This window comes from Bifidobacterium asteroides (assembly GCF_003202755.1).
Classification (GTDB): domain Bacteria; phylum Actinomycetota; class Actinomycetes; order Actinomycetales; family Bifidobacteriaceae; genus Bombiscardovia; species Bombiscardovia asteroides_F.
The window spans coordinates 634,385-749,727 of the sequence record NZ_QGLK01000001.1 but is presented as its reverse complement, the minus strand read 5'-3'; the positions used below and the strand labels follow the sequence as shown (position 1 = coordinate 749,727).

Genomic DNA, 115,343 nt, shown 5'->3' with positions numbered 1-115,343 from the left:
CTCCACTACCAGGATCGGCACTGATGACCCTGGCCACGCCATTGGGGCGTTCAGGCATCCCCATATCCGCAGCTTCAAGCTGGTCAAAGCCCAGCGAATGCCCTTGTGGAAGCACGGGATCGGTCTTGGCCAGGATGTACTCCACCAGCAGGGTCAGACGGCCATGCTCGGGCGGATCCATGGGCGGCAGGCCTACGGTGCCCTCAGCATGGGGTGCGATGTGCAGGCCGGTTCCCCGATCCAGCTCCGGCGTCCCGGAAGCCACCGGCTCCCCATCACACAGGAGGGTCCACGTCAGACTCAGGTATTCATCCAGGAAGGTGAAGTCCAGGTAATTGTGCAGGGTGAGCAGCTTAGTCTGCGAATTGTATCCGACCAGACGGGCCGGGCGGAAGACATTTTTGAACTCCCTGAGGCCGGTGTGGGGCCGCCGGTCGGGATAGACCAGACCATCCATGCAGAAGTTGGCATCATGGGGGTACTCGCCGTGGTCTCCCCCGTAGGCGTAGATCCGATGGCCCTTGCGGTCTCTGCCCTGGTCGATGGCATGGTCTGCCCACTCCCAGATACAGCCGCCCAGAAGCCCGGGATGTGCCTGAATGACCCGGAAGTAGTCTTCCAGATCCCCTGGGCCCAGCCCCATGGCATGGCAGTACTCACAGAGGAAGTAAGGCTTCCGACCTCCATCTCCGTCATCCCCGTGGCTGCTGATGCCGTGAGGACCTTCCGGCGTGAAGTAATCCTCAATTTTCTTGATGCTGGGATACATTCGCGAGGTGATGTCCAGGTTACTGTAATCCAGATCCTTCCGGGGCGAGCCGTGGATGGCCGACTCGTAGTGGGTCAGACGGGATGGGTCCCGAGATTTGGTCCAAGCCAGGGCTGCTTCGATGCCGCAACCGTATCCGCTTTCGTTACCCATGGACCAGATCAGAATCGAAGGATGGTTCTTGTCCCGCTCCACGCTGCGCTGGACCCGGTCGACGATGGCCTTAGTGAACCGAGGCTCGTCGGTGATGCGACCATTCCAGTAATCGGGCTCCTTCCATTCCGGACTGTGATAGAGGGTCTCGATGCCATGGGTTTCCAGGTCGGCCTCGGCGATCAGATAGAAGCCCAGCTGGTCGTAGAGGGCGTAATACTGAGGGCTGTTAGGGTAATGGGAGGTGCGGATGGCGTTAACGTTGTGCTCTTTCATCAGGGTCAGGTCGCGCATGATCTGCTTCTGATCGATGGCAAAGCCGGTGCGCGGATCTCCGTCATGCCGGTTGACCCCGTGGATCTTGATGGAGCTGCCATTGACCTTGACCACCTGGCCGTCCACGCTGATGGTACGCAGACCGATGTACTCGGTAATGACTTCGTCGGGGTGCTCCCCCGGAATGGGCTCATTTGAATCGCCGGCGTCAGATGTGCTGGCTCTGGTCGATAACGTCAGCCGGTAGAGTTCAGGGTCCTCGGCATTCCAGAGGTGAGGATGGTTGACTTTCAGGACAAATTGCGCATGCTCCTTGCAACCCGTCAGCTCGGCCCGGGCCACCTCAACCCCATCGGGATCATTCAACAGAGCCTGGATGTCCAGAGCGGCATCGTCATGACCAGATACGCCGGTCGGATCCAGATCCACGGTCACACAGGCATGATCCATGTTCTCATCGAGGTCGGTGTGGACGAACCAGTCGCGCAGACGTGCCTTGGGCCGACGCAGGATGTAGACATCGCGGAAGATGCCGCTCATGCGGAACTTGTCCTGATCCTCCAGATAGCTACCATCGCACCACTTGAGCACAAGAACGGCCAACTGATTACGGCCCTGCCGCAGATGGTCGGTCACATCGAACTCGCTGGTGGCGTGCGAGACCTGGCTATAACCAATCAGATCTCCATTGACCCAGAGGTAGAAGCAGGAGTCCACCCCCTCGAAATTGAGCAGGGCACGAGGTGCCGAGGGATCGGGCTCGTAGTCGAAGGCGCGCAGGTAGATGCCGCAGGGATTGTCGGCCGGCACCCTAGGCGGATCGAAGGGGAAGGGATAACGCACGTTGGTGTACTGGGGGTTGTCATAGCCCTGGGTCTGCCAGACTCCTGGCACATGGATGGGCTTGTAAACTCCTCGGCCCGCATCCCCAGAAGGGCTGTAGTCGCCTTCGAAGAAGACCGGATCCTCAGCCTCGATGGCGGACTGGACTTCGGCATCCAGCTGGTCGATGCTGGCGTAATAGCGGAAGTCCCAGTCTCCATCCAGATCCAGGTACCGGTCGGAGCGCCTTCGCAGGTCGCCACGCAAGTCCATGGGTGCGCCGGCCGGCACATAGTAGGCACGGTTGGGTTCGGTCCCCACATGCAGTGTGGCTGGATCCTCGTAATAACGTGGTATGAACATGACGACTCCATCCTCCTCGGTGGCCTTGGCAGCAGACGTTTTACAGGTATGACTGTTTACGCTCACATGCGACCATGATACCGGTGCCATGGCACACAATTTCCTACGCCTGTCACAGGCGTCATTGAACCGGACGTGCCGTGCTCTCGCGAATGACCAGCTTAGGTGTCAGGATGCGACGGTTGCCCCCCACCTGCTCCCCTCGGAAGATCTTCAGCAGGAGGTTGGCCACCTTGGTCCCGTAAAGCCCGGCATCACGGTGGACCGAAGTGATGGAGGGATAGGTGCTCTGGCAGATGAAACTGTCCTCGAAGCTGACCATGGCAGGAAGACTCATATAGACCGAAACAGGGACCGCAATCTTATTGTCAGACTCCTGACCTGCCACAGACGCCATTCTGCTTTCCAGCATCGCTCGCAGACTTGCCGCAGCCATGATTTCGTTCTCGTAAATAAAAGCCGTATACGGATTCTTACCCGATGACAGAAGAAGAGTGAGGGCTGCAGCCTTGTCTGGTGTGAAGTCAGTGAACTCCACTTTCGGCTCCCCCAGGTTCCTTCGACGGACGAACTCTTTGAAGGAGGAGACACGGGCGCGGCTATAGTCAAGGTTTTCATCCCCCGACAAGTAGGCAATCCGCGCATGCCCACGCGAGCTCAAATGGTCCATGATCGTCGTCATGGTTCGTGAATCGTCGATCGACAGTGAGGGCAGGTAGTTGTTCGAGTCTGGCCCTCCGGCCAAGACTGCGGGCAGACCCAGATTGTGCAGGAGCCGGGGCCTGGGATCATCGGAGAGAAGATCCACCAGCACCACCCCATCGACGCGCTTGCGCCGGGCCCAGTCCCGATAGGTGTCCAGTTCCTCATCCAACGTGGCGCAGGGGCGAAAGAGCAGGCCGTAGCCCGACCGGCTCAAGGAGGCATGGATGCCGGCCATGAAGTGCAGCATGAATCCTTCAGTCTGGAAGGCATCCATGGACCTGGCGGGAGCGAAACCGACAGTCATGGTCCTTGAACTACCCAAAGCCTGGGCAGCATATGCTGGCTTCCATCCCATCCTGGCAGCTGCTTCGCGAACCCTGCGCTTGGTCTGGACCGAGACTCCGGGCTTGTCATTGATGGCGAAGGAGACCGCGGTCTGGGATATCCCCAGCTCGTTGGCTATGTCCTTTAGGTTGACCCTGGCATCGTCCATTTCCCTATGAACAGACGAGCCCTTTCTGGCTTCTGTTTCTCCGCCATCGGACTCGCCGTCCATGCGCCACCTCATATCAACCATCCTCGTCGACACCCGTGATCCGGCTCGGCCGACTCAGCAGACCAGACTGCCTGCCACACGCTTTGGGCTTATATGAATATCGGCCTTTAACCCTAACTTAGACCCTCATACGCACAAAACCATGGTCAACAACTTCGCCTGAGGCCAAAGCATTTGTTATCGCTCACTTTGTAGCATCAGACAAGACCACGAGTCGAATCTGAAAGCCGCGGGTATGCCGCGGTCAAGATGCTTGGGTGGACCGCTTGGGCAGATAGACGGCAGCATGCCTTCGATCGGGCTTGATCAGGACTTTTTCCGTAGAAGGGAGGGATCGGATACAGCGCTGTAAGAGCTTCCGCCAACAGGTTTGATGGCGATGCACTCACTGATGCCCCTGTCCTGCAGCCAGCTGCTATCCGCCGCGTGCAGGGATGTGACCAGGGCCGGCCTTGCACCTTGACGGCTGAGTTCCATCCACTTGTTGAAGATAGACCCGCCAGGCGCACAGGCAGATCTCAGCAAAGGATCATCGTGCTCGTTCACGTCCACCACCAGAGCGGTGGACCTGGAACGAGAGGCCTCCTTGCCGGAGTAGTCCTTCGCCACCTGAGCGAAGGCCTGGCCTATGGGCTTGAGACGCTTCTCTTGATCGAACAGACCCAGCTGATGCTCAAAGGGTGGAAAATCACCGAATTGTTGGTCGACGTCATGCGAGCACCACCAGGTGATGCCGAACATGTCGCTGCAATCGAGAGCATGTTCCACTGAAGACCTGCAAAAGTCAGCGGCCTGATCTGCGCCCATTACATTGAGCGGGGCACCGATCTCCTGCAGCCAAACCTGCCGATGGGGCTGATTGGCAAAGGCCTTCGACAGTTCCACCAGGTACTCGGCATGACGCGTGCTCTCCTCGGCCAAGGGACCGCACTCCTGCGCGGCGCCGTTGAAAACCCAGGAATGAATGCAGGTCATGTCTCCGATGTTGGACGCATATCGAGGAAGAAAAGCGTGGCCATCCTGATACCAGGCTGCATCATTTTCGGAATGCAGAAGCACCCGGCCTTCCTGGGATGCCTTCTCCCTCAACGGGGTCAGCAACTCCAGCAGCCAGTCTTCAGCCTCCTTTGAGGTGGAGGGCATTCGACGCGGATGGACACGGTCAGTGAACTGGTTGCATTCATTTCCTATGGTCAGGCCACGGAAATGCGGCAGGTCCGCCAGGGCTTCATAGACTGATGCGACCAGCCGGGCCTGAGCCTGAACTGCATCCGGATCCGTGAACATATTGGTTTCATGCCATGAGACCAACCAGGAGGGCACGAAATCAAAACTGGACATGTGCCCTTGAATCACATCCGAATAGACATCCAACCCTCGTTCATCCGCCAGGGCGGCCATATGCCTCAGGTCGTCCAGAGCGGCACTGTTGATCCAGGTTCTGTTGGGCTGGAGCAGCGTCCACAGCGGGAAGATGCGGATATGATCCAGCCCAATGGAAGCAATGTCGTCGAGGTCTTTGGCGACGGCATCCCAATCCGGATGCAGCCAGAAATAGAACCAGTTATGGGAGGGGGTGTAATTGACTCCAAATTTCATGATGATGCTATTCCTTGATGCCACCCTGTTCCAGACCACGGAAGAAGTAGCGTTGGAAACAGGCGAAGAAGACCAGGATCGGTATCAGGGAGACCAAGGCACCCGCTGCTATCAATCTGGGATCCGAAATGAACATGCCCTTGAGTCGATTCATGCCCAGTGTGAGCGTGTAGTTTGACTCGTCGGAGATGACGATCAGGGGCCAGAGGAAATCATTCCAGGCGCCCACGAAGGCGAATATGCCGACGACAGTCATGGTACCTTTGACCTGAGGCACGCAGATCCGGTAGAACCGCTGCCAAAGATTGGCGCCGTCCACTTCTGCCGCCTCCTCCAGCTCGTCCGGAATGCCTTTGAAAGCATTGGTCATGAGCAGAATGTTGACAGCGCCCACCATGCCCGGCAGGGCGACAGCCAAAAGGGTGTTCTGCAGTCCGACGCTTCTGACAATCAGGAACTGAGAGATGACCACGCCCTCGACGGGGATGACCATGGTGCCCATGAAAATCGTGAAGAGCAGATTGCGCCCGCGCCACTTAAGCCGGCCCAGCGCATATCCGGCCATGGTCGAGAAGATGACGTTGCCGCCTATGGAAAGGATGGCGACAATTACTGTGTTCAGCATATACCGGAAGACCGGGACCTGCCTGAAGACGGATATGTAATTGTCCCAGGTGGGCGTCTTCGGGATGATATAAGGCGGAACCGCATAGACGTTGTCGCCCTTGCCCTTGAAGGAAAGCGACAGCTCCCAGACGAAGGGCCCCACCAGCAGGATAAAGACCAGTATGAGCACAAGGTACTGAATGACCTTGCCAACAGTGACTTTGGAGTGACTGCTTTTCATGAGTCCTCCCCCCGCTTCTGGATGATCTGCTGAAGAATCAGCATGGCTCCAACCACAACCAAGACAATCAGCGACAGAGCGCTGGCATAGCCCGTTCTGGCCTGGATGCCCGTGCCCTCCTTCTGGATGAGCATGGACATGGTGATGTCCTCGCCGCCGGGACCAGCCGTGCCGTTGGTGAGCACGTAGATTTCGTTGAACACGCGGAAGGCCGCGATGGTCGACAGCATCATGATCAGCACGATGGTGGATCTCACTCCTGGGATGGTGACATACAGGAATTGTCTTACCGGTCCTGCCCCATCCAGCGAGGCGGCCTCGTAGAGTGAGGCGTCGATGTTGGCCAGGGCGGTCAGGTAGATGACCATGTAGTATCCCAGACCCAGCCATATGGTGACGAACATGGATGTGAACAGTATCAGCCAGCGATCACTGAGGAATGGGATCGGGCTGTGGATGATGTGCAAGGACTCTAGAACCGAGTTGACCAAGCCCTTGGGGTCGAGCAGGTTGGTCCAGATCATTCCCACCACTACGGCTGACATGACCACGGGAGTGTAGAAAGAGGTCCTGAAGAACCCCATGATCCTAGAGTTCCCCTTGACAAGGTTGGCCAAGATCAGTGGAAGAATGACCATAAAGGGGACCACGCAAACCACGTACAAGGTGGAGTTGAGCAGCGCGGTCCAAAAATAGTCGTCATGCACGATCTTTACGAAGTTCTCGATGCCTACGAACTTGCCCGGTCGCAACAGCGTGGAATCGGTAAAGGCCAGCCGACAGGTATTCAGCGCAGCGACGATGACGAAGATGAAGACGATGGCAAAGGCCGGGAAGACAAACAGGTAGGGGGCCAGGGTCGTGGTCCAATGGGTCCCCTTGCCGCCTTGGACCCCGGCTTGGGGCCCGCCATGCCGGCCGAGGGCAGAAGCCTTCGGCCGGATGGCGGAAGAGTCAGCGCGGCTCATAGTTACTGCAGCTTCTCGTTGGCGTACTTGACGGCCTTGTCCAAAGACTCCTTAGCGGTCTGCTTGCCCTGCAGGGCCAGAGCGGCCTGCTGTTGCAGATAGTCCTTGCCATTGGCATCGGTGAACTCGGCAGGACGGCTTGAGTACCCGTTCTTTACGGAGTTCAGAGTAATTTTCAGGGCCTTGCCCTGAACATCGCTGGTGTCGATGTTGGCGTAGTAGGGATCATCAAGACCGCCCTTGCTGGAGGGGAAGGTGTTGGACTTCTTGGCGAATGCTAGCTGGTTCTTGGCATTGGTTACGTACTGGACGAAGTCCAGGGCGAGCGTCTTGTTCTTGGTCTGGGCGTTGACGGCCAGCATCTCATAGGCCAGGCTGGCAGACTTGCCCTGATCGCTGATCTTGGTGCCCACAGCCAGATGCTTGTACAAGTCAGGAGAGTTCTGCTTGAAGTCAGCCGCCGAGTAAGCGCTACCGCCCATGGCCACGATGGAGCCCTTCTGGAAGAACTCGCCCTGCTGAGACCATTGTGCGCTCAGAGCCTCCGGCGGGATTCCCTTCTTGTTGTAGAGGTCGACGAAGCGCTGCAGATGCTTGACAGCCTCGGGGGAATTGAAGATGTACTTGGTGTGGTCCTTGTTCATGATGGGGATCCCGGCCGATGCATAGTCATCGACGGCGCCACCCAGCATGGTGGACATATAGGCCCCGCAACCGCTATTGACCATGGTGTCTGCCTGAGAGAAGTAGTCGTCCCAGGTCACAGGCAGCTTGTTGGGGTCCAGTCCGCACTTCTGCATGAGCTCGGTGTTGTAATAGGTCGGTCCATCGTTGACGTACCAGGGGAAGCCATAGGCTCCCTCCTCGATGTCCTTGCCCTTGAAGGTGACTGCATTCCAGGCATTCTTGTAATAGTTGTTTTGGGCCTTGGGAGCTTCTTTACTGATGTTCATCAGGGCCCCGGCCTTGGCCAGGCCGTACATCAGTGAGGGGCCGGCATCGATGATGTCGGGCAGGGAGTTGGCTGCTGCGTCGGCGGACAGCTTCTGCTCGTAGTTGTCCGAGGGCTGATCGATCCACTTGATAGTGGTGCCGGGATGCGACTTCTCATAGGCCGCAATCAGGTTTTTGAAGTACGGAGTGTACTTGTCATTCTTCAGGTTCCAGGTCTGGAAGGAGATCTCGCCTGACGGCTTGCCATCTTTTGACCCGCCTGAACTGCTGCTGCTTCCTCCGCACGCCGTCAACGAACCCGCCATGGCAGTCGCGCAGATCAATACTGCTACCTTCTTCAGTGCTCTCATCGGAGCTTCCTTTCTTTTTACTACTCACTTCTTTGTGGGGGCTTCCGACCGGTCCAAATCGACGAACGAACCAGCCGGACAGACACCCTCGGTCAGGCGATCAGCGCCTGGAGAGTCTCAAGGTGGTGAACTGGAAGGGAACGAGATCCAGCAGGGCCCCGTCAGCTTGCCCACCCTGTTCGGAGCACAGGCCAGGCCGCACGCCTTCGGGCACAAGTCCGTCCTCCAAGGAGTTGGTCTCTTTCACAGTCGCGCCCTGCAGGACGGACCCAGTGTGCAGCCTGGCCTTGGAGGGCGACGAATCCGGGTTGTAGACCCTGACAATCACATCGCCGCTGTCGTCATCAGCCGTCTTGATCCAGTCGATGACGGTAGTACCCTGGATATCCTCGACGCCAGCCAGGGGCTCAACGGCAGGCAGTCCATGATGGAAGACCGGAGTGTTGAGGGCATAGGCTGCTTGCAGGATGTCGGCCTGGGTGTCCCCAGGGACGATGGACCAGGCAAAGCTGTGCTTGCCCCTGTCGGTATGCGGATCGGGAAAGACTGGAGCGGACAGGAGGGTCAGTCTGACCAGGGTACCCGCCTCTTTGCCGACCTTCTCGTCATAGTGGATCGGCGTGGTATCGCCGCCGTATGTCGAGGCGTTGACCACGCCGACGGCAAGGTCGTCGTCGCTGATCCTGACGAATCGGTGCGTGCAGCTCTCGAACTGAGCCTCTTCAGCAGCGTTGTTCTTCTGAATGGGCCTGTCGATAAAGCCGTACTGGCACTCGAATTGCGCATATCTGGCCTGAACGGCGACGGGAATATCCACCTTGAGCAGCTGCTCATCCTGGTGCCAATCCACATCAGCCGTAAAGTCCAACTGCCTGCCGCCCGGGGTCAGCCCGATCGTGGTGACGATTGTGGTTTCGCCATGCCGGCGTGATACCTGAACACCTGAATCCAAAGCCTCCATGGTGACTGGATCATCGACCGGAGAAGCAGTTAGCAGAGCATCGCGCTCCAGATCCCAGGCATCCCACATGTAGGGCTCATCCTTGAAGAGCTCGTATCCACCCACCGAGGAGCCCTGCGGGACCAAGTCCCTGCCGGAGGTCCTGTCAAGAATGGAATGGACTTCGCCATCCGAAGCGACTACGGCACGAATAAGACCATTATCCATAACGAATCCGTCGCCCTCTTGGCTGACTTGGACAGGCCTGATGTCCTCAGACCCCTCCTGGGCCTGGACTGGCCCGACGGCCTCCCAAGCCGTCTGGCCCTTGCCGTCCATAGGTACCAGCTTGGCATCAGACACCATGGAAGCCTGCGGCTGGGCGGAAGCTATAGCGCGGGCAGCCTCATCGCCAATCTGCTCCAGGCGAGCGATGTCCCTGCGGTAGTCTTCCCTGGCCAGCCTGTGCACCCAGGAGATGGCGGAACCTGGAAGAATGTCATGGAACTGGTTGAGCAGAAGCGTGCGCCAGATTTTGTCCAGCTCCTGACGCGGGTAGGTGTATGAGTCATCGACCAAGCCGGCGTAGGTGCACAGGTATTCGACCGTGCGCAGCATGGCCTCCTCCTGCCGGCAGCCCCGCTTCATATCCTGCTGAGAAGTCAGGGTCTTGCGGTGCAGCTCCAGGTAGAGCTCGCCCTTCCAGACGGGCATCTCGGAACCGGCCTCCGCGCGGATCTCTTCCTCGGACTGGCGGAAGAAATCTGCTGGAGCCTGATATCGCACCTTGGCCGACCCCTCTACATCATGCAGGCGCTCATAGCGTCCAAGCATCTCCCTGGTGGTGCCGCCGCCGCCATCGCCATAGCCGAACAGAACCAGGGCCTTGGTTGAGATGTCCTTGTCCTGGTAGTTTTCCTGAGAATGGTTGAGTTCACGGGCCGTCATGCTGGAGGCATAGGTATCCATAGGAGGGAAATGCGTGAAGATGGCCGTGCCGTCGATACCCTGCCAATCAAAAGTATGATGCGGGAATTTGGTTGTATCATTCCAGGAGATCTTCTGCGAGAGGAAGGAAGTCATTCCCGCACGGCGGGCAATCTGTGGGAACTGGCCCGTATAACCGAAGCTGTCCGGCTCCCAGACCACGGTCGTGTCTACCCCCAGATGCTCCCGGTAGTACCGCTTGCCATAGGTGAACTGGCGGGTCAACGACTCCCCTGATGGCAGCATGCCGTCGGACTCCACCCACATCCCTCCGACGGGGATGAACCTGCCTTCTTGGATGCGTTGCTTGACACGAGCGAAGAGATCAGGATGATCCTCCTCCAGCCATGCATACTGCTGGGGCGAGCTCATGGCATAGATGAATTGAGGATCGCGCTCCATCAGCGCAAGCATGTTCGAAACAGTCCGCGCAACCTTGCGTCTGGTCTCTCTCTTGGGCCAGAGCCAGGCGGAGTCAATATGGGAATGGCCCACTGCCGCATGATCCAGGGCACTGGGGGTCGCCGGCACTGCCAGTACACCAGCCAGGGCCTGCCGAGCCGGTGCGAGTGTGGCCAGGTCACGCTCATCATAAATATTCAGCGAGCGCTGCAGGGCCTTGCCCAGACGCCAATACCGAGGTTGGCTCTCGTTGCATTCGCGGATCAGCTGGGCCGTGACCTCGAGATCCATGTAGTAGTTCCATGCCTCATGGTCAAAATGGCAGACATCCATCTGCTTGAGGACATTGGGCTCATCTGCACGACCTGTGGTTCCCTCGCCCAGCTGCGTCTCCACAAATGCGGGGGTGCCAAGCAGGAGCGGATTGCAGGCCGCTTCCAGATAGATGGTAAAGGTTCCATCAGGGTTAATAACCGAAGCCTCGTCACGGGTCGGATTCCCGTCCAGGTCGGTCCCGTCGAGCGGAATCCAGCGGTTGCGAGGATTAACGGCCTTGATAATCGATCCATCGCTCCTATAGGCCTGGGCTTCAAAATGGCCGCCGGGCGCATCAGGATGCCAACCCAGGTCGACCACCAGCTCGATCGGGGCCCTTGTCGCCCAGTCGGCATCGACGCGGCCGGTCACCTCCATCCAGGTGGTCCCCCAGGTCGTGCCCCAGGTATCCCCCAGGGAGAGAGGCCGAAAGTCCACGCTCTTGCTCTGTACTTTCTCGAAGAACTCCGATGACGGTATCGGTTCCCCGGAAATGACGAAAGAGCGGACTTGGACCTTGCCCATGGGCCGCTCAATCTTCGGTAGCACGCGTTGACGCATGACACGGTCGCACTTGTCAAGCACGCGTTCTATCTTCAGCTGCATCCTCACAACCTCCTCGTAGGTCCGCTTCGCATCTCTACTAAAGCGGTTTAGTTTAATTGTACATTATCCAATCTCTAAACGATACCGTCTCGGAGAAAATGGCGTGTTAGCTGTTCACAAGTTCGAAATGTGACACAAGCCTGCCTTTCACAAGGATGCATTACTGGCAAAAGCGATATAAGAACATTTTCGAAACCTGCTCACGCTTCATGAAAACCCCAAACTTATGACAGTTTGCATTCTTCGACCACACTTTCAGCATTATGCTGCAGCTTCTCAAAATGGACTCTTGTTCACCGTTCGCGAATTGGCAACTTCCAGCGGTCAATGTCCGAGATTGTATCTTTACCGCCTATATGTTGAAGCGGCATTTTGCAATCAACGGTCCCCCTTAAAATCCGAAATGCAGCCTAAACAATCGGGACAGACTATCAACAATAAAAGAGGGTCCAGGTGCCGGAACGCAGAAGGACCCTCAATCTTTCAAATGGCCGTCACTCCTTGTTCATGGCAGCCGAGAGGGCCTTGGTCCATTCGAAGGTTGTAGGTTGAAGCTTGTCGTCGCCACGGCGCACTCCATCCCTATCGACGGCATACTCAAAAATGCCGCCTTTTTGTGCGCCATCAGCCCCGTTATCAGGCTCCCAAAGAGCGTACTGCATGGCCCTGCTGGTCGACATCGGCTCTTCGGTGTCATACCACCATCCGCCACGCTCCTCATAGAACGAGAAACCCGGAATGTACTGTCTGCTCTTAATCGTGCCCTTGTAGGTCTCCCAGTCCCGCTGGAGGGCCCCGACCGAACGCCCATAAGCGTCGGCGAATACGTAAGAGACCACGTCGGACACTCCTCTATAGAGGCTGTTGGTCCCAGGTTTGTTGGTGTTATAAGCAAAGATGGAACTCGGCTCAGGTGACTTGGGCCCGTAGTAGCTCGACATGGCCCTGAGAACCCCCGTGGCTCGTTGAACATCAGTGGAAGTCATGCTCGCCTCGGCATTGACGACAAAGCCGTCAAGTCCAGGGAAATAAAGATAGGACTTCTTGAGCTCGCTGGCGCGTTTGGCATATCCCTCTGCATTGCTCTCCATGGGCGAGAGAGACTGATGGTCATGAGAATCGTTGAAATCATCCTTATAGAAAAGGCTGATATCCAGACTCCTGATCACTTTTGTACCCTGCTTGTGCAGGGACTCAATTTGCCCAGGAAAAGTGTCCCAGAAGGCCTGAGTGGTCTCCGGGTTAGGGAAGGCGATAGCTATGTCCACCTGCTTGGGCAGATCCGACATCGAATTGAAATTGACCGTCGGATCCGAATGCGTATCCCTCCAGGCTCTAAAATAGGCAACCGTCATCTCGTGGGTCTTCCCCTGAACAGCAGGCTCAGCCCAAGCAGTAGCCGCTCCTACCGCGGACGTTCCGGCTAAGGCCAGAATGGCTATTGATGCCGTTATCAATCTCCGAATTTTCATGGTTGATCTCTTTTCAAACTTGCCTTTGCTTTAACAGAAGCAGATAAAATGTCGATTCCCTCCTCTCCATAGCATCGACACTTCGCTTCTACTCCTTGACTGCACCTGCAAGCAGGGTTTGATTGCCAATGTATCTATTCGTAACTTCGTAAATAATCAGAATAGGTATCGAATACAGCAGCGAGAAAGCTGCCAGCTGGCCATAGGCAACCGTGCCATGCTGCCCGAAGAAAGTGTATATGCTGACGGCTGCCGGTTCCTTATCCGGAGACATCAGAAGCATGAAGGGAACAAAGAAGTTCCCCCAGTTTCCAGCGAATTCCGAAATAAAAATAACCAGAAGCGATGGAACCATCAGAGGCACGACCACATGGAACAGGGCCTGCATTCTCGTGGCTCCATCCACCCAAGCAGCTTCCTCCAAGGTAACCGGGACAGAATCCATGAAATTCTTCATCATGAAGATGCCCTGCGGCAATCCGCAGGCAGTCATGAAAAGGATGGTCCCGGTCAGTGAATCAATCAGGTGAAGCTGAACGAATATCCCGTAAACAGGGACCATCATGGCTGTAATCGGCAAACAACTGGCGAAGAGGATGGCGTTAACGGTCCGGTTGGTGGTCTTGGAACGGAATCTGGAGAGAGGATAGGCTGCCAGGACCGAAAAAGTCACCACCAGGACCGATGTACCAATACTGATAATCAGCGAGTTGACAATAGGCAACCCGAAGGTCTGCATGTTGAATACCTTCACGAAGTTCTGGAAGGAAAAACCCAAGTTGAACGAAGACAGGGTTGCATGCGTATTGAAGGAGGCCACCAGCAGCCAGAGCATAGGCGCAGCGAATAGAAACCCTATTAGGGCTGTCAGTACCGCAGCGACCAGCTTCATCCAGTCATACCTGTGTGGCGCGTTCATCCGTGGATCAACAGTGGCTTCAGTCTTCATCATTCGTCCTTAGCAGCTTGATATAGAGCACCGAGAAGAGGGCACCCACGACGACCAATATCACCGAGATGGCGGTTCCATATCCCAACTTCGAGAAGTTGAAAGCCTCCAGGTAGGCAAGAACGGGAAGGGTGCTCGAATTCGTGCCAGGTCCCCCGCCGGTCAGCACAATGATGATGCTGAAGACAGAGAGCGTCTGCAGGGTGATCAACATCAGATTGGTAAGAATCGAGTGCCGCATGATAGGCAGCTTGATTCTGAAGAAAGACTGCCAGGCGTTCGCGCCGTCTATCTCAGCGGCTTCGATAACATCCTTGGAGATGTCGTTCAGTGCAGCTTGATAGATGAGCATGGAAAAGGCAGTACCGCGCCAGACGTTCACAATGATGACGATGGTCATTGGATGGTAGTAAAGAAGAGCCGACCAATCAGCTCCCACCACCTTGCCCAAAGCGTCAAGAGTGCCTCCGCCAGCAAAGAGCGCATAGGCGCAGTAGCACCCGACAATGTCCGGAATGACCCAAGCCAGAACCACTATTGAGTCCACGACCTTCGTCAGTCTTCTGGGCGCTTTTTGACTGAGCAGAGCCAATACCATGCCCAGAATGTTCTGCCCAATTAGTGCCGAGGCTAGAATCAGAAGAATGGTAAGCCAGAGGGACTTGGGAAAAACAGGATCCGTAAAAAGCGCTACATAGTTCTTCAGGCCGACAAAGTGTGGGTTGACAGCCGTTGAGCCAACCATTGAATAGTCGGTCAGCGACGCATATAAGGACCATATGATTGGGCCAAGCAGGAAAAGCACCATCATCGCCGCTGCTGGCAGAATCGGGGTGTAGTGCTCAGCGTTTATCAATTTCTTTCTTGTGCTGCTATTCATTTTCTTCTCTCAGTCACGAAAGAAAACCAGCGAATGGAATTCGGTTACTTCGCGGCTTCTGTATGATCGGCACCTACAGTTTTGGTTATCGCAGAATCGTATTCGGCTGCTGCATCCTTGACTGACTTCTGGCCGGTCAATACGCTTTCCGTGGCTATGGCGACCTGGTCGGACACCTCTTTGTACTGGGAGTTCGCCGGCCTGTACTGACTGTACTTGGCCAAATCCGTGAAGAACTTGATAGTGGGATTGGATCCCAGGTATTTCTTGTCTTGCTCTACATCCTTGCGTACTGCGATTGATCCGGAGATTGTGTCGTACGCTGCAGCGTGCTTCTCATTTTGGAAAACTTTAAGTGCTTTGAAAGCAAGATCAGGATTCTGCGTATGGCTGGACAGCGCCAGGCCCCAACCGCCAGACATGGAGATCAGACCAGGCTTCTGCCCGTTCTGAGTTGGGAATCCACACCAGCCAATATGCTTCTGCCAGTCAGCCCATTCGCTGTCGCCGCCGGGCATCCACGATGAAGCAAGCCAGTTGCCCTCGATCGACATCCCTAGTTTGGACTGAGGCATCCACTGTTGCCCGACCTTGTCACCAAGCTGAGGATCCAGAGCCTGCTGAGGCGTGGGTGCCAGACCCTTGCTGTAAATATCCTTGATGAACTGGAGGGAGTCTTTGAATTGCTTGGAACCAGTGACCCACTTCTGAGTCTTGGTGTTGTACAGTGTGCCGCCCTTGGTGCCATAAAGAAGCATATCGAAGCCCTGCATGACGGAGACCTCACCCAAAGGACGGCCGGCATAGAGGTTCATCGGTATTACATCGGGCTGCGTTTTCTTGATCTTCGTCGCCGCATCGATTACCTCATCCCAGGATTTAGGCTGCCAGTTGTCACTCAGGCCGGCCTTCTTGAGAATGTCCTTGTTATACCAGATACCCCTGGTGTCAGTGCCCAGAGGGACTGCATAGATTTTTCCATCATCGGCTTTGCCGGCATTCTTCGAACTGTCAAAATACTGCGACCAGTCCTTCCATCCCTTCAGTTGATCATCAATGGGCTTCAGGTAACCAGCTGCGACATAGGGACGGATCATTTCCGTGTCAAGGATCATGAGGTCTGGAGCGGTTTTTTCGGATTTGCTCATCAAGGCCAGCTTGCTACCGTAGTCATCCCCGTTCGACTTGATAGGCTCCAGCTTCAGAGTAGCGCCTTTGTTCTCAGACTCAAACTGGGCTTTGACGTCTTTCATCCACTTGCTTATGGCACTGGTGTCTCCGGTGGCCTGGTAGGCAAACTTGACTGTTTTCTTATCCGATTCGGAAGAGCCGCACGACGATAAAATCCCGACGCTGGTAGCCGCAGCCAGCAACATGACTGATATTTTCCCTAGTTTATTCATGAGAGACTCCTTTGTTCTCCAATTGCTCTTTTACATAGTGCATAGTTTTAAAATCGGTTCGCCTCAACCGATCGTCACCTTGGGCAACCCCATCGCGATCTATTGCATAGGCGAACAGTCCTCCTGTGCGGTTCGAACCAGCCGGATGCCAGAATAGGAGGTCTTTGACCCTGCTTTCTTCAAACGGATATGTGACATCACCCCATCGAGGGCCTCCTTCTTCATAGAATGAAAAACCAGTGACGAATTTTGAAGCGGGGACAAAGTCACGAACCTGCTCGAAAAGTCCCTGAATACGACGAACATCCATGCCATAGGTGTCAGCAAAGTAATAGGAGCAATCCTTATAGACCTGAGCAATCAGACTGGTCTGAGGCAGAAGAATATCCTGATCGAAAATCATGAGGCGCGAGGACGCTGAACCAGGGCCCCACTTTTTCGCCAAAGCATGAAACACCTCGGCTGTAGCAGCCATTTGCTCGGACTCAGGTTCATGATCGACATCGATCACCAGGCCGTCGTAGTCAAAGGGCTTCAGGTAATTGGCAATTATCTCGTCGGCACGGCGATCTGGTCCGCCGTTTTCTTCGCCAAGCCTGCTGAAAGTGTGGACTTTGCCGCAATCCTCGTAGGTATCCTGATAGAGGCAGTCCAAAAACAAGGTTCTGACTACCTTTGTGCCTTGCGAATGGAGTTTTTCGATGTAGGCCGGCAGAGCAACCCAAAAATCATCATCGACTTCTCCATTGGTGATGATTGACACAAGATCCAGATCTGCGGGCACATCGCCAAGCGAAATCGAATCCCCTCTCGGCTTTCCGCAGTTATCGTGCCATGCGCGGTAATAACCGGCCAAAATAGGTCCTGGTTCATCACTTTCGCGATTACTGTCTGGCCTGCCCTCAGCCTCATTCGACATCGACAACCTCCATGTTGTTCGCAGTAGTTCTTCAATGATTTACTAAAGCGATTTAGTTCCATTATAGCCCCTTACCACATAAGAACTACAACAATCCTCGGAAACACAGAAAAGTCGCTTAAAAGAACAGAAATGCGAATACTTCCGGAATGGCTATTCCTCAAGCCTTAGGCATTACTCAAATCAGAAAATCCCCGCTTTATTTTTCCGCAGACATATCCGAGTGTCTCCTCACCATGACACGCAGCAATCCCGGATAGCCCAAAGCGCATAAGAAACCCCTGCACGACGGGGCGAATTCCCTCGCACAGGGTTGAGCGATGCTTGGTTAGATCTCAGGCCTGAGCCAGAGCCTCGACGATATAGTTGTTGATGGTGGCCTTGACCACTTCAAGATGGTCGGATTTGTCGGCGGCGATCAGTTCAGCCTGCGGCTTGTCAAGGCTGTACTCCTCAAGGGAGGCCAGCGTGGCCGTGCCGTCCTCAACCGTGGCGCCGATACCAGACTCGAAGGAGGAGTAGCGCTCCTGCTGCAGCTGCTCGATGTAGCCGTCCTCATGCATCTTGGCCGCGACCAGCAGACCGGCGGCATAGGTGTCCATACCCACGATGTGGGTCCTGAAGAGGTCCTCTGGCAGGAAGGAGGAACGGCGCGGCTTGGCGTCGAAGTTCAGGCCTCCGCGGGGCCCGATGCTCCCGTTGGCCAGCACCTCCCACATGACGGCGGTGGCATCGTAGAGGTCCGAGGGGAACTCGTCCATGTCCCAGCCGATCAGCTTGTCGCCCTGGTTGGCATCCAGGGATCCCAGGAATCCGGCCTCGCGGGCCACGCGGACCTCATGCTGATAGGTATGCATGGCCAGGTTGGCGTGGTTGCCCTCGATGTTGAGCTTGAAGTTGTCCTGCAGGTCGTAGGTGCGCAGGAAGTTGATGGTGGTGGCCGCGTCGTAGTCGTACTGGTGTAGCGTGGGCTCCTTGGGCTTGGGCTCAATCAGGAACTGCGCGTCGAAGCCGATCTCCTTGGCGTAGTCCACGCACATGTGGAAGAGGGTAGCCATATGGTCCTGCTCCTCTTTCATGCGGGTGTTCCAAAGGGATTCGTAGCCCTCACGGCCGCCCCAGAAGACGTAGTTCTCAGCGCCAAGCCGCTTGCCGATCTCCAAGCTGTGCTTGAGCTGGCCTGCCGAGTATGCATAGATGTCAGCAAAGGGCGAGGTACCGGCGCCGGCCTCGAAGCGGGGGTTGGTGAAGAGCGACGAGGTGTTCCAGAGCAACTTGACGCCAGTGTCCTTCATGGCAGCTTCGATGCGGTCGATCACCTTGTCAAGATTGGCATCGGTCTCGCGCAGGGTGTCGCCCTCGGGAGCCAGATCGCGGTCGTGGAAGCAGAAGAACTCGACCCCAAGCTTGGTAAAGAGCTCGAAGGCGTAGTCCACCTTGGCCAGCGCCTGATCCATGGGATCGGTGTAGCGGTAGTAGGGCCTCTGCGCGGTGGGATCGCCAAAGGGATCCACCAGACCCTGGTTGAAGGTGTGCCACCAGGCTACGGCGAAGCGCAGCCAGTCCTTCATGGGCTTGCCGGCCACCACCTTATTCTTGTCGTAGTAACGAAAGCCCAGGCCCTCCTTCACGCCCTGGCGACCCACGTATTCGATCTTGTCGACGTCCCACAGACCCATACGAAATGCTCCTTTGCCTATTGCATTTGCTTTTACAGCGTTCACAGGGGAGGAAACCGGTTCCTTCCTCCTGATCAACAAGATTAGAAGGATGGATCGATTTTGTCAATTCGTTGAATTATATCCTTCACTGGCCTTTCCCCGAGACTGTCTGCGGCTTGCCCTCGGGGAAGATGATGGCGTACACGGGAAAGTAAATGACCATCTGCACGCCACCATTGATCACGGTGATCAGCACGTTATAAACCGACGGCGGAAAGAAACGTTTGCAGACGGGCACGTATAGCCCCATCAGCACAGAGCAGACGACGGTGATGGCGACAAAGGCGATGATATACCAGAAAATCTGATACCAGATATTGCCGTGCGACTTGAAAGTGACATTGCGCTGCATAGGAAAATTGACGCATTGGGCAACAAAAAGGGTGAACGCAAAGGCAGCGAAATATCCCATGCCACCAGTGGCATCGCCGGTCACCGGGTAATCGAACACATAGGTATCCACAACGCCAATATGAATATGCCCAAGCTGAGCAGGTATCGAACACCAATCCGTAAACCGATAGACGACCTCCGGCAAAAAAGTCAGCATCAAATATTGCAAAAGCGTCACCAACAGGGAGAAGGCATAAAAGGTGAGAAACTGGGCGATCCGCCGATGACGGGATGCAAATCGTCTCCAGCGCAGGACCACAACCGAACGGATGTCACGCATGGCTCTCCTCCGCTGTCAACTCCTCATCACGTATCGGAATGCAGATGGCGCTTTGATGACGGCCGTCGGAAATCTCAAAGTCAAGCTTTGACGGACTCTGAAGGCTAACTGACCGATCGGCCTGCACCACTGCCAATGCCTGGCCGTAATAGCTGCGCGTATGCCCCTTGAGAAATCCCTCAGGATTATATGGTGCCGCACATCCAAGGGCCAGCAGCCGACCGCCCTGCACATGGCAGGCCAGCTCCCCATGGACCATCGGCTTATCGATTCCTTGATCATCCGTGTATCTCACCCGCAGGAAACACAGCCCGCCTGGACGTACATACTCTCGATCGGCATCCAAGGTAATTATCGTTTCTGTACCGGCAGAGCGTAGCTCCTGTCGGCCAATCAACTGACCGGACCGGTCGTATGCCAAAGCCTCCAGCATCCCGTGCTCATAAGGGCAGGAAAAGCGGAACCTAGTGCTTCCGTGCGAACGCGAGCGCCCTACGCAACGTCCATTGAGCCTCAAGACAACCTCATATGCTCGGGCATATACCTCTACTTGTGCAGTCCGGCCCTCGCATCCATCCCAGCTCCACGAATCCAGGGCATCGGTCATCTTCCAAGCGCTGGGGGAATGCCGCTCCCCCGCATGGTTGACGGGTCGAACCGCAAGATAGGGACCAGTTTCAGCCCCTAATGCCACACGGGTATACAGGGCCTCGCCCAGGGGCCTGCCGGTCAGGTCCAGACGTCCGGAACCTGCAGTAAGCCAACCGAAGCCGCTGAACCGCGGCGCCTCCTGCCGATACTCCCAGGCTCCTACGCCGACTTCGCCCAGATAGTCCATTCCCGCCCAGACGAAGTCGCCGATCAGACGCGGATTCCGGTGGGCCAGACGCATGAATTCGTCAGCATCACTGCAGAAGGTCTCGGTGCCCAAAATAAGCCTATGAGGGTACCGGCGCAGATCATTTGCGTATCGTTTGATGCCATAGTTATATCCAGCAACGTCCATGCAGGCGAAGGCTCCGCGCGTCCGACGGTCGCAGGCTGGCAGGGTGGCCCCGGTCTTCATGAAATTAGCCCCCATGATTCCCGCCATGTCGTTGAAGAACTGGCTGCCTACCGCACCACGGTGCCGGCTCTGTGCGGAACCTGTATTTCGTTTGGCGCCTTGTGCTGCCTCCTTTTCGGCTTTTTTATCCGAATACACGCCTAGTCCGATGGAGCTCAGAAAGTTGAAAAAGATATTAACGCCGCATGTCACGGGTCGACCGGCATCCAGCCCGTGCAGAACCTCGACCATGCGTTTGGTCAGTTCAATCCCCTTCGGCTGTGCGGTTTCGCTGACCTCGTTGCCGACAGAGTACATGATGACCGATGGATGGTTGAAGTCCTTTGCCACCATGTCGGCCAGATCCCGACGCCACCATCGCGGAAAGTACTGCACATAGTCATGCAGCGTCTTGTGTATGTACCAGTGGTCTATGTACTCGTCCAGGACCAGCATACCTAGACGGTCGCAGGCCTCCAGAAAGCTCTTGGAACAGGGGTTGTGGGCACTGCGGATGGCATTGTAGCCGTTGTGCTTGAGCAGCCTGACCTTCCGCTCCTCGGCCTCAGGCCAAGCACAGGCGCCAAGAATCCCGTTGTCATGGTGGACGCAGGCCCCTTTGAGGATTCTGCGGACACCATTGATGAGCAGGCCCTGATCTCCCCAGGCGACAGTCCGTATGCCGAACCTAGCCCGCGCGAGGTCCTGGCAGCCCGAGGAGGAGACGAAGAGGACCTGGCATTCATACAACGTCGGGCTCTCAGGACTCCACGGGCTCGCATCAGGAAGATCGATATCCGCCTGGGCCTTTCCTTCCGCATCCACAGGAACCTCGACATCAGCCAAGAATTCTCCCTGTTGCGCATCGGTGGGCAGAATGCGAATCTGCGCAGTCCCTGCGGACGAGGCCTGCAAAGACACGTGAATGGCGCAGGGGTCGGTGCCCAGGGTGGAGACTTTGATGCCGCCGGGGCGGATGCATTGCGCCTCAGCGGTCCACAGCGTGACGGGGCGGTAGATGCCCGCCCCTGAGTACCAGCGGGAATTCGGCTGTTCAGCATTGCGCGCGACAACACGAATCGTCCCCTTGCCGCCTGGCTGCATTTTCCCGCTCAGATCGACGAAAAACCCCGTGTACCCATAAGGATGGAAGCTCAGTTTGCGATCGTCCAGCCAAACTTCGCTGTGTTGATATACCCCCTCGAACTCAAGAATCATTGTCTCATGCGGACCCAGTCCGTCCGTGCGGATTTCCTTGACGTATTCGTAGTCACGCCCCACAAACCATCCGCTGTTGGCCCCACTCGGGGCATCGGGTCTCCTGGGTTCCCCCAGCATGGCATCGTGGGGAAGCTCCACAGACGTCCAAGGCTCATCCCTCTCCTGCAAATGGCGGTATCGCCACCCCTGGTTCCACTCAGTTGCTTTCATGAAGTTCCTTCACTGTGTCGTAAGGTCTTGCCAACCGCCATCCTTTGAAGCCGGAGTGGCAGCCGACAAGACCAGTTCGAGAAAAGGCCGGCCGATGCCTAAAACTGGTGCCGACCCTTACTGCGTCCTTAAAAATCAGACCTTAGACCCAGAGCCTGCGGAAATGGCGAGCGGTCGGGGCTCACCGCAGAAGCGGACAATTACTGCCACGATGGCCACCGCATATCCCGCAACTCCGAGAATGGACCAATTGAGCGCCGTCTGCTCAGACGGGGGGTAATTGACCGGGATGAAATAGACATCCGCCGCCAATCTGACCCGCGACATGGCAAATACTGCGAAGGCAATCAACAGGAGCACCTCAGCCGCAAGAGACCTCATGGAAGCTACAACACTTTGCTCTCCATCAAGCCGGGCCAGCTCGACCGGTGCCAGGCACACCCATGCCAGCAGCGTGCAGACGATCACTACTGCGCTCAATCCTTTTCCAGCAAGATACCCCGTCATTGACGAGGCCAGGTAAATAGCCAAGCCCGCCACGGAACACACCAATGCCGTCCAGAGGCTGCCTTTACGTTCCATGTGCCACCTGATCATCGAGCACCTCCTTCGTCAATATCTGCACCAGATGTAAGCGATTTACCTGACGAACGCCGCCAATCAAGTACGCAGCCAACCAATCCAAGCAAGGTGGCCAGAGCTGTAAGGGTGATGCCCGCAAGATACAATCCACGCCACCAGGTAAGCGTGTTCTGTGTATGCGTAGTCTCATTGACACCATTCATCGCATTGGAGTTGGCCAGCGCCCACAAAGCGTAGTGGATATCCTTCCGGATTGCCGACAGCATGGCTTTGTCGGAGCTTAGGGTTTCGGGATTCCAATATTCGACTCCCTGATTGCCGAATCCGCAAAAGGCCGTGGTTCCTGCCAGCAGAGACTCCTTGGGAGACGCATGAGGCGAGACCGAGGTGAAGTCAGTCACCGAGTAGCCTGTGAATCCCCACTCATCCCGCATGATGTCGTTCATGACACCAGCATTGGCACTGGATGCCACGGCGCCGATGCGATTAAAGGAAGTCATTACACCCAAGGCTCCTTGACGATAGTCGCCATGGGGGTGAGCACGGCCGTCGAAGTCATCCGGTTTGCCCTTGGCCTCGAAAGCCTGTTGTATATTGCGCAGATCCATCTCGCGAGCCTTCTGCTCGCTCATGAAGACCGCAATGCCAGAACGATTGATCTCCTGATCGTTGAAGGCAGCATGCTTGATATTGACCAGAGTGCCCTTGGATTGTGCCCCTTGGGTGACAGCGCTTCCCATGTATCCCGAAAGGATAGGGTCCTCGGAATAATACTCGACAGCACGGGAATTGTAAGCATGCCGATGCAGATTCATGGCCGGGCCGATCATGATTGGAAGATTGAAGACCAGGCTGCTTTCGCCCAAAGTGATTTGACCGTGCCGGTAGCCCAGAGCCTTGTTCCATGAATATGCCAGGTTGACGGGAGATGGAGCTACACGAGAGCTCTTGTCTGCATATTGGTCAGCATCGGCGTAAGGCTTGCCGCGATAAGTGCCCTCCTTGAGGTAATGTGAGTCCGATCCACCAGGACCGTCATCAGCCGTCATTGCCTGAAGTCCGACGGAAGGTATGGCGCCGATGGCATGTAAGGCCTTTTCAGCGAATGACATGAATTCTTTGACCGGAACCTTGTCTACGATTTCTTTCCATCGAGGATCATCGAATCGAGCGTTCTTCATATCATTGATAGTCAGGGAACTCGATGCCTTCCCCGTCTGAGTCTCCTTGGCATCAGCATCGTGCTTCAGAGGCACAAAATCGTTGTTGAGCAAAGTCGCCAATCGTCCATCGGCCTTGAACCCCTTGTAAGTTGATGGGAAGGTACCGGACCAGTCGGATCTGGTCAGATACTTGACGCTCCCTGGCTTAAATGCGTTGTAGTCCATAGCGTAATCGCCACGGGAAAGATGGTTGACAATCTTTTTGCCGGTCTTCGATGTAGAGAAGGTCTTGTCATCTATTCCACCCTGCCAGGACCAACGGTAGGCCTTGGCAGCATCTGCATGTCCTCCAGGCACCGACGTTCCCTGGGCAGCAAGTACTGAATTCAAGGCCTGGTGTGCGTCATCGCCAATGGCAACGAAGTAGTCGCCTGGATCCAAAATGTAAGTGCCGGCGCCAGAGGCATCATAGCTGGCCAAGTTGGCCAAGTCGACTGTCATGGTCACAGTCTGGCTTTCTCCGGGTTTGAGCGTGTCGGTCTTTGCAAAGTCAAGCAGGGCTATGGCCGATTTCTCAACATGCTGCCGACGGTCATAGTCAGTGTAGGGCGCAGAGCCATAGACTTGGACCACTGATTTGCCTTTACGCCCGCCTGTGTTGGATACGGTTACGCGCACCTTTGCCGTTCGCTTGTCGCCAGCAATTTTTACAGAATCCAAATGCTGACGGAAGCTCGTATAGCTCAGGCCATATCCAAATGGATACACGACCTCATGGTCGTAGGACCACTCCCCATCAGCTGTGGCCGGAGCACCGTCACGGTCGGACCAGGTCCCCGCTTTAGCCTGTTTGCCGCCCTTGCCGCCAACTATGTCCGCATACCTGGTCTCGTAGTACCGGTAACCGGTGTAAATGCCCTCAGCCTCTATAAGATAGGAATTGACCGCAGCTTCCTTCGAGAAGTCGGCTGCATTGGCCCAGGGGATATTGCCGTAATTACCCATAGCCGGCGCCAAAGCGCTGTTGCGGGCCATGACATCACCCAATCGCGCCGAGGGCGACACCACTCCGGTAAGCACATCAGCCAGGGACTCGAAGCCATAAGCTCCAGGGAAGCCGATCCACATGATGGCGCTGATCCGCGGGTCATCCTTCAGATCGCCTATCTCCATGGGGTTGACCGAGTTGATGAGGACAACGACTTTCTTGAAGTGAGACTCTGCCTCGCCTATAATATCCTTCTCTTTTTGAGACAAGGCCAATATATTGCCGGTCGAAGTCGAGACACCGGGCGCAAGGCCGCGCTTGCCTGGATAATATCCGTCGCCGTTTTCTCCGCCAGGTCGGCCTACAACGACAATAGCCGCATCGCCAAACTGTGCATATTGCGATCTGAAGTCCGGATTGAGGCCTGTCAATTCATCAATCGATAATTCACATGGGTCGTTGTATTTGGTGATTTCCGCGTATTCAGGCAATATGCCACCGCCGAACTTGGGAACCGTCCATTTCTTGCCTTTGAAATACTGCTGATATGCCTGGAGCGTGGATGGATTCAGCCGCAGTCCCTTCTTGGTGAAAGCCTGGGTGATCTGCTTAGTGGAATGCCCGTCAGTGACGGAACCTCCCGAACTGCCATAGATTGGCGCGAATCCTCTGACGCCCAGCATGGTCACCTTCGCATGCTCGGCAAGCGGGAGAGCCTCATGGTCGTTCTTGAGCAGGGCGAAAGTTTCCGGCGCCTCCTGAAGAGCTTCTTTTCTGAAGCCCTGATATGCGCTTCTTGCACTTTTGAATTCGGAGGCATAGGTCCAGGCGTCCTTGCCGTGGGCGGATTGATCAGTGACGATTCTCTGGCTCCTTGTGCCAAAAAAGGCATCGATCGATGTTCTATAAGTCTCCAAGACGAGGCTCGCCATGATTACCAAAGCGAGCAACAGGGCTCCGACGGACGTCATCGCCCTCCATAGCCGCGATTTCTTCGACATGTATTCTCCTTTTCTCGCATTGGCCGCGAGTTATGGCCGTCGCCTTCATTGGCCAACGCATCATCCCGGCCGCTGCAGATTTCATTCTGCAACCGGCAGGTTCCACCGGCAAGACCAGGTGCCTGAACGGTCGAATTACGGCCTCGAACGTCAAGAAGCGCTCGGCAAGACAATGGTGAGAATGAACAAGTGATCCTCAGCCTTGATGAACAGCTTGCCATGGTATCGCTTAGCGATCATCGACATAGAACGTAGGCCAAAGCCATGATCACGCTCATCGCCCTTGGTGGTCATAGGCAGCCCATTGAGGAACCTGATTTCGCCAGGAAAGGGATTCTCGACCCGGATAAGCACCATACCCACGCGATTTTTCACATCAAGGCTGATATATCGGCCATCTTTGGGCTCGAAACCAGCGAGCGCCTCCAACGCATTATCCATGGCGTTACCGAAGAGCGCATAAACATCAGTAGGATTCATGAACCCGAGCAGAGCCCCGTCTATCATCCTGTCGAACCTTATGCCACGACGTTCACAGACCAGAGCCTTCTGAGTCAACAGCACATCTAGAGCATCATTGCCAGTGTGCACCGAAGCATCATAGACATCTACCAGATTGGTAAGACTGTTCATCTGATCGGAGGATAGCGCTTGGCCATACTGGGTGATCTGTTTTTTCAAATCATGCGCTTTTACATTGACCAGTTCAATGGTTTCCTTGGATGCCGACATCTGCCTGCGTTGCTGACGGAGGAGCTGACGAAGCAGCTCCCCCTCGTACCGCGCCTCCTGCTTGTCTTCCAGACCAATGCACAGCGAGAGCAGAAGAATGCAGGCCAGCATGTCGAAAGCGCTAAAAACACCTGTAACTCGAGGTCCAATGGGCGGCCTTATGGCATTGATTACATTAGTGAAGACACTGACGCACAGAAACATACCTGCCAGCGTTGCCAGCAACGATTGCCCTTGGATGCGGATTTCACGATGATTTTTGAGCTTTCTCGCCCAGAGCAGGTACGAGCACAGCAGCATAGGTATCAAGGCAAGACCATAGACCGATGGCCGAAAGGACGCGCTCACTCGGTCTGTGGATATCAGGGTCACCATCGTTGCACCGCGATAACAAAGATGCTGGGTTGTGCCTCCAAGCACGAAGTACAGGAGGTCCTGCCGCAAATCCACTCGCCAGATGACCGCGATCCATAGAGCCAGCAGGAGGAAGACCACCAGGTTATCAACCATAGCCAACCAAGGGGAATCACGCGCGTATCTGTTCCATACGACGGATTGTGCGAGCATAACCACCAGCACCACACCGCCCCAAAAGATGCCCCGTCGGCGCCGTTCCAAGCGATAGGTGTAGATCAGTGTGGCAATCACGATCTCGAAGATAAAACCGTTCCGCTGTAGAAACAGAAGAACAAGATCCAGCACCCATTGAACCGTCATGTCAAACCCATAGCAGTTGGGCGCACCATCTCATTTTCCCTGGCCAACTCTAGAGCCAGGGACTGCATGAACTGCCTGCGATGCGATCTGCCAATAGTCAGATGACAGTTTCCTGTAACAATCACCTGCTTACCTTTGACAGCCAGGATGTGACGCACATTGACCAAATAGGCCTTATTGCATCGTAGGAATCCACGATCTGCCAGTTGACCCTGAACGGCTTTCAATGTACCGGTGGCCTCCACCGATTCACCGTCACCGTGATAGATCAGCCTGTGACCACGGACTTCAATATAAACTATGTCCGCTAGACGTAATCGCCGTATACCGTCCCGCCTACTCACCGTGATAGTCGAGGCGCCCTGCTGAATAAGAGCGACAGCCCTATCCAATTTCCGGCAAAACTCGGTGTAGCCAACTGGTTTGACCATGTAGGCCAAGGCATCCACCTCGTAGCCAAGAACCGCATACTGGGCCATGTTCGTCACGAATATCAGCACCACGTATCGATCCAAATCCCGCAAGCGCCGGGCCGCTTCCATGCCATCCATGTTGGGCAGCTGGATATCCATGAGGACCAGATCCCAATTCGGACGGTATCCCTGGAGAAAAGCGGTGGGTTCAGAGAAAACCACAACCTTGATGCCTAGACCGCACTCGTTTCCGTACCGCCGCAAGTACTCCGACAGGGTGCTGGCAGCAGACGGGTCATCTTCGACCAGAGCCACCCTGAGCATAGAACCTCCTGTCAACCCCGCCCTGGAATAGCACCATTGTATCGGACCAAGGGACCATCGCGGCCGATCTAATCAGCAGTTTGTCCCCCGTCGCAACATATCGGCAAAGCCCCAGACTATGGAGGCGATCCGCCCCAGCTCCGATTCACGGCTGACCTGACGCCAAAGCTTGGCGTAAGACTCGAACCAGATCTCCAGAGCATCCGCCAGGTCCCGGTCGGCTCTGGCATCCGGAGCTCCAGGCAGAACATTATGGCGGACGGCCAGACTGCGACCCAGTGCGTTGAAGAGGCGTTGGCCATGGACAGCCATCAACTGGGCCTGCAGGGTTCTGCGCGCATCAGACCGGCATCCGACGGCGGCTCTGCCCATGCGCACAGCCGCGTCAAGCAGCAGAGCGTCACGCTGATCCACCTGCTCAAGACGAATGCGCAAAGCCATGAGCAGGCTCCGGCGAGCTTCGCATGCATCAGCAGACGAATCCAGCCCAGGCATGCCTGGCAATGTGGAGACAAGGAAGTGGGCCACATCCTGGTTGAGGCCCCCATGGCCGTCATCAAGCTCCCAGTAGCGCACCATGTCGTCCCAGCCGAAAACCGAACTGGAGCCTGCCTGGATCAGTGCCGGCAGATAGTCTCCCGTCGCATCCCCGTAGATCAGCAGACCCAGATCCCTGTCCACTCGGTCCCGATTATCGTCGTTCGGGTTCCAGAAGCACTGGGCGGCGTAGGCCATGCCAGGCAGGCTCATGCGCGGATCGTTGATGTGCCCGTAATCGCCCCAGTCGGTGACCATGGCCCCGACGGCACCGTACTGGATCCCGTATCGACTCAGACGGCTGATATTATTCCATGCATCGTCGATTCGAGGAAGGAGAAGATTCCAAGCGTGAACGGCCGAGCAGACTATCTGCCGCGCCCCGGTAGAAGCCACAAGCGCAACCTTTTCCGGCCCTACCTGCGGGTCATAGAGCCAGTTGAGCAGCGTACAGTCCTTGGGCAGCCTGTCCAGGACTCTGGGCATGGACACAGCAACATCGCACCAGAACATGGGATGACGGCCCTGCGCGTGCAGGTGATCACACAGGCCGATCATATAGTCGGCATACATGTCAGCAGGCTCCTTGCTGGAACCATCCTGCCGCGAACGCCCCTTGCCCAGATCGAAGGTCTCGTCCCCACCGATATTAAAGTTTCGCGTACGCATAAGCGGCGCATAGGCGTCAATCAGCTCAGTCGAGAAATCTAGGGCCTGCGGGTGGTTGACATTGATGGTGTGATGCTCCTGGCGCTCTATAAAAGAGTAGGGCCGGTCCGCCTGCTCAGGAAACTCGCCCAGATCCCTGAATCCGCGAGTACGAAGGTTGGTGTAATGGTGGCCGAAGGTGGAAATCGAAGGCACCAACTCGATGCCTAGGCGGGCGCAGTAGTCATCGAAGTCGGTGATCTGCCCGGGCTTCAGAGGGCTTGTGCCCCTCCAGGCTTCGCTCATGCCCGGGAAAGCCATGGTGTGCTCAATATAGAGCTGCAGCTGATTGAACTTATACAGAGCCAATATATCCGCCCAATGCAGCAGCCAGTCCATGGTGGGCACCCGACCCCGGGTCACATCCAGACTGTAGATGCGTGTTGGATAGGCGGGGCGATCCTGGATGCGCAGAGCCGGAAGCACCGGACCACATTGCATGACGATCTGGCGAAGGGTCTGCACCCCCAACCGCAGTCCCTGACCGTCTCCGCCGCGGATATCCACAATCGGGCGACGATCCCTCTGATCAGCGATGCGCAGAAGATACTCCTGGGGACCAAGTTTCTGGTCCAGATCCAACCCAATCGTGCCATTCCACGCCTGCCCTCGCGAATGATCCCAGACCATCCCAGTAGCCTGCTGAATGGTATCTATCAACTGGTCACTCAGAACAGAACCCAGCTCCTTGTCAACTGCTGCACCGCAGACAATTCGGCCCACCACCGGCAACAGCAGCTGGCCTCGATCCCTTTGCATGTGGATCGGCCGGGGAATCAGAGCTAATGGCGGCTCTCTCGGGGGATCGGCGACGGCGTCGATGCCATTATCAAGACTCATTCTCCATACCTTTCCCGCAGCAGATTGATGCCGATGACAACCGTATCGTCGGCATGTTCCAGCCATGACCATCGATGGTCACCCATCAATCTACCCATTTGCCTGGGACGAGAAGAGATTCCGGCATTCATGGTGAACGGGCACCGGCAGAGTCGAATATCCAACGCATAAGCAGCTCACACATGGCGGTGAGCCTGCAAGAACCTACGATCCATCGCTCTGGTAAGGGAGACGTGGCCAACGATGGAATTGCCTCTGTTGAGAAACCTTAAACAGCTTTGACGGGGTTTGCGGAAGAATAATAAACAGTGTTAATATATAAACGTTGTTCATAAAGTACGCGAAGTTAGCGTGACTGCACCACTCAAGGAGGAGGTTGACATGCATGGCAGTCCACACGCCAGCACGCCGAAGGCCCTCTCCGAGCTCAACCAGTCACGCATCGTGCAGTATCTGCACCAGCACGGCACCAGTTCGCGAGCCCAGATCGCCCGGGACCTCAATCTAACGCCAGCTGCGGTGGGCAAGCTGGTGGGCCGTCTGATCGGGCTGGGTCTGATCAGCGAGACCGGCAACATGGACTCAGAGGGCGGCCGTCGATCTATAGGCCTGGCCCTGAACGCTCACCGCTACCAGGTCATCGGAGTCAAGTTCGCCCGCAGCCTGGTCACCATCGGACTGTTCGACATCAGCGGCCGCCTGCTGGACTCGGAAGGGCTGCCCCCCGTCGACCCAGATGACATTCCCGCCGCCGTGGCAGAGGTCAGAACCCGCGTGGAGGGACGACTGGAGACGAACCCTGCCATCGTGGCCGTGGGCATGGCCGTGCCGGGGCCTTATCTGCGCGAGACCGGCCGTATTGCCCTGGTCACCAGCATGCCCGGCTGGCGTGGTGTGGACTTTATCCACGAATTCGGCCAGGCCTTCCGTGTTCCCACGTTCATTGAGCAGGATGCCCGAGCCGGCGCGCTGGCACATAGCCTGTTCGATCCCCGCGTCAGCGCATCCAGCATGGCATACTTCCTGGTGGGCGAAGGCGTTGGGCTGGGAGTCATCGACAGGGGCACCCTGGTGGACGGAAGCCAGGGAGCGGCTACCGAAATCGGCCACGTCAGCATCGATCTGAACGGCCTACCCTGCGAGTGCGGCAACCGCGGCTGCCTGGAATGCTACTGCTCGGCGGTAGCCATCCATCGCCGCATGTGCCAGCCGGATATGCGGGATCACTTCCCTGGAGTCGAGGCCATGACCCACGCTGAGGCCTGCGCAAGTCTGTTCGACCTGGCCCGCACGGGTCAGCAGGTCGCCCAGAACTTGGCGGATCAGATCGCTGACTACGTGGGCTACGGCTGCGTGACCATCGTCAACGCTTACAATCCTGCCCAGATCGTCATCGGAGACATGGTGGGCGCCGCCGGTACCCGCCTGCTGGAACGGGTTCGAACCATTGTGTCCCAGCGTGCCCTGCCTGGGCTGCGTGAGCACACGCAGATTCTGCTCTCCAACCTACCTGCCGATGCGACGCTGACCGGGGCCGCCGCGGTAGCTGCCAGCCAATTTTTAGAACATCCGGCCAGCATCGGTCGCACAGCTGTGAAATCAACAAGCACAAGGCGGGCGCATCGCCCGTCATCAGGAAAGGAACACCATGACCAGTAAACCCGTGGTCCTCAGCATCGGCGAGATCCTCTGGGACGTCCTGCCAACAGGCAAGCGGGCCGGTGGCGCACCGGTCAACTTCAGCTATCACGCCGCAAAGAACGGGGCGGAAGGCTACGCCATCAGCGCCGTGGGACGCGACGACCTGGGCCGAGAGCTTGAGGAGGCGGTCCAGAAGGCCGGCGTCGATGCCGTCCTACAGCACAACGACCACCCCACCAGCACCGTCGAGGTCCAGCTGACCGACGGCATTCCCCAGTACGTCTTCAAGCCCGATGTGGCCTGGGATCATCTGGAATATACGGATGACCTGGCCGGGCTGGCCAGCAAGGCCGACGCCGTCTGCTACGGCACGTTGAGCATGCGCAGCAGCGGGTCCCGCGAGACCTGCCTGCAGGTCCTGCGCCACACCAAGAGCCATGCTATGCGCTTCTTCGACATCAACCTGCGCGGCACCTTCTACAGCAAGGATCTGATCCAGGAGCTGCTGGACATGGCTACGGTCTTCAAGCTCAACGACGAGGAGCTGGTCACCCTGCGCGACATGTTCCACGTCCCCGGAGCCACCGACGACGAGCTCTGCAGCTGGTTCATGGACCAGTGGCATCTGGACACCATCGTGCTGACCGCCGGCAGCGACTACAGCACGATCTACCTGGCGGACGGCCAGTCCTCACACCTGCCCACGCCTGAAGTCACCGTGGCTGACACGGTCGGAGCCGGGGATGCTTTCTCTGGCACCTTCGCCATCAACCGCCTGCTGGGGGCTTCTCTGACCCAGGCCCACCGGGCTGCCGTCAACACCGCCGCCTTTGTCTGCACCCAGCAGGGCGCCTGGCCCGAATATCCCGAGCATATCCCCGACTACCTGGGCCAGCAGAGTCAATGATCCCTCAGCTTTGAGCATGATTTGGTCCCGCCCAATCGAACAGTTGACTGGGCGGGACCAAACTTATATCTACGGTATCAGGAATTTACCAGATGCCGATGAGCCGCCACCAGCCCAGACCCACGGTCAGGAAGATGGCCACGGTCACCAGTCCGCAGATCAGACCAATACGCAGGAACTCAGAGGTCTTGACGTATCCGGCACCGTAAATCAAAGCCGCCGGTCCGGAGGCGTAATGGGTCATGGCGCCGATCAGACCGCTGGCGCATCCCAGCATCAGCGCCGCAGGCATCGCAGGGACCCCGGCAGCCACTGCCACGCTGACGAAGAGCGTGTAGATGGCCGCCACCTGAGCCAGCTCAGAAGCGAACATGTAGTGGATGAAGAAGTAGAAGACCGTCAGAATGACCAGGACCAGCACCCAGGGCATGCCCTTGACCAGTCCGGCGATGATCTCCCCTGCCCAGGTGGTGACGCCCAAGGTGTTCAAGGGTTCCGCCATGCCTACCAGGACACCGAAGAAGATCAGTGTGGACCAGGCCGACTTGTTGGCCACCATGTCCTGCCAGGTGATGATCTTGGTGCACAGCAGCACCGCCACGCCCAGGAAGGCAACAGTGGTGGAATTGATATGGATCACCGAGCCTGTCGCCCAGAGGACCAGCATGACCAGGAAGGTCACGGCCATGATCCACTCATGCATGCTCAGCGGGCCAAGTCCTTTGAGCTCATCCTTGGCATCCTCCTGAGCCTGAGGAACGTTCCGCAGAGTGGGCGGGAAGATGCGGTAGATCAGGGCGGGAACGATGATCAAGCAGATAAGGCCAGGCACGATGCCGGCCAGGGCCCAGGTACCCCACCCGATGTCCACATGGAACTTCTGGGCTAGCTGTCCGACGACCGGGCCGGCTGCCATAGCCGTCAGGAACATGGCCGATGTGATGGCGTTGACGTTGTTGGCCGTAATCGCCAAATAAGCGCCGATGCGTCGCCGGGATTCATCAGTGTCCGGCTTCGAATCCTGCACATCGCTGATTGACGTAATGATCGGGAAAAGGATGCCGCCCAGACGAGCCGTGTTTGACGGGGTGGCCGGCGCCAGGACCAAGTCGGCAGCCGAGAGCCCGTATGCTATGCCTAAGCTGGACTTGCCCAATCGAGACAGAAAGACCAAAGCGATCCTGCGGCCCAGTCCGGTGGAGACAAATCCCTGAGCAATGAAGAAGGCCGCCACAATCAGCCAGATGGAGGCGCTGCCCAGTCCATTGAAAGCCGCCTTCTTGGGATCCAGGGCCCCGGTCAGCATCCCCACTGTCATGCCGATGATAGCCACCGCTGATGTGGGCAGGGGCTGCAAAATCAGCCCAAGGATGGTGCCCACGAAAACTCCCAGCATGTGCATGCCCTGAGGAGTCAGCCCTTTGGGGGGCGGAATCAGGAAGATGACCAGCCCTACCGCTACGCAGATCAGAGCCTTGACCAACTGACCCGTATTGAAAGGCTGACTGGCCCGTGTCTGGGGGTCTCCCCCGCCCCCGCTTGTTCGTACTGTTTCACCCATCTTTGCTCCTTCGCTCATGGTCCGGCGTATGACCGCCTGAAACCGCCGACCTCTTCGTCGGCTTGCTCATGTGGACTTATGCTATGCGGCAGGCGACAAGGACGACAAATAAGCGCCTCCTATATGTAGGACGCCATAACTGGCAGCCGTCTATGACCTCTCAGACCCGCCAAAGACCGGTAAATAGGCGCTTGACGCATATAGGCATTGCTTATTTGCCAGGCCACCAAGGGCTTTTCTAGGCTGATTGCAGAGGTCCGGCAACGCGGCCGGCCCCGATCGTGAAGGACAAGTGAGACCATGACAGGATTCGATACCATCAACGATTCCTATGCCAACCGGGGACTGGGATTCGACTATGGGCAACGGCGGCAACTGAAGCTGGACGGGCTGCTACCTGCTGCCATACAGGATGATGAACAGCGCGAGCGCATCGTTTACCGCCGCTTCCTAGCCCAGCCCACCGATCTGGACAAGCGGCTCTACCTGATGAGTGTCTGCCGCACCGACCGTCGGCTCTTCTACAGGAGCATGGACAAGCACCTGACTGAGTACATGCCCATCGTCTACGCCCCGACTGTGGCCCAGTCCATCCAACGCTACGACGAGTTCTATTCAGGCAGCGACGTGGCCTACATTTCCATTGATCACCCCGAGGGGATTGGCGACGCCCTGGACCAGTACGCCGGCGACCGACCCATCGACCTAGTGGTCTGCACTGACGCGGAAGGCATTCTCGGCATCGGCGACTGGGGCGCCCAGGGTGCTGAGATTCTGACGGGCAAGCTGGCCGTCTACACTGCCGCTGCCAACATCGATCCCTCGCGCGTTTTACCAGTGATGGTGGATGTCGGCACCAACCGTCAGGCTCTTCTGGACAATCCAGACTACGTGGGCAACCACTTCGCCAGGGTCAGAGGCAAGCGCTACGACGACTTCATCGATGACTTCGTCCAGCAGGTCCTGCAACGCTACCCGGAGGCCCTGATCCATTGGGAGGACTTCGGCAGGCCCGAGGCGGCGCCCGTCCTCAAGCGCTATCAGGATCGGATCCTGACTCTGAACGATGACATCCAGGGCACCGGCGTAACCGTACTGGCCGCTCTGATCGCCGCCAGAAAAATCGCCGGAGCCGACCCCAAGGACACCAGGATCATGGTCTTCGGCGCAGGGACCGCCGGTGTGGGCATCGCCGACCAGATCGTGGACGACCTGATCATCCGCCAGGGTATGGATTCAGAGACCGCGCGGAGCAGGGTTCTGCTCTTCGACCGTCAGGGTTTGATCGAGCAGGGACAGGATGATCTGACTGAGGGGCAAACACGATACGCCCGCAAGCCCGATGAGTTCACCTCAGTGACTGACAAGACCTCGCTGGCTCAGGTTGTCGATGCCTTCCAGCCCACGGTGCTCATCGGCACCTCGACCAGAGCCGGAGCCTTCAACCAGGATGTTGTTGAGGCCATGGCCAAGCATGTGGAGCGGCCGCTGATCTGCCCCATCTCCAACCCTACGGAACTGGCCGAGGCCAAGGCTGCCGACGTAATCGCCTGGACCCACGGCCGCGGCTTCGTCATCACCGGCACCCCCTCAAAGCCTGTTGACTACCAGGGGGTCACCTATTCCATCGGACAAGGCAACAACGCTCTCATGTATCCCGGCATCTGCTTCGGGGCCATCGTCGCCAAGGCACGGCTGGTCACCAAGGGGATGCTGTTGGCTGCAGCCTATGCCATCTCCGACATGATCGACGTGGACAAGCCTGGCACCGCCGTGTTGCCACCGGTGGCCGATCTGAAGGAGATCTCACGTCGGGTGGCCACTGCTGTGGCTGCGCAGGCGGTCCAAGAGGGTCTGAACCGGGAGCCGATTGAGGATGTAGACACCGCCGTGGCCAAGGCCCAGTGGCACTACGACGCCTGAGCAAAACCGGCACCTTCGCTTCTTGTGATATTGAAATTTGGGTCCGGCTGGCACGATTGATAACCGATAATCGTGGCGACCGGACTCTCATCATGAGTCAGACCCTATCAATATTCTGAAAGGTCAATCCTCTTAAATCCAACTGAAAATGATAGTGTGGTCGTAAGTGGTCTTTCGCCAAAGTTGACGGATAAGCAATAATCTGAGCAACGACCAAGGGAAGCGGCTCATGACCTATATGGATAATGTCCGCGACCTCGAGCTGCTTACCATGCTGGCCCGGTACGGCAGTTTCACCGATGTCGCGTTGGAGGCGGGCATCTCCCAGCCTGCCGTCTCGCAGGCCATCAGAAGGCTGGAAAAACGTCTGGGAACCAGACTGGTTCAAAGGCAGCGCTTCGGCGCTGGTGACGGCACACAGCTCACCCAGGCTGGAAGAACAGTGGTGGACCATGTCGGCCAGGCCTTGGACCTGATCAACACCCTGCCCGAGGCCCTGGCTGCGAGGACCGGGATTCGACGGCGAACCATCGGCCTGCCGCCCATCATCTCATCGCTACTGAGCTCCGAACAAGAAGAGCAAGAGCGGTGCGGACCAGACAAGAACACGACCGTAGAAACCATAGGATCCCAAAAGCTCTTGAGCCAGATAGAGGCCCACCGTGTGGACTACGGGGCGGTGGCCAGCGTCGATGAATCGCTGAGCGTGGATGGCGTGGAGACGACCAAACTGGCCTCATTCCCCTTCGGCATGGTATGTACCCAGTCCATGGTCGAACGATTGGGTACAGCAGGAATGACCAGTCTGCACCCTGAGGATCTGGCCATGCTTCCCGGGGACGTTCCCTTCGCCACCCTCAACCGCGATTTCGTCCATGCCCAGGCAGCGGAACGGCTGATCCACCTATCTGAACCAGTCAGCCACTTGATTGAGGTCTCCGACGTGGAGACCCTGAAGATGGTGACCACATCCGGTCTGGTCTGCAGCCTGATCACCTCGGCTGGCGTGCACCCTGGCGAAGGCCTGCGCTTCATCCCCTTTGACGGGGATGATATGCCCCGTTTCAACATCTTCCTCTTCAACGACACCAAGCGGGAGGCCTTCCACGAGGATGTGGAGGAGGTGCATGCCTTCAGCGACTATGCCACCAGCCGACTGAGCTCCGTGGCTTGACCAAATGCAAGTCATTGCCCAGGGAGAAGCGGGAATAACCGCAGCATCCATCTGTTGTATACTTACGAGGCTGGTCCGAAATGGCACCAGCGGAGCTTGATAACTCAAGATTGGGGCTGATCGGTTTCGACGGTGACCTGTTCGTCGCAGGGAAGCGTGCCGAGAACGCGGGGGTCCGCTCGTTAATGTCCTCCCGCAAACAACAAGTGCTAAATCTAACCGCACTGAGTTCGCTCTCGCTGCCTGAGCTTCGCGCCAGGATTAACCAGTGAGCAGCTGCTCCGTTCACTCCCCTTCGCCTTCGGGGGGATGCTGAGCGTCATCAAGAAGACTTGCTTGAACTGCCGCGCCACAGGGCGGTTCGGGGACTTTTACTGCGGCTATGCCCGCCACCGGTTGTCTGCGACACAGGTGGGGGCAGACAGATAGCCACAAAGGCCAGCAGACTACGCACGTAGAAGACTGAGGGTGCGGTCACCGGACCGGGGTTCAATTCCCCGCAGCTCCACAAAGGTGGAAATGCTTAACTGTTATAGATTTAGGCTTGATCAAGATGGATGCATACTTGTATTACATATAAAAAGTTGCGTCGGCATAAGAAATTTTTGTATCACGATGCCCAGAGTTCGAAAGTTGACTTTCTGCATTTTAACTTTGTATATTTAAACCGATTCAACAGAATTCAGCATTTCTTAAGCAATAAGCTAACAGAGTCTATAATCATCTGGTATATATTAAAGTCAGATATGTAGCGAAATTGCGGCTTGAGACGGCATCGGCTAACAGTTCAAATACGAATTACTACATCCAACATATGCATTTACGTTATACATTAGCTCCGTTGCCCTAAACGTGGACCGTTATATTCTTATGTTACATGAGAAATAAAACTTATAGTCTTTCTGAAGAACATATCGTCTATTGATATTTACATATATTGCTATATAGGAATATTCTAGCCAAACACGTACGCTCTTCTACTTAATGTAAAAAATTCTCAAGAATCGAACATGAATACCTAACTTTTATTATTCAATTATCAATTAGAAGCGATGCTGTTCATTACTCAACTGCAGCAAATGGTGGAAACAATTAGCTATTCCTAAAACCACTTCGTTTATCAATAAGTCTTCTTAAAGAAATAAAATTGATATCTTTATTTTTTACTGAGTGAAGGATATTTAATTTTAGTTCATAGCGGCTATGGTGTCAGAAAAATGATGGAAACTGATTTTACCGGAGAGCGTGTTAATAGAACTAATATAATACCTAAGTAAAAATATAGTCCAATAAAAGGGAAAATGCTACTGAGAAAATATCTCAGTAGCATTTAAAAACAGCCCTTGCAAGTAACGTTATAACTATATACTTCCTATTCGAAACAGGATCGAACCGATGTTGCATTTGTGCAACGAGTAAAATGACAGATGTCAACCTAAGCAAAAGGAGTGAGCAATAATTTGCATTGACATCATCCATTACAAGAATACCCCGAAGAACTTACTCGTTAATCACATTTGTCGATTACGAACAGTAGAGGGTTTGCAATGCCGCGGAAGAGGCAAGCGGATATCAATGCTGCAATTATCAATGGATTAATTTCGAAGCATTCCAAGGAGTCGGATTAGCAATGGCTGGAAATAAAAATCTAAATGCTGCAGGCAGAGCGAAACGCGACGAGTTCTACACTCAGCTGACTGACATAGAGAAAGAAATGAAAAACTACCGAGACCATTTCTTCGGAAAAGTCATATTTTGTAACTGCGATGACCCTTTTGAATCTAATTTTTTCAAGTATTTTGTGTTAAATTTTAATCGCCTAGGATTGAAGAAGCTTATTGCGACTTGTTATTCCGGCTCACCGATTGCCGGAGAACAGCTATCTTTATTTGACATTGACGGCGACGAGGCAGCAAAAGGCAAGCCTTACAAGGCCGTTGTGACACGAGTTTATGACACTACAGGAGACGGTGGTGTTAACATGCTCGACGTAGCTGAGTTATTTAAATCACATGAGAATGAATTGACCGAGTTGAAAGGTGATGGAGATTTCCGCTCGCCGGAATGTCTTGAGCTGCTCGACGAAGCAGACATAGTGGTCACCAATCCGCCTTTCTCACTGTTCCGCGAATACATTGCAACTTTGGTTGAACATAAGAAACGATTTATTATTATCGGTAACCAAAATGCCATTACGTACAAAGAGGTTTTTCGCTTATTAATGAATAACCACATTTGGCTTGGTTGTACGTCCCCTAAAGAACTCATAGCCCCGGTGAAAGTGAGAGACCGTAAAAATACTTATATCCGTGACGACGGAACAGTTATCGCAAAATTCGGTAATATTTGCTGGTTTACCAATCTTGACTTGAAGAAACGTCATGAGGAATTGATTTTAGTTAAACGCTATAAAGCCGAAGTGTATCCGAAGTACCAAAATTACAATGCGATTAATGTTGATAAAACGGTAGACATACCATGTGATTATCCAGGAATAATGGGTGTTCCGATTTCATTCTTTGGAAAATATAATCCAGAACAATTCGAAATCATAATGATGGCTAATGGCAACGCACGTACTAACACAGATCTAAATACATTGCGTAACGTCGGGTATGTCCATACCGATACTGATAAGGGTGGATTAGGTATTGTTGGCGGTAAACTCGTATATGCAAGAGTTCTTATCCGCAATAGGTACCCTGAAGAGCCAAGGAAGGTGTGATCATAATGCATATCGAAGAACGAAATGTAACTATTCGAGAAGTAACGAAAAATTATTTTAATGATGCTGAAGAAGGTGTAGTTGGTTACGACAATCAACTAGACATTCGACCAAAGTACCAGCGTGAGTTCGTATATAAAGACGAACAACGTGATGCGGTCATTCGAACTGTTATGAGGAAATTGCCTCTTAATGTAATGTACTGGGTAGACCGTGGAAAGCAACTCGAGAGAGGAAAAGATGAGCCGAGATACGAAATTCTAGACGGTCAGCAACGCACAATTTCGATTTGTGAATACGTAATGGGGAATTACTCTGTAGATGACATGGGATTTTTCAATCTTCCTAGTGACAAACAAGAGCAGATCCTCAATTACAAATTGTTGGTATATGTATGTGAGGGTACAGATTCCGAAAAACTTGAATGGTTCCGCATTATTAACATTGCTGGTGAGCAGTTGACCGATCAAGAGTTGCGGAATGCAGTGTATGCTGGGTCGTGGGTATCCGACGCTAAACGTTACTTCTCTAAGACGGGATGTGCAGCGTCCACGTTAGCGAGTGATTATCTCAAAGGTTCTAGTATCCGTCAAGAATATCTTGAAACGGCCATCAAATGGGCCTCTTCCGCGGATAATATTACAATCGAAAGCTATATGGCCAAGCATCAACATGATCAGACAGCTCAAGCTCTTTGGAGCTATTTCCGAAGTGTCATCGATTGGGTACAATCGGTTTTCCCAACGGTGCGTCGAGAGATGAAAGGTCTACCGTGGGGGTTGCTTTACAATGAACATCATAATCGTCAAGATCTCAACCCTAAGGCATTAGAGCAGAGCATCCAGCATCTACTAGGTGACGAGGATGTTACGAAGAAAACTGGTATATACGAGTATCTTCTGACTGGAAATGAAAGCAAGCTAAATATTCGTGCCTTTGATCGTCGCATGCAGCTAGCCGCTTATGAGAAGCAGGGACATAAGTGTGCGATATGCGGGAAGGAGTTTGACTTCGAACAAATGCACGGCGACCACATTAAACCTTGGAGCAAGGGTGGACACACGACTCAAGAAAACTGCCAAATGCTTTGCCGCGATTGTAATTTAAGAAAAGGCGCTCAATAATTCCATATTAACAAACGCAAAATTACAGGAGAAACAAACTTGATTTATACAATTATCAAATTGCCTCATATGATTCCTCATTACTAAATCTGATAATTTCTTTGTAAAATACTACGCAACTAGATATCAGGCATGTTGGCATTCATGATCATAGCAGAGTAAAGGAAAAGAAAGATTTAACGATCTGATAATATTTACAGTCTCGTACGAACGCAACAACAACATTTGTACAGCGACCAGGCTCCTTTATACAGCCAGTATTCATCAACACAATTAAATTAAAGCCACACAATTCCTGTCTAGCGGAAAGTTGTGTGTAAGCAAACGATCTTCAGGCTCTTACTAAGCAATACCAGCAAGTTTTCATATTGGAGTTCTGATAGGCGGCTTTTCAAGAGGATGAAATACGTACACTAAGCTATTTTAGCAATGTTGAAATATATATATCGGCCGAACAGTTTTGATTGACACCGGTCGTAGACCAAAAATCTTGCTTTTGTCAAAGTTAACTATTGGTTTGTCATTTCAATTTCTATGAAGATTAGAATTCTTATATAGAGTATTTTTTATTTGGGTAATGTACTCGAAAAGTGAATTTATAAGTGGAGAGATCTTATCGCATTATTTAGGAAATTATATACTATGTTCTTTGTCATCAGTAAATTGTGCACAGCCATAATAGATCCACGCCATCTGTATAACAATACAGATGTTCGAGTCAACAACAATATTATCAATGTTCACATATATCAAACACATATACCTACTTGCATTAGTTATAGCTCAAGCAGTGTCGCTGCGGTTTGGCGGTCAACCACCAGATGTGTTACAAATCCGGACCTGAGAGCGACATGCAGAGCTTGGACTTTACTGGGGCTAGCTACAAGAAACAACCGCGTTGCCACACTCATCAGCTCGGTGTGGTTCAATCCGGTCGATCTGCTGTTCAGGTCGATGTCACTGGTACTGCCATCGGCCCGGTAAAAAGTGGATGCAAGATTACCGATCACCTTTTGCTCATGCAGGACCTTGATGTCTTTACTGCTCAACAGTCCTGGCGTAAACAACGGGCTCGGGTCAGATCCGTTCGGTGTGCCGACAGAGGTAACCATCATATTCATGTGTTTCCGCAATTCAAGAATCTTACGTATGCTCGATTCCTGATACATGAGATTCCGGGTATTTTCAGAGTCGAAAATAGCGGGAAGAGGAAGAAGTCGCACTGATGCATCAAAGTTCTTATGAAACCGCGAAAGAATCTGGGTGGCATAGTTCTCTCCGAAGGTCTGCGAGTTACCGAACCCGTGCAGCTGAAGTATTCGCATGCCGGGCAAATGACGCTGTTGCAATTGCAAGGACATAGCCTCTATGGTGCGGCCCCAGGCAACCCCGATTGTGGTGTTGGAATGAACAAGAGTATTGAGCCAGATAGCTGCGCATTTTCCTACAGCCATTCTTTTCAATGTGTTGTCTGCGTTGTCGCTGGTATCGGCAACGAGTACTCGGACATGGTATTTCTGGATGAGCCGGTTCTCCAGCTCAAGTGCTGAATTCTTTGTTCTATGGACAACGAATTCAATGACATGCTCCTTTCTGGCCCTTGCAATGAGTCTGGAAACCGTTGAGCGTGAAATACACAACTCCCGTGCCACTCGTTCTATCCTTAGCCCTTGGATCCAATACAATTCCGCCACATCGGCAAGTCGGTCATGAGACATTTCGTTATCAGCTTTATTCGTCATTTGTATCATCTTCGCTACAGTATTTTGACTTCTTTTCTCAAAAATACTGTATCAGGTTTCAAATCACAATAACAATTGGTATAAATTTTCATGTTTTAACCGTACTCATATTGCAAGGAAGCATATATGGCATCTACACAGAAAGCGGTACAACCGCACCGTAGCGGTTATCGCTGGGTTGTCCTTTCGACAATCTTCGTAGGCTACGTTATTTGCATGGCAGATCGCTCCAATATCGGTGCCGTTCTGCCAATGATGAGAAGCGAATTCCAGATTTCAAACTTTGAGGCAGGAGCAGTATCCAGCCTCTTCTTCCTGGGATATGCTGTTTCGCAAATTCCCGCCGGCTTGGTCATGGGTAAGTTTGGCACTAGGAAGATCGTTTCCGTGGCGATTCTAAGTTTTTCGATCGTCACATTCCTCATGGGCCATGTGGGCGGAGCGTTGGCGCTGCTGGTCCTGCGTCTGTTCCTAGGACTGATTGAAGGGCCCACACCCGTAGGCATGACATCGACAATCAACTCATGGTTCCCTTTGAAAGAAAAGGGCATCGCGACAGGTGTCTACATCGGCTCTACCATGGTGGCCCCGATTCTTGTCCCAATAGTTTCCGTGTTCCTGGCTCAAGCATTTGGCTGGAGATCCGTATTTATTTGGTTCTCGGTCCCCGGATTCATCATGGCCTTGGTATTTTATCTGGTCGTCCGTTCTCACCCCAGGGAGAGCAGGCACGTCAACAAAGCTGAGCTTGAGTATATCGAAAGCGACAAGAACGGAGGCAAGGCCACAGCGGTCGATTTCGGCAATATGGGCTGGATCGACAAGGTTATCAGACTGCGCCAGGGCCGTCGTCTCCATCGTAACGGCGAAGTGTTCAAGTCCTGGAACATCTGGGGCGTTACGCTTGCCTACTTCTGCATGAACAACGTGCTCTATGGGATGATTACCTGGATTCCTGACTATTTGAAGAGCGCGCGAGGCTATGGAACCATTTCCATGGGCTAGATGTCGTCCACTCCGTATATCGGAGGTCTGATCGGCGCTATTCTTGGCGGCTTTGTCTCAGATCGTATTTTCCGAGGACGCAGGAAGCCTGCGATGCTGATGACAGCAGTGATGATGGCAATTCTGCTGATTACGCCCAACAGCACCGCACTATTAGCAATCGTACTGATTCTTGCCGGTTTCTTCCTCAACATCGGTTGGTCCGGCTTTACATCCTTTGCAATGAATATAACGACCAATTCAACCTATCCATTTGCCATTTCCATCATCAACAGCGGCGGCAATCTCGGTGGGTTCTTCGCTCAGCTGATCGTAGGTGCGCTGCTCGATGCCACGCACAATTACACAGTGGCATTCAGCTATTTTGTACTGATATTGGTCCTCGCTTTCTTCATTTTGCTCACACTAACCGAGTTCAAACCTGCTGTTGAGCCCAGAAAGGACGAGGCCGTCAAAGTGGAAACAGCTGCCGAATGAGTTGCTCCACCCTATCAGTACAGCTTTGAAAGCAGTAAGGAGCAATTATGACCGAACTTGGCATTGTTGCCGACGACGTCACTGATGGCACTACCGTGGGAGCACTACTGGCGCGCGAAGGAATAGAGCCCACATTGTGCTACGACGCGCGAACCATGGCGGATATCGTAAGCCCCGACGAAGACGTGATTATCACCAGCACTGATTCTCGTGCCATGAAGCCAGAGGAAGCATATAAAGCGGTTCGTGAAGCCACACAGAGTTTACTTTCACTCGGCGCCACACAGTTTTCCAAACGCATCGACACCACCATGCGCGGCAACATAGGTGCTGAGGTGGAAGGAATGCTATCGGCCCTGGATGACGACTATGTCGCTCTTGTGGTGCCGGCGATGCCTCAATCGAAAAAAGTCATGATCGGCGGATATCTGCTGATTGACTCGATTCCCCTGGCAATGACCGACGTCGCACATGATGTGCGCACACCTGTGGTGCTTTCTGATGTGCGCAATCTTGTGCAGTCTCAGATGAAACAAAAGGTGGCTTATGTCCCGGTCGACGATGTAGTGCTCGGCGCCCATACCATAGCAGCTCAACTGCTGCTGCAACGGACGAGAGGCTGCAGGGTCTTTGTGCTTGATGCCGCTACATTGCAGGAGATTCAGTGGATCGCCGATGCCGTCGTCGGTTTGGGATGGAAAGTGGTTGCCGTGGATCCGGGCCCGTTCACACTGGCATTGGCTATGAGGCACAACTCCATTCATCCAAGCCCTCGCCCTGATCGATCAGTACGTACAGAGGCCAGCAAATTCGACAAGGGCATCGTACTTACCTGTGCCGGCAGCGCCACGAAGACCACTCGTATGCAGATGATGCGTTTGGCTGCGGAACCCGGCACAGCGGTTCTATCAGTTGATCCCATGAAACTGATTTCGAATAAGCCTCCAGTATGCAGCGAGGAGATGCAGCGGGTCAAAGAGCAAGCTAGACAAATACTGTCGTCAAGCTCCCATCAGCCGAGGGTGGTACTTCTGGCTGTTGACAATGCCTTAGAAGACAAGCTCCCTGCCAAACCTGACGAATTGACCATGATCAGCGGCCTTCCTGCCGAAGAAGCCTCGAATCTGATAACGGAAAAATTCAGTGAAGTCGCCCGCACGGTGGCCAATATAGTTACTCCCGAACGTTGCGCCAGCTTTTATCTGACGGGCGGCGAGACCACGGTGCGTTTCTGCAAGGCCATCGAGGCACAGGGGCTGCACATGGTCGACTACCTCATTCCTCAAGTAGATCATCAGTTATTGTCGGCGGACCCTTCTCGGGCACGCCAGTCATATGCAAAGGAGGATTGACCGGCGTAGAAGAGACCTCCCTTCAGGTCGTCAACCGCCTTTTCGATGAACAGCATGTCCAAATAAACCAATCAGAGAAAGCAACTATTTGATATGAGCGAAGAATTGCAAAAGCCAGTCATGGCCATAACCCTTGGCGATCCAGCTGGAATCGGACCTGAAACTGTAGTCCAGACGATGAGGTCCGCGATGATTTACGACATATGCAAACCATTCGTCATCGGGCATCGCGACAGCTTTGAGCAGGCTATGAAAGTATGCAATGTAGGTGCTCTGAAGATCCATATGATTAATGATCCCAGCGAAGCATATTACCGTTATGGCACAGTCGATCTGTTACAGACCGATGTGGCAAATGACGCAAAGATCGAATATGGCTACCCTCAGCGTGATGCGGCTCTTCGCGCTTACTCATACATCACCAAGTCCATCGACCTAGGAATGGCCGGCAAGATCGATGCAGTCTCCACTGCAGCAATCAATAAGGCCGCGCTGAAAATGACGGACGTTCCTTATATTGGGCATACCGAGATCTATCAGGAGCTCACGCATTCGCCTTATGCCTTGACCATGTTTAACGTCCATAAGCTGCGTGTCTTTTTCGTCAGCCGTCATGTTTCGTTACGCAAGGCTTGTGATCTGGCCAACCATGATCGCATTCTAGAGTTTCTCAAGAATATCGACACAGAATTCAAGAAACTCGGTTTTAAGCACCCGACCATCGGCGTCGCTGCATTGAATCCCCACGTGGGCGAAGGCGGTATGTTCAGCACCGAAGAAATCACCGATATCCGCCCAGCTGTCGAAGATGCACAAAAGCTCGGAATCTGCGCAGACGGCCCTCTTTCGGCTGATGCCATTTTCGCACTGAACCTAGACGGACACAATGACTGCATTCTCTCGATGTACCACGATCAAGGCCATATCGCCTGCAAAACTTTGGACTTCGAGCATGCAGTGACGATAACGCTGGAGCTGCCTTTTATGCGTAGTTCCGTAGATCATGGCACTGCCTTCGATATTGCCGGGAAAGGGACCGCTCAGGGGCGCAGCATGATTGAGGCGACTCGGGTCGCTGCAGTGTACGCCAAGATGGGCATGGATTACAAGCGCTCGCAGGAACAGAATGCAGGGAAAGAGGAGTAGATATGAAGCTGGCTTTCGGTTGTGATCCCAATGCCACTGAGCTCAAGCAGGCCTTGATAAAAGAGGCTGAGCGGCTCGGTCATGAAGTGGTCGACTTCCCCTCTGGGGATCCTATTTATGCCAACACCGCCATAGCGGTGGCAAAGTCGGTTGCCGCCGGTGAAGAGGATCGTGGAATTCTGCTGTGCGGAACCGGTATAGGTGTGTTGTCCATCGCTGCAAACAAGGTCCCCGGCGCTTATTGTGCATGTGTTACGGATATCTATCAGGCTCAACGAGCTGTGCTCAGCAATAATGCGAATCTCATTTCAATGGGAGCACAAGTAGTAGGAGTGGAGTCGGCCAAGATGTTTATGGACGAGTACCTGAGTCATACGTTTGACCCCAAATCGCGCAGCGCTCCCAAGGTGGACCGAATTAACGAATATGAACGAGGGACTCTCGGAACCTGCTAAGACGGCCGGTGCAAGTGGATAAATGCGTTCAGGCGCGCGGTAAGCAGCTCAAAAATGTCTCTGCGCGCCTTTGTGATAAGACGTTGCAGGAATAGTGACGCTGCTTCTGCCCAGGAGCTATGCCTGCAAACAAATTGACAGTAGATACTCATAATTCGATCATGCGAAAGTAGAAGTCATGGCAATCGTTGCCTTAAGCACCAAGATGTATTTCCCCCGAAAGAGGACGCTTGACTATTGTCAGCGTCTGAGTCAACTACTGAAGCCCATCCATGACGCCGATTCTGTCGTTATGGCCGTGCTTCCTGATTTTCTCACGATTGCTTCAGCGGCATCGTTGCTAAAACAGGCAGGGGTACGAATCGGAGCCCAAGATGTCTGTCCCAACGACAGAGGAGCGTACACAGGAGAAGTATCCGGCTCAGATTTGGCTGCTCTGGGTGCTTCGATTGTAGAAATCGGTCACATAGAACGTCGCAGATATTATCACGAGGACGATGCCCTTATCTCAGGTAAGGTGGCCGCTGCTTGGCGCAACGGTCTGACGCCATTGTTGTGTGTGGGCGAGCCAGAACGCATGACTGCAGAGAAAGCATCACAAGTATGTATCGAAGAAATCAATAACGCTGTAGATGGTCATCAATCAGGCCCGCTATGGGTCGCATATGAACCGATATGGGCCATAGGAGCCCAGCATCCCGCATCAACAGAGTATGTGCGCGAAGTATGTACTGCTATTTCTGAACATTTCCAACAGTACGACGATAACATATCCATCATTTATGGAGGTTCGGCAGGACCCGGGCTTCTGACTGAATTATGGCCAACTGTCGACGGGTTGTTCTTGGGCCGGTTTGCGCACGAATCCGAAGCTTTCATTTCAGTAGTGCAAGAGGCCCGCATGCTGGAGACTTCCTGATTCTGTTATCGGAGCATGAATGATCATTCGGTCCCACTTACTACATTCAAACCCACAGAGCTTTCTATTTTTGCGCAACGAAGGGGAACAGAACAGCGTGACAGGCAAAGAGGTCTGAAACTTCCCTATTGCATTTGCAACAATCAACAGTCCATAATCAAACCTCTAGAGCGATCTTTATAGACCTACTCCATTTGCTTGGTGTGAATCATTCGCCTACGGCCCCTTGCAGAATGGCTACGGGCGAACGCCTCAATGCAGGCCGCGCCGTCAGCATGGTCGCCAGCGAGCCGACGATAATGATCGGCAACCCGCATATAAGGAAGAACTGCCAGGGAAAGACCATGGACAGACTGTGGACTAGTGGCCAGTAAACCAAAGCAGCGCACAGTCCGACCAGTCCGGCGCCACCTGCTGCGATGATAATGCCTGTAGTCATCACGATGGTGCCATCCAATATGGATATAGCAGTAAGCTGCTGCGAGTTTGCGCCGGCAATCGACAGGAGCGCCAGATCAATATCACGATCCCGAGCGGCGATCGCGAACCCCGCGATCACACCGACTAGGGCGACAAGCAGCGCTGCCCAGAAACCATAGAGCAACTCCAAGGTTCCGCCCGATGTGACGTTCTCTATTCCTGGTATCTTGTTCATGGCGATGGTACTGGTGCCTCCGGCAGCCAACAGACCGCCAACCAGAAACATACAGGCAGTCAGAGCTATAACTGTTGAGCCGAATGCAGTGTCTCGACTCCTGACCACAGCCTGCGAACGTGCTATCCGCCAAACGGCAGACGACAACGGCACTAGAGCAGTCCAAAGTTGAGTGACCCTGCTTATAACAGGCCCCCCAGAACGTGCCAAGGCAATCAGCAGCAGGAGAATAGCAAACAGCGGCCCACTCCCAACGGTACTTATGACTGCCTGGACCTGCTTAGGGTCCGAAAGATAGGCAAAGACAGGCAACGGCAATAACAACAAGGCCAACCCAAGGAAAAGGAATACAAGACCCCGTCCATGTAGGGGCCGGTCAATCGATTCGCTCTCCTCAGCACGGCGCACTACCCGGACGGGTGTCATCTTCCCCAAATCCCGCAATGTCCGGCTGGTCGCCAAGACAGCCGTGGCCAATCCCACTACAAGACCAGTCAGGGCAGACCTGGGAAAACCGCCCCAGGTAAAAGCGAAATGTACCGGCATTGGCATCCCTGTGGAATACCAATCCAGGATTCTTCCAGCCAGCGCAGGTGAAAGAGCCACAGCAACAAGGGAGGCTGGTAGAACCAAAATCATCACCTGCAAAAGGGTAAGCAGCAGAATCTGCTTAGGCGTGGCTCCCAGCAGCGAGAGAAGGGCCAGCCCCTGCCGACGTTGGCGAATTGATGCCTGCAGGGTCTGCTTGATCACCAGGCAACCGAGCACAATGACTGTGAGAAAGACCAGACTTAGGGCCGATGCGAGACTCTTGGCAGGATCACTGGTCTTGACTGACAAACTTTGGTAATAGCTGTTGATGCCCATGCTCACGCTCATGGCGCAGAGCAGGGTTTGGGTGACCACAAGAACGATAAAGACGCCAGCCCAGATGCCACTATTGGCTTTCAGATCACGCAAGGCCCAAGTCATGATTCATTCACCTGCCACATCCTCGTGCGTACACTCTGCCGGATTACTTTATTTATATAAATAGCCGACCGACGCGGAGGACAACATCCGGCAAACCCCTGAAACGACCCTGAATCAACCCTGATTCCTTCTCACAATGGACCGTCGACCACTCCCCTGCTTAGTCCGCCATCAAAGTCGCACACGTGCTACTCTGATGCTCAGAATCTGACTCAGATTCCCAGACGATGGTCAAGTACCCGGACAGCGACAAGACTTGCCGAAAGGGAACCATGTCCTCGTGGATCATACTCATACTCGCCGGCATCTGTGAATCGGTCTGGGCCACAGCTCTGGACAAGTCTCAAGGTTTTACCAAAATCATCCCCGACATCGTTTTTGTTGTGGGGCTGGTTCTCAGCATGGTGGGTCTGGCCTTTGCCATGCGCAGCATCCCTACCAGCACGGCCTATGTATGCGGTCTGGGTCGGCATCGGAGCTGCATTGACTGTCCTATACGCTATGGCTACGGGCTCGGAGCCTATTTCACTCGCCCGCATTCTGCTCATCATCGGTCTGGTCGCCTGCGTGGTCGGACTCAAGATCGTCAATTAAGGATTGACACCCAACAAAGCAGATACACCCAAGCAACAAACAAAATCAAGAAAAGCAGGAATCACCATCATGACCGCAGTAATACGGCAATGCACCTCGGATGATGCCGGGCTGATACGTGCCATGGGCATTACCACCTTCCGCGACACCTTCGCCGCCGACAACAGTCGGGAGAACATGGAAGACTACCTCCGTCACTCCTTCTCCCCTGAACTTGTCAAGTCGCAACTGTCCGAACCTGAATCCGTTTTTCTGCTGGCCAGCGTGGAAGGCACTCCCGCAGCCTACATGCAGCTCAACAACGGGAAGGCCCAGACGGAGCAGTTCGGTGACACTTCAATAGAAATCGAGCGGCTCTACGTCCTATCGGACTTCAAACGCCAGGGACTGGGCACACTGCTGGTCAATCAGGCCTTCGAACGAGCCAAGGAACCAGAGACTAAGCAAAATCTGGCTGGGTGTATAGGAGCACAATGAACCCGCTCAACGTTTCTACCAAGCCATGGGCTTCAAACGGACCGGCGAGCACACTTTCACCTTGGGCGCTGACATTCAGACCGACTGGATCATGACCGCAGCAATCAATTAATAGCTACCTCTGTGCAAACACGAGGCACCGAAAGCCACAAAATTGCGGATGGCCTCCGGTGCCGCTATTGACAACAGCAAAGGGCTATTGCGAAACTGCTTACCTCTTCACTATCACCCGGTCTTTGTAGAGATCTTCGCTCGACAAAGACCGATCCATTCACTAATCATCGAGAATCATGGATTCGAAACGCTTGCTGAACATCATTACCACAACAGCAACAACAATTTCCAAAGTGCCAATGATCAGGAATAGAGGAAGTTGCTGATCCAGAGACTTCAACCTTCCATAGACGACCAGCATGATGGCGGTACCGATGGCTGCAGACAAGGTTAGTGAGGTCTGCATCTGCGTCTCGTAAGACTTCGGAGCAATTGCAGCAACAGTTGAGTTAGCTGCAACACCGTAGGGGAATCCACCGAAATTGCTGACCAAGTAATAAACCAGCAGCCATACCACCGAGTATTTTCCGGCGTGAGGATTGAGCACGACAGTCGGCACAATCAGGAGGAAATTGGCGATGCCGGTGAAGAAGAAACCAAAGCAGAGACGACTGCTCGACTTCCAACGCTTGCCCAGGTCGGTGACCCAGAACCAGCTGAAGAAGAGCCCCGAGAGCAAAGAAATAATACCCACAATAGTTGTGAAAGATCCTGGCGCGATTTCGATGCCCCCGAACTTGCGGTTGATCCGCTGATCCAAGAACATCAGCAAGGTGGTTCCTTGGATGGCGTAATCCACACCAATCACGATTTGCATGATAAACAGTGGAGTCACTGCACGCAACCGATGCCGTTCTGTGCTGCTGATGCGCTTGGAACGCCAGATAATGGCAAAGAAGAGAATCGCCACCACAAATGTGCACGAACTAACGGTATTGGCCAGGCTGTTCACACTGACCTTCTTGGACAAGAGCAACACGGCTATAAAAGCAGCAATGACAACCAGGGCCACCAGAGCAATTAGACTATAGCGCTTCTTCTCTTGAACGCTCAAGGGTCTGGACGGCTTTGAACCCAAGGATCCAAAGAAACGTTTACCGGGCAAGCCGATAATAGCGGCATAGAGCAGAGCCGCGACAGCCCCAATAGCAAAACCGTAATGATAGTTGACCAGCCCTAGTTGCGCAGAAATCACAGGAGTGATAAAGCCCGCTATGTTATTGGCGATGGCGTGAATAGCGAAGGCCCCGTCACGGCGACTGTCATCGCGATGGAAGAGCATGCCGGTCAACGAGGCGTTGGAGGCACCGACGATAGGAATGTTCATGAGGACCATGCCCACTATGGCAAAAGCCCGACCCTGACCGATTGAGAATGCAGGGATAGCAAGAAGGCCACAGGACAGCCCCTTGGTGATATTGCCAATGACCAGCGCCTTGCGAGCGCCAAAAACTCGATCAGCCAACCAGCTGCCCAGTATTTCGAACATGGAATTGATGGCCGCCACGATGGCTATAAGCTGGGCCGCCTCACCCTGGGTGAATCCCAATCCCTTGGTCCAAGGCTTGTAGAGATAGTAAATCATCACAGCCCCGTAAGAGGCCCAGCAGATGGAGTTAAAAAGGTTGCCCGTGGCCAGTATGCCAATACCCTTGGGGTAACCGAAGAAGGAACGATCTGATCTTAGATGTTCCAATTCCTCCTCTTGACGATGGTCGACCTTGAGACCGGATTCATCGACCACCAGGTTTGAATCCTGCTGGTCCGTGTCCGACTGCTCGTCGACATGTTCCGATGATGTTGCCATACGCTTCTCCTCGCTTCTCAATGGCACCGACCCTCGTTGTTCGGCACCCTTTTGCTCTGCGTGGAACCACAGGCTGTTCCACTTGGAACGGTAAATCTTCAGCCCTTTGGACGTAGGTGCAAAGAGAATGGGAAAAGGTGGATATTTCTCGGTAATGCCATCTGTTCGGTATCCGACAAGACTACCCTGGCAGCTCGTTCCTTGCTCAGAAAGCGCGCCATTGCAAGGATTAGGAGGATATAGAAGCTAGCAAGAACAACTCCAAACCAAAGACACAAGATTGTCCACCCATTCGACGATTTCCCCCACCTTCACAATCGGGCTTTCGTCCATAGACTGATGAGGTAAGGCGCACCAAGGCGTCGGGGCAGAGCGGCGCCGACGGATCGGAGACGACCCGACGGAAACCATGACCGGCCAGAATCCGCCTGTCAACGGAGGAAGTAGGTAATTCATCATGACATCATCCATGCACACTGATCAGGACTGCGTCGACGAGGCGGCCCGTCAGATCTACATCGGCAACACGGGCACCGTGGATTTCGACTTGAAACTGCCGACCGAAGGGGTGGAGGGAACCACCATCGAGTGGACCAGCAGCGACGATCGATGGGTGAACCCTCAAGGCAAGGTCAATCAGCCCGAATACGGCCTAGGCGACCGGAACGTAACCCTGACCGCGACCGTCACCAAGGGCGGCGCCGAGGCCCAGCGCAACTTCGATGTGACCGTGTTGCAGATGCCCAACAAGATCGAAGTGCGCAAGGTCTACCCCATCGAGATCAAGGCGCGCAAGGGCATCACCTACTATTTGCCCATGTTCACGGCCGTGCTGACCAAGGACGGACAAAAGGTCTCCCAGCGGGTCAACTGGGACGAAGGCGTTGAGCAGCGGGACGAACAGACCGGCGAACATGACTTCCAAGGATCCATCGACGGCAGCGACATCCGCTTGCAATGCAAGGTTCAGGTGATTGACGAAGACCCCGAACAGCCAGTGGATTCCAGCCCTAAGGTCCGCCGCGTGCCCATCTCCCGGGTGCGGCTCCAGGGTGATGGAATGCTGGCAGGCAACCAGCGCCGACGGATAGCCTTTCTGAAGACCCTGGACGACGATCAGCTCCTGGTGGAGTTCCGCCGGGCCGCCCATCTGGACACCAAGGGCGCCAAGCCCATGATCGGTTGGGACGCTCCGGACTCCAACCTGCGCGGCCACACCACCGGGCACGTCCTGTCCGCATACGCCCTGGGTTATGCCGCCACCGGCGACGAGGACATTCGAGCCAAGCTGACTTATCTGGTCGACGGGCTGGCCGAGGTCCAGGCCGCCTTCGCCAAGAGCGGGACCACCAAGCCGGGCTTCCTGTCGGCCTACGATGAGAGCCAGTTCGACAAGTTGGAGCAGTACGCGCCCTACCCCACCATCTGGGCGCCCTACTACACTCTGCACAAGATCCTGGCCGGGCTGATCGACGCCTACCACTTCGCCGGCAATGAAACGGCTCTTCGCGTGGCCTCGGACCTGGGCGACTGGGTCTATGACCGCGTCCACCGACTCCCCCATGAGCAGTTGCAGAATATGTGGAGCATGTATATCGCTGGCGAGTTCGGAGGCATGAATGAATCCCTGGCCCATCTGTACGCCATCACCGGACGTAAGGAGCACCTGGATGCCGCTCGCCTCTTCGACAACGACCGTCTCATGGTTCCCATGCGTCAGAAGGTGGATGCACTGGGCGGGTTGCATGGCAACCAGCACATCCCCCAGGTCATCGGTTCGGTGGAACTCTTTCGCCAGACCGGGCTGCCCTACTACTTGCAGCAGGCCGAGTTCTTCCTCAAGTCGGTCATGGGCCATCACATCTACGCCATGGGCGGCACCGGTCAGGGCGAAATGTTCCAACAGCCCGACGTGATCGGCGCCCTGCTCAAGGACAACACCGCTGAGTCCTGCGCCTCCTATAACCTACTCAAGCTGTCTGCGCTCCTGTTCTCCTTCGACCCCGATCAGGAGTATGCAGACTACACCGAGCTGACCACACTCAACCACATCGCCGCCAGCACCGACCATGTACCCCAGGGCGGCAGTCTCTACTTCTTCCCCACTCAGCCGGGCGGCCACAAGGAATTCGATGAGGAGAACAGCTGCTGCCACGGCACCGGCCTGGAATCGCACTTCTACTACGCCGATGGAGCCTTCTACACGGACGAGACGACCCTGTGGATCGAGCAGTATCTTCCCTGCAGCCTGAACGACATCGACCAGAAGATGGCCCTGAGCGTGGATGTGGACGACCGCTACCCCGAGAAAGTGACCATCACCATAGAGGCCCTGGACAGGCCGCGCCTGGCCCTGCGCATTCCCGCCTGGACCCGCAGCAGGGTCCACATTGACATCGACGGAACCCCGGTGTCCCAGGTTCTCATGGGCGCCGACCCGGCTGTGGCGGTCCTGGAGGCGAGCGCCTGTGGTCTGGGTACCTGGGGAGGAACCACCATTACGCTGACATTCGACCCGACCATCCGGCTGATCGGTACCCCTGACAAGCCCTCCCTGGCCGCCGTGGCCTGGGGACCCTACGTGCTTGCCGCCTTGAGCCCCAGCACCGATATGCAAAGCCTTAACATCGACCGGAAGGACCCCGGATCCGCCTTCGAGCGCCAGGGCGAGAAGCTGGTCTTCCGTCACCGGGACAGCGGCCTGGAATTCGTCCCCCTCTGGACCATTGACGAAAGCCAGCCATATCATGCCTACGTCGAAGTGGCCAGCCACTGACCGCGTCCTAATAAGGCCAAGGTTTCAGCTACAGGGAGGACGGTCAGCACGGATCAGGCAATCATCACCAGTTTCCCCAACGATGCGGCGGTCTTCAAATCCGCAGGGCGCTTTATCGGCACCCCCGGATGGATCCACGAGCGCCGCACCGTCGACAGCTTTGAGCTGATCCTGGTTGAAGAGGGCCTCCTCCCGCTGACGGTAGCCGGGCGGCATCATGATCTGAAGGCAGGCGGCCTGTTGCTAATTCCGCCCGGAACTCCTCATGAGGGCAGTCGACGGCTGGGACAGGAGCCGCTGACCTTCTACTGGGCCCACTTCACCTTGCCTGACTGGCACAAGGTTCAAGGCCTGCCTGACGAACCGAGGGATGGAAATGACCAGGGAGCGGCACGCGTGGTGCTGCCCCTGGATTTTCGTCTGGCAGACAACAATCGGTTAACCGTCATGTTCAACCAGCTGCTTGACATCTACCAGCGCACCTACCCGGATCCCAGCCCCTACTGCAGCTATTTCATGACCTGCCTGCTCATGGAGATCGCCATGGGAAGGCCCGCGCCCAAGGGCCGTCAAGAAGCTGACGACGAGGACAGCACCCTCCAGAAGGTCCAAGATTGGATCCGTATCAACGCCTGCGACCGGATCAGTGTTGCCAGCGTAGCAGAAAACTTCAACTATTCGCCCTCGTACCTGTCGACCATCTATAAGCGGCGGTTCGGCATCGGTATCACCGGACAGATCAGGCGGATCCGCATCGAACGAGCTCAGGAGCTGCTCCTGTCGACCTCCATGGGCGTCAGACAGATAGCCGAAGCCTGCGGATATGACGACCCCAAATATTTCATGCGCGTCTTCAAACGGTTCTCCGGCCTGACCCCAACCAGATACCGATCCAGCTTTTCCCAGCGACACTACAACAACGCCTGAAGTCTTTAGACTAAAAGCATGAGAATCGTCATACAGCGGGTCAGCCGTGCCAGGGTCGATGTGGTCGACGAGCAGGGGCAGCAGGATCCAGATTTCAAACCCCAGAGCATTGGCATGGGCCTCTTGCTCCTGGTGGCCGTTCAGAACGGGGACGGGGCTGACCAGGTGGACTATGCCGTCCGCAAGCTGACACGGATGCGCATCTTTGCCGACAAGGAGAACCGGATGAACCGGTCGATCCTGGACTGCGGCGGCTCCATCCTCTCCATCTCCCAGTTCACCCTCTATGCGGATCTGCGTCGCGGCAACCGTCCCAGCTTCATGGCTGCTGGAGAGCCACAACACGCCCAAAGCGTCTGGCATGATCTGAACCGGGCCCTGGCAGCAACCGGTGTGCCAGTTGCCGTCGGGCGCTTCGGCGCACACATGCGATTGGATCTGGTCAACGACGGACCGGTGACCATCCTGCTGGACACCGACAGGTTGATGAAGCCGGCAGCTCCTTCAGCGACTATTTGACAATGGGCCTCAGGGGCGCCGACACATCCAGCTGATGCTTGTCGCCGATCTTGGAGGGATCGTTGATGATCTTGTCGACCACGGCCTGCTTGAGCTTCAGGTCAGAGCCGTCGCCCCAGATGATGACATGTTTGCCCTGGTCCAGCTCGGTGGTAATGGAGTCTTGGGTTTCCGCAGTCACCTTGGTCACCGAATGGCGCATGGCCTCGGGCATGGCTGACAGAATCCGCAGGGTCTGCCTGACCGCCTGATCCTGCTGGGCACGCTTGACGGTAGCCACCTGGATGACCGGCACCCCCTCGACCGGCTTGGACACAGTATTGAGCACCCTCCCCTGTCTGTCGACGGCCGTCAGTTTGCGCTGCGCATCCTTGAAGACCGCAGTAGGCTCCTGGGCATCGAAGGTCACCTCCAGACCGTGCGGAAAACTCTTGCTGACCTTGGCATCGGTCACCCCGGCCATGCCGCTGATCTCCTGCTCTACGCCATTGGTGGAAATCAGCAGCAGAGAGCGATCCCCCTGATTGGCCACGATTGAGACCACTCGATCGTTGGACACCCAGGCATTGCCGCCGCTGACATTGATCTTGTCGGTCTGCAGGCGAAAGACCGGCGAAAGAAAGAGCAGCCATGCCAGTCCTGCTATCAGAGCTATAACCAGGAGGACGACACCTGTCCGGATCAAGACCAGCCTGCGGCTGACCTTCTTCTTTTCGCGCACTCGGGCCTGAAAATCCAGAACCTTGGGCCGGACGAAGATCCCCAGACCCTGGTCCTCCTGGTCGGTGCCTATTCTGCCCGAGACGGGTCGGTCCGGCGGTATGGCCCGGGCATCGACAAATCCTTCGGCCGAACTTGTCGAATGAGAAGTCGCGGATTTGGATGCCACAGACTTGGAGACTGATGCGCTACTGCCTTTTACCAGCGAGCGGGAGGATGATGAGGCGGATCTGGCGCTACGAGTCCGTGAGCCGCTTGTATTCTTGGAACGACTCGGACGACCCTTGAGACGCTTCGAACCTTTGAGAGACCTTGACCGCTTAAGGCGTCTGCCCTCATCGCCTGTTTTTTCAACCTTGGACCGGCTGGCCTGTACCGAAGCATCTGAGACGGTTGACTTGCCCGATCTAGCGGTTCTGCCAGTCCGCAGTCCTTCTTCCAAAGGCTTGGTATGTCCAGACCTGGCCGTCCGTGCGGCCTTGGCAGCCCGGACGGCCTTGGTTCTGGACGAGGCTCCGCTGGAGGCGCTGCGGCCCTTGCCGGTCTTCACTGCTTGTCCCGTTCAGCCAGCCTGTCAAGAATGACCGGCCCCATGTCTGTGACGTCACCGGCGCCCACGGTCAGGATTACATTCCCCGGCTCCGCCCGCTCGGCCAGATCCAGAGCTGCCTGATGAATATCCGGGCAGGCCCGGAAGACGGCCCCGGTCGACCTATTCCCAGTATTCTGAGACTTCTGGTCCGATGCCTTGCGGGCTGCGGTAGGGATGGTTCCGGCATCCACGCCCGGAAAATCGCTGGCCAGCTCACGGGCGGGGAAGATGTCAGTGACCGTCACATCGTCCGCCAGGGACAGAGCGGCAGCGAAACGGTCGGCGAAGATGGCGGTGCGCGAATACAGGTGGGGTTGGAAGAGCACCCTGATGGTCCGGCCCGGATAACGTCGTCTGGCCGCGGTCAGCAGGGCGGCGATCTCCGTAGGATGATGGGCGTAATCGTCCACTACGGTGACCCCATGCTGGCATCCGCGAACCTCGAAGCGTCGAGAGGCCCCACGGAAGTCGGCGGCGGAAGCGGAGGCCGTATCAGGATCCATCCCCAGCAGGATGGCGGCGATGATGGCTGCGGCGGCATTGCGGGCGTTGTGGATGCCGGGAATCGCCAAATCCACCTGCAGATCGAGAGGCTTGCTGGCATCCAACCCTGCCGCCTGGAGCACTTGCGCGGGGAGAGCCAGACGGCAATGTTCACGGCCGCTGCCGCTGCTCTCGGACTCGGACCCGATGCGGACCAGGCCCAGAACCCCAGGCAGGGAGTCAACGCTCAGCCGGGGATCTGATGCATAGACGATGATCTTGGCGCGGCAGTCCCCTTGCAGCCGCCGCAACACCTCCAGGGCCCCCTGGTCGTCCCCGCAAACCACCAGGAAACGTCGGGCATGCCGGGCATGTTCCACAAAGGCCTGGTGGAAGGCATCAGCCGTGCCGTAGTGGTCCAGATGGTCGGGCTCCACGTTGGTGATGACGGCGATGTCAGGAGTGTACTTGCCAAAGCTGCCGTCGGACTCGTCCGCTTCGGCCACTAGAACCCGTCCGGCTCCCACGTGCCCGCCGTCCATGGGCCCCTGGCTGCTCTGGAGGCTGCCCCCGATGGCATAGCTGGGATCGGCCAGATCTCCTCGGCCGCCATTGGTCAGCAGGTGAGCCAAGAGCGCACTGGTGGTGGTCTTGCCATGTGCTCCAGCCACGGTGACCGAAATCCTGGAGGCCATAAGCAGGGCCAGAATGTCGCTGCGATGGACCAGCCGGGCACCCGCGTCACGAGCTGCCAGAATCTCGGGATTGTCAGGTTTGATGGCACTGGACCAGACCACCGTGCGGGCCCCGGCCACATTGCAGGCTTCTTGACCGATGGTGACCCGGATTCCCAGCTGACGCAGGCGTCGGGTCTTGTCCCCCTCAGCACGGTCGGATCCGGAAACTTGCACCCCCTCCTGGTGTAGCATCTCGGCCAGCACGCTCATCCCTGCCCCGCCGATGCCGATGAAGTGTGTAGGTCCCAGATCCTTGGGGTCGCGCACTCCGGCCTGAGCCAGGGCAGGAAGGCAGGGGTTCAGGACCGGCAGGGACCGGTCACCGCCATCCTGCCGACCGGGCACTGTATTCAATTCATGCTTGGGCACAGTAGTTGCATCTCCTCCAACAGTTCATGACCATCCAGGACGGTCGCCCGTCGCCTGCCTCCATTATGCCCGATTAGGCCCTCCCAGATTCCTTGCGGGCAAGGTGTTGGTCGGCCATGGTCAGGATCTGCTCGGCCATCACCTGGGCGGCATCGCGAATCCCGTACTCCCAAGCCCCTCGGCGCATGTCAGCCAGCCTATCCTCGTCGGCAATAAGAGCAGGGACATGATCAGCCACCCATTTAGCATCCAGGGCCGCATCGTCCACCATGAGCCCTCCCCCGGCATTAACGACCGGCTGCGCGTTGAACCGCTGCTCACCATTGCCGATGGGCAGGGGCACGTAGACGGCGGGCACGCCCAGGGCGGCCAGCTCGCTTACAGAACCTGCACCAGCCCTGCAGACCACCAGATCAGCACAGGCGAAGGCCAAATCGATCCGCTCCAGGTATTCTGCCATGTGGTAGTCCCCCTGGCCCCGATGAGCCGGGTCCAGATCGTTGATAGCCGCATCGCCCAGGTCAGCCGTCACTTGCTCCCTGACCTGGTCGGCCTTGCCACGGCCCGTCAGATGGATGACCTGTGTCCGATCCAGCAGCTGCCGGGCTGCGCCAGCCACCGCCTTGTTCAGGCTGAGCGCTCCCAAGGATCCCCCGGTGACCAGCAGGATGGGCCTATCGGGATCCAACCCCAGAGACTGCGCAGACTCCCGGCGGGCTCCTGCAGGGTCAGCCTGCATCCGCTTGGCCAGTCGGGCGATGGCCGGCCGCAGGGGCAGGCCCACACGACGCACTGGTACTCCGGCCCGGGCCCGGATGCCGGTATCCTCATAGGCCGTACCCACGAAATCAGCCCAGCGGGCACCCAACTTGTTGGCCATGCCCGCCCGGGCATTCTGCTCGTGGACGACGATGGGCAGACCCAGGTTCCGTGCGGCCCTGTATGCCGGCGCCGAGGCATAACCGCCAAAGCCGACCACCAGGTCGGCTGACCGATCCTGCAAATACACTCGTACTCGCTGCACCTCACGCCGCCAACGCCGAGGGAAGTCCAGTGCGGCCTTGCCAGGACGACGAGGGAAGGGCACCTTCTCAATCAGGTCAAGGGGAAGTCCGGCGGCCGGCACCAGGTCGTGCTCCAGCCCGACAGCAGTGCCAATTACGCTGACAAAAGCCTGCGGGCAGCGCTCCTTAATGGCCGCAGCCACGCTGAGCAGGGGGTTGACATGCCCTGCCGTCCCTCCCCCGGCCAGCACCAGATGGGGACCAGCACCTTTCCCGGAATGCTCCTGGGCATCCCCAGGCATCCCTTTCTCGGTCCTCGTCGCTGTCGTCATCCGCGAATCCGCTTCCTTTCCGCCATGTCCATTCCGCATCTCAGGACCCGTCTGTGGCCGCCATCACGTCTGGTTGGGTCCGAATCATCTTCAGAGCCACCCCGGCCGAAGTCAGGCAGGAGATCAGGGCGGTCCCTCCGGCCGACACGAAGGGCAGGGGCAGCCCGATGACCGGCAGCAGGCCCAGAACCACACAGATGTTGATCAGAGCTTGGCCCACCAGCCACACATCCAGGCAAATCAGCACCATGCCCGCATACCGGTTCCTGGTAGTCAGGGCGATTCTCAGCATGCACCAGCCCATGACCACGAAGACCAGAATAAGCATAGCCGCCCCAACAAAGCCCAGCTCCTCGCCAATGACAGCGAAGATGAAGTCATTGTGCGCCTCGGGCAGATAGTTCCACTTCTCCCTGGAGTTGCCCAGACCGACCCCGGTCAATCCTCCCGAAGCCATGGCGTAGAGCCCATGGATGGACTGGTAGCAGACCCCTTGAATGTCATCAGTCGAGCACTTGCCATAGGCGGCCATGATCCGCTGGGTCCGGTTGCTGTTACCGTAAACCGAAAAACCGATGACCGCAGCCATCCCCAGAACCGCCAGGCTGAGCAGCCATCGCAGGGGGAAGCCTGAGACCAGGAAGGCCACGAAGCCGATGATGACGATGATCATGGCGGTCCCCAGATCCTTGCCCAGCATGATGAACATGAAGCTGATCAGAAAGCCGAAAGCCGGCTTGGCATAAGCCTTGGCCAGGCTCTTCAGATTGGAATCCTTGCCGACCTGCCGCTGGGCTTCGATCAGCGCCTGGGGCAACCACAGACACAGGGCCAGCTTGAGTAGCTCGGCCGGCTGCATGGAGATGCCCCCTATCGAGATCCATCCCTCGTTGCCGTTGGCGGAGCGCCCGAGCGGGGTACGAGTCAACAGCTGGATGCCCTGGCTGGCAATCAGAAACCAGGTGCTCCAGTTCCGGTAGTGATCAATGCTGATCCTCACGGCCAGAAGGGCCAGCAAGAGCCCCAACACTGCGTATATGGTCTGGCGAATGACCTGACTCCAGGGTGAGCTGCCCTGGGCCACCAGATCCACAGCCGAAGAGGAGAATACCATCATCAGGCCAAAGACCGTGGTGGCGACGACTGTGGCCAGAAAGCCGTAGTAGCACCAGAGCGGGTTGAGAATGGCCCGCCAGCCCCGGTAGTCTCCCTTGCTGCCAGACCCTCGTGAGTGGGCCTTGCTCGGATCAGTGTCGCGTTTCATGCTCGTGGACCCACTGTTTGGCCTGCTGGGCAAACTGGTCGCCCCGGTCAGCATAGGAGGCGAACTGATCCATAGAGGCGCAGGCAGGTGCCAGCAGAACCACCTGGCCGGGCTGTGCATAGGAGCCAGCCGCACGAACAGCCCGGGCCATGACCTGATCTCCAGCATCAGGATCAATCACGGTAACCGGCAGATCGGGCGCCTGGTCCTTGATGGCTTGGACCATGGGCTGCTGGTCCTGACCGATGACCACGGCTGCGGCCAGCTTGGACCTGCGGGACCGGACCAGATCGTCGAAGCGGGCGCCCTTGGCCAGTCCGCCGGCCAGCCAGACCACCTGGCCGTCATGGTAGCTGGCCAGGGAAGCCTCGGCTGCATGGGCGTTGGTGGCCTTGGAATCGTCTACAAAGCGGATGGCCTGCGCACCCTGGCCCAGAGAGGCCACGGTGCTGATCCTGTGGTCGCCGGGCGTGAAAGCGCGCATGGCCTCGATCGCCGCATCGACCTTGGCTCCAGCACCCAGTGCCAGAGCCAGGGCACAGAGAGCGTCGGCCAGCAGGTGAGGGTAGACCGTGCCGTCAGGCTCACACAGATCCGTCAGGTCGGCCACCCGGACCAGCCTGACGCCCTCATCACGGTCCTGACCGGTCATTCCGCTGCGGTCCATGACCCAGCCGTCCTCCACGCCCAGCTGCCCAGACTCAGGCCGGCCCAGGGTGAAGCCCACCAGTCGGCAACCTGGGGCTGGCTGCGCCTGTCTGGCCAGGTTGGAAACCCGGGAGTCATCGACGTTGTAGACCAGGGCCTTGCGCACGCCACGGTAGATGCGTGCCTTGTCGGCCGCGTAGGCCTCGAAGCCCCCGTGCCAATCCAGGTGGTCGTCGGCCAGATTGGTGATGGCCGCGCACTCCAGGGCCGGCGAGAAGGTGAAATGCAGCTGGAAGGAGCTCAGCTCAACGCAGAGCATGTCATTGTCGGGATCCAGGACGGCTGTGGAGACGGCCTTGCCGATATTGCCCACCGCAGGGGCCGTGAACCCGCTGGCCTGCAACATGGCGGAGACCATCCTGGTGGTCGAGGTCTTGCCGTTGGTGCCGGTGATCCCGATCCAGGGCGCCGGCCGGCCTGTCCGGGCCGAGGGCACCCGTAGCAGCCAAGCCATCTCCACCTCGCTGACCACGGGGATGCCCCGACGCTGCGCCTCAAGGATAAATGGGGTGCGCGGGTTGAAGACTGGCGAAGCCATGACCAGATCCACCCGACTCCAGTCCACCTGGTCGAAGTCATGAAGATCGGCCTGCGGGGCGCGCTGGTCCACAGTGATCACCCCGGCAGCCCGGCCTCGCAGGGCTGCGGCTACGCTCCGTCCGGAAATGCCCAACCCGGCGACTAGTACGCGCTTCTGGCTCAAGTCCATATCCATGAACACCTCATTCCGCTAGCTCCGGCATTTGCTTGGCATGATACCGGCTGCCGAAGTCCGGTACCGTGAATGGACGCGCTCAGATGGGCAACCCGGAGCGGACCACCCAGTCTGCATAGAAGCAGACCAAGGCCAACAGGACGAAGATCAGGTCCACCATCCAGAACCGGACAACCACCTTGGACTCCTGCCAGCCCATCAGCTCGAAGTGGTGGTGGATGGGCGCCATCTTGAAGACCCGCTTGTGGGTGAGCTTGAAGTAGCCCACCTGGATGACATCGGAGGCGGCCTCTCCCACGAAAAGCCCGCCCAGGATGACCGCCAAAAGCTCGGTATGGGTGGCGATGGACAAGGCTGCGAAGAGCCCACCCAGAGCCAGGGATCCGGTATCGCCCATGAAGATGGAGGCTGGGTTGGTGTTGTACCAGAGGAAGCCGAAGCAGGCCACAGCCGCACAGCAGGCGATGATGGCCAGGTCCAGGGGATCAGAGACCGCATAGGCATGGCCTGGATGGCCGCCACCCTTCAAGTGGTAGCTCTCCCAGAAGGCGATAACCGTGTAACCCACGAAGGCGATCATAGAGGAGCCTGAAGCCAGCCCGTCCAGACCGTCAGTCAGGTTGACCGCATTGCTCCAGGCCGTCATCAGCAGATTGACCCAGATGATGAAGAGCACCACGGACAGGACGCTGCCCGCCATTCGGAAGTCGATGATGGGCTGCTCCACGAAGGATATGCCCGCCTGGGCGCTGGGGTAGCCGTTCTTGGTGGGCAGCTTCAGGGCCAGCACCGCGTATATGGTGGCCAGAATGAACTGACCGATGAACTTGGCCCTGACCGACAGGCCCAGGTTCTGCTTTTTGCGCACCTTGGCGAAGTCGTCGATGAAGCCCAGGAAGCCCATGGAGAGCATGGCGAACAGGACCAGCATGGCCGACAGGGACACGGACTCCCCCCGCGACAGGTAGCGGTAGAGCGCCGAGGCCGCCCAGCCCAGCAGGATGGCCAGGTTGATGACCAGCCCGCCCATGGTCGGGGTGCCGCGCTTGACCAGGTGGGACTTGGGCCCGTCCTGGCGGATGTACTGGCCGTAGTGCAGGCGGTGGACCAGTCGTATCAGCAGGGGGGTCCCCGCCAGCGTCACCACCAGGGCGACCAGGATTCCGATGATGAGGGCAATCACAGTGTGTACTCCAACTCTTGGATTCTGTCCTTGAATATTAGACCCCGCTGCGGGGACGCCAGTGGACCCATGGCTCAGCCCTGCCACCGGTCGGCCAGATCGGACAGGCCAGACATATGCGAGCCCTTGAGCAGAACCAGATTCTGCCGGTCCGGATGCCTGACGCATAGGCGGCGAACCATCTGGTCGGCCTGGTCAGCGTCCTGGGCAAAGAGGACACACATGGACCCAGGCTGATTTTCGTTCGGATCGGAAGGGCTACCGGCACCACGGACCAGGGCCTGGACCAGAGCATCCATCTGTTGGTCTCGGCAACCCACCGCGACCAATGCATCAATGCCCTGGCAACGACAGTAGGCACCGATCTCCTGGTGCAATCGCTCCCCTCGATCACCCAACTCAAGCATGACCCCCAGGACTGCTATCCGATAGACCGGGCCATCGGATCCCTTCCAGGCGGACAGGGCGTCCAGACCGGCTCTCACGGAGTCGGGATTGGCGTTGAATGAATCATCGATCAGGGTGAAGGAGGCATCCGGCAGCCGGACCGACGACAGGGCCATCCGATGCGGACTGATTTGCCGCTGTCGACCCAGTTCATAGGCAATGCGCTCTGCGTCCAGACCCAAGGCGTGGGCCACCGTGGCGGCGGCCAGGGCGTTCATGACGTTGTGCCGTCCCGGAATGCCCAGACGGAGTCGAACCGGCTGCTGGCCGCGCAGGCGCAGCTCGAAGGCCGGCCTGTCCAGACTGTCACTGTCCAGGTAGCGAGCCGAACCGTCCAGGTCGCTGCCCTGCCCGCCTCCTTGAACGGCCATGCCAAACCGCAGAACAGGCCCGGAGGCCAGATCAGCCATGGCGGCCACCCGAGAATCATCTGCATTGAGCACGGCGGTCCCGCCCGGCACCAAGCCTTGCACAATCTCGCTCTTGGCCTGGGCGATGCGCTCCACGGAGCCGAATTCGCCCAGGTGGGCTACTCCGACCTTGAGGACCAGGGCCATGTCCGGGGGAACCATCCGGGTCAGGCCCGCAATCTCGCCCACGTGGCTGGCACCCATCTCCGCCACCAAATAGCGGGTGTCCGGCCCTACCTCCAAGGCGGTCAGAGGAAGGCCGATCTCGTTGTTGAAGGACCCAACCGGGGCCACCACAGGGCCCAGCAGGGCCAGCAGGGAGGCCAGCAGATCCTTGGTCGTAGTCTTGCCGACAGAACCGGTGATGCCGATGACCGTGAAGGGGCCCGGGGCATCACGCCGAAGGTCCATGTTGGTCCGTGCCAGCATCCCCAGGGCAGCAACCGTATCATCCACAAGAATCTGCGGCAGGTCAGCGTCCGGAACGAGATGGTCGACCAGAGCCGCGCGACAGCCTTTGGTCCCCAAGCCGGGAACATAGTCATGCCCGTCCACGTGCTCGCCCTTGATGGCTACGAAGAGTCCATCGGCCCCCGCCTGCCGGGAGTCGGTCACCACCCGCATGCGCACGGACCGACGGTCGGGTTCGCGACCAGGATCGGCCTCAACCAGCCGACCGTGCACATATTCGACGACCTCTTCCAGGGTCATGGGCATGGACCCGGCCCCTACAGACTGACTCATCCTCACCTCTCAGGACATTTCGCGGGAGACGCGCAGGGCGCTCCTGATGTTGTTGCGTTTGACACCGGCGGCCATGGTCATGGCGATGCACAGGGACAGATCGTCGCTTTCTGCATCCGCGGGTAGTGACTGGCGGGCCAGCCCATCTGATTCCTCGTTGCGCCGGGCCACGATGGTGTGCCCGCCCAGGTTGAACCCGTATCGACGGGCTTTGGAGATTAGGCGCACGTGCCGCATATCACGGGTGGAGCCTTCTTGGGCACCCAGGGCCACCACATCCAGGTCCACAGCCTGGAGGGCATCCCTGGCCAGAGTCTGCTCATCCACGGAGATGACCATGGCGGCCGCCCCGTCCTCTAGAGCTATGGAGAGACTGCGTTGCACATCGAACATGCTCAGGGGGTATTCCAGGTCCAGTCGCCGATCCAACGAGTATGAACCCTTAGAGCTGAGAATGCCAACTGGATTGCCCAGCACGTGCAGAAAGTCGGCCAAGAGATCCACCTGATCCTGCACCTGAGAACCGACCAAGCCGAACACAGCCAAGGCTCCCGAAGGGTCCCCTGCGGTATTGGCAAGCAACTGGCCCATCTGCCAGGCATGCATGGTGCCGAAGAGCAGAGGTATGCGGGCTCGTCCCACCTCTTGACGGGCCGAAGTCGGTAGCAGGGCTGCATAGGCCCCACGACGCTCGGCCTCCTCGATCATGCCCTGGTCCACCTGTTGGCCTGCAGGTACGTACAAGCTGCCAGGCCGCACTGAAGGCAGATCATCCACCAATGAGGTCACCGTAACTGGTTCAGCGAAGTCGGGGACCAAGGTAAGCCCATAGCGCCCTTTGAGCTGACCCAGGGTCAACCGTCGGGAGATTGATTCACTCAGCGCACTCATGCTGCAATCTCTCCTTTGTCCGGGAACGCCCTGATGCCTGCCGGTATCACCATGTTACCGGGATAGCATCGGTTCTGGGCGTGGACGTAGGGACCTGGTATTTCTGCATAAGGAATTCACCGATCTGAGCGAAGATGGGACCAGCGGTGACGCCGCCGAAAATCCCGGCACTGCCCTGGGGGTTCTTCAGCACTACGGTAATCACGAAGCGGGGATCGTCAGCGGGCAGTATACCCACCCAATCGCTGACGATGCCACTCAGTTTGCCGGAACTGTCGGCCACCTCGGCGGTTCCGGTCTTGGCAGCTATCCTGTAGCCTTCTACCTTGACCATTTTATCGTATTTCTCTGACACTGACTCCATCGCGTTCATGACCTCAGCGGCCACCTTCTCGTCCACGACCCTGACCTGATTGGTTTTGACGGCGCCCTGACCACGGATGATGGTCTGGTCGGAACGGACCCCCTTGTTGGCCAAGGTGGCGATGGCATTGGTCAGCTGGACGGCATTGGTGGCATAGCCCTGACCGAACAGAACTGTGTTGCGGGTGCGCCGGTCCCAGGTCTGAGGCGTGGTCAGCAGTCCCTTGGACTCCCCCGGCAGACCCAGGGCCGATACCTGGCCGATGCCGAAGCGGGTCAGATAGTCGTAGCGCTTCTGGTCCGGGTAGTTTTGGCCTGCCATGACCATGCCCACGTTGGAGGAATTCTGCAGAATGCCGGCCAGCGTCCAATGCTCGTCCCCATGGTTGAAGGAATCCTTGTATTGCTGCTTGTCGACGGTGATGTGATCGGGCACGGTAAAGCGGTCGGTCATGGAGTGCACCTGCTCCTGGAGCATGCCCGCAGCTGAGATGGTCTTGCCGACCGAACCGGGCTCGAAGGTCTCCGCCACCGCCCTGGAGGAGTTAACCTTGGCCTGATCGCTGCCAGCCTGGTAATCGTCGGTATCGGCCAGCGCCAGGATCTCGTTTGTACGGGTGTCCTGAACAACTGCCAGAGCCCAGTCCGCATGATAGTTCTGGCAGCCTGACTTGAGGGCCTGACGGACGTACCAGAGCACGTCCTGATCGATGGTCAGTCTCACATCCTTGCCGTTGACTGGATTGCGCTGACGGGTCATGGTTCCAGGAATCTCCTGGCCCAGCATCCCCTGCTGATAGACCGTATAGCCGTCAGTGCCGGTCAGCCGCCGATTCTCCATCTGTTCGATCCCGGCCACGCCCTTGCCGCTGTCGTCAATGCCTCCGATCAGGGCTCCCATCAGATCCGCATGCGGATAGGTGCGTTCACTGCTCAGTTCGGCTGTGATGATCCCCTGCAGCCCCAGTTTATCGATGGAACGCTTGACCTCAGGAGTCACCCGCTTGGCCAGGACCACGTACCGTCCAGGGACGCTGAGCTTGCCGCCCAGCTCCATGGCGTTCATCCCCAGAGCCGGCGCCAGGAGGCGTGCTACGCCGGCAGCACCGTCAGCGCCAACCGGATGGCCCTTGATGCTGTGGCAGTCGCTGCCGGTGCGCTTGGTGCAGTTGATAGGTATGAAGGAGGCAGCCGCCTCGGGGTCACCGATGATGTTGTATCGCTCCAGGCTCTGTGCCAGCACACGGCCATTGACATCCAGGATCCGGCCACGCTGGGCCTTGATGGTGTGCGGCACAGTGCGATTCGCCGCAGCAGCCTGGGCCATGGACCTTCCGTCAAAGAGTTGGATGTAAGCCAATTTGCCCAGGGCCAGAGCAGCCACCAGGATCAGAATCAGGCCCACAGACAGCGAACGCTTACAGAAGGACAGGTGCCAGGAGCGCTTGGTGCCCTTGCCGCTCATGGATGCCCCACCCTGCCCTGAGCATCCTGAGGGGGCTTGTAGCCCTGCAGATCGATGGAGTTCAGACCCTGCTGAGGCTGCATGCCCAACTGCTGGGCCTTGTCCGGCAGAGAGGCCTGGAGCTGGTCGAGCTTGTTCTGGTCATCCTGGACGTCCTGGTTGAGATTGCTGATCTCATGCTGGACTCGGGTGGCCTCGAAGGAGTCCTGGACCATCTGTGTGCGCAGCATTAGGGAGCCAAACATGCAGGCTGCCAGAAAAACCACCGAAGTCATAATGCGCAGCAGGGGGTTGCCGCGGGTCCGCGTCCAGCCGATCATGCGCCGGGCCCCCTCAGCCACTGGACCTCGTTCTGGCTGGCGCGCCTTGCCTACCTTCCCTGTGCCCTTGATCAGACTGAGCTCAGGCCTGGTAGGCATCTCTTGGATGCGGGGATGTCCCTTGTCCGGGGATGCCTTGGAACGGACTGAACGTGCTGGCATGGTCATGACCGGCGCCTCGATTCCGAACCGTGGACGACATGGCGATGGCGACCATCTGAGACCTCACCACGGGCCTCGGACTGAAGCCGACGACGACGCTCCTCGGGAATAGATCCGATCATCTCCACGGCCCGTAGGCGCACTGAGGCGGACCGGGGATTGCGTTCCCGCTCGGCCGGATCGGCCTTGATGGCCCCATGAGTCAGATCTGACAGATAGGGACGGGCCTGATCGGGCACCACCGGCATGCCTGTCGGCAGGTCCACGTGCAGCCCAGGCGCCATGAAGCGCTTGACCATGCGGTCCTCCAGGGAGTGATAGGACTCCACGACCAGACGACCCCCCTGGGCCAGTCGCAGAATGGCCTGGGGAAGGGTGCGCCTAAGACGGTCCAGCTCCCCGTTGACCTCGATGCGCAGGGCTTGGAAAACCCTCTTGGCCGGATTGCCGGGGGGACGATGACCACGCGGCACAGACTTGTCGACCAGACGGTCCAGCTGGGCCGAGGTGGTCAGTGGCTGCTCCTGCCTGGCCTGGACGATGGCTCGAGCGATGCGTCCTGCATAGCGCTCCTCCCCATACTGGGAGAAAATGTGGGCCAAGTGTTCCTGGTCGTACTCGGCCAGGACCTGTGCGGCTGTCAGCTCCTGGCTGGTGTCCATGCGCATGTCTAGCGGGGCGTCCTGCCGGTAAGTGAATCCCCTGTCTCGCTGGTCGATCTGCAGAGAGGACAGCCCCAGGTCCATGAAGACCAGATTCACCTGGCCCACTCCCAGTGCATCCAGCTGCTGGTCCAGCTGGTCAAAGGGGGCGTGCACTGGCGTGAAGCGTTCAGCCAAGCCCTCGTCGCGCATCCGGCCAATGGCCAGATCCAGGGCCTGGCGATCCCTGTCGATGCCAATAAGACGTGATTCAGGGCAGGACTTAAGGAAGGCGGTGGCATGTCCGGCAAGTCCCAGCGTGCAATCCACTGCCACGGCCCCCAGGTGATCCAAGGCGGGCCGGGCCAGTGCAAGGCAGCGCTCCAGCAGGACGGGACGATGGACCATTCCGCTGTCCACGGCCTCCTGATCGGGCGGATTGTGATTTTCCATGAGGGTCTCCATCAGCAATCCACCGCCGGAAGAACATCGTCGGCAATGTCGGCGTATCCCTGCTCCTTGCTCTCCAGGTAGGCAGTCCAAGAATCCTGATCCCAGATTTCAGCACGGGTGCCCACTCCGATGACCACGACGGGGCCGGTCAGCCGTGCATAGGAGCGCAGCATGGGCGGAACAAGAATGCGACCCTGCTTGTCGGGGACCTGATCGACGGCACCGGACAGAAATACGCGCAGGTAGTCCCTGGCTGACTTGTCGCCCATGGAGGTGTGTTGGATGCGCACGGCCATCCGACGAAATTCCTCAGTGGGCAGCAAGCTGACGCAGCGTTCCTGACCACGGGCCATGACCAGGCCCTGACCCAGCTGGGCACGAAACTTGGCCGGCAGAGCCAGGCGGCCCTTGGAATCCATCTTGGGGGTATAGGTGCCCAGAAGCATGGACGGCAGGGAAGGCGAGGCGACATCTACGTCGTATGTATCGGCCATACCCACCTCCAATGCCAGTTTGGTAACCAAGGGACGGTCCCATCGGGTAGCGTCCCCTACGCAATGCTCCCCACTTTACCCCACTTATCCCCATTGCTCACCACTCTGACGCTACTTCAGGCCCAAACCCAACCATTCGCCTTACCAAAGGGTCCACCCCGGCGTTTCGCCATCCGACTAAGACGATGCGAACAAGTTTCTGCAGGGCCGAAAAAGTAGAGGTCGAGCGGTATATTAGATCATCCGATTTTGAACATTCCACAGAACGGACACACATGTCGAGCTATTCCTCACAGCTGCATGAAGAGCAGGCGGCGGTGGACAAGGCCTACGGCCGTCTGGACGAGCTGCGGACGCAGGCCAGGACCAGACTGGACGCGGTTCGGGCCGCCGGCTCCCACGGATCCCCTACCCAGCGCACCGAGCGGGATTCCTTCGCCAACATGTATGAGGACCGGCTCACCCAGCTGCGGGCCGTGGAGGACCGTCTGGTCTTCGGCAGACTGGATACTGACCAGGGCAGCCGGCGATATATCGGACGGCTGGGCCTTCTGGACAGCAACCACGAGCCCATCCTGACCGACTGGCGGGCCGAGGCCGCACGCCCCTTCTACGAGGCCACACCGGCGGACCACGGTGACATCGTCATGCGTCGGCACATCACCCTCAACTTCCGCCAGGTCACCGGCATCGAAGATGAAGTCCTGGACTTGTCGGCCCCCGAGGTAGACAAGGCAGCCCAGGGCGGTACGCTTGCCGGCGAGGGTGCGCTGATGGCCTCCCTGTCCAGCCGCCGGACCGGGCAGATGACCGACATCGTAGCCACCATCCAGGCTGAACAGGACCGGATCATCCGCTCCCCCATGACCCGCCCGCTGGTGGTCCAGGGAGGACCCGGCACCGGCAAGACGGCCGTGGCCCTGCACCGGGCAGCCTATCTGCTCTACACCCACAGGCGCAGACTGGAAAGTTCAGGCGTACTGATCGTCGGGCCCAGCAACGCCTTCCTGCACTACATCGACCAGGTCCTGCCCTCCCTGGGCGAGACCGGAGTGCTCAGTCGTACCTTGGGCGACCTCATCCCCGGCATCAGCACCGAACGGCAGGAGGATCCGCACGTGGCCCGTCTCAAGGGGGACATCCGCATGGCCGAGGCCGTAGCCAACGCCGTCGCATCTCGGGAGCGGGTGCCTGCCTCCCTGCCCACGGTCAAGGTGGACGGGGTTGCCGTACCCATGCTGGCGGTCGACCTGGAACAGGCCCTGGTCGATGCCCGCCGCAGCCATCAGCCCCACAACAAGGCCAGAAACACCTTTGTGCGCTCGGCCCTGAACGCCATGACCGCCCGTTATGCCGAGGGAGTGGACTACGAGCCCGGAGCCGAGGAACTCGCCCGGGTCACCTCACTGCTGCGGCTGAACGATCAGGTGCGGCGGACCCTGAATCTGGCCTGGCTACCTATGAACCCCAGCTGGCTGGTCAACGACCTCTGGTCCAGGCCGGATCGTCTGCGCCGGTTCGCCCCCTGGCTGACCCCGGAACAGATTGACCTGCTGACCCGCCAGGACGGCGCCGAATTGACCGTATCCGACATCCCGATTCTGGATGAGGCCATGGAACTACTGGGCCCAGATCCACGCCAGGCGGATCGTGACCAGGCCGAAAAGGCTCGTCGCGATGAGGAACGCCGGTTTGCCAGCGACACCTTGGCCCAGAACGGCATCGGCACAGGCATCGTGACCTCGCAGATGCTGCTGGATTCCATCAACGGTCAGGACGATAACCAGGCAGCCACTCAGGCAGCCGCCGACCGTGAATGGGTCTACGGGCACATCGTGGTCGACGAAGCCCAGGAGCTGACGGCCATGGACTGGAGGATGCTGGTCCGGCGCTGCCCTTCCCGTTCCTTCACCATCGTCGGGGACGTGGCCCAGACGGCGGCCCTCGGTGGCACCCGGTCCTGGGCCTCCACCATGGACAGGCTTTTCGGCCCGGACGGATGGGACCTGAGGCAGCTGACCATCGACTACCGCAACCCTCGCCAGGTATCCAACCTGGCCTCCTCCTTCGCAGCCTCCGAGGGTCTCGAGGTTTCAACGCTCAAGGCAGTCCGCGAGGTTGAAGGATCGGTCAGCCACCTGCGAGCTGACGATCAGGCCAACCTGCTGGACCAGCTGCCTGCTCTAGTGGGCGAACTGACGGAACGCCATCTGGGCAAAGACGGTACCGGACGCCTGGCGATCATCGTTCCCAACGCTCTGGAAACGGAGGTCAGCTCACGGCTGCATATTGATAAGGCTCAGGAGCACCAAATCACGGTCACGACCACCGGCCACACCAAAGGGCTGGAATTCGATGCCGTGGTTCTGGTTGAGCCTGGAGCCATCCAGGATGAAGCCCCTTCCAGGCTGAGCGCAGCGGCCGACCTTTATGTGGCCATGACGCGACCTACTCAGGAGTTGGTCATCGCCCAGACTTCTGAGGATCAGAGGCTGCTGGATCTGGGATGATGTACCTGGGTGCCAGGCCTGCATCATGCCTGGCACCTCCGTTTATTCCCCGTCACAGTTCAATCCCGTTGCACGCCGACAGAGGCAGCTAGCCTGCTGCAATGTGGACCTGTTCCGGTCACAACGGCCGGTGGCAAAATTGCTAATTTCAGGACTGCCCAGTAGGAGATTGGCTTTCAGCAGACTGATCTTCAGCGCGCAGAGTGTCAATGGCCTGCTGGAAGTCCTCCAGGTTGCTGAAGTTGCGGTAAACCGAAGCAAAGCGCAGATAAGCCACCTCGTCCAGCTCCCTGAGGGGCTTCAGGATGGCCCTGCCGACCTCTTCCGAATCGACCTGAGCCAGGCCGCGTGAACGCAGATCCTCTTCAACCTGCTGGCCTAGGAGCTTCAGGTCATTCTCATCGATGGGCCTGCCCTGACAGGCCTTCCTCACGCCAGAGATGACCTTGTCGCGGTTGAAGGGCTCAGCATTGCCTGAGCGTTTCATGACCAGGAGGATTGAGGTCTCCACTGTGGTGAACCGACGCGAGCATTGCGGACACTCACGGCGACGCCTGATGGCATGGCCGTCGTCGCTGATTCGCGTATCCACAACCTTGGTATCGGGATTCTGGCAGAAAGGACAGTGCATACGCAATATCATAGCGCCAAAGGACCGCAAGACCCACGTATACCGGGCCTATCAGCGTACAACCCTGGACAAACTCCTCGAATTCGGCTATTGCCTTCATGCATACGACAAGTCATTGAGATCCCTTCATTGATTCCCTGGACCAAAAGTCGCTGTCTCAATCGTCACTGGGGATCAGAATCCGGTCACCAACGCGCAGATTGGGCGAAGACATGTTGTTGATCTGCATGATGCGGTCCACGTTTTTAGTCACATCCTCCCCTTGCGGGGTGATCGAAGTCGCATAGGACCAGACATTATCGCCCGGACGAACCGTTCTGGTGATGACCTCCTGCGGTCCCGGAGCGGAGCTGGCCGGTCGAGCCATCAATCCGATTCCAGCCAGGGTCAGAGCACCGACAGCCAGGAAAACAGCGAATCTATGCACAATGACACTCACAAAATCTTGCTCAGACACACAGGCTTTGGCAGCTCCACGAAGACGGGCCATGACGGACGAGAACGCAGAACCTACATACGCCCGGCAGGCCGAAAACAGATTCGACGGCGCAGACATGCGGGAACTGGCACAGGTACGAACAACCATGGCACACCTCTTTCGAACATTTGTTCTATCGAACAGATGTTCTCATTGTGGCACTGCGGGAGTCGTTTGGCAAGGTTGATTCGAACATTTGTTTGATTTTTCACTCCAGGCAGGTTAGACTGAGTGCAGTTTGCAAGGAAAGGAGCCCATCGTGAGTACCATCCCCTTTACCGGGTCCACGGCTACGAGCTCCCTCAACCAGCCCACTGTCACCGACAGTGCCGACTCTCAGGAAGCCGCTGAAACCTCCGTCAGCACCGAGAGCCCGAATAGGGGATCCCGACCCAAGCTGACCGATCGTCAGACCAGGGTTTTGGAAGCTATCAAGCGGCACCTGGCAGAGCGTGGATTCCTGCCCTCCTACAGGGAGATCGGCAAAGACGCGGGACTGCGCAGCACTTCTTCCGTCAAGCACCAGCTTCAGGTCTTGCAGGATCTGGGCTACATTCGTCTGACCGCCAACAAGGGACGTGCCATAGAGCTGGTCCAAGACCAGCCTGAGCCGACTGCAGGAACCGCCAGGATCGTACCCTTCCCCGACACGCAGACCGACGAGGCGATCATGCAGTCGCGCGACGTGCCCCTGGTCGGCAGAATCGCCGCCGGTCAGCCCATTCTGGCCGAGCAGCATGTGGATGATGTCATGCGTCTTCCCGAACGTCTGACGGGATCGGGCGAGCTCTTCATGCTTGAGGTCCACGGGGATTCCATGGTCGATGCCGCCATCTGCGACGGGGATTTTGTGGTCGTCCGCCGTCAGCAGGAGGCTGAAAACGGAGACATCGTCGCAGCCCTGCTGGACGATGGGGCCACGGTAAAGACCTTCCGCCGCGAGGACGGTCACGTTTGGCTGATCCCCCATAACCCGGCCTACTCCCCCATTGATGGCACCCACGCCGTCATCATGGGCAAGGTAGTCACTGTTCTGCGCAAGGTCTGAAGGTTACATGTCCAAATGCTCGCCGCTGCTGTCCCGGTGCCCCTGCTGCTCTATCTGAAAGGTAGTGTGCTCGACCGAGACTGGGAAATGATCACGCAGGCAGCGTTGCATGCTGGTCAGAATACGTTCGTTTTCGACAGGCGAGGTGCCCTGACGCACGATCACGTGTGCTGTCAGCTGCGGCAAGCCGGTGGAGACACTGTTGGCATGCAGGTCATGAACCTCAAGTACGCCGGGTACACCCTCTAGGTGCTTCCTGACCTTGGCCATATCAAGATCCGCTGGGGTCTCCTCAAGAAGTACAGAGACACTGCTGGCCAGCAGTTTAATCGCGCGGGGAATCATCAGCAGAGCAATCACGCCTCCCGCTACAGCATCGAATCCAGCCCAGCCGGTGACCATCATGACCACGGCTGATACCAGGACCGCCACCGAGCCCAATGCGTCGTTGACCACTTCGAGAAAAGCGGCACGCATGTTCAGGTTGTCCTTATGGCCGGAAGCCAGGACCAGGATGGACCCCACATTGGCAGCCAGACCCAAGATGCCGAAGAAGAGCAGGAGCCCCCGTTGCTGGACCTGGTCCCGCCCGGGTGACAAGAGCCGCAAGACGGCCTCTACAATGGCGTAAATTCCCACAGCCAGCAGAACCAAAGCCCCGCCAGCCGCCGTGATGACCTCCAGACGGGACCAGCCCCAGGTCCGCCGATTTGTGGGGCGGCGTTCCATCAACACAGCGGTGACAGTGGATGCGATCAGCACAGCCATGTCGGTCATCATATGCCCGGCGTCGACCAGCAAAGCCAAGCTGCGGGTGACCAAGGCGCCGACGACTTCAGCCACAAAGACCGATCCCGTCAGCGCCAGGGTCGTCAGCAACTGTCGACGATGGGCGGATCCGCCACCCTGAACACCACCTTGATGAGCGCTCATGCATACCCCGTTTCATCAGTCACCAAAGTATGTCACCAGGGGACACAAGGCAAGGGTTTTCTAAGAAATACTCAGAAGCCGAACTTGCTTGCCGTTTCCTTGAGGGTCTCGGCGGAACGCTTCAGAGCTGCCAGCTCGCCGTCGCTCAGCGGGGTGTTGATGTGGGTGTTGACCCCGTCACGGTTGAGCACGCTAGGCACCGACATGCACACATCAGAGATTCCGTGGAAGTCCTCCAAAAGGGAGCTGACCGGCAGGATTCGGTCAGTGCCGTTCAGGATGGACTCGATGATGTCCACGCCGGACATGGCGATGGCGAAGTTGGTTGCCCCCTTGCCCTCGATAATCTGGTAGGCGGCGTTCTTCACCTCCTGGTGGATCTCCTCACGCTTGGCCGCATCCAAAGGCTCATGGCCGGGCAGTTCCATCCAGTCGCACATGGGCACGCCGCCGATGGTTGCCGAGCTCCAGAGCGGGACCTCGGAGTCGCCGTGCTCACCAGCGATGTAGGCATGGACGTTCTTGACGTTGACTCCGGTCTGCTGGCCGATCAGGTAGCGCAGGCGGGCAGAGTCCAGATTGGTGCCCGAACCGAACATCTGGTTGACAGGCAGTCCGGACAGCTCCAGGGAGACTCGGGTAACGATATCGACGGGATTGGTGATCAGCAGGAAGATGGCATTGGGGGCCACCTCGACCATCTGGGGAATGATGGATTTCATCATGTTGATAGTGGCTCCGGCCAGGTCCAGTCGGGTTTGTCCCGGCTTCTGCCTGGCTCCGGCCGTGATGACCACCATGTCGGCGTCGGCGCAGATCTGCGGATCGTCCGAGCCATCGATGGTGACCGTGGGATAGAAGCTGGATCCGTGCTGCATGTCGCGGACCTCAGCCTCAACACGCTGGGCGTTGATATCCTCAAGAACAATCTCTCGAGCCACGCCACGCTGGGCCGCCGAGAATGCCAGGGTCGACCCCACAGCTCCGGCTCCTACGATCGCTAGCTTGGTTGGCTTGATTGATGATTCCGCCATAGTTTTATGGACCTCTCTTATCGGAACCCGGGAAACGGGTTTGCCGCTGACAACATACGTAGTCTACCCAGCATAGGTGACCTGGTGTGCATCTGCCCTCAAGAGTTCAGCCCGGCCGATGGCGTGTCACCCTCCGAAGCTTGCAAGGGCTTCTGGTCAATGGCCTGATCAAGCACGGCGGCCGCCAACCGGTCGTCCACATCAGCGCTCAGCGCAACCCCGTCGGCCCGGTATTCCAATGAATCCACCCGTCCCAGCTGCCTTACCTGTTCCAGCAGAGAACCGCTGGTGTAGGGCAGGATGGCCTGGACATGCACGGCGGGGGCAGGTAACAGTTCCTCCACCCGCCTGCGCACGGACTCCAGACCCTGCCCCTGCCTGGCCGAGACCAGAAAGGCCTCAGGCTCAAGGTTGGCAAGCCGTTGCCGGGCATCCTGGTCGATCAGATCCACCTTGTTGAAGACCAGCAGTCGGGGAATGGACTCGGCTCCTGGAATGTCTGCCAGCACGGCATCCACGGCCCTGATCTGACCGAAAGGATCAGGATGAGAGCCGTCCACCACGTGCAGAATCAGGTCTGACTGCCCCACCTCCTCCAGCGTTGATTTGAAGGCCTCCACCAGCTGGGTGGGAAGGCGACGGACGAACCCGACCGTGTCCACGTAAACGTAGAGTCGGCCATCTGCCGCTTTGGTACGCCTGACGGCCGTGTCCAGGGTGGCGAAGAGGGCGTTCTCCACCAGTTCCTCGGACCCGGTCAGCCGATTAGTCAGCGAAGACTTGCCAGCGTTGGTGTATCCCACCACAGCCACGGCCGGCAACTGGTAGCGCCGCCGGGACCCACGCTTGACCTGACGCGAGGGGGCCATCTGGGCTATCTGGCGCTTCAGCCGCGAAATCCGCCGTCTGATGACTCGCCGGTCGGTCTCGATCTTGGTCTCTCCGGGTCCGCGGGATCCTATGCCGCCGGCCTGCCCGGCAGCCTGACCTCCGGCTTGGCGGGAGAGGGATCCGCCCCAGCCGCGCAGCCTGGGCAGCATGTACTCCAGCTGGGCCAGCTCCACCTGGGCCTTGCCCTCTCGGCTGGTGGCGTGCTGGGCGAAGATGTCCAGAATCAGGGCCGTCCTGTCTACCACCTTGACCTTGGTGACATCCTCCAGGGCACGTCGCTGGGAGGGATGAAGGTCGTCGTCGGTGATGATGGTATCGGCACCCAGCCGTGCCACAATATCGGCCAGCTCCCGCGCCTTGCCCGAGCCCAGGTAGGTGGCCGGATCCGGCTTGACCCGCTGCTGGAGCAGTCCGTCAAGCACCTCGGCTCCGGCGGTCCGCGCCAGGGCTGCCAGCTCACGCAGGGACTCCTCGGCCTGACCGACCGTGGTCCGCGAACCCGACCAAACGCCGACCAGGACCACCCGCTCCAGACGGACCTTGCGGTACTCCACCTCGGTAACGTCCTGGAGCTCGCCCAGCCCCTCTACATGGCGGAAGGCATTGCGCCGGCTGCGCTCCTCCCACTCCTGATCCCGGTCCTGCCCGACCTGCTCCCTACTGCCTGTCAGCACCTCGGACTTGTGGGCGAGCGGGTCCTGATGGGCATCGACAACTGCTGAACCATGCTCTTGGGTCGGTTTTTCTTGGGTCAAAGGCACCTCTGCGTTGATCTATGGACTAGGGAACGAATCCGGTATAGGCGGAATCATGACACAGTCTTTATTATCATCTTCTTAGCAGACATCAGCGAGCGCCCGAGGGACGGGCAAACTTCACAGACGGATGGGATGGACATGACGGACAGGGACCATGGCAGCAGCCGGGGGCAATCCTCCAGGACCGGGACGGATGGAGGCGAACAGTATTTCGTAGCCCGTCCGGCCTCCCCTGACCAGCGGCGGACCATCCAGGTGGAGCTGGCCGGCCGCACCTGCCAGGTGGAGGTCTCCCACGGGGTCTTCTCGTCAGGGAGGCTTGACCTGGGCACTTCGGTCCTGCTCAAACGCGTTCCCCAGCCCCCGGCCGAGGGCGACTTTCTGGACCTGGGCTGCGGATGGGGGCCCATCGCCCTGAGCATGGCCATGCAGTCGCCCAAGGCCAACGTCTACGCTGTGGACACCAACCTGCGGGCCTTGGATCTGACTGCCCGCAACGCACAAACCCTGGGCCTTGACAAGGTGCGCACGCTGACCCCTGAGCAGGTACCGGACGATCTGCGCTATGACCTGATATGGTCCAACCCGCCCATCCGGGTGGGCAAGGCGGCCCTGCACGACCTGCTGATGACCTACCTGCCCAGGCTGAAGCCTCTGGGCCGGGCATATCTGGTGGTCCAGCACAATCTGGGCGCCGACTCCCTGATTCCCTGGCTGGCTGACGCACTGGGCTCCGGCTGGACAGCGCAGAAGTATGCCTCGGCCAAGGGCTACCGGATTATCGAGGTGAGCCGGGTATGAGGTTCGAGTATCCCGCCGAGCTACCTATCAGCGCGGCCAAGGAGGACATCGTCCATGCCGTGCAGTCCTCCCAGGTGGTCATCGTCTCAGGTCAGACCGGCTCGGGCAAGACCACCCAAATCCCCAAGATCCTCCTTCAGATGGGCCGCGGCGACCACGGCCATCAGATCGTGCACACCCAGCCCAGGAGGATCGCCGCCAGAACCGTGGCCGAGCGCATCGCCTCGGAGACGGGCACCAGGCTGGGCGACCAGATCGGCTACCAGGTGCGCTTCACCGACAAGTCCAGCCGCAGCACCCGCCTGCGAGTGGTCACCGACGGCATCCTCCTGGCGCAGATCCAGGGCGATCCCCAGCTACGGGCCTACGACACCATCATCATCGACGAGGCACACGAGCGCAGCCTGAACATCGACTTTCTGCTGGGGTATCTGACCGCCCTGCTGCCCAAACGGCCCGACCTGAAACTGATCATCACCTCGGCCACCATCGATTCGGTCAAGTTCCGCGATCACTTCGCCAAGGCCTTGCACACTAAGGTGCCCGTACTCGAGGTCTCGGGGCGCACCTATCCGGTCCAGACCCTCTATGAGCCCGCCGGGTCGGCTCCGGCCCTGATGCGACACGTCCCCGGGTTCGACTCCGAGGATGGCCAGGACAGGGAGGATCCGGACATCCCCAAGGCGGTGGCCCGGGCCTGCGCCGAGCTGGTCATTCACTCCACCCACACGGACGGCCCCAGGGACATCCTGGTGTTCGCCGCCGGAGAACGCGACATCCGTGAGTACGAAACCGCCCTGCGACGCCACTTCGGCCCGCGGACCTCCGACATGCGCCGCCCGGACGCTTTGGAGATCATCCCACTCTTCGCCCGCCTGTCGGCCAAGGAGCAGCACCGGGTCTTCGAACGCCACGGCCATCAGCGCATCGTCATTGCCACCAACGTGGCCGAAACCTCCCTGACGGTGCCTGGCATCCGATACGTGGTGGACCCTGGACTGGCCAGGATCAGCCGATACTCCAAGTCGGCCAAGGTCCAGCGGCTGCCCATAGAGCCCATCTCCCAGGCCTCGGCTGATCAGCGTGCGGGCCGTTGCGGACGTGTGGCCGACGGCATTGCCATCCGCCTTTATGCCAAGGACGACTATGACACCCGCCCCAAGTTCACCGACCCGGAGATCCTGCGCACCTCCCTGGGTTCGGTCATCCTGCACATGCTCTCGGTAGGCGTGGCCCATACGGCCGAGGATGTCACCGACTTCGGCTTCATCGATCCACCCGACACGCGGGCAGTCAGTGATGGTCTGCGTGAACTGACCGAGCTGCAGGCCATCTCCCGCCAGCAAGGCCTTATCCGGCTGACCAAGCTGGGACGACAGCTGGCCAGGATCCCCATCGACATCCGTCTAGGCAGAATGATCCTGCAGGCCGGCCAGGATGCAACCCCGGACACCCTGGCCGCCGTTCTGGTGGTCGTAGCCTTCCTCTCCCTGCAGGACCCTCGCGAACGCCCGGAAGAGAAGCGCGAGGAGGCCGACCGGATTCATGCCCGCTACGAGGACCCCTCCAGCGATTTCCTGACGGCACTGAACATCTGGAACCGCTTCTTCCCGCAGGACAAGGAGCCCTCCAACGGAGCTCTGCGCAAGGCCTGCAAGCAGGAGTACATGGCCTTCCTGCGCATGCGGCAGTGGCATGACCTTTACCAGCAGCTGACCCAGATGTGCCGGGGTCTGCATATGAAGGTAGGCTCCCCCGTCCCCGTCAAAGCACCGGATCAGGCCCTGCTGGCCCTGCCTATTGGGCAGCAGGCAGCCCATGCCCTGGTCTGCTCCTGGGACGACCAGGGCATCCACCGGTCCATGCTGGCCGGTCTGCTCTCCAGCATGGGCATGCAGGTGGTCCACGAGCCCAAGGCTTCCGATTTCGCTGGACTGCATGGCGCAGCACGGGCCAAGGCCATGAAACGGGCGCGCCGGCAAGCCAAGAACGACTATCAAGGGGCGCGCGGCACGCATTTTGCCATCTTCCCCGGTTCTGCCCTGGCCAAGGCCAATCCGCCTTGGATCATGGCTGCCGAGTTGGTGGAGACATCACGGCTCTGGGCACGTTGCTGTGCGGCCATCGATCCGGCCTGGGCCGAACCGCTGGCCAAGTCCCTGACCAGGACCACCTACGCCGAACCCCACTGGTCGGCCTCCCGTGGCGCCGCAGTGGCCACTTCCAGGGTCCTGCTCTACGGCCTGCCCATCGTGCGCGACAGAACGGTCCAATGGGCCCGGATCAACCCCGGCCAAGCCCGGGACATGTTGATACGCCAGGGCTTGGTCCAGGGCGAAGTGCGCGAGCGCTTCCCGCATGACGGCTTCATCAAGGCCAACCGGCAGGTGCTCAGCGAGGCCGGCGAGCAGACCAGCCGGACTCGCCAGGTAACCGGCACCGTCACCGAGGAGGACCTCTACGATTTCTACCAGGAGCGCATTCCCCAGGAGGCCACATCACTGGCCGCACTGGGCTCTTGGTGGCGGAAGCATCACGATGCGGACCCGCACCTGTTGGACTTCGATCCTGACAAAGTGGAGCGTCTGAACGACCAGTCCGCCTCCTACCGACCCGGGGACTACCCCGACCATTGGCACACCTTGGGCATCGACGGTCGGCCCATGGATCTGCCCCTGACCTATCGCTATCAGCCGGGAGAACCGGACGACGGCATCACAGTTCACATCCCCTTGCACTGCCTGAACCAGCTGACACCCGGACAATTCACCTGGACAGTGCCAGGCCTTCTGGACGATCTGATCACAGCCACCATCAAGTCCCTGCCCAAGGCCCTGCGAGTCCAGTTCGTTCCCGCACCAGACGCCGCCCGGACCATCCGCGCCTGGATAGACGGTCACTATCCCCTGCTGCCCGGCGCCGATCCCGCGTCGGCGGAGCAGGCAACCTACGGATCGGCGGACAAGCAGACTGCAGACGAAGACGAAAACAGTACCGCAGTCATCCCCGCCGGGGGATGGCCGGACTTCGAGCAGACCTTCACCGCAGCAGCCATAGATACGGTCGGTGCCCAGTTGCACCCTGAGGTCTTTACCCAGGCCAGGCTGGAACGACTGCCTGACTACCTGCGGCCTACCTTCCAGGTAGAGGAGGATCGACGCCAGGGCCACAGCCATGGCCGCAAGGGCCAGGGCCACCCCAAGGTCCTGGGCCGGTCCAAGTCCCTGACCGACCTGCAACGCGACCTGGCCGGACAAGCCCGGCAGTCAGCCCGGTCCCGGGTGGATTCCCAGGCCAGCAAGGCTGCCCGTCAGGGGCAGGTGGTCAAAAGTGCCGACCTGCTCCATCAGTCCGGCGCCACCACCAAACCACGCGAGGAGCTGATCTGGCAGGCCGCTCTTAACAAGCTCCACCTGCCTGCACAGCGGATCTCCTCGCGCTGGCTGAGCCGGGAGGCCCTGATGCTGGCCTCAGCCCCCTACCCCGACACCTCCGCCCTGGCCGAGGACTTGCAGATGGCCGCTGTCAAGCGCCTGATCCCCCACACTGAGGCCATCACCGACGACCAGACCCTGCAGGAAGCCGTGGCCGGCATCAGCCAGATCTACGAGGACACTGTATATCAGGTGGCCAAGGATGTGGTCGCCATTCTGGAGACCTCGGCCCAGGTAGATAAGGCCGTGTCCGGCCCAGCCGATCTTCCCCTGCTCTCTGTCCTGCAATGGATACGACAGCACGCCGGCGGATTGGTGGCCAAGGGCTTCATCGGCACTGATCCACCCTATGCCCTTCCCCGTCTGCGCACATACCTTAAGGCGGACCTGATGCGCTTGGACAAGGCCCGCAGAGACAAGGACCGTGACGTACGATGGGCGTGGCAGGCGCAGACCGCCCAGGATTTGGTGGACCAGGCGGCCAAGGCGGCCCAGGCTCTGCCCGCCGGTCCCGGACGAGACCAGGCCATGGACCGTGCGCGAAGGGGACGTTGGATGATGGAGGAGTACTTCGTCTCCATCTGGGCCCAGGAGCTGGGGACGGCCATCCCTGTCAGCCTGCAACGAATCAGAAAGGCGCTGGAAGAAAAACCATGAGTACAAGGCCATCGGGACGAAGACGAGGGGGCGGCACCAAACGCGGACGAATGACCCTCCGCCGCGCGCAGACCCTGGGGACCACCCTGATGGCCATAGTCCTGGTCGTCGCCCTGTGCATCCTTGCCGTCCGCTTCGTCTCCTACCGGCTGATGGTCGGCCGCGTCATCCGCCACCAGGAGCAGCTCTCCCAGGAGTATATCTTCAATCCAGGCAGAATTATCACCGATCACCGCTTCCACGACACTGTGGACATGAATGCCGACGATGTCCAGGCCTTTTTGGACCAGAAGGGGGCATCCTGCAACGGATCCACCTGCCTGCGCAGCCTGCATATGGATGTTCCCGACCGTCACAGTGACGGTCTATGTAATGCCTACAAGGGCGGCAAGGGGCAGAGCGCGGCTCAGATCATCGACGGGTCCGCCCGGTCCTGTGGGATCAGTCAGAAGGTCCTTCTGACCATGCTGCAAAAGGAGCAGCATCTGGTGGCCACCGACCAGCCCGCCACCCAGGTCCAACTCCAGTCGGCCATGGGCCTTTCCTGCCCTGATGATGCACACTGTGACGCCAGCTATGCCGGATTCTTCAACCAGGTCTACGGAGCCGCCCATCGATTCCGCTACTACCAGGCTCATCGGGACCATTACGCCTACCAGACCAAGGCCCTGAACGATGTGCGCTTCAGCCCCGATGCCTCCTGTGGCAGCGGCAAGGTCTACATCGAGAACGATGCCACTGCCCTGCTCTACATCTACACGCCCTATCAGCCCAACGAGGCAGCGCTACGGGCAGGCGACGGCGAGGGCGACCGCTGCTCAAGCTATGGCAACCGTAACTTCGTCATCATCTACAACAACTGGTTCGGCCGATCTGACCAGTAAGCCCCGGGTTCAAAGCCTGGGCAGGTAGTAGGCCAGCTCGTAGGGGGTGACCTGCCGGCTGTATCCGGCCCACTCCCGGTGCTTGTTGCGCAGGAAGTACTCGAAGGTCTGCTCGCCCAGCACCTGGGCCACGAAATCCGACTTCTCCATGACCTTGAGCGCCGCGTCCAGGCTGTCAGGCAGGGGCTCGATGCCCATGGCCTGCCGCTCGGCGTCGGTCAGCTCCCAGACGTCATCGCTGGTAGGCTCGCCCAGGGTCATCTTCTGCTCGATCCCGTCCAGTCCGGCAGCCAGCAGCACCGAGTAGGCCAGGTAGGGGTTGGCCCCCGGATCCAGCCCGCGGAACTCCATTCTGGCCGAGTTTCCCTTGCCGGGCTTGTACTGTGGGATGCGCAAGAGGGCAGACCGGTTGTTGTGACCCCAGCAGACGTAGCTGGGTGCCTCAGCCCCGCCCCAGAGACGCTTGTAGGAGTTGACATACTGATCGGTCACCGCGCAGATCTCGGCCGCATGGGCCAGAATGCCGGCGGCGAACTGCCGGGCCGTCTGGGACATGTTGAACTCCTGGCCCACCTCGTAGAAGGCGTTGGTGTCCCCCTCGAACAGGCTCAGATGGGTGTGCATACCCGATCCTGGCTTATCGGTGAAGGGCTTGGGCATGAAACTGGCGTAGATTCCCCGCTCCAGGGAGATCTCCTTGACCACGGTCCGGAAGGTCATGATGTTGTCAGAGGTGGTCAGGGCGTCGGCATAGCGCAGATCGATCTCGTTCTGCCCCGGTCCGGCCTCGTGATGGGAGTACTCCACCGAGATGCCCATCTGCTCCAGCATATTGACGCAGGCCCGACGGAAGTCCATCCCCGGGCTACGGGGCACGTGGTCGAAGTAGCCGCCCTCGTCAATAGGGGTCGGTACCTGGGACCAGTCATCCTGGTTCTCAAACAGGTAGAACTCGATCTCCGGATGGGTATAGAAGATGAAGCCCTTCTCCTTGGCCTTGGCCAGGGCCCGCTTGAGCACGTGTCGGGGATCCCCGCTGCTGGGCTCGCCGTCCGGGGTGAGCACGTCGCAGAAGATCCGCGCTGTGCCCTGTGGCCCGCCCCTCCAGGGAAGTATCTGGAAGGTGGACGGATCTGGCTTGACGATCATGTCGTCCTCGGAGACCCTGGTCATGCCCTCGATGGCCGAGCCGTCGAAGCCCAGCCCCTCCTCGAAGGCCACCTCCAGCTCGGTGGGCGCTATGGCCACCGACTTCAGGGTGCCCAATACGTCAGTGAACCAGAGACGAATGAACCGGACATCGCGCTCCTCGACAGTGCGCAGCGCGAACTCCTCTTGCTTATCCATAGAGCTTATGCTCCCATTCCTATATTTCGCAGACTTGCTTATAGCGTTAACAATGCCCCGCGACCAGGTCCAGCGCCTGTTCCAGGGTGAAGGCCCCCTCATAAAGGGACTTGCCCAGGATAGCGCTGTCCACGCCCCGATCGGCCAGGTCCAGAATCCTGCTCAGGTCATCCAGGCTGGATATGCCCCCAGAGGCGGTCACCTTGGCCGGAGTCCGGTCAGCCACTTGACCCAGCAAATCCAGGTTGGGGCCGGTCATCATCCCGTCGCGGGTCACATCGGTGACCACGTATCGGCTGCACCCGTCCCGGTCCAGTCGCTCCATGGCATCAAAAAGGTCCCCACCCTGTCTGGTCCAACCTCGGGCGGCCAGGGTGTGTCCGCGTACGTCCAGACCCACACAAACCCTTTCGCCGTAGCGACCCAGGACCTGGCTGGTCCACTCCGGATCCTCCAGAGCCGCCGTGCCGATGTTGACCCGGGTGGCACCTGCGGCTAAGGCGGCCTCCAGGCTTGCATCGTCGCGGATGCCGCCGCTAAGCTCCACCTTGACACGATCCCCCAGCTCGTTGACCAGGGCGGCCAGCTTGTCACGGTTGTCTCCGGTGCCGAAGGCCGCATCCAAGTCGACCAGGTGGAGCCACTCGGCACCTTGGTCGACCCAAGTCTTGGCTGCATCGGCAGGCTCACCGTAGACCTTCTCGGAGCCGGAGATCCCTTGCCTTAGGCGAACCGCCTTTCCGTCGCGGACATCGACAGCCGGTAAAAGCGTGAGCATCTCATTTACCTTTCTCGCAGGAGAGTCTGGAATCCCCAGAAAGGGTCCGTACCCAATTGGTCAGCAACCGTGCTCCGGCCTGGCCGGACTTTTCAGGATGGAACTGAGTGGCGCTCAAGGGTCCGCATTCGTAGGCCGCCACGAACCTGCTGCGTCCATAGGTGGCCCAGGTAACCAGCGGTTCACCGAAAAAAGCACCCTGTGAAATCTTGTCAGACACTGACTGAGCTGACCTTGGCTGGCTGTCACTCGTCCGATTCAATGCTGACACTCGTAGGGACAAATCGGGCTGGGTCCCAACGGATCGGTCATCCCCCTTCGCCGCCATGGCGGCATAGGAGTGGACGAAGTAGAAGCGTTGATCCTGGACCCCTGCCAAGAGTCGTGTTCCCTGGGGCGCCTGGACATGATCCCAGCCCATATGGGGTACTACATCAGCGTCCAGTTTCGTCACACGACCAGGTATCAAGCCCAGACCGGGCTCGCTGCGGCCGTCCTCGTCCCCGAACTGGAACATGACCTGAAGGCCTATGCAGACCCCAAGAACCGGCAGCCCCTGGGCCAGTCGATCCAGGATGATGCGGTCGCCGCCGACAGCCCGTAACCCCGCCATGCAGGCCCCGTAGGCCCCCACTCCGGGAATGACCAGCCCGTCGGCCTTCATGGCCAAGTCCGGGTCGGCGCTGATTTGCGCATCAACCCCCAGCTGGGAGAGGGCATGCACCATGGATCTGACATTGCCGAACCCATAGTCAAGCACCTGTATCCTAGTCATGTTCCTCCTAGCCAAGCCGTTTGCTTGCGCGATTACTCGACGCGACCCTTGCGAGTCGATCCTCCGGCCCCGAACCTGGTGTGCGAGGCGATGATGCCCATGGCCTTCTCGCGGTTGTACTCCCCCGAGTCGAAGATGGCGGCCCCATCCTGGCGCAGCCTATCCACTGTGGTGGTCCCGATCATCAGATCTTCTACGAAGTCTGCAGTGGCGGCAAAGAGGATGGGCGGCGCGAGCGTCTGTCCCGACTGCCCGCTGATCCATAGGGTCACCTCGAGCTTGTCCGCCCGGTTGACGGCCAGGATGGCGCTGAGCCCGGATACGACCGTGGTCAAATCGCGGATGGCTGCCTCGGGTCCGTCCCCGTCCAGATTTCTCAGGACGGCCACAGCACCCTCACGGGCCTGGATGCAATAGGCGGAGATATCGGATATCTGGCAGAAAGCCGCCAGAAGCTCTGCCGAAGCCAGGCGTGTCACCATTACGGCGGCCTTGGCTCGGTTGCCGATCAGACCTTCAAGCTCTTGGTCGAAATCGGCAGCAACGCCATCAGCCCCGTCTGGTTCAACCGAAGATTCGTCAGCGGGCGCGGAATCCAAACCAGCCTCGTCATCCACGCCTGATCCGGAGTGATCAACGGGCTGATCCGCTTGATTCTGGCCCTCATTGAACTCAGCCTCAAAGCTGGCCAGAGCCCGCTCGACCTCTTCCTCACTCAGATGATGGCCGGAATCCGGCAGGTCTTGATCCCTGCTGTCATTGTTGTCGTATTCATCCGCGCTCATAGCGACCCCTTGGTGCTGGGGATGCCCTTCACCCTGGGATCAGGCTCCACCGCGAAGCGCAGAGCCCTGGCTACGGCCTTGAACTCTGCCTCGGCGATGTGGTGCGGATCTCTGCCCGACAAGAGGGTCAGGTGAAGGCAGATGCCGGCATGCAGGGCGATGGACTCCATGACGTGCCTGACCAAGGAGCCGGTGAAGTGCCCGCCAATCATGGCGTACTGGAACCCCTCAGGCTCGCCCGTGCAGACCGCATAGGGCCTGCCGGAAATATCGACAACGGCTCGTGCCAGGGCCTCGTCCAGAGGGACGGTGGCATCGGCAAAGCGCTTGATACCCCGCTTGTCGCCCAGGGCCTGAGCCAGGGCCTCGCCAAAGACGATGGCAACGTCCTCGACGGTGTGATGGACGTCGATCTGGGTGTCCCCGCTTGCCTTGATGGTCAGGTCGATCAGGGAATGCCTGCCCAGGGCCGTCATCATATGGTCATAGAAGGGAACCGAGGTGTCGATATCGGTCACCCCGGTGCCATCCAAATCCAGACTCAGGCTCACCTTGGATTCACTGGTCTGGCGGGTGATGGTGGCTGTTCTGCCTGCCATTGCTGCTCCTCCGCTTTCTGCCGCACATTTCAGTTCGCGCTGTATCTTCTGCGCGGCGTCTAGACCACCAGCATAGCCGTGCCGCTGGTCCGCATCCTCCTAGAACCGCTTGAGGACATGGACCAGCGTTTGGCGGAATCGCTCCATCTCCACGTCCGTGCCCATGCAGACCCTCAGGTAGCCCTGGGGACCCACGGCCCGGATCAACACGCCTTCATCCTTCATGGCCTCGAATACGGCATCCCGGTCGGGGAAAATGCCGAAGAGGATGAAGTTGGAGGCCGAGGGAACCACAGTCAAGGGCTGACCATGGAACTTCTGTCCGGCCAGCCACTCGGCTGTCTGCCGACGGGTCCGGCGAAGCTGATCCACCCGAGCCAGCTGGAGGTCCGTGTGCTCCAGGGCAGCCAGGGCCGCAGCTTGAGTCAGGGCGCTCAGATGGTAGGGCATTCGGACGATGCGGACTGCGTCGACTATTCCTTGGGATGCAGCCAGGTAACCCACCCTGGCGCCGGCAAAGGCGAAGGCCTTGGACATGGTCCGGCTGACTGCCAGGTGGTCGTACTGACCAATCAGGCTGACCGCCGAGGGCGTGCCCGGGTCTCGAAACTCGATGTAGGCCTCATCCACGACCACGGTGGGTCGGGCGGACGGGTCCGCGCCCGCCACGGGAATCTTAGAACAGACCTCCAGGAGCCTGGTCAGCTGATCCATGGGCAGGGCCGTCCCCGTGGGATTGTTGGGGCTGGTTACCAGGACCATGGCTGGTCTCAAAGCCTTGATGCGTTCGATAGTCGTTTCAATATCCAGGCTGAAATCAGGCAGCCGGTGGGCCAGCTCCCAGTCAGTGAAGGTGTCACGGGCGTACTCCGGATACATGGAGTAGGTCGGGTCGCAGCCCAAGGCGGTTCTACCCGGCCCGCCGAAGGCCTGGAAGAGCTGAAGCATGATCTCATTGGACCCGTTGGCCGCCCAGATCTGCTTGGGTTCAAGCGAGGCACCAGACTCCTTCTTCAGGTATGCAGCCAGGGCCCGCCGCAAGTCCTCATGCTCCCTGTCCGGATAGCGATTGAGGCCGGGGGCCACCTGGCTCACACGCTGGCAAATGGCATCAACCACCTCCTGGTCCAGGGGGTAGGGGTTCTCGTTGACGTTCAGGCAGACCGGAACATCCAGCTGGGGGGCGCCGTAAGGCTCCTCCCCTATTAGGTCCATGCGGAGGGGAAGATCAGCTGGTATGGCACTCACAGCAGACCAGCCTTCTCTTCGTTGGCTTCCAGGTCGGCTTTGTTGTAGGGGTCGTCCAGGAACCGGCTCAGGATGCACTCGCCATGGGCGGGCAGGTCTTCGGATACGGCAAAATCATTGATCTTGGCCGCGATGGGCTTGAGCCCTTCCTTGTCATATTCGATGACTTCGACAGGCTTCATGAAGGTGTGGACGCCCAGGGCCACGTCGAACCGGGCTGTGCCGCCAGTGGGCAGAACGTGGTTGGACCCGGACATATAGTCGCCCAGAGGCACAGGAGAATAGGGGCCGCGGAAGATGGCGCCGGCATTCCGAATCCTGTCGATGACGGCATCAGGATCGGCCGTCTGAACCTCCAGATGCTCGGCGGCATAGGCATTGGCCACGTCGATGGACTGGTCGATCCCGCCGGTCAGGATGATTCCCGACTGGTTGCCGCCCAGGGAGGTGCGCACCCGGTCGGCATGCTCGGTTCGAGGCACCCTGCGCCCCAAAGCCTCCTGAACGCCCTGGGCCAGTTCCTGGCTGTCGGTGATCAGCACCGAACCGGCAAGCTCGTCATGTTCGGCCTGGCCGATCAGGTCTGCAGCAACCCAGTCGGGGTTGGCCTGCCCGTCGGCAAGAATAGCAATTTCCGTGGGTCCGGCCACGGCGTCGATTCCCACCATGCCGGAGACCATCTGCTTGGCTGTCGCCACAAAGATATTGCCAGGGCCGGTGATCTTGTCGACCGGGTCGCAGAGAATCTCCCCGTCCTGGGGCTCGGATCCCCTGGCCCCGTATGCAAACATGGCCACGGCCTGGGCACCGCCCACGGCATAGACCTCGTCCACTCCCAGAATGGCACAGGTGGCCAGGATGATGGCAGCCGGCAGACCCCGAGGGTCGTCAGAGGCGGGCGGAGTGGCCACGGCCAGGGAATCGACGCCGGCAATCTGAGCGGGCACCGCGTTCATGATGACCGAGGAAGGATACAGGGCCTTGCCTCCCGGCACGTAGAGGCCTACGCGTTCGATCGGAATCCACCGCTCGCTGACCCGAGCGCCAGGCGCCAGGTCGGTGGCCATGGGCTTGGGCACCTGGGTAGTACAGACCTTGCGGATGCGGGTAACGGACTCCTCGATTGCTGCCCTGACCTTGGGATCCAGCTGCCTCAGGGCCTCCTGCATGGCCGATGCCGGAACCCTCAGATCATGGGGACGCACATGGTCGAACTTCTCCTCCAGGTCGCGCAGGGCCGCTGCCCCATGCTCACGCACTTGGTCAAGTATGGGCTGCACCTGGGCGCTGGCCTCCCGTGTACCCATATCGGCTCGGGGCATGGCGGCGAGGAGTTGGGCGCGGGACATGGTTTTCCCGCGCAGATCCATGGTTCTCATCATGAGCTTTGACATACTTTGATGGTAGTGAACTTTTGTGTCGCCAAAGCCAGCGACTCACCACCGTCCCAAATGGTGAGACGGTTCCGGGCGCCTCCTAGGCCGACGGCAGGCAGGAGGGTCCGAAGACCGACTTGATCTCGGCCATCATGGAGGTGTCGTGCCTGGTGCGGAATCCGTCTCCAAAGGTCAACAGACGGACGTTGCCTCGGTCGTCGGTGACGGCCAGACGGACCTGACAGTAACCGGGGTGGGACTTGAGTATCCGAGCCAGCCGCTCCATGTGCCCCCGGTCCAGAGCCTGCTTGGGCAGGGTGATAGTCAGAGGCCGCTCATCCGCCGACTCCAGGACGGGCACCTCCATATCGTTGACGCGGATGTTGGTGGCCTCGTCACGAAGCTCGACCACTCCCCTCACCCTGATGACCGAGTCCAGGGCCAGGTCGTCGGAGTGGGCGTCGTAGACCTTGCCGAAGAACATGCATTGGATGGAGCTCTCCAAGTCCTCGATGGTGACGATGGCCCAGGGGTTGCCCTTCTTGGAGACCCGGCGGTCCACAGCAGTGACCAGCCCGGCCAGGGTCACCGCCTTGCCGTCCATGCTGTTAGACCGGTTGAGCAGCTGGGCGATGGACATGTCTCGCATGCCAGCCAAAACCGAGGTCATGCCGCTCAGCGGGTGGTCAGACACATACAGGCCCAGCATCTGCCGCTCGAAGTTGAGCTTGGTGGACTTGTCCCACTCGTCGATGTCGGGCACGGTCACCTGGGCATCGCCCAAGGCATCCTGCTGGGGGGCGTCCTCATCGGCGTCGGCGAAGAGGTCGAACTGGCCCTCGGCCTGCTTGCGCTTGATGGGCATGACCTGGTCGACGGCTTCATCGTGAATCTGGAAAAGCGCCCTCCGGTTGGGGTCAATGCCGTCGAAGGCACCGCCCTTGATCAGGGATTCTACGGTTCGCTTGTTGAGCACCTCCATGGGCACCCGCTTGATGAAGTCCATGAAGTTGACATACTTGCCCCGGGGTCCGTGGCGCTCCTTGATGATGTCCGCCACCACCTTGTCGCCCACATTGCGGATGGCTCCCAGGCCGAAGCGGACCACGTCGCCGACAGCGGAATACTCGGACACGGACTCGTTGATGTCAGGCGCCAGGATGCGGATGCCCATCCTTCTGGCCTCGCCCAGGTAGAGTGCGGTCTTGTCCTTGTTGGTCCGCTCATTCTGCAGCAGGGCGGCCATGAACTCCACCGGATAGTGGGTCTTCAGATAAGCGGTCCAGTATGCGATCAGGGCGTAAGCCGCGGAGTGCGCCTTGTTGAATGCGTATCCGGAGAAGGGCACCAGGACATCCCAGACCGCCTGGGCGGCCTCCTGGGAGTATCCGTGCTCCTTCATGCCCTCGAAGAAGGGAACCTGCTCCTTGGCCAGGACGTCTGGCTTCTTCTTGCCCATGGCCCTTCGCAGCACATCGGCTCGGCCCAGGGAGTATCCGGCCAGAATTCGGGCCGCTGACTGGACCTGCTCCTGATAGACGATCAGGCCATAGGTCTCGTCGAGCACACCCGCCAGGGGCTTGGCCACCTCGGGGTGGATGGGTTCGATCTTCTGCAACCCGTTCTTGCGCTTGGCATAGTTGATGTGCGAGTTCATATCCATGGGCCCTGGCCGGTAGAGGGCGATCAGGGCGGAAATGTCGTTGAAGTTGTCGGGCTTGAGCATGCGCAGCAGGGAGCGCATGCCGTCGCCATCGAGCTGGAAGACGCCCAGGGTGTCGCCCCGGGACAACAGCTGGTAGGTCTCCTTGTCGTCCAGGGGGACCTTCTCGATGCTGATGGGCTCCTTGCCGTTGCGCTTGATGTTGTTGACCGTGTCCCTGATGACTGTGAGGTTGGACAGCCCCAGGAAGTCCATCTTGACCAGCCCCAGGGTCTCGCAGGTGTGGTACTCGAAGGTGGTGGTCACCGTGCCGTCGGTACGCTCCATCAGTGGCGAGGTATCGGTGATGGGATTGGAGGCCATGATGGTGGCGCAGGCATGCACGCCGGTCTGACGGATGATGCCCTCGATGCCCTTGGCTTCTTCGGTGATCCGCTTGACATCCGGGTTGGACTCATATAAGTCGCGGAACTCCTTGGCCTCCGGGTAGCGCTTGGACTGAGGATCGAAGATCTCCTTGAGACTCATGTCCTTGCCATTGACCGTAGGCGGCAGGGCCTTGGTGACCTGGTCGCCCACGGAATATTCGTAGTCCATGATCCTGGCTGAGTCCTTCAGGGCCTGCTTGGTCTTGATGGTGCCGTAGGTCACGCACTGGGCCACCTTGTCGGAGCCGTACTTACGACCCACGTAGTCCAGGACCTTCATGCGCCCTTCGGGGTCGAAGTCCACGTCGATATCAGGCAGGGAGACGCGCTCAGGGTTGAGGAATCGCTCGAAAATCAGCCCATGCTTGAGCGGGTCCAGCTCGGTGATGCCCATGGCGTAGGCCACCATGGACCCTGCCGCCGATCCACGGCCCGGTCCCACCATGATTCCGTGGTTCTTGGCCCAGTTGATATAATCGGCCACCACCAGGAAGTATCCGGTGAACTGCATCTGGCAGATGACCCCGCACTCGTAGTCGGCCTGGTGGGATACCTCCTCGGGCACCCCGTCCGGATAGCGGTTCTTCAACCCCTCGTCCACCTTCTTTAGGAAAAGGGAGGTCTCGTCCCAACCTTCCGGGCAGTCGAAACGGGGCATGAAGGCCCCGTCCTCGTGGTCATCGAACATGACGTTGCAGCGTTCAGCGATCTCCAGAGTGTTGTCGCAGGCTTCGGGGAACTCCTTGAAGATCTCGCGCATCTCCTGGGCCGAGCGGATGTAGTAGCCGGTGCCGTCGAACTTGAAGCGTCCTGGGTCGGTCAGCCGGGATCCCGAGTTGATGCAGAGCAGGGCGTCCTGGGCCGAGGCATCCTCCTTGCGCACATAGTGCGAGTCGTTGGTGGCCACCAGGGGGGCATCCAGACGACGGGCGATCTCCAGCAGATCCTTGGTCACCCGATGCTCGATCTCCAGCCCATGGTCCATCAGCTCGACGTAGTAGTTCTCCTTGCCGAAGATGTCCTGGAACTCCCCGGCGGCCCGCAGGGCCTCGTCGAACTGGCCCAGCCTCAGCCTGGTCTGGACGATGCCCGAGGGGCAGCCGGTGGTGGCGATGACCCCCTTGTGATAGGTGGACAGCAGGTCCTTGTCCATGCGGGGCCACTTGCCGACCAGACCCTCCAAGTTGGCCACAGATGAGGCCTTGATCAGGTTGACCAGGCCCGTGTCGTCACTGGCCCAGAGGGTCATGTGGGTGATGAAGCCGCCGCCGGAGACATCGTCAGAACGCTGCTCGTCGGTTCCCCAGTGGACCCGGCTCTTGTCCTGGCGAGCAGTCTCAGGGGTCACGTAGGCCTCAATCCCGATGATGGGCTTGATGTCAGCATCTACAGCCGTGCGCCAAAGCTCATAAGCCCCGTGCATGTTGCCGTGGTCGGTAATGGCTACGGCCGGCTGCCCCAGCCGTCCCACCTCGGCAACCAGGTCGGGTATTCTGCTGGCCCCGTCCAAGGTTGAATAGTGGGTATGGGTGTGAAGATGAACGAAGTCTGACCGGGTTGAGGACATATCTCCAATTTACCCAGGCCCCTGGCCGAATCGCCGGAGTCCGCTAGCTGCGTATACCGGTGGCGCCCTGACGTTCGATCTGCAGAGAGCGGCGCAGATCAACCGGATAGGAGGAGACCACCTTGGTCCAAATCTTGGTGCGGGGATGGCGGAATTCCAGGCGCATGGCATGCAGCCACTGCCGCTTCAGGCCCAGCCTGTCCGCCAGGTCGGGGTTAGCCCCATACATGTGGTCGCCTACCAGGGGATGGCCTATGGAGGAGAAGTGCACGCGTATCTGATGTGTGCGCCCAGTCTCCAGATTGACGCTGACCAGGGTGGCCGAGCCGAAGCGCTCCAGCACATCCCAGTGAGTGATGGCCTCCTTGCCTGCAGGGGTGACCGTGAAGCGAAAGTCCGAGACCCGGGCACGTCCGATGGGGGCCTCGATGGTGGCCTTGTCCTCGGTCAGATTGCCCTGGACCAGCGCATGGTAGATCTTGACCACCTCATGTCGGGCGAACTGCCGACGCATCTCCTTGTAGGCCAGGTCGGACTTGCAGACCAGCATGAGGCCGCTGGTGCCCGCGTCCAGACGAGAGACGATGCCCTGACGACCTTGGGCCCCCATGGAGGTGATGTGGGTGCCCCGCTGCAGGAGGCTGCCCAGAACGGTTGGCCCAGTCCAGCCTATGGAGGGATGTGCCGCCACCCCAACTGGCTTATCGACAACGACTACGTCCTCGTCCTCGTAGACCACGGGCATGTCCTCGGCCACGGGCTCCACCTGTTTGGCTTGCTCAGGCTCGTCCAGCTCTATCAGATCGCCACTCATCAGGGTGGTGGCCTTGTTCACCCGGCGGCCCATGATTCGCACATGGCCCTGGGCCACCAGTTCGCTGGCCTTGGCCCTGGACAGGCCCAACATCTTGGACAGGGCCATGTCCAGGCGCCGACCCACCAGGGCATCCGGCGCGGGAAGAAGCCGGGTCACTTGGCCGCTCCACCATGTTCTTTGGGCCTGTCCCTGTCGCTGAATCGCACATTGCAGATGATGAGCACCACTACGGCCACACCTGCCAAGGTCAGATAGACATCGGCCACATTGCCCACTGACCAGCCGTAGTCCAGAAAGTCGACCACGGCACCGTCAAGAAAACCGGAGGCATAGGCCACCCTGTCGATCAAATTGCCTGCTGCCCCGGAGAAGGCCAGTGAAAGAACCAGGGTCCATACCATGGAGGTGGTGCGCAGAGCCAGAACAATGATGAGCAAACAGGCTGCCAGGGCGATCAGGGATATGATCCAGGTACTCCCCGACCCCAATCCAAGAGAAGCTCCGGGGTTGCGTACCAGACGCAGTCCACGCAATGGTCCAGGCAGAGCCACCCTCACGCCGTTGCCTAGCCACACCAGAGCCAGGGCCTTAGTCAGCTGATCAAGGGCTATAGCCACTGCCGCCAGAGCGACGAAGACGGCCACGCGCCCGCGCAGCCGTCTCATAGATGTGTTCTTCGTCATTACCGGATGGAATCAGTGGGCCTGTTCGGACTTCTTTTCCATGGACTGGTAATTGCTGGTGTCCGAGATCTGGTTGATCAACTGGTTGAGGAACTCGGTCAGCTTGCTGCGGTAGCCCGCCTCGAACTGCTTGAGCCCCTGGATGTTCTCCTCCAGAACCTTGGACTGATCCATGAGCTTGTTCTTGACATCGGCGGCATAACGGTCGGCGCTGTCGCGTGTGTTCTTGTCGTACTCCTGTGCCCGGGTCTGCACCTGGGTCTCGTACTCGTCGGCCTGGGTGTGCTGGCGCTTGGAATAGGCGTCAGCATCGGAACGGGTCTTAACTGAGTACTCGTCGGCCTGAGAACGTACGCGCTGCGAGTAGCCATCGGCCTCGGAGTGCACTCGCTTAGAGTACTCGTCCACCTCGGCGCGGGTTCTCTTGGAGTAGTCCTCAGCCTTCTTGACGATGTCGTCATGCTGGGCGTGGCCCTCGGCCACCAACTGTGAGGCGTTGGCCTTGCCCTTGTCCACGTACTGATCATGCAGTTGCATAGCCAGGGTGAGCATGGCGGTGGCCCTCTCGGGTTCGCTGCTGGCCTCGGCGCCAGCACCTGCAATCCGCTGCAGGCTGCCCGTTTCGGTGGAGGGCTCAGCCTTGGAAACCTGCTGGCGCAACTGCTCCTCGCGCTTGCGCGACTCCTCCAGCTGCTTGTTCAACTGTTCTGTGCGCTGCTGCTGCTCCTGAGAGGCCTTCTGAGCCTGGGTGATCTGCTGGCGAGCTGTAGCCATGCTCTGCTGGGAGGCATTGAGCTGGTTGGTCAGAGCCTGGACCTGCTGGCGGGCCTGATCGCGTTCCTTTTGCATGGCCGTCAGCTGGTTGGTCAGAGCCTGTGTGTTGTTGCCCGCGGCGGCCTGAGCAGTCAGCTGGTCGATCTGGGAGTTGAGTTGCTCGACCTGACGCTTGAGCTGGTCGTTCTGGGAGGCCAGGGTCTTGACCTGACTCTGGGACTCGGCCAGCAGCCGCTTGGTCTGCGCATCCACGGCCGGTTGCTGGGCTGCGGAGCCTTGGGCCTGTTTCAGATCCCCATTCTCCTTTTGCAGCGATTCCACCTGAGCCGTAAGATCGGAGATCTTGGAGTTCAACGAGGCCACATCGGTGCCCAGAGACTGGGTTGAAGCGGCGCTGCCTTGCACGGCCTGCTTGCCCAGGGCTTCAACCGTATCAGTGACCTGATCCAGGAAGTCGTCGACCTCGTCGACGTCGTAGCCTTCCTTGAACCGCACTGTCTGGAAGGTATGCTCCCTTATGTCATTAGGCGTCAATAGAGCCATATGTTTCTCCACCTCGCTTCAGGCCAACCAGCCCGATTGTGTTCTCTTACTGCATGCTAGCACGGAGTATGCCGTATCCGCGGTCTTGTCTTCTACCCCAGAAGCACCTGGATGATGATCAGTGCGGCGTAAAGCACCATGAAGGAGACATCAAGCTGGATCCTGCCCATGGGCAGGGGCGGAATGTACCGGCGCAGCCAACGCAGCGGCGGCTCTGTCAAGGCATAGATCACCCGAATGAGCGAGGCTACGAAGCCACGAGGGTACCAGCGAGGCGACAGTACCAGAACCCAGTCCAGAATCATCCGCACGAAGAGAACCAGCAGGTAGGTCTCGATAAGGATGTCCACCAGATAACGAACAAAAGGAACAAGCATGCGTCTTCAGGCTCCTGCGGATACGACTGCCAGGGCGTCAGTCACTGGGCGAAAAGCCCCTTGGCCGAAGAGCCCGACTCAGGCTCCTCCACCTTGATGTTGACCTGTGCAGGACTAAGCAGGAAGACTCTTGGAGTGACCCGCTCAATGGACCCGCGTACCCCGAAGACCACGCCGGCGGAGAAATCGACGATCCTGTAGGCCACAGACTCGGACACGCCAGTCAGGTTGAGGACCACTGGCACCCCGTCCCGCAGGGCCCTGCCGACCATCTGGGCATCCTCGTAGGACTTGGGGTGAATGGTAGTAATGCGGTTGATCCGGCTCTGGAAAGGTGTGGACTCGGGCTCCTGGCTGTTGGATGTGGATTGCTGAGCCATGGGGGTCACAGAGTGATCGGTGTCGAAACCATCACGGGCCTCGTCATCGTCGTTCAGATCGTCGTCATCGTCGTCCACAACGTCCGACATGCCGAAAAAAGACATCGCGTTTTTCATCAATCCTGCCATATCTGCTCCTTCGCCTGATTACCGCAGAAAGTCAGGGATATCCAGATATCCCGGGTCGGATGTGCCGTCGTCGCCGGAGGCGGGGGGCACCACATCGTGTTCGGAGGTCTCATCGGACTCCGCCTGGACGGACGGATCCGCCATAGGCTGCTGGGGCTCCTGGACCGGGGTGGCCGCTGCCGGTGCAGTAGTCGAGTCTGCTGCGGGAGCTTTGGTCTCATCCTTCTTTGGGGTGGGATCGAATCCGGCGGCGATGACCGTGACCCGCACCTCGTCCCCATAGGCATCATCCAAGGCCAGACCCCAGATGATCTGTGCCTCGGGATGGATGGCATCCTGAACCAGCTGGGCGGCGGCAGATGCCTCCTGCATGCTCAGATCGCTGGGGCCGGCCACATTGATCAGAGCTCCATGAGCGCCCTCGATGCTCTCCTCCAAGAGCGGGGAAGAGATGGCAATCTCAGCAGCTTGTGTGGCTCTGTCCTCACCCCTGGCTGCGCCGATGCCGAAGAGGGCGGTGCCAGCGTCCTTCAAGATAGCGGTGACATCGGAGAAGTCCACGTGAATGTAGGAGTTCATGGTAATCAGGTCAGTGATGCCCTGAACACCGGCCAGCAGGGCCGTGTCGGCGGTTTTGAAGGCATCCATGACCGAGACCGTGCGATCCGAGAGATCCAGAAGCCGGTCATTGGGGATAACGATAAGGGCATCGACCTCCTTGCGGAGGTTCTCGATGCCCGATTCGGCGGAAGCGGAGCGCCTGGGCCCCTCAAAGGTGAAAGGCCGAGTGACCACGGCGATGGTGAGCGCGCCTTGCTGACGGGCTGCACGCGCAACCAGGGGGCTGGCGCCGGTGCCTGTGCCGCCGCCCTCTCCTGCAGTGACGAAGACCATATCGGCACCCTTGAGGACCTCTTCAATGTCAGATTGATGGTCCTGGGCAGCCTTGGCGCCCTTCTCCGGATCGGCACCGGCCCCCAGGCCACGGCTGTTGGCATCAGAAAGTGAGATCTTCACATCGGCATCTGAGCGCAGGAGATCCTTGGCATCGGTATTGATGGCCACAAACTCGACATTTTGCAGACCCTCGGCGATCATGCGATTGACAGCATTGCCACCGGCTCCACCAACACCAACGACCTTGATGTTGGTCTTGTCATTGAAATTGTCATTCTGGGCAATCTCGCTCACAGTATGCTCCCGTCACTCACGTTACGCTCAACTCTAGCGCAGGTCATATACGCCAACACGCATTTGCCCACAGGCGTTCCGACCCTCCCTGACGGCCGTGGGCCTAGGGTCCGGGAGGTCAGAGCCAACCGCCCTGGTCTTCCGAAAGAACCTCCACGCCGTTCTGTCCGTATTCTAAACCCTGATTCTAGACCCGGATGCACATGCTTGGCGAGAGGGATATTTCCGGCTTCAGTAGGAGGCGTCCATGGGATCATTGCCAAAGAGCGTTTCGCGCTCCTGATGGGTGGTAGTCCGCGAATCCAGCCAGCCATAGGGCAGGCGAACCTTCTTGGCATAGCGGACCCGGCCCCGGGGCTTGCCGGCCACGGCACGCGGATAGGGCATGTCCTGGTCCAAGTCGGCGATGCAGCGATCCAGATCCTCCAGGTTCTCGCATGCCATGAAGTCGCGGCGCACCTGTCCCCCCACGGCGAAACCCTTGAGGTACCATGCCACGTGCTTGCGCATATCATGGACGGCCATGCGCTCGTCGCCGTCGTAGAACTCGACCAGGAGCCGGGCATGGCGGGCCATGATGGCCCCGACCTGACCCAGGGTGGGTTCCTGCCGTTCCGGCGAGCCGGCCAGGGCCGCAGCGATATCGGCGAAGAGCCAGGGACGGCCCTGGCAGCCCCGGCCGATGGCCACGCCTGCGCAACCGGTCTGGGCGAACATGTCCAGGGCATCCTCGGCTGTCCAAATATCGCCGTTGCCGAAGACGGGGATGTCGACGGCCTGGACCAGCTGAGCGATCCGATCCCAGTCGGCATGGCCGCCATAGTATTCAGCCGTGGTTCTGGCATGTAGAGTCACGGCGGCGCACCCCTCTTCCTGGGCGATGTGCGCCGCTTCCAAGAAGGTCTCGTGCTGGTGGTCGATGCCCACCCGGATCTTTGCGGTGACGGGGATTCCGGCAGGCGAGCAGACAGCAACCACTCGATGAACCAGTTCGGTGAAGAGGTCGGTCTTCCAGGGAAGGGCGGATCCGCCACCATGTCTGGTGACCTTGGGGACTGGGCAGCCGAAGTTCATGTCGATATGATCGACCCAGCCCGCATCAACCACCATTCTGGTGGCCTGCTCCATGATCTGAGGGTCCACCCCATACAATTGCAGTGAGCGTACCTTCTCTTGAGGAGCGAAGCGACACAGCCGGAAGGCCTTGGGGTTGCGCGCCACAAGTGCCCGAGCCGTAACCATTTCCCCAACATACAGTCCGTCGGGTCCATACTCCCGGCAGAGCAAACGGAAAGGCCAGTTGGTCACGCCCGCCATGGGCGAAAGCATGACCGGCACAGGCACGGTTATAGGGCCCAGCTGCATCGGAGCAATCTTCTGGGTCGAGCGATCAGTCTCAGTACCGGCCACCGGCCTCGGCCACCTTGATGGGTTCGCTCTCGTCCGTGCCCGGCTCGCTGGCTAGGTCCGTGTAGCCGTCGGCGGCGCGCGCGCCGGTCAGGTCGGAGGGGCCCATGGGATAGCGCACCCGCTGTTCGCCGACGACCCGACGCACGTAGTTCTCCACCTGGTCCAAGGCCACTCGGTCCTGCTGCATGGAGTCACGGTTACGGATGGTAACCGCCTTGTCGCCAAGGGTGTCGAAGTCCACGGTGATGCACAGGGGCGTGCCGATTTCGTCCTGACGACGGTAGCGACGGCCGATAGCGCCGGATTCGTCATAGTCCACCATCCACTCGTTCTGGCGCAGGTCGGCGGCCAAGTCATGGGCGATCCGCTGCAGATCCGGCTTCTTAGACAGGGGCAGGACGGCGGCCTTGACCGGGGCTAGCCTCGGATCCAGACGCAGCACGGTGCGCCGGTCGACCCCGCCCTTGGTGTTGGGAGCCTCGTCCACGTCATAGGCATCCACCAGGAAGGCCATCAGCGAGCGCGTCAGACCGGCCGCAGGCTCGATCACATAGGGAATGTAGCGCTCCCCGCTGGCCTGGTCGAAGTAGCTCAGATCCTCGCCCGAGTGCTCGGCATGGGCCTTGAGGTCGTAGTCGGTGCGGTTGGCCACGCCCTCCAGCTCGCCCCACTCGGAACCCTGGAAGCCAAACCGGTACTCAATGTCCACGGTCCGCTTCGAGTAGTGGGCCAGCTTCTCCTTGGGGTGCTCATAGTGCCGCAGGTTCTCCGGCTTGACACCCAGGTCCACGTACCAACGGGTCCTGGCATCGATCCAGTACTGATGCCATTCCTCGTCGGTACCGGGATGTACGAAGAACTCCATCTCCATTTGCTCGAACTCGCGGGTGCGGAAGATGAAATTGCCGGGCGTTATCTCGTTGCGGAAGCTCTTACCCATGTTGGCGATGCCGAAGGGGGGCTTGGAGCGGGAGGAAGCCATGACGGACTTGAAGTCCACGAAAATGCCCTGGGCAGTCTCGGGACGCAGGTAGTGCAGGCTCTTCTCGTCCTGGACTGGCCCCAGGTGGGTTTGCAGCATCATGTTGAAGTCGCGCGGCTCGGTCCACTGGCCCTTGGTTCCGCAGTCCGGGCAGGGGATGTCCTTGAGGCCGTTTTCCGGATCATGGCCGTGCTTCTCGACGTAAGCCTCCTCCAGGGTGTCAGCCCGGTGCCGCTTGTGGCAGTTCAGGCACTCAATCAGGGGGTCGTTGAAAACGGAGACATGGCCCGAGGCCTCCCATACCGCCGTGGGCAGGATGACCGAGGTGTCCACGCCGACCACGTCGTCGCGGGTGACCACCATGGTCCGCCACCACTCACGCTTGATGTTGTCCTTGAGGGCCACACCCAAAGGACCGTAGTCCCAGGCCGAGCGCGTCCCGCCATAGATCTCCCCTGCGGGAAAGACGAACCCTCGGCGCTTGGCCAGGGAGATGACCTCATCCAGTTTCGATACTGCCACTGATCACACCTTCTGTTCGGGAGCCCCTCCTGGGGGGCATACGACCTGATGACCGGCCTCCAGCATACCTTCGGCGGATGACCTGCTGTCAGCGTAGAGGCCTACCATCGAGGCAGATGTGGGAGGCCGCGCAGATGACCGCTGAGGACACCGGGCACCCTGCCTACGAACACCAATCGATGTGGAAAGGTTCCCGATATGCCTGATACGAATGACCAATCTTATCTAAACGCCGTAGCTGAAGTCACTATTGCTCCCTCTGGTCAGGGTGAGGAGCTGTCCACCTATGTGGCCCAGGTCATCAAGGTCATCAGGGACTCAGGTCTGCCCAATCAGACCAATGCCATGAGCACCGTCGTCGAAGGGGATCTGCATCGGGTCATGGAGGTCGTGGAAGAAGCTACACGGGTTCTGGCCGAACAGGGGTATCGGACTGGCGTCAGCCTCAGGCTGGACATCCGTCCCGGGAAGCGGGATCAGATCCACGAGAAGGTTGAGCGGATCGACCGGATCCTGGGCGAGGAAAACCGCTGAAAACTCCCTGTCACCGAAGATCGGCCGGGCTGAAATCGCCAGAGCAAGTTAAGGTGTGCCCATGATCACGATGAAGCAGATCGCCGAACGCACGGGCGTATCCGTCTCCACAGTCTCTCTGGTGCTCAACGGCCGCGACAAGGGCAGAGTCAAGTCGGAAACCGCGCGAAAGGTGCGCAGCACAGCCAAAGCCTTGGGTTATCGGCCCAATCCCATGGCTAGGTCGTTGCGTACCAGCAAGACCGGCATGCTGGGCTTCATCAGCGAAGAGGTAGCCACCACACCGTACGCAGGAGCCATCATTCAGGGCGCGCAGGATGCGGCAGCCGAGCGCGGCTATGTGCTTCTCACCGTCTCCACCGATGGAGGCGCCCGAGAATCCGAACAGATCCAGGCTTTAAAGCGCTATGGGGTGGACGGCTTCCTCTTCGCCAAGATGTACGACCAGAATGTTGACCTGCCCCAGGCCCTACGCTCCTATCCCGCCGTAGTGGTCAACGCTGTGGAACGCGGCGACCGCTGTCCCAGCATCGCACCTGACGAGTTTCTAATCGGCTACGATGCAACCCATCACCTGATCGAATCAGGCTGCCGACGTGTGGCCTACCTAGGCACCACACAGAATCTGCCAGCGCAAGAAGACAGAATTCGCGGATATCAGACCGCCCTGGAGGAAGCCGGCCTAGCTGCAAGTAAGGCCTTGATCCGACTGGTGGGATTCAACCAGGAAGCCATGGACCAAGCAAACGATCTTGTGGACAGCCAACACCCCGATGGGGTCTTCTGCTTCAATGATTCGCGCTCTTTCTACCTATACCAGGCCGCCGCAGCCCGTCATCTGGTCATCGGTAGAGATCTGAACCTGGTAGGCGTGGACAACCATCAGGTCATCGCTGAAACCACAGCACCCCCACTGACCACGGTCGAACTGCCCCACTACGAAATGGGATTCTGGGCAGCGCGGCGACTGCTGGCGCAAATCAACCCCCGTCGCGTTGTCCTGCCTCTACCCGATACCCGTGCCGTCCTGCCACCGCTTGATCAAGCTGGCGGGGTACGCATTCATTGCGCCCTGATCCGCAAGGGTTCCACCCGTCTCGATGCCGCCTCGGACCCGGTCCCAGCCAACCCCTAAAGCAAGAATCACATCTCCCCCTTCCCCATCGCAAGATGGTGAACCAAGGTCAGATTCTGGCTGGCTTGGCGCCAGTCACCAATCAGTCAGCATCCTCTGCTAGTTGCTCATCATGTTCGATAGGAAGATACAACAATCGTCAATCGTTTGACGTAAATCGATTGACGGCCTACTATACCTACCAGGATTCGCTCTGCACACAGTAAGTGCATCGGACCGGGAGGCACTGCGGGGAAGCGGTGCACAACAAGTGAGGGAGGGGCAGCATGGCCGCCAAATCATCAGCATGGAGGAATCCATCATATTTGGAATCCTCTACCGGAATATTCTTCTTCTTCTGCGCCTGGGGCATCTGGTGGTCCTTCTACTCGCCCTGGCTGATCAACGGCCTCGGTATGACCAACGCCCAGGTCGGCAACATCTACTCCATCAACTCCTTGGGCACACTGATAATAATGTTTGTCTACGGGGTCATCCAGGACGAGTTGGGGGTCAAGCGTAGGCTCGCCATCTTCATCTCGGCCATTGCGGCGCTGGTCGGACCATTCGTGCAGTTCATCTACGCCCCCCTCATGCATTCCAACCTGATCCTGGGCGCCGTAATCGGTTCAGTCGTTCTATCCGCAGGGTTCATGTCAGGTTGCTCCCTGATCGAGGCCATCACCGAGCGGTACAGCCGCAAATTCGGATTCGAATACGGTCAGTCCCGCGCCTGGGGCTCCTTTGGCTACGCCGTTGTGGCCCTGATTGCCGGGTTCGCTTTCAATATCAACCCGATGATCAACTTCTGGCTGGGATCCGCCTTCGGCGCGTGCATGCTCCTGGTCTACGCCTTCTGGATCCCCGATGAGCAGCGCGAAGAAATCAAGCGGGAGTCCACCCCCGAGGGCGAAAAGGCCCAGCCCTCCCTGCGCGACATGATCCACGTCCTGGGCATGCCCGCCCTGTGGCTCCTGATCGTCTTCGTGATCTTCACCAACACCTTCTACACGGTCTTCGACCAGCAGATGTTCCCCAACTACTACGCCAACCTCTTCCCCACCCCGGAACAGGGCCACGAGGTCTATGGCATTCTCAACTCCTTCCAGGTGTTCTTGGAATCGGTCATGATGGGCGTGGTTCCAGTCATCATGCGCAAGATCGGCGTGCGCAACTCCCTCTTGCTGGGGGCTACGGTCATGTTCGCCAGGATCGGCCTGTGCGGTTTCTTCCACGACCCGGTCATGGTCTCCATCGTCAAGCTCTTCCACTCCATCGAGGTCCCGCTCTTCAGCCTGCCGGCCTTCCGCTACTTCACCCTGCACTTCAACCCCAAGCTGTCCGCCACCCTTTACATGGTGGGCTTCCAGATCGCCTCTCAGGTCGGCCAGGTGGCCATGTCCACCCCGCTGGGCATCCTCCATGACCGCGCCGGCGACCGGGTCACTTTCTACACCATCTCATTGGTGGTGCTGGTTGCCCTGATCTACGGCATATTCGTGCTTAAGCGCGATGACCAGCAGGTGGACGGCGATCCCTTCATCAGGGACTCACAGAAGTCCGTCGTGACCCAGGGCTGATCACCACGTCAACCATAATCAGGACCCATCCAACCCGAAAGGATTCAAGGATGAACCAGTCAGTAACCAAGGAAAACGCCGATATGAGCGCTCAGCTGGACAAGGCCCAGAAGAGCATCGATCGGCTCTTCGCCACCCGCAATGACCGCTGGTATCCCCAGTGCCACATCGCCTCCAAAGCCGGATGGATCAACGACCCCAACGGTCTGACCTACTACAAGGGGCGCTATCATGCCTACTTCCAGCTCAACCCGTACGGGAGCGAGTGGGGAAACATGCACTGGGGGCATGTATCCAGCACCGACCTGGTCACCTGGCGGCGCGAGCCCCTGGCCATGGCGCCCACCCTGGAGGTCGAAAAGGACGGGGTCTTCTCCGGATCAGCCGTGGTGGGCGACGACGGCCGTCTGACCATCTACTACACCGGTCACCGTTGGCGCAATGGGGTCAACGATGATGAAGGCAACCTCCAGGAACAGTGCATGGCTGTCTCCTCCGACGGCATCCACTTCGAAAAGAAGGGTGTCGTGGTCCCCTGCCCCGACGACAAGATCCTGCACTTCCGCGATCCCAAGGTGTGGAAGATGGGCGGGCTCTGGTACATGGTCTTCGGAGTCAGCACCCCTACCCATCGGGGCGAGATCTGGATGTATACCTCCAATGACATGGAGCACTGGACCTTCGACCGGGTGGTCTACCGGCACCCCGACCCAGAAGTTTTCATGCTGGAATGCCCCGACATGTTCCCCCTGGAGGACAAGTGGGTGATCTGCTACTCGGCCATGGGCCTGAAGCCTCACGGCTTCGAAGCCCGCAACCATAACAACGCCGGCTATGTGATCGGCAGCTGGCAGCCCGGCGGTGACTTCCATCAGGAAACCGAGTTCCACCTCTGGGATGACGGCCATAACTTCTATGCACCGCAGACCTTCCAAGCCCCTGACGGCCGCAGACTGGTCTTCGGCTGGATGAGCCCCTTCACCGAACCTATTCCCATGCAGGAGGATGGCTGGTGCGGCCAGTTCACCGTGCCGCGCGAAGTCACTCTGGCTGGTGATCATCTGCGCTGCCTGCCGATACGCGAGTTCTCCAACCTGGACCAGGACCAGAAGGACTTCGGGCACATCGAGCTGGAGGTCAACGGCAGCCAGGATCTGGTGGACGACGCGCAGACCGCTGATATCAATATGGAGATCGATCTGAACAAGTCCCAGGCCGAGCGCATCGGCCTGGAGATCCACAGGACACAATCCGGCGACCATACGCTGGTCTGCTATGACGACCAGCTTGGCCGCGTGGTGCTTGACCGCCACTGCAACACCTACGGGGACCGAGGCTACCGCACAGCTCCCGTCGACAGGTCCTCGGGCAAGCTCAAGCTGCATATCATCGTGGACCGGGGCTCGATCGAGGTCGTCGTCAACGACGGGCTGGAGATCATGTCCTCCTACTCCTTCCCCGCCGAAGGGCCGCGCGGCATCCGCCTGATCGCCGAGTCCGGCGAGGGCAAGGCCCTGATTGGCTCCCTCTCCATCGCCAAATTGGACACCATCTGGGAGCAGCCGGATCGCTGACCCAACTCATATAGTCGGCATAGAAAGGCCCGTCCCTGAAATTACTCAGAAACGGGCCTTTCTCTTGCAAACCTCAATTTTCAGCATCCGTGGTCAGAACCGAAGAATCTGAGATCCCGGAAGAAGCGATCCTTTGGCAGTGACTCCTTGCCATAAATCGGCAGTCATGACTCGGCCTCAGACGTTTGATCTTCGGAACCGATGCCTGAACGAGGCCACCTCAACCTCGGCTTTACTTGCCTACCTTGACCAGCAGAGCCATCAGCCCTGAGGCGATGGCTGCCGCGCCCATGAAGAGGAATGCTCCGACGAAGGAGCCGCCGGCTGCCTTGACCAGGTAGCCGATGATCATGGGAGCCAGGAATCCGCCCAAGGTGCCGCCGGTGTTGATGATGCCTATGGCGGAGCCGATGATGTGCGGGTCCATGATCTTGTGTGGCCAGGTGAAGATGCCGGTGAAGGCCACCACAGAGACGCAGGAGACCAGGATCAGCAGCAGGAGGGAGAGCCAGATGTTGCGCGAGAAGACAAAGCAGACAACCAGGACGGCACTGATTACCCCGGCGCCCAGGATGGCCACCTTCTCCCTGCCCAGGAAGAGCTTCGAGAGCAACTGACCGGCATAGATGGTGGCGACGGTCGTGAATACCGAATTGACCGCCAGCAGGATGCCGGCCTGACCAATCGAGAGCCCGAAGGTGTTTTTGATAAAGGTGGGCATCCAAGAAATATTGCCGTACAAGAGGATGTTGAGCAGGAGCATGGCCACGAAGAGGACCAGCACGTTCCGGTTCTTCAAGACCTCGAGGAACCCTGCCCCCTTGGCTCCCGGCTTCAGGTCGACTTCGGGCTGGCGAGGCTGGAAGGGCACAAAAATCAGGATGCAGACAAAGGCCAGCAGATAGAGAGTGCCCAGCACGCCATAGGCCAAATGCCAGTTGATGGCAACCAGGTTGGCTCCCAGAACGAAGGCTAGAATGCCGCCGATGCCCGAGGTCGACAGGATGAGGGACTGTACGAAGGTGCGCCGTTCCTGGGGGAAGTTCTCCGCAATCGACTTGGAGCAGGAGGGCGGATAGCCGCCGTGGCCCATGCCAGCGAAGAATCTGACGATGATGAAGAAGGCCAGACCATTGGCCAGGCCGAACAGGTAGCTGAACAGACCGATGATGATCATGGAGGCCATCAGCACACGCTTGGCCCCAAGCCGGTCGGCCAGCCAGCCGCTGGGTATCTGCATGAGCGAGTAGCCCAGGAAGAAGGCCGACATGATGATGCCTGTCTGCCCCGAGTCAAGGTGGAACTGCTCGGAGATGGGGATGATGGCGGTCGAGATCATGTTCTTGTCCATGTACACGATCGAGTAACCGGCCATCAGGGAGAAGATCAGCGTTCCGCTCGCCGTTTTCGAGGATTGCTTTATTGCCATTGGTCTGTCATCCTTCAGTCGAAGTCGACCGCCGCCGGGCAAAGTGATCCGCATGGATCACTGGGGCCGGCGGCAGCCGAACGGTAGGTAGGTCAGTGGGGCATCACATCGTCAGGGATGACGACCTTGTACTCCTGGCCGGCGAAGGTCTTGTCGAAGTCCTCCTTGGCGGCCTTGACCAGGTCCGGGCTAGTAAACGCATCGTAGGCGGTCAGGGCCAGGGTCTTGCCTGCAGCCAGCAGACCCTTGTGGGCCACCGAGGACTTGCCGTTGGCCGCCCACTGCCAAGAATGAGCAGAGGTGCCCTGGGGCTCGAAACCGCCGCTGAACTGGGCGGTGGGTGTCTGCCAGCTGACATCGCCGACGTCGGTGGACCCCGATGCCGTATCGGTGAAGGCCAGCGGATACTTCTTCAGGGCCATGGTGGACTCGGCCATCTTCCTAACTTCCTCATCCGGAAGATCAGGGAAGGCAGCCTTGGTGCGGCTGAGCACCCGTTGCTTGCCGGCCTCGGGGACCGTGTCGGTGTAACGGCGTTCGTAGTCCAGCTCCTGCTGGTCCAGAGACAGGGGACCGACGAGGCCCAAGTTCCTGTCTATAGCTTCGGTCAGCGGATGGTTGGGAATGAAGTTGTAGCAGGCTGCGTCGAACTCCTCCTTGACCTGGGTCTCGGTCATCAGGGCCGCACCCTGGGCGATCTTCTCCACACGCTTGAAGAGATCCTGAGCCTGATCCATCCTGGGAGCGCGCACGAAATAATAGAGCCGGGCATGGGACTGCACCACATTGGCCGACTCGCCGCCTGCGTCGATGAAAGCGTAGTGCACGCGGGCCTCATCGATCATGTGCTCACGCAGGAACTGCACTCCCACGTTCATCAGCTCCGCGGCATCCAAGGCGCTCCGGCCCAGCTCTGGGGCCGCAGCCGCGTGGGCCGGCACGCCGGTGAAGTCGAAGTAAGCCTGCAGGACTGCCAGACTGGAGGAGCCCCAGGCCTGGGTCACATCCGAGGGGTGCCAGGACAGGGCCAGATCCAGCCCGTCGAAAACCCCGTCCCTGGCCATGAAAGCCTTGCCGTAACCCGACTCCTCAGCCGGGCAGCCGAAGACCTTGATGGTCCCCTTGATCCCCTTCTCCTCCATGAAGGTCTTGATCCCGACTCCGGCCGCGACGGCTGCCATACCCAGAATGTTGTGACCGCAGCCTTGCCCGTTGCCGCCTTCGACCAAGGGCTTGTGCTCACCTAGATCAGCCACCTGGCTGAGGCCTCCCAGGGCGTCGTATTCGCCGGTGATGCCAATCACAGGACGGCCCGAGCCCCAGGTCGCCACGTAGGCATAGTCCATATGGCCCACGCCCTTTTCGATGTCGAAGCCCTCCTGCTCCAGCACCTTGTAGTGCTGCTGGACCGACTCCTTCACGGCAAACCTGGTCTCGGGAGTACCCCAAATATGGTCGGCGGCCTCAATGAACTCCTGTGACTTATCTTCGATGATCTGCATGATGCGTTGCTTGTCGTCCACGCCTGTCACTCCTTCGCTTCGTTTGCTGCCCTGATTTCCACAGCGGATATGGATTGCTCCGCTGCGATAAGACACAGACTACCTTTCAAGGGCATTGCAAGAGTGTTCAGACATGTAAATTTGGACGACTATAGTTAACTTCACAAATCGTGAGGCCTTGTTTTCTCAGGCATTCTCTACGCCACCGAAGCGCCTGTCCCTGTGGATGTAATCGTCAATGGCCCGCCAGAGCACCTCCCGCCCGCAGTCGGGGAAGAGCTCAGGCACGAAATCCAGCTCCGCGTATGCCGCCTGCCAGGGCAAGAAGTTGGAGGTGCGCTGCTCCCCCGAGGTGCGCAGGACCAGGTCACAGTCCGGTATGTCGGGGTTGTAGAGATGCTGGGCGATCATCTTTTCGGTCACCTTGGAACCTTTGATCTGCCCGGCTGCCACCTCCCGGGCAATGTCGGTGGCTGCATCGGCCAGCTCAGCCCTGCCACCGTAGTTGATGCAGAAGATCACATCGATCCTGGTGTTGTGCCGGGTGCGCTCCATGGCCGCCTCCAGCTCGTCAATGACCGACTTCCAGAGCCGGGGCCGACGGCCCGCCCAGCGCACGCGCACTCCCCAGTCATCCATCTGGGCCACCCGACGGTGGATGATGTCTCGGGAGAAACCCATCAAAAAGCGGACTTCGGCCGGCGAGCGCTTCCAGTTTTCTGTAGAGAAGGTGTACAGGCTCAGGTATCGAACTCCAGCCTCAATGGCCCCGGCTATGGTATCAAAGACCACCGGCTCGGCGGCCCGATGACCCTGGGTGCGCTCCATGCCCCTCTGCTTGGCCCAGCGGCCATTCCCGTCCATGATCACACCCAGATGACGCGGGACTGAACCCTCGGGAAATTGTGGGATTCGTCCTGGGTCGGAGAAGGGGGCTGCAGGTACGTCCAGAGAGGTGTAGTCGACAGGGTCAAAGCTCATGCTTTAAGAATCTAATAGCCGCAAGGACCTGATGGGCCGCTCCAGGTAATATTCGCCCCATTTCTCGACAAGACCATCGCAGAGGGGGGTTGAGTCCTTGCCGTCCAGCTTGGACCAATCCCCGCTGCTCAGCGCCCGGAAACGGGTCAGGGTGGCAGGATCCACCGCCACGGCGTCAGTAGGCCTGTCCCGACTGCAGACCACCCCGCCGCCGGGCACAGAAAAGTGGGTCAGCTGGTCTGTCCGTCCGCAGACGATGCAGGAATCCAGCCGGGGCCGCCAGCCCGCCAGCGCCAGGGAGCGCAGTAGGTAGGAGGAGCCGATGTCACGGGGGTCATGTCGATGACCTGCCAGGCTGGCCAGGGCGGAGACCAGCAGACGGTATTGCTCCGGGGCCGGCTCGTGCTCACCCACCACGAGCTTGTCGGCGGTCTCAAGCATGACGCCCCCGTTGGCGTAGAGGTCGTAGTCGGCGCATATTGCATCCGCATAAGGGGCTATGCAGACCGCCTGTGAGACGATGTCCAGGTTGCGGCCACGGGAGATGAGCAAATCGTCACGCATGAAAGGCTCCAGCCGCGCACCAAAGCGGGACTTGGTCCGTCGCACCCCCTTGGCCACAGCCCTGACCTTGCCGTGCCCCCTGGTCAGAATGGTGACGATCCGGTCGGCCTCGCCCAGTTTGACAGTTCTGAGGACCAAGCCCTCGTCACGATAGATGGCCACGACGGACCCGTCCTCTCATTGGTAGATGAACAGGCCCCAGAAGGCGAAGATCAGCAGGACTCCGAACATGGCCAGGGTGGTGACGATGAAGATGGCAACGCCAAAGCGGGTGGAAGCCAGAACAGGCCTAGGATCCATGTTCCGCATCTGTTGGCGCAGACTGGGGCCACCGGCCTTGCTTGTGCGGACCTGGTCGGGCAGCCGGTCCAGGCCCCTCAGGGAGGCTACTTCGACCATGCGGGCGAAGGTGCGCGACCAGGCCCAGATGACCAGGGCGCAGACCACCTGGATGACCGGCCAGCTCCAGTAGCTGACCCCAGCCTGGTCAGGCACGCCGCCCCAGCCCAGGCGTACCACCGCCATGATGACCTGACCCAGACCAGCTCCGAAAAGGACCAGGGTGGCCAGAGTAGTGCCGGTGATGGTGACCAAGGTGCCGCCGAAGCCATGACTGAAGCCCAAGACCGGGTCCTTGCGTCGGCGCAGACGGAACAACTTCATCAGACCGGCCACCACGGCCATAATCAGAGCCGCCAGCAAAAGAACCAAGGTCAGCAGGTGCAGGACCAGCATATAAATGGTCAGTGAGCGCCGCCCCCGCAGGTCAGTAGGCACGGCAATGGACTGGTGGATGGTGGCCCCGCCAACGCTAGGACTGGTCTGATGCAGGCCATGGACCTGACCCACCGCCCAGTCAATCATGTCCTGCTGGTAGTGGTCGGCTAGGGGCGTGCCGGTCTGGGCCTCATCCCCCAGCCGCAGCACATGGTTGGAGACGGGGTAGGACCGCACAGTTACGTTCTCATTGCCGGAGGCGTGGGCCTGGGAAAGAACGCGTTGCACCCCTTCAACCTGGGCAGTCATGACATCCTTGGCCCCGTAGGCCAGCAGGGTGGGAATGGCATAGGTGTAGCGGTCGGTAGGGTCTATGTCCAGATTGTTCAGGCCCAAGAGGGTGGCATCAGTGCTGAAGAGCCGACGGACCACCGACTGATAGCCCTGGTTGGCCCCGGCAATTGCAAAATCCTGGGCCACGAAGAAGCCCATAGCATGCCGTGGTGAATAGACCATGGGACTCAGCAGGATCTGGAAGGCGATCCTGTGGTCCATGGTCAGCAACATGGCGGCGATCCAAGTGCTCTCGCTGGTGGCATAGATGCCTACCTTGGATGCATCCACATCAACCCGGTCGCGCAGCAGATTGGCAACCCGCTCGTAGGCCCTGGCTGAGGCTGGATAATCCCGGTCAGCATCCGTCGTAGACCAGACCGGCTTGTCCAGCACGGCAGTGACGAAGCCAGCAGAGGCCAAGGTCCGGGCTACGTCTCCGAAGGAATTGTCGCAGGTGCCGTAACCGGCGCCGTGCATGAAAACTACAGCCGGCCTATGGCCTGAAGCCCCCTGAGGGGTGCGAATCAGTATTCGGATGCGTTGGCGCTCGCCCGTGGCAGGCCTTTCCACGCTCAGTTCCTGGTGGCGGGATTCAACCTGGTACTGCCCCATGGCATCCTTGGCAACTCCGGCAGGCCAGTCGAAAGTAACCGCGGTGTCTGGAGACAGGGTAGGGAAATTCTGATCCACTGGTTCGTATTTCCAGGGGACGGCAGTCAGGTGGGAGACAGAGACCAGCAGACCCATGAGGATGACGAAGACAGGCAGGCTGGTCATCATCCGCCTGACTCTGCTCCACCGGCTTGCGGGGAGGGAACGTTCAACCTCTTGGGACACGACGGCCATTGTAACCGGTGGCGAGGATGGTGCTTACGCGCTCAGCTGGCACGGCCGGTGACCGGAACCACCATGGGCCCTACCTCCGGCAGGGTTTCACCCTGAACTGCCGCCTTGGCATCCATCTGAGCGGCGATTTCCTTGGCCCGTTCCAGCAGGGTGGGGACGATCTGATCCTCGGGCACGGTCTGAACCACCTTGCC

At 58.5% G+C, this 115,343-nt stretch carries 89 protein-coding genes, 1 other RNA gene and 1 riboswitch (2 of these 91 running past the window's edge); of the genes, 27 read left to right on the top strand and 63 right to left on the bottom strand.

All coding sequences use genetic code 11. The annotated features are described in order from the left end of the window. The 20 genes from DKK74_RS02720 to DKK74_RS02625 form a co-directional block, all read right to left on the bottom strand. A protein-coding gene (locus DKK74_RS02720; protein ID WP_110412632.1) for a glycoside hydrolase family 2 TIM barrel-domain containing protein crosses the window boundary here: on the bottom strand, nucleotides 1-2,383 show its 5' portion. The gene continues 875 nt to the left of window position 1, outside the view; 2,383 of the gene's 3,258 nt are visible here — the first part of the coding sequence; its start codon is at nucleotides 2,381-2,383; its stop codon lies off the left edge, out of view. Nucleotides 2,384-2,504: 121 nt separating this feature from the next. Then, nucleotides 2,505-3,581, bottom strand: coding sequence for a LacI family DNA-binding transcriptional regulator (locus DKK74_RS02715; RefSeq protein ID WP_110412840.1), 1,077 nt, complete (start codon nucleotides 3,579-3,581; stop codon nucleotides 2,505-2,507). A gap of 369 nt (nucleotides 3,582-3,950) precedes the next feature. Beyond that, nucleotides 3,951-5,243, bottom strand: a complete 1,293-nt coding sequence (locus DKK74_RS02710) for a glycoside hydrolase 5 family protein (protein ID WP_110412631.1) — start codon at nucleotides 5,241-5,243, stop codon at nucleotides 3,951-3,953. Nucleotides 5,244-5,250: 7 nt separating this feature from the next. Continuing rightward, nucleotides 5,251-6,090 carry a carbohydrate ABC transporter permease gene (locus tag DKK74_RS02705; protein ID WP_110412630.1) on the bottom strand — a complete coding sequence of 280 codons (840 nt, stop codon included), beginning with the start codon at nucleotides 6,088-6,090 and terminating at the stop codon, nucleotides 5,251-5,253. After that, nucleotides 6,087-7,058 (bottom strand): carbohydrate ABC transporter permease, encoded by a 972-nt coding sequence (locus DKK74_RS02700; protein WP_110412629.1) that lies wholly within the window; start codon nucleotides 7,056-7,058, stop codon nucleotides 6,087-6,089. Before DKK74_RS02700 ends, DKK74_RS02705 begins: the two co-directional genes overlap by 4 nt. 2 nt (nucleotides 7,059-7,060) lie before the next feature. Next, a complete protein-coding gene (locus DKK74_RS02695; RefSeq protein ID WP_110412628.1) occupies nucleotides 7,061-8,362 on the bottom strand; it encodes an ABC transporter substrate-binding protein in 1,302 nt (433 codons plus the stop codon). 100 nt (nucleotides 8,363-8,462) lie between these two features. Next, nucleotides 8,463-11,612 (bottom strand): alpha-mannosidase, encoded by a 3,150-nt coding sequence (locus tag DKK74_RS02690; protein WP_110412627.1) that lies wholly within the window; start codon nucleotides 11,610-11,612, stop codon nucleotides 8,463-8,465. 494 nt (nucleotides 11,613-12,106) lie between these two features. Then, a complete protein-coding gene (locus DKK74_RS02685; protein WP_110412626.1) occupies nucleotides 12,107-13,084 on the bottom strand; it encodes an EndoS/ChiA family endoglycosidase in 978 nt (325 codons plus the stop codon). A gap of 88 nt (nucleotides 13,085-13,172) precedes the next feature. Beyond that, on the bottom strand, nucleotides 13,173-14,036 hold the full coding sequence (locus tag DKK74_RS02680) for a carbohydrate ABC transporter permease (RefSeq protein WP_219997346.1): 864 nt from the start codon (nucleotides 14,034-14,036) through the stop codon (nucleotides 13,173-13,175). Further along, nucleotides 14,023-14,844, bottom strand: coding sequence for a carbohydrate ABC transporter permease (locus DKK74_RS02675; RefSeq protein WP_211121203.1), 822 nt, complete (start codon nucleotides 14,842-14,844; stop codon nucleotides 14,023-14,025). The genes DKK74_RS02680 and DKK74_RS02675 overlap by 14 nt, the downstream gene beginning before the upstream one ends. Before the next feature lie 113 nt (nucleotides 14,845-14,957). Then, on the bottom strand, nucleotides 14,958-16,316 hold the full coding sequence (locus tag DKK74_RS02670; protein WP_110412624.1) for an extracellular solute-binding protein: 1,359 nt from the start codon (nucleotides 16,314-16,316) through the stop codon (nucleotides 14,958-14,960). Then, nucleotides 16,309-17,235: an EndoS/ChiA family endoglycosidase gene (locus DKK74_RS02665; RefSeq protein ID WP_110412623.1), complete on the bottom strand. Its 927-nt coding sequence runs from the start codon at nucleotides 17,233-17,235 to the stop codon at nucleotides 16,309-16,311. Before DKK74_RS02665 ends, DKK74_RS02670 begins: the two co-directional genes overlap by 8 nt. A 335-nt stretch (nucleotides 17,236-17,570) precedes the next feature. Beyond that, nucleotides 17,571-18,914, bottom strand: a complete 1,344-nt coding sequence (xylA, locus tag DKK74_RS02660) for a xylose isomerase (RefSeq protein WP_110412622.1) — start codon at nucleotides 18,912-18,914, stop codon at nucleotides 17,571-17,573. A 127-nt stretch (nucleotides 18,915-19,041) separates the two neighbouring features. Beyond that, nucleotides 19,042-19,629, bottom strand: coding sequence for a hypothetical protein (locus tag DKK74_RS02655; protein ID WP_110412621.1), 588 nt, complete (start codon nucleotides 19,627-19,629; stop codon nucleotides 19,042-19,044). Beyond that, entirely contained in the window at nucleotides 19,622-22,105 is a 2,484-nt protein-coding gene (locus tag DKK74_RS02650; protein ID WP_110412620.1) for a glycoside hydrolase family 2 TIM barrel-domain containing protein, read from the bottom strand. Before DKK74_RS02650 ends, DKK74_RS02655 begins: the two co-directional genes overlap by 8 nt. A 135-nt stretch (nucleotides 22,106-22,240) precedes the next feature. Then, nucleotides 22,241-22,687 (bottom strand): sodium:proton antiporter, encoded by a 447-nt coding sequence (locus DKK74_RS02645; protein WP_110412839.1) that lies wholly within the window; start codon nucleotides 22,685-22,687, stop codon nucleotides 22,241-22,243. An 11-nt stretch (nucleotides 22,688-22,698) separates the two neighbouring features. Beyond that, a complete protein-coding gene (locus DKK74_RS02640) occupies nucleotides 22,699-25,809 on the bottom strand; it encodes a glycoside hydrolase family 3 C-terminal domain-containing protein (protein WP_258334420.1) in 3,111 nt (1,036 codons plus the stop codon). A 180-nt stretch (nucleotides 25,810-25,989) separates the two neighbouring features. Continuing rightward, entirely contained in the window at nucleotides 25,990-27,288 is a 1,299-nt protein-coding gene (locus DKK74_RS02635) for an ATP-binding protein (protein WP_110412618.1), read from the bottom strand. After that, complete coding sequence (locus DKK74_RS02630) at nucleotides 27,285-28,025, bottom strand: LytR/AlgR family response regulator transcription factor (protein ID WP_110412617.1); 741 nt, start codon at nucleotides 28,023-28,025, stop codon at nucleotides 27,285-27,287. Before DKK74_RS02630 ends, DKK74_RS02635 begins: the two co-directional genes overlap by 4 nt. A 72-nt stretch (nucleotides 28,026-28,097) precedes the next feature. Further along, nucleotides 28,098-30,110: a family 20 glycosylhydrolase gene (locus tag DKK74_RS02625; RefSeq protein ID WP_181414881.1), complete on the bottom strand. Its 2,013-nt coding sequence runs from the start codon at nucleotides 30,108-30,110 to the stop codon at nucleotides 28,098-28,100. A gap of 381 nt (nucleotides 30,111-30,491) precedes the next feature. On the opposite strand from DKK74_RS02625, the gene DKK74_RS02620 reads away from it, so the two are divergent. Next, nucleotides 30,492-31,769, top strand: coding sequence for an ROK family transcriptional regulator (locus DKK74_RS02620; RefSeq protein WP_110412615.1), 1,278 nt, complete (start codon nucleotides 30,492-30,494; stop codon nucleotides 31,767-31,769). Next, on the top strand, nucleotides 31,759-32,658 hold the full coding sequence (locus DKK74_RS02615; RefSeq protein ID WP_110412614.1) for a carbohydrate kinase family protein: 900 nt from the start codon (nucleotides 31,759-31,761) through the stop codon (nucleotides 32,656-32,658). The genes DKK74_RS02620 and DKK74_RS02615 overlap by 11 nt, the downstream gene beginning before the upstream one ends. Nucleotides 32,659-32,743: 85 nt before the next feature. On the opposite strand, the gene DKK74_RS02610 is transcribed toward DKK74_RS02615, so the two are convergent. Beyond that, complete coding sequence (locus DKK74_RS02610) at nucleotides 32,744-34,219, bottom strand: DASS family sodium-coupled anion symporter (RefSeq protein ID WP_110412613.1); 1,476 nt, start codon at nucleotides 34,217-34,219, stop codon at nucleotides 32,744-32,746. A gap of 300 nt (nucleotides 34,220-34,519) precedes the next feature. On the opposite strand from DKK74_RS02610, the gene DKK74_RS02605 reads away from it, so the two are divergent. The 5 genes from DKK74_RS02605 (at nucleotide 34,520) to DKK74_RS02585 (ending at nucleotide 41,165) form a co-directional block, all read left to right on the top strand. Next, the gene (locus DKK74_RS02605; protein ID WP_110412612.1) at nucleotides 34,520-36,142 is read left to right on the top strand and encodes an NAD-dependent malic enzyme; all 1,623 of its coding nucleotides are present in this window, start codon (nucleotides 34,520-34,522) and stop codon (nucleotides 36,140-36,142) included. Nucleotides 36,143-36,371: 229 nt separating this feature from the next. Further along, entirely contained in the window at nucleotides 36,372-37,316 is a 945-nt protein-coding gene (locus tag DKK74_RS02600; RefSeq protein ID WP_110412611.1) for a LysR family transcriptional regulator, read from the top strand. Nucleotides 37,317-37,428: 112 nt separating this feature from the next. Further along, nucleotides 37,429-37,827, top strand: a transfer-messenger RNA (tmRNA) gene (gene ssrA, locus DKK74_RS02595). A 1,119-nt stretch (nucleotides 37,828-38,946) separates the two neighbouring features. Then, nucleotides 38,947-40,041: an adenine-specific methyltransferase EcoRI family protein gene (locus DKK74_RS02590; RefSeq protein ID WP_110412610.1), complete on the top strand. Its 1,095-nt coding sequence runs from the start codon at nucleotides 38,947-38,949 to the stop codon at nucleotides 40,039-40,041. A 5-nt stretch (nucleotides 40,042-40,046) separates the two neighbouring features. After that, the gene (locus DKK74_RS02585) at nucleotides 40,047-41,165 is read left to right on the top strand and encodes an HNH endonuclease family protein (RefSeq protein WP_110412838.1); all 1,119 of its coding nucleotides are present in this window, start codon (nucleotides 40,047-40,049) and stop codon (nucleotides 41,163-41,165) included. A gap of 776 nt (nucleotides 41,166-41,941) precedes the next feature. Here the strand turns inward: DKK74_RS02585 and DKK74_RS02580 are convergent. Further along, nucleotides 41,942-42,907 carry a sugar-binding transcriptional regulator gene (locus DKK74_RS02580; RefSeq protein ID WP_181414880.1) on the bottom strand — a complete coding sequence of 322 codons (966 nt, stop codon included), beginning with the start codon at nucleotides 42,905-42,907 and terminating at the stop codon, nucleotides 41,942-41,944. A 126-nt stretch (nucleotides 42,908-43,033) separates the two neighbouring features. On the opposite strand from DKK74_RS02580, the gene DKK74_RS08760 reads away from it, so the two are divergent. The 6 genes from DKK74_RS08760 (at nucleotide 43,034) to DKK74_RS02555 (ending at nucleotide 48,261) form a co-directional block, all read left to right on the top strand. Continuing rightward, nucleotides 43,034-43,912: an MFS transporter gene (locus DKK74_RS08760; protein WP_219997345.1), complete on the top strand. Its 879-nt coding sequence runs from the start codon at nucleotides 43,034-43,036 to the stop codon at nucleotides 43,910-43,912. Next, on the top strand, nucleotides 43,913-44,389 hold the full coding sequence (locus DKK74_RS08755; RefSeq protein ID WP_219997344.1) for an MFS transporter: 477 nt from the start codon (nucleotides 43,913-43,915) through the stop codon (nucleotides 44,387-44,389). A 47-nt stretch (nucleotides 44,390-44,436) separates the two neighbouring features. After that, a complete protein-coding gene (locus tag DKK74_RS02570) occupies nucleotides 44,437-45,741 on the top strand; it encodes a four-carbon acid sugar kinase family protein (protein ID WP_110412608.1) in 1,305 nt (434 codons plus the stop codon). A 93-nt stretch (nucleotides 45,742-45,834) separates the two neighbouring features. Then, nucleotides 45,835-46,887: a 4-hydroxythreonine-4-phosphate dehydrogenase PdxA gene (pdxA, locus tag DKK74_RS02565; RefSeq protein ID WP_110412607.1), complete on the top strand. Its 1,053-nt coding sequence runs from the start codon at nucleotides 45,835-45,837 to the stop codon at nucleotides 46,885-46,887. Between the two features lie 2 nt (nucleotides 46,888-46,889). Beyond that, nucleotides 46,890-47,342, top strand: coding sequence for an RpiB/LacA/LacB family sugar-phosphate isomerase (locus DKK74_RS02560; protein WP_110412606.1), 453 nt, complete (start codon nucleotides 46,890-46,892; stop codon nucleotides 47,340-47,342). A 178-nt stretch (nucleotides 47,343-47,520) separates the two neighbouring features. Beyond that, nucleotides 47,521-48,261: a triose-phosphate isomerase family protein gene (locus DKK74_RS02555; RefSeq protein ID WP_110412605.1), complete on the top strand. Its 741-nt coding sequence runs from the start codon at nucleotides 47,521-47,523 to the stop codon at nucleotides 48,259-48,261. 208 nt (nucleotides 48,262-48,469) lie between these two features. On the opposite strand, the gene DKK74_RS02550 is transcribed toward DKK74_RS02555, so the two are convergent. After that, nucleotides 48,470-49,888: an FtsX-like permease family protein gene (locus DKK74_RS02550; RefSeq protein WP_110412604.1), complete on the bottom strand. Its 1,419-nt coding sequence runs from the start codon at nucleotides 49,886-49,888 to the stop codon at nucleotides 48,470-48,472. Between the two features lie 200 nt (nucleotides 49,889-50,088). Next, nucleotides 50,089-50,152: riboswitch (guanidine-III (ykkC-III) riboswitch) on the top strand. Here DKK74_RS02550 and DKK74_RS08870 point away from each other — a divergent pair. Both DKK74_RS08870 and DKK74_RS02540 read left to right on the top strand, forming a co-directional pair. Further along, nucleotides 50,116-50,586: a DMT family transporter gene (locus DKK74_RS08870; protein ID WP_375537549.1), complete on the top strand. Its 471-nt coding sequence runs from the start codon at nucleotides 50,116-50,118 to the stop codon at nucleotides 50,584-50,586. Its footprint overlaps the riboswitch before it by 37 nt. After that, on the top strand, nucleotides 50,552-50,959 hold the full coding sequence (locus tag DKK74_RS02540) for a GNAT family N-acetyltransferase (RefSeq protein ID WP_258334419.1): 408 nt from the start codon (nucleotides 50,552-50,554) through the stop codon (nucleotides 50,957-50,959). The genes DKK74_RS08870 and DKK74_RS02540 overlap by 35 nt, the downstream gene beginning before the upstream one ends. A 274-nt stretch (nucleotides 50,960-51,233) precedes the next feature. Here DKK74_RS02540 and DKK74_RS02535 read toward each other — a convergent pair whose 3' ends face one another. Then, the gene (locus tag DKK74_RS02535) at nucleotides 51,234-52,820 is read right to left on the bottom strand and encodes an oligopeptide:H+ symporter (RefSeq protein WP_110412603.1); all 1,587 of its coding nucleotides are present in this window, start codon (nucleotides 52,818-52,820) and stop codon (nucleotides 51,234-51,236) included. Nucleotides 52,821-53,277: 457 nt separating this feature from the next. On the opposite strand from DKK74_RS02535, the gene DKK74_RS02530 reads away from it, so the two are divergent. The 3 genes from DKK74_RS02530 to dtd are packed head-to-tail and all read left to right on the top strand — an operon-like array spanning nucleotide 53,278 to nucleotide 57,042. Continuing rightward, on the top strand, nucleotides 53,278-55,596 hold the full coding sequence (locus DKK74_RS02530; protein WP_219997342.1) for a beta-L-arabinofuranosidase domain-containing protein: 2,319 nt from the start codon (nucleotides 53,278-53,280) through the stop codon (nucleotides 55,594-55,596). Between the two features lie 60 nt (nucleotides 55,597-55,656). After that, nucleotides 55,657-56,523 carry an AraC family transcriptional regulator gene (locus tag DKK74_RS02520; protein WP_309146453.1) on the top strand — a complete coding sequence of 289 codons (867 nt, stop codon included), beginning with the start codon at nucleotides 55,657-55,659 and terminating at the stop codon, nucleotides 56,521-56,523. 18 nt (nucleotides 56,524-56,541) lie between these two features. Continuing rightward, entirely contained in the window at nucleotides 56,542-57,042 is a 501-nt protein-coding gene (gene dtd, locus DKK74_RS02515; RefSeq protein WP_110412600.1) for a D-aminoacyl-tRNA deacylase, read from the top strand. Here the strand turns inward: dtd and DKK74_RS02510 are convergent. From DKK74_RS02510 to mraZ, 12 genes are all read right to left on the bottom strand, one after another. Then, nucleotides 57,035-58,312, bottom strand: a complete 1,278-nt coding sequence (locus DKK74_RS02510) for a cell division protein FtsQ/DivIB (RefSeq protein WP_258334418.1) — start codon at nucleotides 58,310-58,312, stop codon at nucleotides 57,035-57,037. The two genes, dtd and DKK74_RS02510, sit on opposite strands and share 8 nt — an antisense overlap. Beyond that, nucleotides 58,309-59,784, bottom strand: coding sequence for a UDP-N-acetylmuramate--L-alanine ligase (gene murC / locus DKK74_RS02505; protein ID WP_375537548.1), 1,476 nt, complete (start codon nucleotides 59,782-59,784; stop codon nucleotides 58,309-58,311). Before murC ends, DKK74_RS02510 begins: the two co-directional genes overlap by 4 nt. 232 nt (nucleotides 59,785-60,016) lie before the next feature. Further along, nucleotides 60,017-61,249, bottom strand: coding sequence for a UDP-N-acetylglucosamine--N-acetylmuramyl-(pentapeptide) pyrophosphoryl-undecaprenol N-acetylglucosamine transferase (locus DKK74_RS02500; RefSeq protein WP_181414904.1), 1,233 nt, complete (start codon nucleotides 61,247-61,249; stop codon nucleotides 60,017-60,019). 70 nt (nucleotides 61,250-61,319) lie between these two features. Next, entirely contained in the window at nucleotides 61,320-62,543 is a 1,224-nt protein-coding gene (locus DKK74_RS02495; RefSeq protein WP_110412597.1) for a peptidoglycan glycosyltransferase FtsW, read from the bottom strand. Beyond that, a complete protein-coding gene (murD, locus tag DKK74_RS02490; protein WP_110412596.1) occupies nucleotides 62,527-63,966 on the bottom strand; it encodes a UDP-N-acetylmuramoyl-L-alanine--D-glutamate ligase in 1,440 nt (479 codons plus the stop codon). The genes DKK74_RS02495 and murD overlap by 17 nt, the downstream gene beginning before the upstream one ends. 79 nt (nucleotides 63,967-64,045) lie before the next feature. Then, nucleotides 64,046-65,149, bottom strand: a complete 1,104-nt coding sequence (mraY, locus tag DKK74_RS02485) for a phospho-N-acetylmuramoyl-pentapeptide-transferase (protein WP_029677929.1) — start codon at nucleotides 65,147-65,149, stop codon at nucleotides 64,046-64,048. Nucleotides 65,150-65,223: 74 nt separating this feature from the next. Further along, the gene (locus DKK74_RS02480; protein WP_110412595.1) at nucleotides 65,224-66,750 is read right to left on the bottom strand and encodes a UDP-N-acetylmuramoyl-tripeptide--D-alanyl-D-alanine ligase; all 1,527 of its coding nucleotides are present in this window, start codon (nucleotides 66,748-66,750) and stop codon (nucleotides 65,224-65,226) included. A 9-nt stretch (nucleotides 66,751-66,759) separates the two neighbouring features. Next, nucleotides 66,760-67,641, bottom strand: a complete 882-nt coding sequence (locus DKK74_RS02475; protein ID WP_110412594.1) for a UDP-N-acetylmuramyl peptide synthase — start codon at nucleotides 67,639-67,641, stop codon at nucleotides 66,760-66,762. A gap of 46 nt (nucleotides 67,642-67,687) precedes the next feature. Further along, nucleotides 67,688-69,469, bottom strand: coding sequence for a peptidoglycan D,D-transpeptidase FtsI family protein (locus DKK74_RS02470; protein ID WP_110412593.1), 1,782 nt, complete (start codon nucleotides 69,467-69,469; stop codon nucleotides 67,688-67,690). Further along, nucleotides 69,466-69,957 carry a hypothetical protein gene (locus DKK74_RS02465; RefSeq protein WP_110412592.1) on the bottom strand — a complete coding sequence of 164 codons (492 nt, stop codon included), beginning with the start codon at nucleotides 69,955-69,957 and terminating at the stop codon, nucleotides 69,466-69,468. Before DKK74_RS02465 ends, DKK74_RS02470 begins: the two co-directional genes overlap by 4 nt. Next, the gene (rsmH, locus tag DKK74_RS02460) at nucleotides 69,954-71,045 is read right to left on the bottom strand and encodes a 16S rRNA (cytosine(1402)-N(4))-methyltransferase RsmH (RefSeq protein ID WP_258334417.1); all 1,092 of its coding nucleotides are present in this window, start codon (nucleotides 71,043-71,045) and stop codon (nucleotides 69,954-69,956) included. Before rsmH ends, DKK74_RS02465 begins: the two co-directional genes overlap by 4 nt. Nucleotides 71,046-71,056: 11 nt before the next feature. Beyond that, on the bottom strand, nucleotides 71,057-71,539 hold the full coding sequence (gene mraZ / locus DKK74_RS02455) for a division/cell wall cluster transcriptional repressor MraZ (protein WP_110412591.1): 483 nt from the start codon (nucleotides 71,537-71,539) through the stop codon (nucleotides 71,057-71,059). A gap of 275 nt (nucleotides 71,540-71,814) precedes the next feature. On the opposite strand from mraZ, the gene DKK74_RS02450 reads away from it, so the two are divergent. Next, nucleotides 71,815-74,049 carry a HelD family protein gene (locus DKK74_RS02450; RefSeq protein ID WP_110412590.1) on the top strand — a complete coding sequence of 745 codons (2,235 nt, stop codon included), beginning with the start codon at nucleotides 71,815-71,817 and terminating at the stop codon, nucleotides 74,047-74,049. A 148-nt stretch (nucleotides 74,050-74,197) separates the two neighbouring features. Here DKK74_RS02450 and nrdR read toward each other — a convergent pair whose 3' ends face one another. Both nrdR and DKK74_RS02440 read right to left on the bottom strand, forming a co-directional pair. After that, entirely contained in the window at nucleotides 74,198-74,680 is a 483-nt protein-coding gene (gene nrdR, locus DKK74_RS02445) for a transcriptional regulator NrdR (protein WP_110412589.1), read from the bottom strand. A 157-nt stretch (nucleotides 74,681-74,837) separates the two neighbouring features. Then, a complete protein-coding gene (locus DKK74_RS02440; protein WP_181414879.1) occupies nucleotides 74,838-75,119 on the bottom strand; it encodes a LysM peptidoglycan-binding domain-containing protein in 282 nt (93 codons plus the stop codon). A 436-nt stretch (nucleotides 75,120-75,555) separates the two neighbouring features. Between DKK74_RS02440 and lexA the strand changes: the two genes are divergently transcribed. Then, nucleotides 75,556-76,206 carry a transcriptional repressor LexA gene (gene lexA, locus DKK74_RS02435; protein WP_110412834.1) on the top strand — a complete coding sequence of 217 codons (651 nt, stop codon included), beginning with the start codon at nucleotides 75,556-75,558 and terminating at the stop codon, nucleotides 76,204-76,206. Nucleotides 76,207-76,209: 3 nt separating this feature from the next. On the opposite strand, the gene DKK74_RS02430 is transcribed toward lexA, so the two are convergent. From DKK74_RS02430 to hflX, 3 genes are all read right to left on the bottom strand, one after another. Continuing rightward, nucleotides 76,210-77,139 (bottom strand): cation diffusion facilitator family transporter, encoded by a 930-nt coding sequence (locus DKK74_RS02430; RefSeq protein ID WP_110412587.1) that lies wholly within the window; start codon nucleotides 77,137-77,139, stop codon nucleotides 76,210-76,212. Nucleotides 77,140-77,210: 71 nt separating this feature from the next. Then, the gene (locus DKK74_RS02425) at nucleotides 77,211-78,173 is read right to left on the bottom strand and encodes an L-lactate dehydrogenase (protein ID WP_024627229.1); all 963 of its coding nucleotides are present in this window, start codon (nucleotides 78,171-78,173) and stop codon (nucleotides 77,211-77,213) included. Nucleotides 78,174-78,271: 98 nt separating this feature from the next. Continuing rightward, a complete protein-coding gene (hflX, locus tag DKK74_RS02420) occupies nucleotides 78,272-79,738 on the bottom strand; it encodes a GTPase HflX (RefSeq protein ID WP_258334440.1) in 1,467 nt (488 codons plus the stop codon). Nucleotides 79,739-79,954: 216 nt separating this feature from the next. Here hflX and DKK74_RS02415 point away from each other — a divergent pair, with 216 nt between their 5' ends. Genes DKK74_RS02415 through DKK74_RS02405 form a run of 3 tightly spaced genes read left to right on the top strand, consistent with a single transcriptional unit; the run spans nucleotide 79,955 to nucleotide 85,598 of the window. Continuing rightward, a complete protein-coding gene (locus tag DKK74_RS02415; protein ID WP_375537542.1) occupies nucleotides 79,955-80,623 on the top strand; it encodes a class I SAM-dependent methyltransferase in 669 nt (222 codons plus the stop codon). Further along, the gene (gene hrpA / locus DKK74_RS02410; protein ID WP_110412585.1) at nucleotides 80,620-84,714 is read left to right on the top strand and encodes an ATP-dependent RNA helicase HrpA; all 4,095 of its coding nucleotides are present in this window, start codon (nucleotides 80,620-80,622) and stop codon (nucleotides 84,712-84,714) included. The genes DKK74_RS02415 and hrpA overlap by 4 nt, the downstream gene beginning before the upstream one ends. After that, complete coding sequence (locus DKK74_RS02405; protein WP_110412584.1) at nucleotides 84,711-85,598, top strand: hemagglutinin; 888 nt, start codon at nucleotides 84,711-84,713, stop codon at nucleotides 85,596-85,598. The genes hrpA and DKK74_RS02405 overlap by 4 nt, the downstream gene beginning before the upstream one ends. A gap of 9 nt (nucleotides 85,599-85,607) precedes the next feature. Here the strand turns inward: DKK74_RS02405 and glnA are convergent, their stop codons facing one another. The 16 genes from glnA to DKK74_RS02325 form a co-directional block, all read right to left on the bottom strand. Further along, nucleotides 85,608-86,945 (bottom strand): type I glutamate--ammonia ligase, encoded by a 1,338-nt coding sequence (gene glnA / locus DKK74_RS02400; RefSeq protein WP_045935176.1) that lies wholly within the window; start codon nucleotides 86,943-86,945, stop codon nucleotides 85,608-85,610. 46 nt (nucleotides 86,946-86,991) lie between these two features. Beyond that, nucleotides 86,992-87,723 carry a bifunctional 1-(5-phosphoribosyl)-5-((5-phosphoribosylamino)methylideneamino)imidazole-4-carboxamide isomerase/phosphoribosylanthranilate isomerase PriA gene (gene priA, locus DKK74_RS02395; protein ID WP_110412583.1) on the bottom strand — a complete coding sequence of 244 codons (732 nt, stop codon included), beginning with the start codon at nucleotides 87,721-87,723 and terminating at the stop codon, nucleotides 86,992-86,994. 1 nt (nucleotide 87,724) lies between these two features. Further along, a complete protein-coding gene (hisH, locus tag DKK74_RS02390; RefSeq protein ID WP_110412582.1) occupies nucleotides 87,725-88,498 on the bottom strand; it encodes an imidazole glycerol phosphate synthase subunit HisH in 774 nt (257 codons plus the stop codon). A gap of 32 nt (nucleotides 88,499-88,530) precedes the next feature. Further along, a complete protein-coding gene (locus DKK74_RS02385) occupies nucleotides 88,531-89,283 on the bottom strand; it encodes a hypothetical protein (protein ID WP_110412581.1) in 753 nt (250 codons plus the stop codon). Then, complete coding sequence (gene hisB, locus DKK74_RS02380; RefSeq protein WP_046322665.1) at nucleotides 89,280-89,882, bottom strand: imidazoleglycerol-phosphate dehydratase HisB; 603 nt, start codon at nucleotides 89,880-89,882, stop codon at nucleotides 89,280-89,282. Before hisB ends, DKK74_RS02385 begins: the two co-directional genes overlap by 4 nt. Nucleotides 89,883-89,981: 99 nt before the next feature. Continuing rightward, on the bottom strand, nucleotides 89,982-91,130 hold the full coding sequence (locus DKK74_RS02375) for a histidinol-phosphate transaminase (RefSeq protein ID WP_110412580.1): 1,149 nt from the start codon (nucleotides 91,128-91,130) through the stop codon (nucleotides 89,982-89,984). After that, nucleotides 91,127-92,524 carry a histidinol dehydrogenase gene (hisD, locus tag DKK74_RS02370; protein WP_110412579.1) on the bottom strand — a complete coding sequence of 466 codons (1,398 nt, stop codon included), beginning with the start codon at nucleotides 92,522-92,524 and terminating at the stop codon, nucleotides 91,127-91,129. Before hisD ends, DKK74_RS02375 begins: the two co-directional genes overlap by 4 nt. 82 nt (nucleotides 92,525-92,606) lie before the next feature. Further along, nucleotides 92,607-96,164 (bottom strand): DNA polymerase III subunit alpha, encoded by a 3,558-nt coding sequence (dnaE, locus tag DKK74_RS02365; RefSeq protein WP_110412578.1) that lies wholly within the window; start codon nucleotides 96,162-96,164, stop codon nucleotides 92,607-92,609. 43 nt (nucleotides 96,165-96,207) lie between these two features. Beyond that, a complete protein-coding gene (locus tag DKK74_RS02360) occupies nucleotides 96,208-97,137 on the bottom strand; it encodes an RluA family pseudouridine synthase (RefSeq protein ID WP_110412577.1) in 930 nt (309 codons plus the stop codon). After that, complete coding sequence (locus tag DKK74_RS02355) at nucleotides 97,134-97,646, bottom strand: signal peptidase II (protein ID WP_110412576.1); 513 nt, start codon at nucleotides 97,644-97,646, stop codon at nucleotides 97,134-97,136. The genes DKK74_RS02360 and DKK74_RS02355 overlap by 4 nt, the downstream gene beginning before the upstream one ends. Before the next feature lie 30 nt (nucleotides 97,647-97,676). Further along, complete coding sequence (locus DKK74_RS02350) at nucleotides 97,677-98,981, bottom strand: DivIVA domain-containing protein (RefSeq protein ID WP_110412575.1); 1,305 nt, start codon at nucleotides 98,979-98,981, stop codon at nucleotides 97,677-97,679. Nucleotides 98,982-99,073: 92 nt separating this feature from the next. After that, nucleotides 99,074-99,358, bottom strand: coding sequence for a YggT family protein (locus tag DKK74_RS02345; protein WP_110412574.1), 285 nt, complete (start codon nucleotides 99,356-99,358; stop codon nucleotides 99,074-99,076). A 41-nt stretch (nucleotides 99,359-99,399) separates the two neighbouring features. Further along, on the bottom strand, nucleotides 99,400-99,867 hold the full coding sequence (locus tag DKK74_RS02340; RefSeq protein ID WP_110412573.1) for a cell division protein SepF: 468 nt from the start codon (nucleotides 99,865-99,867) through the stop codon (nucleotides 99,400-99,402). Between the two features lie 18 nt (nucleotides 99,868-99,885). Further along, nucleotides 99,886-101,058, bottom strand: coding sequence for a cell division protein FtsZ (ftsZ, locus tag DKK74_RS02335; RefSeq protein WP_110412572.1), 1,173 nt, complete (start codon nucleotides 101,056-101,058; stop codon nucleotides 99,886-99,888). Nucleotides 101,059-101,289: 231 nt separating this feature from the next. Further along, nucleotides 101,290-102,423 carry a tRNA dihydrouridine synthase DusB gene (gene dusB / locus DKK74_RS02330; protein WP_258334439.1) on the bottom strand — a complete coding sequence of 378 codons (1,134 nt, stop codon included), beginning with the start codon at nucleotides 102,421-102,423 and terminating at the stop codon, nucleotides 101,290-101,292. A gap of 31 nt (nucleotides 102,424-102,454) precedes the next feature. Then, the gene (locus DKK74_RS02325; protein ID WP_110412570.1) at nucleotides 102,455-103,972 is read right to left on the bottom strand and encodes a glycine--tRNA ligase; all 1,518 of its coding nucleotides are present in this window, start codon (nucleotides 103,970-103,972) and stop codon (nucleotides 102,455-102,457) included. A 198-nt stretch (nucleotides 103,973-104,170) separates the two neighbouring features. Here DKK74_RS02325 and DKK74_RS02320 point away from each other — a divergent pair, with 198 nt between their 5' ends. From DKK74_RS02320 to DKK74_RS02305, 4 genes are all read left to right on the top strand, one after another. Continuing rightward, nucleotides 104,171-104,506, top strand: a complete 336-nt coding sequence (locus tag DKK74_RS02320) for an MTH1187 family thiamine-binding protein (protein ID WP_110412569.1) — start codon at nucleotides 104,171-104,173, stop codon at nucleotides 104,504-104,506. Nucleotides 104,507-104,567: 61 nt separating this feature from the next. After that, nucleotides 104,568-105,641, top strand: a complete 1,074-nt coding sequence (locus tag DKK74_RS02315) for a LacI family DNA-binding transcriptional regulator (protein ID WP_110412568.1) — start codon at nucleotides 104,568-104,570, stop codon at nucleotides 105,639-105,641. Nucleotides 105,642-105,907: 266 nt separating this feature from the next. Then, entirely contained in the window at nucleotides 105,908-107,200 is a 1,293-nt protein-coding gene (locus DKK74_RS02310; RefSeq protein WP_110412567.1) for an MFS transporter, read from the top strand. Between the two features lie 50 nt (nucleotides 107,201-107,250). Next, nucleotides 107,251-108,774: a glycoside hydrolase family 32 protein gene (locus DKK74_RS02305; protein WP_110412566.1), complete on the top strand. Its 1,524-nt coding sequence runs from the start codon at nucleotides 107,251-107,253 to the stop codon at nucleotides 108,772-108,774. A 232-nt stretch (nucleotides 108,775-109,006) separates the two neighbouring features. Here the strand turns inward: DKK74_RS02305 and DKK74_RS02300 are convergent, their stop codons facing one another. The 6 genes from DKK74_RS02300 to ispG all read right to left on the bottom strand — a co-directional run. Continuing rightward, nucleotides 109,007-110,203, bottom strand: coding sequence for an MFS transporter (locus DKK74_RS02300; RefSeq protein ID WP_110412565.1), 1,197 nt, complete (start codon nucleotides 110,201-110,203; stop codon nucleotides 109,007-109,009). A gap of 92 nt (nucleotides 110,204-110,295) precedes the next feature. Further along, nucleotides 110,296-111,726: an amidohydrolase gene (locus DKK74_RS02295; RefSeq protein WP_110412564.1), complete on the bottom strand. Its 1,431-nt coding sequence runs from the start codon at nucleotides 111,724-111,726 to the stop codon at nucleotides 110,296-110,298. A 165-nt stretch (nucleotides 111,727-111,891) separates the two neighbouring features. Then, nucleotides 111,892-112,686, bottom strand: a complete 795-nt coding sequence (locus DKK74_RS02290; RefSeq protein ID WP_110412563.1) for an isoprenyl transferase — start codon at nucleotides 112,684-112,686, stop codon at nucleotides 111,892-111,894. Nucleotides 112,687-112,689: 3 nt separating this feature from the next. Then, nucleotides 112,690-113,412, bottom strand: a complete 723-nt coding sequence (gene recO, locus DKK74_RS02285) for a DNA repair protein RecO (protein ID WP_110412562.1) — start codon at nucleotides 113,410-113,412, stop codon at nucleotides 112,690-112,692. Nucleotides 113,413-113,427: 15 nt separating this feature from the next. Beyond that, complete coding sequence (locus tag DKK74_RS02280) at nucleotides 113,428-115,080, bottom strand: alpha/beta hydrolase (RefSeq protein WP_110412832.1); 1,653 nt, start codon at nucleotides 115,078-115,080, stop codon at nucleotides 113,428-113,430. Nucleotides 115,081-115,181: 101 nt separating this feature from the next. Beyond that, on the bottom strand, nucleotides 115,182-115,343 hold the 3' portion of the coding sequence (gene ispG / locus DKK74_RS02275) for a flavodoxin-dependent (E)-4-hydroxy-3-methylbut-2-enyl-diphosphate synthase (protein ID WP_181414878.1). The gene runs 1,068 nt beyond the window's last position; the window shows 162 of its 1,230 coding nt (coding positions 1,069-1,230); its start codon lies off the right edge, out of view; the stop codon is at nucleotides 115,182-115,184.

What these genes read in the sequence shown, in the direction of transcription:
- DKK74_RS02535 (WP_110412603.1), bottom strand. Translation starts at nt 52,820, where the DNA reads ATGGCAACATCATCGGAACATGTCGACGAGCAGTCGGACACGGACCAG.
- DKK74_RS02625 (WP_181414881.1), bottom strand. Translation starts at nt 30,110, where the DNA reads ATGAGTCTTGATAATGGCATCGACGCCGTCGCCGATCCCCCGAGAGAG.
- DKK74_RS02305 (WP_110412566.1), top strand. Translation starts at nt 107,251, where the DNA reads ATGAACCAGTCAGTAACCAAGGAAAACGCCGATATGAGCGCTCAGCTG.
- DKK74_RS02470 (WP_110412593.1), bottom strand. Translation starts at nt 69,469, where the DNA reads ATGAGCGGCAAGGGCACCAAGCGCTCCTGGCACCTGTCCTTCTGTAAG.
- DKK74_RS02580 (WP_181414880.1), bottom strand. Translation starts at nt 42,907, where the DNA reads ATGACGAATAAAGCTGATAACGAAATGTCTCATGACCGACTTGCCGAT.
- DKK74_RS02600 (WP_110412611.1), top strand. Translation starts at nt 36,372, where the DNA reads ATGACCTATATGGATAATGTCCGCGACCTCGAGCTGCTTACCATGCTG.
- DKK74_RS02665 (WP_110412623.1), bottom strand. Translation starts at nt 17,235, where the DNA reads ATGTCGAATGAGGCTGAGGGCAGGCCAGACAGTAATCGCGAAAGTGAT.
- DKK74_RS02645 (WP_110412839.1), bottom strand. Translation starts at nt 22,687, where the DNA reads ATGGAACGTAAAGGCAGCCTCTGGACGGCATTGGTGTGTTCCGTGGCG.
- DKK74_RS02685 (WP_110412626.1), bottom strand. Translation starts at nt 13,084, where the DNA reads ATGAAAATTCGGAGATTGATAACGGCATCAATAGCCATTCTGGCCTTA.
- DKK74_RS02540 (WP_258334419.1), top strand. Translation starts at nt 50,552, where the DNA reads ATGACCGCAGTAATACGGCAATGCACCTCGGATGATGCCGGGCTGATA.
- DKK74_RS02590 (WP_110412610.1), top strand. Translation starts at nt 38,947, where the DNA reads ATGGCTGGAAATAAAAATCTAAATGCTGCAGGCAGAGCGAAACGCGAC.
- DKK74_RS02425 (WP_024627229.1), bottom strand. Translation starts at nt 78,173, where the DNA reads ATGGCGGAATCATCAATCAAGCCAACCAAGCTAGCGATCGTAGGAGCC.
- DKK74_RS02680 (WP_219997346.1), bottom strand. Translation starts at nt 14,036, where the DNA reads ATGATGAAGACTGAAGCCACTGTTGATCCACGGATGAACGCGCCACAC.
- DKK74_RS02705 (WP_110412630.1), bottom strand. Translation starts at nt 6,090, where the DNA reads ATGAAAAGCAGTCACTCCAAAGTCACTGTTGGCAAGGTCATTCAGTAC.
- DKK74_RS02345 (WP_110412574.1), bottom strand. Translation starts at nt 99,358, where the DNA reads ATGCTTGTTCCTTTTGTTCGTTATCTGGTGGACATCCTTATCGAGACC.
- DKK74_RS02630 (WP_110412617.1), bottom strand. Translation starts at nt 28,025, where the DNA reads ATGCTCAGGGTGGCTCTGGTCGAAGATGACCCGTCTGCTGCCAGCACC.
- DKK74_RS02710 (WP_110412631.1), bottom strand. Translation starts at nt 5,243, where the DNA reads ATGAAATTTGGAGTCAATTACACCCCCTCCCATAACTGGTTCTATTTC.
- DKK74_RS02350 (WP_110412575.1), bottom strand. Translation starts at nt 98,981, where the DNA reads ATGGCTCTATTGACGCCTAATGACATAAGGGAGCATACCTTCCAGACA.
- DKK74_RS02355 (WP_110412576.1), bottom strand. Translation starts at nt 97,646, where the DNA reads ATGAGACGGCTGCGCGGGCGCGTGGCCGTCTTCGTCGCTCTGGCGGCA.
- dtd (WP_110412600.1), top strand. Translation starts at nt 56,542, where the DNA reads ATGAGAATCGTCATACAGCGGGTCAGCCGTGCCAGGGTCGATGTGGTC.
- DKK74_RS02310 (WP_110412567.1), top strand. Translation starts at nt 105,908, where the DNA reads ATGGCCGCCAAATCATCAGCATGGAGGAATCCATCATATTTGGAATCC.
- DKK74_RS02605 (WP_110412612.1), top strand. Translation starts at nt 34,520, where the DNA reads ATGACAGGATTCGATACCATCAACGATTCCTATGCCAACCGGGGACTG.
- DKK74_RS08870 (WP_375537549.1), top strand. Translation starts at nt 50,116, where the DNA reads ATGGTCAAGTACCCGGACAGCGACAAGACTTGCCGAAAGGGAACCATG.
- DKK74_RS02715 (WP_110412840.1), bottom strand. Translation starts at nt 3,581, where the DNA reads ATGGACGATGCCAGGGTCAACCTAAAGGACATAGCCAACGAGCTGGGG.
- DKK74_RS02700 (WP_110412629.1), bottom strand. Translation starts at nt 7,058, where the DNA reads ATGAGCCGCGCTGACTCTTCCGCCATCCGGCCGAAGGCTTCTGCCCTC.
- DKK74_RS02650 (WP_110412620.1), bottom strand. Translation starts at nt 22,105, where the DNA reads ATGAAAGCAACTGAGTGGAACCAGGGGTGGCGATACCGCCATTTGCAG.
- glnA (WP_045935176.1), bottom strand. Translation starts at nt 86,945, where the DNA reads ATGGATAAGCAAGAGGAGTTCGCGCTGCGCACTGTCGAGGAGCGCGAT.
- DKK74_RS02550 (WP_110412604.1), bottom strand. Translation starts at nt 49,888, where the DNA reads ATGACTTGGGCCTTGCGTGATCTGAAAGCCAATAGTGGCATCTGGGCT.
- DKK74_RS02405 (WP_110412584.1), top strand. Translation starts at nt 84,711, where the DNA reads ATGAGTACAAGGCCATCGGGACGAAGACGAGGGGGCGGCACCAAACGC.
- DKK74_RS02480 (WP_110412595.1), bottom strand. Translation starts at nt 66,750, where the DNA reads ATGAGTCAGTCTGTAGGGGCCGGGTCCATGCCCATGACCCTGGAAGAG.
- DKK74_RS02615 (WP_110412614.1), top strand. Translation starts at nt 31,759, where the DNA reads ATGACCAGTAAACCCGTGGTCCTCAGCATCGGCGAGATCCTCTGGGAC.
- DKK74_RS02500 (WP_181414904.1), bottom strand. Translation starts at nt 61,249, where the DNA reads ATGCCTGGGGATGCCCAGGAGCATTCCGGGAAAGGTGCTGGTCCCCAT.
- DKK74_RS02340 (WP_110412573.1), bottom strand. Translation starts at nt 99,867, where the DNA reads ATGGCAGGATTGATGAAAAACGCGATGTCTTTTTTCGGCATGTCGGAC.
- DKK74_RS02655 (WP_110412621.1), bottom strand. Translation starts at nt 19,629, where the DNA reads ATGCGTGACATCCGTTCGGTTGTGGTCCTGCGCTGGAGACGATTTGCA.
- DKK74_RS02670 (WP_110412624.1), bottom strand. Translation starts at nt 16,316, where the DNA reads ATGAATAAACTAGGGAAAATATCAGTCATGTTGCTGGCTGCGGCTACC.
- DKK74_RS02570 (WP_110412608.1), top strand. Translation starts at nt 44,437, where the DNA reads ATGACCGAACTTGGCATTGTTGCCGACGACGTCACTGATGGCACTACC.
- DKK74_RS02585 (WP_110412838.1), top strand. Translation starts at nt 40,047, where the DNA reads ATGCATATCGAAGAACGAAATGTAACTATTCGAGAAGTAACGAAAAAT.
- DKK74_RS02300 (WP_110412565.1), bottom strand. Translation starts at nt 110,203, where the DNA reads ATGGCAATAAAGCAATCCTCGAAAACGGCGAGCGGAACGCTGATCTTC.
- DKK74_RS02280 (WP_110412832.1), bottom strand. Translation starts at nt 115,080, where the DNA reads ATGACCAGCCTGCCTGTCTTCGTCATCCTCATGGGTCTGCTGGTCTCT.
- DKK74_RS02610 (WP_110412613.1), bottom strand. Translation starts at nt 34,219, where the DNA reads ATGGGTGAAACAGTACGAACAAGCGGGGGCGGGGGAGACCCCCAGACA.
- DKK74_RS02430 (WP_110412587.1), bottom strand. Translation starts at nt 77,139, where the DNA reads ATGAGCGCTCATCAAGGTGGTGTTCAGGGTGGCGGATCCGCCCATCGT.
- hrpA (WP_110412585.1), top strand. Translation starts at nt 80,620, where the DNA reads ATGAGGTTCGAGTATCCCGCCGAGCTACCTATCAGCGCGGCCAAGGAG.
- murD (WP_110412596.1), bottom strand. Translation starts at nt 63,966, where the DNA reads ATGGATATGGACTTGAGCCAGAAGCGCGTACTAGTCGCCGGGTTGGGC.
- hisH (WP_110412582.1), bottom strand. Translation starts at nt 88,498, where the DNA reads ATGACTAGGATACAGGTGCTTGACTATGGGTTCGGCAATGTCAGATCC.
- nrdR (WP_110412589.1), bottom strand. Translation starts at nt 74,680, where the DNA reads ATGCACTGTCCTTTCTGCCAGAATCCCGATACCAAGGTTGTGGATACG.
- DKK74_RS02495 (WP_110412597.1), bottom strand. Translation starts at nt 62,543, where the DNA reads ATGAAACGCGACACTGATCCGAGCAAGGCCCACTCACGAGGGTCTGGC.
- DKK74_RS02555 (WP_110412605.1), top strand. Translation starts at nt 47,521, where the DNA reads ATGGCAATCGTTGCCTTAAGCACCAAGATGTATTTCCCCCGAAAGAGG.
- DKK74_RS02620 (WP_110412615.1), top strand. Translation starts at nt 30,492, where the DNA reads ATGCATGGCAGTCCACACGCCAGCACGCCGAAGGCCCTCTCCGAGCTC.
- rsmH (WP_258334417.1), bottom strand. Translation starts at nt 71,045, where the DNA reads ATGGAAAATCACAATCCGCCCGATCAGGAGGCCGTGGACAGCGGAATG.
- xylA (WP_110412622.1), bottom strand. Translation starts at nt 18,914, where the DNA reads ATGGGTCTGTGGGACGTCGACAAGATCGAATACGTGGGTCGCCAGGGC.
- DKK74_RS02315 (WP_110412568.1), top strand. Translation starts at nt 104,568, where the DNA reads ATGATCACGATGAAGCAGATCGCCGAACGCACGGGCGTATCCGTCTCC.
- DKK74_RS02465 (WP_110412592.1), bottom strand. Translation starts at nt 69,957, where the DNA reads ATGACCATGCCAGCACGTTCAGTCCGTTCCAAGGCATCCCCGGACAAG.
- DKK74_RS02385 (WP_110412581.1), bottom strand. Translation starts at nt 89,283, where the DNA reads ATGAGCGCGGATGAATACGACAACAATGACAGCAGGGATCAAGACCTG.
- mraZ (WP_110412591.1), bottom strand. Translation starts at nt 71,539, where the DNA reads ATGGCCGATACATACGACGTAGATGTCGCCTCGCCTTCCCTGCCGTCC.
- DKK74_RS08755 (WP_219997344.1), top strand. Translation starts at nt 43,913, where the DNA reads ATGTCGTCCACTCCGTATATCGGAGGTCTGATCGGCGCTATTCTTGGC.
- dusB (WP_258334439.1), bottom strand. Translation starts at nt 102,423, where the DNA reads ATGCAGCTGGGCCCTATAACCGTGCCTGTGCCGGTCATGCTTTCGCCC.
- DKK74_RS02695 (WP_110412628.1), bottom strand. Translation starts at nt 8,362, where the DNA reads ATGAGAGCACTGAAGAAGGTAGCAGTATTGATCTGCGCGACTGCCATG.
- DKK74_RS02450 (WP_110412590.1), top strand. Translation starts at nt 71,815, where the DNA reads ATGTCGAGCTATTCCTCACAGCTGCATGAAGAGCAGGCGGCGGTGGAC.
- dnaE (WP_110412578.1), bottom strand. Translation starts at nt 96,164, where the DNA reads ATGTCCTCAACCCGGTCAGACTTCGTTCATCTTCACACCCATACCCAC.
- DKK74_RS02290 (WP_110412563.1), bottom strand. Translation starts at nt 112,686, where the DNA reads ATGAGCTTTGACCCTGTCGACTACACCTCTCTGGACGTACCTGCAGCC.
- pdxA (WP_110412607.1), top strand. Translation starts at nt 45,835, where the DNA reads ATGAGCGAAGAATTGCAAAAGCCAGTCATGGCCATAACCCTTGGCGAT.
- DKK74_RS02635 (WP_110412618.1), bottom strand. Translation starts at nt 27,288, where the DNA reads ATGACGGTTCAATGGGTGCTGGATCTTGTTCTTCTGTTTCTACAGCGG.
- DKK74_RS02675 (WP_211121203.1), bottom strand. Translation starts at nt 14,844, where the DNA reads ATGATGGTGCTTTTCCTGCTTGGCCCAATCATATGGTCCTTATATGCG.
- hisB (WP_046322665.1), bottom strand. Translation starts at nt 89,882, where the DNA reads ATGGCAGGCAGAACAGCCACCATCACCCGCCAGACCAGTGAATCCAAG.
- murC (WP_375537548.1), bottom strand. Translation starts at nt 59,784, where the DNA reads ATGAGCGTGCTGGCCGAGATGCTACACCAGGAGGGGGTGCAAGTTTCC.
- DKK74_RS02690 (WP_110412627.1), bottom strand. Translation starts at nt 11,612, where the DNA reads ATGCAGCTGAAGATAGAACGCGTGCTTGACAAGTGCGACCGTGTCATG.
- DKK74_RS02640 (WP_258334420.1), bottom strand. Translation starts at nt 25,809, where the DNA reads ATGACGTCCGTCGGAGCCCTGTTGCTCGCTTTGGTAATCATGGCGAGC.
- DKK74_RS02530 (WP_219997342.1), top strand. Translation starts at nt 53,278, where the DNA reads ATGACATCATCCATGCACACTGATCAGGACTGCGTCGACGAGGCGGCC.
- DKK74_RS08760 (WP_219997345.1), top strand. Translation starts at nt 43,034, where the DNA reads ATGGCATCTACACAGAAAGCGGTACAACCGCACCGTAGCGGTTATCGC.
- DKK74_RS02320 (WP_110412569.1), top strand. Translation starts at nt 104,171, where the DNA reads ATGCCTGATACGAATGACCAATCTTATCTAAACGCCGTAGCTGAAGTC.
- DKK74_RS02415 (WP_375537542.1), top strand. Translation starts at nt 79,955, where the DNA reads ATGGACATGACGGACAGGGACCATGGCAGCAGCCGGGGGCAATCCTCC.
- DKK74_RS02475 (WP_110412594.1), bottom strand. Translation starts at nt 67,641, where the DNA reads ATGAGTGCGCTGAGTGAATCAATCTCCCGACGGTTGACCCTGGGTCAG.
- hisD (WP_110412579.1), bottom strand. Translation starts at nt 92,524, where the DNA reads ATGTCAAAGCTCATGATGAGAACCATGGATCTGCGCGGGAAAACCATG.
- priA (WP_110412583.1), bottom strand. Translation starts at nt 87,723, where the DNA reads ATGCTCACGCTTTTACCGGCTGTCGATGTCCGCGACGGAAAGGCGGTT.
- DKK74_RS02560 (WP_110412606.1), top strand. Translation starts at nt 46,890, where the DNA reads ATGAAGCTGGCTTTCGGTTGTGATCCCAATGCCACTGAGCTCAAGCAG.